Source organism: Synechococcus sp. UW105, from assembly GCF_900473935.1.
Lineage (GTDB): Bacteria > Cyanobacteriota > Cyanobacteriia > PCC-6307 > Cyanobiaceae > Synechococcus_C.
Map to the genome: position 1 here is coordinate 1 of NZ_UCNN01000027.1, position 110,158 is coordinate 110,158.

Below are 110,158 nucleotides of genomic sequence, written 5' to 3' on the forward strand. Positions count from 1 at the left end.
TGCCAGCCAGTCGCGCCGGAGCGCTGTTGGATGGTGGTGGTCATGAGAACGGAAAACGCCGGTGGGCCAGGGCCCAATGGCTTGTAAAGAAAGTCGGTTTCCCGACCTGGTCAATGTAAAGGACTTTTGCGCAATGTGAACTTGATTCATGGTGCGCTCAGCCTCAGCGGCTCTGATGGCTTTGATTAGCTGAGCTGATCAGTTGTTGCAGGCGTTGAGCTCTTGCGCTTGGGACGTGCTGATGCGTCCTGTCTCGACCAGCACTGTGCTGATCGTTTCAAGCGTGAGCACCGCGTGCAGCCGCAGTCCTTCGGACTGAAGTCGTTGCTTAGCGCGGGGGTCATGCCGGCCACCATGGTCGAGGAAAACGACCACATCGCTCACCTTCAGCTCGGAGGATGTGAGCTTGGCAATGCCCTCCAGCACGCTGCCTCCTGAGATCAGGATGTCGTCGACCACCACGACTGTGTCCCCTGCGTTGAATTCCCCTTCCACGAGCCGTCTGGTGCCATGGGCTTTCACCTCCTTGCGCGGATAGATCAGGGGCTTGTGCAGTTGGAGAGAGAGGCCGGTGGCGGTGGGTAGGGAGCCGTAGGGAATGCCTGCGATTCGGTCGAAGTTGAGCGTTCGCAGTACCCGGGAATAGCAGTCGAGTACGCGATGAAAGAGGGCTGGGTCCGAGATGATCTGACGCAGATCCACGTAGTAATTGAGGATTGCTCCACTGGCTTGTTTGAATTCACCAAACAACAGGCAGCGAATATCAAACAGGTCAATGATCAGATCCCTTAGTTCCGGATCGGTGCCTGTTTGAGCTGAAGGCTCCCCATTTGCTGTGTCGCTCTGCGCTGAAGGTTGATCGGCGTGGGGCCAGATCCTGCATTGCACAGATTGCAGCTGGCTTTGTTCCACTCGAGCCTCGAGATGCTCGGAGCGGATGCGATTGATCCGTTGCTTCAGGGCGGTTGTCTGGTCGCTGATGTTGCTGTCGTTCAGAAGACTCTGAGGCAGAGGCAGCAGGAGACCATCCCCGGCCTCATTGAGCCCACTGGCCAGTAGTCGCTCAAGATTGCCTTCTTCTCCCCAGAGAGATCGCAGCATCACGAATCGCTCTGGGGCGGCCTTGCGAACACGTCCGAGGATGGTCGGATCGCTCGTGCCGACTTCGAGAAGAAGTTGATCCGGTGTCCCCCATCGCTGACTTTCGCCTACCACCATCAGATACAGAGGCCGCTCCTCATCGGGGTAGTGCTGCAGGCTTCTGGCCGCCGGATTGGAACTGTGGCAATTGATCACCACAGCCTTGCCTGGATAGAGCAAGAACGGAGCGGCAATGTCTTGTCCTGCAAAGGGATTGAGCGTGACTGCGTCAGCCTGCAGGGTTTGGAATAAATAGGCGGCGATGGCGCTTGAGCTGTTGAGATCGCCGTGTTTGATGTCGATGATCAGGGGCAGATCAGGAGGTAACAGTTCGCGCACCTCCATCAGCAGGTCAACGCCGGCTGATCCCATCGCTTGGTAGAAGCCAAGGCTGGGTTTGTAGGCGCAAACGTGATCTGAGGTGGCCTCAATCACGAATTTGCACCATGCCCGCGCTTGACTCAGTAGTGAGCTCCCACCCAGGCCTCGGGGGGTCGCCCAGTTGCGCAGCATCTCCGGGTTGGGATCCAGTCCGGTGATCAGTAGGGACTGCCTACTGGTCATCGCCTCGGTGAGTGCCGTGAAGAATCCCATGGCGCTCAGTGGTGGTTGAAACCAGATTGGGCTGTTGTGCCCTTCTGCGTCTCGTTCCATCCAACAAATGAATCAATTGCAGTGTCGTCAGCAGAAACAGACGTCCGTCGAGGCGTTGCTGAATGCTCTGGCAGCTGGCCAAGGGCACTGGGTCGACTCGGCACGCTGATCTGGTCGAACGATTGTTAGCGTCAATTCACGTTTGAGCCGCTGCTGAGACGCCGCGACCCTCTGCATGGCTTTCGAACCGTCGTCTTCAGCTGAATCATCCGGAGCGGCTGCCGCTGAGCGGGTCCTCCTCGTGCGTCTTCCCTGCAATCCAATTTTTCCGATCGGTCCGATCTATTTGGCCGATCATCTGCACAAGTGTTTTCCGGGGCTCCCGCAGCGCATCCTCGATCTGGCGGCCCTACCAGTACTCGATGTGGCACGAGTGTTGGCAACGGTTGTGGACCAGTTTCGTCCCACTCTTCTGGTTTTCTCTTGGCGCGATATTCAGATTTATGCGCCCGTGGATGGTCGCGGAGGCAATCCATTGCAGAACTCCTTTGAGGTGTTTTACGCCCGCAATCCCTTCAAGCGTGTGCGGGGGGCTTTGGGCGGACTTCGCTTGATGACTAGCCATTACGGTGAGCTGTGGCGAAACCAGCGCTTAGTGCGGTTGGGTTTGGGCAGGGCCCGCCGTCATCACCCCGCGGCCCGGGCCGTGCTCGGGGGTGGTGCAGTCAGCGTGTTTTATGAGCAGTTGGGACGTTCGTTGCCCAAGGGCACGATCGTGTCACTGGGGGAAGGTGAGCCCCTGCTCGAGAAGCTTCTTGCGGGTGGCTCTCTGGACCACGAGCGTTGCTTCGTGGTTGGCGATCGACCACGGCCTGGCTTGATTCACGAACAGCCTGAAAGTCGTCCGAAAACCGCCTGCGATTACGACTACATCGCTTCGATTTGGCCCCAGCTTGACTGGTATCTGGAGGGGGGTGACTTCTACGTTGGCGTGCAAACCAAGCGTGGTTGTCCGCACAATTGCTGTTACTGCGTTTACACCGTGGTGGAGGGCAAGCAGGTGCGCCTCAATCCGGTGCAAGAAGTCGTGAAAGAGATGCGTCAGCTCTACGACCGAGGCGTGCGCGGGTTTTGGTTTACCGATGCTCAATTTATTCCAGCTCGGCGTTATATCGAGGATGCCAAGCAGTTGCTACGCGCGATTAAGGCGGAGGGATTGACCGACATTCGCTGGGCGGCCTACATCCGTGCCGACAATCTTGATCCGGAGCTCGCCCAGCTGATGGTGGAGACCGGCATGAGTTATTTCGAGATCGGCATCACCTCTGGTTCTCAGGAGCTCGTGCGCAAGATGCGCATGGGGTACAACCTGCGCACCGTGCTGGAAAGCTGCCAGATGCTCGCTGATGCAGGGTTTCGAGATCACGTTTCGGTGAATTACTCCTTCAATGTGATTGATGAACGTCCGGAAACGATCCGCCAGACGATCGCCTACCACCGGGCGATGGAGAGCATCTTTGGGGCAGAGCGTGTCGAGCCTGCAATCTTTTTCATCGGGCTTCAGCCCCACACCCATCTCGAGCAGTACGGCTTCGATCAGGGACTGATCAAGCCTGGTTACAACCCGATGAGCATGATGCCCTGGACGGCTCGCAAGCTGCTCTGGAATCCCGAGCCAATGGGCAGTGTTTTCGGACGGGTCTGTCTCGAGGCCTTTGATCGCGATCCCAGCAACTTTGGCCGCACTGTGATGGATCTGTTGGAGCGAGATTACGGTCAGGCTCCCTTGGAGCAAGCCCTGCGAGCTCCTGTTCAGGGGCGTGCTGCTTTGGCCAATGCTGTGAGCTGAAAGGCCAGCACCACCATCATGGCCAGAATGCCGACCAGTCCTCCTAGGGGATTCGCCTCGGGGCCGGTGAGCCAAAGCGGAGATTGAGGCGACCATTGGATCAGGCCCGCCTGAAGGGCGAACCAGCCTCCAACCAGGCCGCCATGTAAGCCGATGCATCCCCAAAGGGATCCCTGGTGCAATCGGCGGCTCATCGCCAGGGCCATCCCCATCAGAAATAATCCCAGCAGGAGCCCAAGCATGGGCCAGAACCCGAGGTTGAAGCGGGTGTGCGCCAGGCTGAAAATAAGGGCTTGGATCGGCATCGCTCGTCTCGAGCCGATCAGCAGCGTCAGCTCTCCCCAAAGCCAACCGCGGAATAGCAGTTCTTCCACGAATCCCACCCCGAAGCCGAGCAATACGGCGTTGATCAGTTCAGGCAGGGTGAGATCGCCGAGCCAGTAGCCCCAGTGACCTCCGAGGCTGATCAGGCTGATCAGAAGCAGCAGGGCCGCAGCCAAGCCCAGGCCATTGAGCAGGGCGCGACTCCCCTGCGGACCTTTTCTGCTGCCGCTCAAACCCAGCTCTCGCCAGGGGTGGCGCGTGCCCCAGCGGATGCGCACCCAGCTCGGCAGCACCAGTAGTAAGAGCGCGAAGCTGACCCCTGTGCCCATCAGGTCCCTGGTCACTGTTGGCAGTGCCGGAAGTAGTTGGGCGACCGGTTGCATCACCAGCCAGCCCAGCCCATACAGAATCGGGATCAGGGTGACGGTGGGGATCCAGCTCGAGGGTTGCTTCAGCCATGCCGTCCAGCCTGGATGGAACCGTTGTCTGGCTCGTTGCGGTCCTGCGTTGCGTGTGCCGCCCCCGCTGGGAGCTTCGCTGCTCTCGAGGCCAGCCTCGATCTCAGCTCTGTGCTGGCTCAGCTCGTTGTTCTCAGCGTTGTTGGCTGGCTGTTCAGGCATCCCTGGGCGTCTCCCCACTCAGCTTTCCGGCTCGAGGGTGCTGGTGAGACCTTTGGCTTTAAGGGTCTCGCAATAGAACTCTGCGGGTTCGAGGTCACACACGATCACCAAGCCAACTCCGGTGTTGTGGGCTTCGAGCATGACGGCCATGGCATCTTGCTCGCTGAGTTGAGGCACCACCTGCTGCAGGGTGGTGACCACATATTCCATGGTGTTGAGCGGATCGTTATGCAGCAGCACCTTGTAGAGGGGTGATCGCTTGCGCACCCGCTCGGTCTGCTTATCGAGAACGGCAGCTCCGCCGGGGCCTGGGCTTGTGCTATTCACCGCCATGGCCACGATGCTTGGACGGAACCCAATGTAAATGGGGGGTCTCGGGATCGCTGTGAAAAACATCCTTCTGTCGGCCGTCATGGCCGATCACTGACGTGGACTGGTCCTTGGTCTGCAGTGGATCATCGCCCACCTCGATAAGGCAGGCGGTGTGTGGTTTTTGCTGATCTTGCTCTTCTGCGCCTTAGACGGGATCAAAGGGCACGGATCCGGCGCATGGCCTCATCCACATTGGCGCGGCTGTTGAAGGCCGAGAGGCGGAAATAGCCTTCGCCGGCTGCACCAAAGCCACTGCCGGGGGTTCCCACCACGTTGGCCTTTTGGAGCAAATGATCGAAGAAACCCCAGGAATCGATTCCTGAGGGAGTCTTCAGCCACACGTAAGGAGCATGTTCACCACCGTGAACCTCGATGCCTGCTGCGCTGAGTTCACGGCGGATGATCGCCGCATTCTCCATGTAGAAATTCACCAGGGCCTTGATCTCCTGCTGGCCCTGGTCGGAGTACACAGCTTCGGCACCGCGCTGGATGATGTAGCTCACACCATTGAATTTGGTGCTCTGGCGCCGGTTCCACAGTCCCCAGAGTTCAACCTCCGAGCCATCGTCTGCTTTGCCCTTCAGTCCCTTGGGGACCACCGTGTAGGCGCAGCGTGTTCCTGTGAAGCCTGCATTCTTGGAGAACGAACGGAATTCGATTGCACAGTCCCGTGCTCCTTCGATCTCATAAATCGAATGCGGCAGACCAGGGTCCTGGATGAAGGCCTCGTAGGCCGCATCAAACAGGATCAGGGAGCCGTTGGCGAGGGCGAAGTCCACCCAAGCTTTGAGCTGCTCCTTGGTGGCGACGGCACCGGTGGGGTTGTTTGGAAAGCAGAGATAGATCAGGTCAACCGGTTCGTTAGGGATCTGGGCTGCGAAGCCGTTGTCGGCGCTGATGGGTAGATAGCTCAGGCCTCCGTAACGCCCGTTATCACCTGCTTCACCAGTGCGGCCGGCCATCACATTGCTGTCGACATAGACGGGGTACACCGGATCGGTGACGGCGATGCGGTTACCACTGCCAAGGATGTCGAGGATGTTGCTGCTGTCACACTTCGAGCCGTCAGAGACAAAGATTTCCTCAGGGCTGATCTGGCAACCGCGAGCCTGAAAATCGTGTTTGGCGATTGCGTCACGCAGCCAGCCGTACCCCTGTTCGGGGCCGTAACCGTGGAAGCCTGCATTGGTGCCCATCTCATCGATGGCGGCCTTCATCGCTTCGCGGCAGGCGAGCGGCAGGGGTTCGGTTACATCGCCGATGCCCAGGCGAATGAGGCCCGAATTGGGATTGGCCTCGCTGAAGCTTTTGACGCGACGGGCGATCTCTGGGAAGAGATAACCAGCCTTGAGTTTGAGGTAGTTGCTGTTGACCTGAACCACGGAATCACTTGGTGTCTTGCCGGGCATCCTGCTATGCGACGTGGCTTGACGTCGGCTTCCCTTGGCTTCTTACGATGGAGTCACTGCCCCGCTGGCCATGACCGTCGCGTCTCCGAGCCTGGAGCCAGTCGATTTCAGCAGTCTGGTTGATTCAGGCATTAATCGTCCTGCCCGCTATATGGGGCATGAACTAGGGGTGGAGCCCCGCGATTGGTTTGCGGCAAGAGTTCGCTGGGCTCTCACCTATCCAGAGATCTATGAGGTGGGCTCCAGCAATCTGGGCCACATCATCCTTTATTCGATTCTCAATGCTGTGCCGGGGCAGCTTTGTGATCGCGCTTATTTGCCAGCAGCTGACCTGGCGACACGTCTGCGGGAGCGGCAGCAGGCGTTGTTCGCCGTCGAGAGCCGTCGACCGCTGCCGGCCTTTGACATTCTTGGTTTCAGTCTCAGCTACGAACTCGGCGCCACCAACATCCTGGAGATGCTTGATTTGGCATGGGTTCCGCAGCGGGCCTGTGATCGTGGAGACCTGCCTCTTGGTGATCCTCAGGCTCCTCCTCTGATCTTTGCGGGTGGTCCCACTGCGACCAGCAACCCCGAGCCCTATGCGGCCTTTTTCGATTTCTTTGCCCTGGGAGATGGTGAAGAGCTTCTGCCTGAGATCGGTCTGGTGGTGGCCGAGGCCAAGGCTGAAAATTGGAAGCGCTCACGCCTGCTCCATGACTTGGCCCAGGTGCCTGGTGTCTATGTGCCGTCTCTGTATGCCCCAGGAAAGGATGGGGTGACGGTCGAGCCACTGCATCCGGATCTCCCTCGTCGTCCGTTGCGGCGGGTGGCCACGCCGATGCCCCATTACGCGATGGGCCTTGTGCCCCATGTGGAGACGGTGCATGACCGGCTCACCGTTGAGATCAGGCGCGGTTGCACCCGGGGCTGCCGCTTTTGTCAGCCCGGCATGTTGACCCGGCCAGCCCGGGATGTGGAGCCGGAGGCCGTGATCGAAGCAGTGGAGACCGGGATGAAGCGCACCGGATACAGCGATTTCTCCCTGCTTTCGCTCAGCTGCAGCGATTATCTGGCTCTCCCAGCCGTTGGTGTGGAGCTGCGCAACCGCTTAGCGGATCAGAACGTCACCCTTCAATTGCCCAGTCAGCGGGTCGATCGTTTCGACGATGACATTGCCCACATCCTTGGAGGAGGGCGTCAGGCTGGCCTGACCTTCGCGCCCGAGGCGGGCACCCAACGTCTGCGCGACATCGTCAACAAGGGACTGACAGACGATGACTTGCTCAACGGCATCCGCACAGCGATGCAGAACGGCTATCGCAAGGTGAAGCTCTACTTCATGATCGGCTTACCAGGCGAGACGGATGACGATGTGCTCGGCATCGTCGACACCTGCGTGATGCTTCAACAGAGCTGTCGTGATCTGGGTCGCCTCTCCCTCAACATCACCATCAGTAATTTCACCCCTAAGCCACACACCCCCTTTCAGTGGCACAGCGTTTCGACGGCGGAGTTCGAACGCCGTCAGAGGCTGTTGCGGGATGCGGCGCGACGCCTCCGTGGCGTGCGCTTCAACTTCACTGATGTGCGGTTGTCGGCGATGGAAGACTTTGTTGGTCGGGGTGATCGACGTCTCGCAGCGGTGATCGAAGCCGCCTGGCGGGCGGGAGCTGGCATGGATGCCTGGTTTGAGGCGCTTGATCGCACCTACACCGCTTGGACGGAGGCCATTGCTGCTGCTGGTCTGGAAGGGCGATATCGCGATCTGGAACTTGGAGGCTGGGGAGCGGCCAATGCCTTGAGTGCCGCCGATCTCGAGAGCTTTTGCTCCCAGCCACTGCCCTGGGATCACATCGATTCAGGCATTGAGAAGACCTGGCTAGCGGAGGACCTTCAGCGCGCACTGGCAGCTGCAGTGGTGCCGGACTGTTCTTTTGATGGCTGTAGCAGCTGTGGTGTCTGCGGACCTGACTTGGGGCACAACGTGGTTGTGCCCCCTCCGAGCATTCCAGTCCAGCGGCCCAGTCAGGCACCCGGCAGTGCAAGGGTCTGCCGGATCCGTTTTCAGTTCAGTAAGACAGGCTCCATGGCTCTCCTCAGTCATCTCGATGTGGTGCGCATGCTTGAGCGATCCCTGCGTCGGACAGGCTTGCCGGTGAGTTTCACCGGAGGCTTCCATCCGCTGCCCCGTCTGCAGCTGGCCCTGGCCCTCCCCCTTGGTGTGGAAGCCCATGGGGAATGGATGGATCTGGAGTTTCTAGACGTGGTCGATCCCGAGCAGGTGATGACGCTCTGGCAAAGGGCTCTGCCCAACGAGTTCCGATTGCTGTCGGCCAAAGTGGTTCCGGTGTCGGAATCAAGCCTGTCCCAACGCCTGGAGTCTGCTGTTTGGGGCTTCAGGCTGTCTCGGCTCAGTGGTTCGGATTCTGCTTCGGAGGTTCGATTCGCGGCTGCGGTTCAGAAGGGGTGCACGGCCTTAATGGCTGGGCAACAGTTGATCTGGAAGGACACCGACAAGAAGGGAAGGCCGCGTGAACGGGACTGCCGACCATTTCTGCTCAATCTTCAGCTGCATCCCGATCAGCATGAGCAACCTGCTCCCACTGGCGTTGATGCTGTGGAGTTGCAGTTGCATGCCGCAATTGATCCAATGGGACGCAGCCTCAAGCCGCTGCAGATTCAGTCTTGGCTAAGTGAGGAGCTGGGGATGGAGCTGCAACTGGAGCAGGTGCAACGAAGCGCTCTGCTGCTGCAGTAACAGGAAGGGCCCGGTGCTAAGTTGACTTCAAGACGAAAGGCTTTGGGCGTTATCGCCATTGCCACGTCCCGACCTTTCACTTCCCAGATCCTGAGGAACGAGAGGCCCATCGCCTCCGGTACTTCGACCCGTCAGCGTCGAAGCCGAGTGCCAATCAGAGGAGTTTTAGCTCCGCTTCATTCCAAGGCTTCGGCCCAAATCTTTCCTTTCACCCAACCCTTGGACCAATTGGTCATGGGCTGGACTTACGCCCCTGTGGGCGATCCCTGAACGTTTCCATGCCTCAGCAGATTGTCATCGCCGAGCAGCTGCGCATCGCAGCGTTGCTCTCTGATGAACGGGTTGATGAACTCATTGTTGCCCAAGGTCGGTATCAGATCGGCGACGTTTATCTCGGCACTGTTGAGAACGTCCTGCCGGGAATTGATGCAGCTTTCGTCAACATTGGTGAGAGTGAGAAAAATGGTTTCATTCATGTCACCGATCTCGGCCCCCTGCGCCTGAAAAAAGGCTCGGCAGGCATCACCGAGTTGCTTGAGCCCCGCCAGAAGGTGCTGGTGCAGGTGATGAAGGAACCCACCGGTACCAAAGGGCCGCGGTTGACGGGCAACCTTGCTTTGCCTGGCCGTTATCTCGTGCTGCAGCCGAGTGGCCAGGGTGTGAATATCTCCCGCCGCATTGCCGCTGAAGGGGAACGCAACCGTTTGCGGGCCCTTGGGGTGCTGGTCAAGCCGCCAGGGGCCGGCTTGCTGATCCGCACCGAAGCCGAAGGGATCAGTGAAGAACTGCTGATCGATGACCTTGAGGCTCTTCTTCGCCAGTGGGAGGCGATTCAGAAGGCCGCCGAGTCGGCTGTTCCGCCTGTGCTGCTGAATCGTGACGAGGATTTTATTCATCGCATCCTGCGGGACCATGCCTCCCCTGAGCTGATGCGGGTGGTGCTCGATGATTCAGCGGCTGTTGATCGGGTGCAGGAGTTCCTCGGACAGGACGACAGCAATGTGTTGGTGGAAGCCCACAGCGAACCCTCAGAGCTGCTGGAGCACTTCAAGGTCAACGCGGCCATCCGTGATGCCCTCAAGCCCCGAGTTGATCTGCCTTCTGGTGGCTACGTGATCATCGAGCCCACGGAGGCGCTCACGGTGATCGACGTCAACTCCGGTTCGTTCACCCGTTCCGCCAATGCTCGAGAGACGGTGCTCTGGACCAACTGTGAGGCGGCTGTTGAGATCGCTCGTCAGCTCAAACTGCGCAACATCGGTGGAGTGATCATCGTCGATTTCATCGACATGGATTCACGGCGTGATCAGTTGCAGTTGCTGGAGCACTTCACCGCCGCCATCCGTGACGATGCTGCACGCCCTCAGATCGCCCAGCTTTCCGAACTCGGCCTGGTGGAGCTCACCCGCAAGCGCCAAGGGCAGAACATCTATGAACTGTTTGGCCGGGCTTGTCCCAGCTGCGGAGGACTCGGCCATGTCGCCGTTTTGCCAGGGAAAGATCTCCTACAGCCTTTAGCCACCGCCTCCGGAATGGTGCGTTCGGCTGCATCGGCTCGCGCTGAAGTCGTCCCCGCTGGCGAAGGTGGCAGCCGCCGCCGCCGGGGTGGTCGTGGCCGCTCTGCCCCCCAAGTGGCTGCGGTGTCGGAGGGAACGGCTGAACCGTCCAACACAGCGATCGACGAGGCGGCTGTTCCCGCTGTCAGCCCTGCAGTCGAAGCACCGACGCGTCGCCCGGAACCTGAATTGGTTGCCGTTCCGATGAGTGATGACCAGGAGCAGGTGTTTGGTTGGCTTGGCCTCAGCCCTGCTCTGCTTCTCGAGAATCCGCCAGAAACCGAGAACCTGATGGTGCGTGTGGTTCGTCCAGGCGATAGCGAGGAAGCGGTGCTGGAACAGGCTCGTCAGCAACTGGCAACCAGCTCCGGCCGCCGTCGCCGCCGGGGTGGTCGTGGAGTGAGTCGTGGCAATGGCCGTTCCAGTGCTGCCTCCGATGCGAATGGCAAGGCTTCGCTGCCTGACGAGTCATCCGCCCCATTGCTGGTTGAGATCACACCTCTAGAAGCCACAATTCCTGCAGTGGATCCGAGCCCTGCGCCTCAGTCCACCCTGTCCACTGCCGCCGTTGAATCGACAGCAGCAGTATCTCCTCCTGAGGCAGAACCGGCGGAAGCCGATAGTGGAGAGCAGGAGCCGCGTCGTCGTCGTCGTCGCTCCTCGGCTGCAGTCGCTGATTAAGGGCGATCCACTGATGACGGCCTGGGAGGCAGGAGTCGATGAGGTGGGTCGCGGTTGCTGGTTCGGCCCCGTCTTCGCGGGAGCCGTCGTGTTGTCGACCCAGGCAGCGATCGAACTGCGTCAGTTGGGCCTCACCGATAGCAAAGCGCTCACTCCACGAAAGCGGGCGCGGCTCGTGCCTTTGATCGAAAGTGCTGCGACTGCCTGGGCGCTTGGTCAGGCCTCTGCCCTAGAGGTGGATGGCCATGGCATTCGCACAGCCACGGAGCTCGCCATGCTGCGTGCCCTGCAGCGTTTGCCCTTGCAGCCTGCACTCGTGCTGGTCGATGGGGTGTTGCCTCTGCGACTCTGGCCCCATCCGCAGCAGACGATCGTTCGCGGTGATAGCAGCAACGCGGCCATTGCGGCCGCAAGCGTGCTGGCGAAGGAGGCCCGGGATGCACTGATCCGACGCTTGGCGGAACGATTCCCCTCGTATGGGCTGGAACGCCATGCCGGATATGGAACGGCCATTCATCGCCAAGCCCTGCTCTCTCAAGGCCCAACAGCGATGCATCGGCGTTCGTTTCTGAAGAAGGTGTTGCCGCCGCTCGGCTGAACCGCGCGTTCAGTCGACGCTGGTGGAGGCGCACCATTGCTTGAAATCACAGACAAGCTGGCGACCAACTCTTCCTTTGATGGTGAGCAGGATTCCATTGAGGATTGATTCCCCAGTACTTTCCAGCACCTTGCGCGGGATCAGGCGCAGCAGCGGTGGCTGGCTGACCGCGACTCCGAGAGTGGCAACGCCTTTGAGGCCCGTGCTGCTGGCTTCCAGAACAGATTCCAGGCTGAGTTGAAAATCGTCGACCAAACCGAGCCCTTCAAGCTGGGCATCGACCGCTCGCATGATCAGGGTCTGTCCCTCCCGGAGCACTTCCAGAGACACCACAGGTTTGACCTGCAACTGGAAAACCTGAATGGTGGTCACCGTGTAGCGGTAATGACCCGGTTGGATCAGGGAGAGCTGGCTGGGATCGAGCAAAGCCTTCACCACCCGATCCTCTTCCTGCAGATAGTCCGGCAGGCGATCAATCTCGGCTTGTACCGGCAGATCAAGCTGCTGGCTGGCGCTGAAGGCCAGAGGCATGGGCGTTGGCTGACGCGGCATGATCCTATCGAGTGTTTGTGCGCCTACCGATGCCGAACTCAGTGGCATTCCTTGGCCCCGAGGGCACCTACGGAGAGCGTGCGGCCCTTGCGTTGCTGAGGCTGGAAGGATTGGAGCATGCCCAGCTTGTGCCCTGTGTTGGTTTGCGTTCCGTTGTGGAGCATGTGGCGGATGGGCGCTGTGATGCGGCTGTCGTGCCGGTTGAGAACTCCGTTGAGGGCGGCGTCACCGCCAGCCTTGATGCGCTCTGGTCCAATCCCGATCTCTGCATCCGTCGTGCCCTAGTGCTGCCAATCCGCCATGCGTTGCTGAGCAGCGGCCGGCTTGAAGAGATCTCAGAGGTGTTGTCCCATCCCCAGGCCCTCGCTCAGTGCAGTGGTTGGCTTGCCAAACACCTGCCCGATGCCCTGCAGCTAGCGACCACCTCCACCGCTGAGGCGGCTCGGATGGTGCAGGGAAGTCGCTTCCGCGCCGCGATTGCCAGTCATTCGCTCCATCAGCAGGGCGAGCTGTCGGAGCTGGCGTTTCCGATCAATGATGCACCCGGTAACTGCACTCGTTTTCTGTTCTTACAGCGAGGGGAGCGACGTCAGGATGGAGACGTTGCCAGCCTGGCCTTCTCCCTGCATCGCAATGCACCTGGAGCCCTTCTCGAGGCTCTTGCGGCAGTGGCAGACCTGGCCATGAATATGAGTCGGATTGAATCGCGGCCCTCAAAGCGTGAGCTCGGTGAGTATGTGTTCTTTGTGGATGTGGAGCTGCCCGACGGGGGGGGGACATTGCTGCATCAGCTCACGCAAAGACTTCTCCCCCTTTGTGAGCATCTGGCCCACTTTGGTGCCTATCCCAGTAGCGAATTGGAGGAAAGCTGACTGGAGCTCATTTTGCGTCGCCCGATCCCTCAGGAAGGGGTTGCAGTTGGCTTGGGTGCAAGTGTTCCCATCGTTCGAACGGTTGTACAACCCAAGGATTGCCGGGCAGTTCCATGGCCCAGAAGTCGGGCTTTATCCGGCTGCTCGTTTTGAGCCAAAGCACTGCGGTTTTGATCAACTCCGGTTGCAGAGTCTCCTGAAGCCAGTGTCGGGATGCATGCAGGGTGTCACCACTGTCGACCAGGTCGTCCACCAGTAGCAGCTTCGGGCCGAGGGCCTCGCAGGTGTGGGCTAGCTGGTTCCCAATCCTGAGTTCTTCCTGCGCACGGCCATTCCCTCCCCCATAGCTGCTGGCGGCCATGATCACCAGGGGCCGCTTGAACAGACGGGAGAGCGTGTCTCCCACCCGTAGCCCCCCTCTAGAGAGGGCGACGACCTGATCAAAGCTGTGTCCGGAGTGCAGCAGCTGCAGGGCGAGATGTTCAATCAGACGGTGGTAATGCGCCCAGCTCACCCGCAGTTCCCCATCACTGGGATCGCAGATGGGCTCTGGCCTAAGAGGTTTCTCAACGACAGGTTTAACCACAGCTTTGCGGAGTATCGATCGAATCAGGTTTGGCCTCGAGAGCTGCGGAAGACACCGAACTGCATCAGCCCGGTCGCGAAGGCCCAATGCATCAGCAGCAAGGTTGGAGTCTCTCTCAAGCCTTGGAATAAGGCCGATGGTCCTAGCCGCAGGACCACTCCAGGGCGGCGGACCCCTTCGGCGATCGAATCGATCCAGGAGGGGAGGGTGGCCTTGGTCCAATCATCCACCTGAATCGCTCCGCGTTGGTGGATGCTCGCCACCAGGTTGTGGTGAAACCCCTTGATGCTGGAGAACTCGGGATGGGCCCATTGGGTGAGGAGATGGTGCATCACCGAGCGTTCGATTGCGTTCATCTCGCCATCGCTTGGGTCTCGCCGGTTCCAGTCCGCGACTGCCAGAGTTCCGCCAGATTTCAAGACCCTCAGCAGCTCATCGGCATAGCGCTGCTTGTCAGGCATGTGAGGCCCTGCCTCAACGCTCCAGACGGCATCGAACTGCTGATCATCCAGTTTCAGATCGAGCGCATCCATCACGGCAAAGCGGCAGGTGCTTGCCTCTGGGGTCAAGGCTGTGGCTCTGGCGACCTGTGCTGGGCTGATGCTGATCCCGAGCACGTTAAAGCCGTAATCGCGGGCGAGGATCCGTGCACTGCCGCCGATCCCACACCCCACGTCGAGCACGCTGGAGCCTGCGGGGAGTTGGTCGAGACCACTCCAGTGCACAAGGGCATGCACGAAGTCGGCCTTGGCGTCTCGGAAATCGCGTTGACGTGGCGGGTCACCATAGTGACCGAGGTGCACATGCTCACCCCAAAGAGATTCCAGCAGGCGATCGTTTGTCCAGGCGTCGTAGGCCGCCGCCACACTGTCGCTCGAGTGATAGGCGCGATTGCGCTTGGTCCAAACGACCACGCCAGCAACGATCGCAACAGACAGGGCTACGGCGACCCCGAGCACAGCTGAGGTATTCATCAGTCGACGTTGGCCAGGGTGTCGCGCAGCACGGTGCGAGCGGCAAGCTGACGCCGGGTCTCATCGAGCATCTCGAATTCCAGCTTCAGGCGCTCGCTGGTATCAGTGAGTTCGAGTAGCTCTTGCTGTTGTTCAGCGACTGGTCCACCGAGATGGGCCCCAATCCAGAACGACAACTCTCGCGGCAGTTCAGGTAGGTCTTCAGGCAGTGCTGCTGGCGAGTCGGTGAGTTTGCCAGTCAGTTCCACAACATCTCTGAGGGCTTGGCTGACGTTCTGGGCAAGTTCTGTGAGCTGGTCGCGGTCCTCGACAGGATCGTCTTCGATCCAACTCACCATTGCCGTCCTGTAGGGGGCCTCACGGACCACGTCAAGCACGCGGAACCTTTGCTGGCCGAGGGTGACAATATTGCTCCGGCCATCATCTGATGTCTGATGCTGAAGGATCTCAGCGCAGCATCCAATCGATGCCATGGTCTGAGTGTTCGGGTTCCAGCGCACCACACCGAAGCGGCGATCATCCTCCAAAACGGTCTGCAGCATCATTCGATAGCGAGACTCGAAGATGTGCAATGGCAACACGTCCCTAGGGAACAGGACGATATCCGGCAGAGGGAAGAGGGGTAACTCTCTGACGGACAGGTCAGCCACTAGAGATGGATTCCGAGAACGATGATTTTAGGCAGCTGGCCTAAAGGGCGTGGAGAGCTCAGAGCTTGACTTCGATGTCAACGCCACTGGGTAGATCCAACTTCATCAGGGCGTCGATCGTTTTAGCCGAAGGGCTGTAGATGTCGATGATCCTGCGATGGGTACGGGTCTCAAAGTGCTCGCGAGAATCCTTATCCACGTGGGGAGAACGCAGGACGCAGTAGATCTTGCGCTTTGTCGGCAAGGGGATGGGACCGATGGCGGTTGCAGCCGTGTTGTCGGCGGTTTCAATGATTTTGTCGCAGGAGAGATCCAGCATGCGGCGGTCAAACGCCTTCAGGCGGATGCGGATCTTCTGCTGAGCAATGGCGGTGGACATAGGAAGCGCAGAGACGGTTCCCGCAGGGAACGGAGAGAGTGAGTTGTCGAGGTTCAGACGCTGCCATCAACGAGGGCAGCACCGTTGCTGAAAACTGTAAGGGATGGGTGGGTCGCGAACGACGCACCCATCACCTCAATCAAGCGATCGTGATCACTCGATGATTTTGGAGACCACGCCGGCGCCGATGGTGCGACCGCCCTCGCGGATAGCGAAGCGCATGCCGGTTTCCATGGCCACTGGGCAGATCAGCTCACCGGTCATCTTGATGCGATCACCAGGCATCACCATCTCAACAGCACTGCCGTCATCGGCGGTGAATGCAGTGATCTGACCGGTCACGTCAGTGGTACGAATGTAGAACTGCGGGCGGTAGCCAGCAAAGAAGGGGGTGTGGCGGCCACCTTCTTCCTTCTTTAGAACGTAGACCTCACCTTCGAATTTGGTGTGGGGCGTGATCGAACCGGGCTTCACCAGCACCATGCCGCGTTCGATATCTTCTTTCTGGATACCGCGGAGCAGAAGGCCGCAGTTGTCTCCAGCCATTCCTTCGTCGAGGAGCTTCCTGAACATCTCAACACCGGTAACGGTGGTTTTGCGAGGTTCACGAATGCCAACGATTTCGATCTCCTCACCAACTTTGACCTTGCCACGCTCGATACGACCGGTTGCGACTGTTCCGCGACCAGTGATGGAGAACACGTCTTCGACAGCCATCAGGAAGGGCTTGTCGACCTCGCGCTCAGGCTCGGGGATGTTGGCATCCACCGCAGCCATCAGCTCTTCAATCTTCGCTTCCCACTCAGCTTCACCTTCAATCGCCTTCAGGCCAGAGACCTGGATGACGGGGATGTCGTCACCGGGGAAGTCGTAGCTGGAGAGCAGCTCACGGATTTCCATTTCGACCAGTTCGATGATCTCTTCGTCATCGACCATGTCGCACTTGTTCAGAGCCACCACCAGCGCAGGCACGCCCACCTGCTTGGCAAGAAGAATGTGCTCCTTGGTCTGTGCCATCGGGCCGTCTGTGGCGGCGCAGACCAGGATGGCGCCGTCCATCTGGGCGGCACCGGTGATCATGTTCTTGACGTAGTCCGCGTGGCCGGGGCAGTCCACGTGGGCATAGTGACGGGTATCGGTTTCGTACTCGACGTGGGCGGTGTTGATGGTGATGCCGCGCTCACGCTCTTCGGGGGCACCGTCGATATCGGCATAGTCTTGAACTTCGGCTTGACCCTTCTTGGCGAGCACGTTGGTGATCGCAGCCGTGAGGGTGGTTTTGCCGTGGTCAACGTGGCCAATGGTGCCAATGTTGACGTGGGGCTTGTTCCTTTCGAACTTCTCGCGAGCCATTTTGTTTAAAGAATCGGGGGTGGATTTAAGGGGGGGTAGAGATCAGGAATTGCCCTGATTCTTGGAGATGATGGCCTCTGCCACATTGCGAGGAACATCCTCATAGTGGCTGAATTCCATCGAGAAAATACCCCGACCCTGGGTCATGGATCGGAGCTCGGTGGCGTAGCCGAACATCTCAGCCAAGGGTACCTTGGCCGAGACCTTTGACGTGCCATCGTCAATCGCCTGACCTTCGACCTGGCCTCGACGGGAGGAGAGGTCGCCAATGACCGAGCCAAGGAAATCCTCGGGGACCTCAACCTCGACCTTCATCATCGGTTCAAGCAGCACAGGATTGCACTTCTTGACCGCATCTTTGAAAGCCATCGAACCGGCGATTTTGAACGCCATTTCCGATGAGTCCACATCGTGATATGAACCATCGACCATGGTGACTTTCACGTCGATCATCGGGAAGCCTGCAATCACGCCGGATTCGCATGTTTCCTTCATGCCCATTTCGGAGGGCTTGATGAATTCCTTGGGAACGACGCCGCCAACAATCTTGTTGACAAATTCGAAGCCGGATTCAGGCTCGCCCGGCTCCATTTCGATCACCACGTGGCCGTACTGACCCTTACCGCCGGTCTGGCGGGAGAACTTGCCCTCGCCCCGTGACGAGGCACGGATGGTTTCGCGGTAGGACACCTGAGGCGCGCCGATGTTGGCCTCCACCTTGAATTCACGGAGCATCCGGTCGACAAGGATTTCCAGGTGCAGTTCGCCCATGCCAGCGATCACGGTCTGACCTGTTTCAGAGTCGGTGCGCACGCGGAAGGTTGGATCTTCCTCGGCCAGAGACACCAGGGCTTTGGAGAGTTTCTCCATGTCACCCTTGGTCTTCGGTTCAACCGCAACGGAGATCACCGGTTCGGGAACGAACAGGGTCTCGAGAACGATCGGGTCGTCAACAGCACAGAGTGTGTCGCCGGTGGTGGTGGCCTTCAGGCCGAGCACAGCTCCCAGATCTCCGGCTCGAAGTGCATCAACCTCTTCGCGGTCGTCCGCCTTGAGCACCACCAAGCGCGAGATGCGCTCTTTACTGTCTTTGGTGGAGTTCAGGACGTAACTGCCCTTCTCAAGGACACCCGAGTACATCCGCACAAAGGTGAGCTTGCCGTAGGGATCGGCCATCACCTTGAAGGCGAGGGCGCTGAAAGGGGCTTTGTCGTCGGAAGGTCGAACGGCTTCTTTGCCGTTGGGAAGCAAACCTTGAATCGGTGGAACGTCAACAGGAGCCGGCAGGTAATCAACAACGGCGTCGAGAACTAGCTGAACTCCTTTGTTCTTGAAGGCTGAGCCGCAGAGCACAGGCACCAAACCATGCTTCAAGACGCCTTCGCGGATGCCGCGCTTGAGCTCTTCAATACTGAGCTCTCCGGTTTCAAGGAATTTCTCGATCAGAGTCTCATCGTTTTCCGCAACTGTTTCCATCAACACGTTGCGCCACTCATCTACCTCATCCTTCATGGAGGCAGGAACATCGGTGACTTCGATGTTTTGGCCGAGATCGTCTTTGTAGATATGCGCCTGGTTGGCCACCAGGTCGATGATTCCACTCAGCTCACCTTCAGCACCGATCGGAAGCTGGATCGGTACGGCGTTGGCCTTGAGACGATCCTTGATTTGGCCATGGACCTTCAGGAAGTCGGCGCCGGTGCGGTCCATCTTGTTGACGAACACCATGCGGGGCACGGAGTAACGGTCGGCTTGACGCCAGACAGTCTCTGACTGGGGTTGAACACCACCCACTGCACAGAAGACGGCGATCACACCGTCGAGAACCCGCATGGAACGCTCCACCTCAATGGTGAAGTCCACGTGACCAGGGGTATCAATGATATTGATCCGATGGTCGTTCCAACTGGTGGAGATCGCAGCGGCGGTGATGGTGATGCCCCGCTCACGCTCTTGGGCCATCCAATCGGTGACAGCTGCACCGTCGTGCACCTCGCCGATCTTGTGCACCACACCGGAATAGAACAGAATCCGTTCGGTCGTGGTGGTTTTGCCCGCGTCAATGTGGGCGGCGATACCAATATTTCTGACGCGTTCCAGGGGAAAGGCGCGAGCCACAAAAAACTCCGGGGTGGGGCGTAAAAAGGCGGTGGAGATCCTACAGGTCCGTCCCTGAACTCAGTGGCTTCCGGGACGACTGGGGATCAGTAGCGGTAGTGGGCGAAGGCCTTGTTGGCTTCGGCCATCTTGTGGGTTTCTTCGCGCTTGCGAACGGCATTGCCAGCCTCATTGGCGGCATCCATCAGTTCGCCGGCCAGCTTCTGAGCCATGCTGCGGCCGTTGCGGGAGCGGGAGAAGCTCACCAGCCAGCGCAGGGCCATGGCCGTGCCGCGCTCTTGGCGAACTTCCATCGGCACCTGGTAGGTCGCACCGCCCACTCGCCGGGCACGGACCTCAACCAAGGGAGTTGCATTCTTGACTGCGGTTTCGAACAGTTCGACCGGATCGCCCCCGGTGCGCTCGGTGATTAGGCCAAAGGCATCAGACAAAATCCGCTGCGCAGTGGACTTCTTCCCGTGCTTCATCAGGCGGGCCACCATCATTGTGGCCAGGCGATTATTGAACTGAGGATCGGGAAGGATCGGGCGCTTGACGGCGGCGTTACGGCGTGACATGAACTGTCAGTGGATGGGAAATGGATACTGCAAATGGATGGATTGGGAGCGCTTGGGGTGCACGCCCTCACGCATCATTCCTTGGGCGTCTTGGCGCCGTACTTGGAGCGAGATTGACGTCGGTCCTTGACGCCGGCGGTGTCGAGGGTGCCGCGAATGATGTGGTACCGAACACCGGGAAGGTCTTTGACCCTGCCACCGCGAATCAGAACCACAGAGTGCTCCTGGAGGTTGTGGCCGATGCCGCCGATATAGGCCGTGACTTCAAAACCTGAGGTCAGGCGCACACGGGCCACCTTGCGCAGGGCCGAGTTGGGTTTCTTCGGAGTGGAGGTGTACACACGTGTGCATACCCCCCGGCGCTCAGGGCAGGAACGAAGAGCGGGCGATTTGGTCTTCGCCTTGACGCTCTGGCGTTCGTTACGGATCAGCTGTTGGATGGTTGGCATCGACGGTCGGTTTGCGGTCGGAGTCCCGACCTGATTCGACAATCCACCACCATACCGGGTCGCCTGCCCCTTTCCTTACAGGCGAGTGAAGGCGCTGCCGCAGGCGCAGTTGCGGATTCCGCTGCGGGCTGTGATCAGGAAGCCACCACCACTTAGATCGCTGCGGTAGTCGAGGCAGAGGCCTCCCAGCTCGCTCACCTGCGCGGCGGGAGCATGCAGGGTGAGCCCGTCGCCGCGGGCCACAGGCACCCCCCCCAGAGAACCCGGCTGAAGTCGGATCACATGACGTTCGCAGTGCCCAGACACCAGATCGAGGTGCATCTGTCCGGCTGTGCCAGCAACAGCAGCCTGGCGGCCGAGCTCTGCTGCTGCGGATGGAGTGATCTGCAGAGTGGCGCCCATTGGACTGGTGTCAGACAGACATCCGCGTCATTTTGGCACCAGCCCAAGGCCGTTCTGCACTCTGGGGGCCATACCGCGACCGGTCATCACCAGACGGTTGGCCACCAATAGGGAAGTGGAGCTGCCGCCATCCAGGTTGAGGGCATCGGTGATGCCCAGCTGGCGCAGAGCCAGGCTGCTCTCCAGCAGGGTTGGATCGCTGCTGCCAGCTCCTTTCAGTGTCATGAGCCAGAGACGCTCTTTGTCCTGAGCAACCACCGTCCGCGGTGCTGACAGGGCGAGGAAGCCGGCGCTGAAGCCTTCCTGGCGACCGTTGAGAACCACACGACCGTTTTGCAGCAAGAGGGGGCCTCCTCCGAGTACCTGAGGCTGATCGCCCACAGGATTTGAGCTGCTGGTGCGGATCGTGACCCGTTGGCCAGGGCGGGCCGGCACCGGTGCGCCACCACGGGCCACGACCAAGTCTCCTTTGAGAGGGATTGGCACCCCTCTTGTCAGTGCGGCGTTGTTGTGCAGAGAACGAACGTCTCCGTCAATGACGGTGATCGCCTGCTCTCTCCCGCTCAAGGCTCGATAAACAGGGCCCCAGGCGTGGTCATAGCGGCTCAGTCCGCGCTGCACATAGCCACTGTTCAGATGGCCGAGGCCCCAGCGCTGCCCGCCTTCAACAATCAGTTCTTGATTGAGGCGCAGACGGCCAAAGTAAAGACGGTTTGTACCGTTCCAGCCGATCGCTCCGCGGTTGAGAATCGGCCCGGAAAGCCAGTTGCCGTCGATTCTCACCGCTCCAAGGGGTAATTGGCGGATGCGGTTGAAAAATCCTCCGTTGATCGCGAACACGGCGCCAGCAGGTTGGGCGAGTTGGTTCAGGAAGCGGAGCCCCTGTTGACCACTCCTCGGTGCGAGTGGGCGTAGCTCTAGCCCCTGACTGTTGGGATCGGTTCCCACTCGGTAGATGAGTAGTGGCTTGACTCCCACCTTCACCACCCGTTTGTCCAGGACCAGCCCTTGCCGCACGAAGCTCTGAATCGCAGGGTTGAGCAAGGGCGCCGCCAGTGGGTCGCGACCGATCGCAGCACCCCGGTTCCCGCTGCTTAGACCGTCCAGAACGATCCGCCATGGGCGGGCCAGGGTCAGAGTTGACAGGGTCGTGCTCTGGCCGCTCAGGGTCAGGCTGCTACGACTTCGCTTCGGACGTAACCCCATCGCCCGCAGCTGCCCGTCCTGCGTTGGGGTTGAACGGAGTCCAAGGACGAGATCGTTGCCCTCCCTTTGCAGCAAGGCCGGTCCATTGAGATCCATCACCAGCCGGTTCGCGGTGCTGCCTTTGCCTCTGCGTAGGCGGATCACCTTGGGAGCCGGAAGTCTGATGGCGAGGGTGTCGCCGGTTCGCTCGAGCTTCACGCCTACGGCGCTCAGCCAACCACTCACCTCGATGGCGACTTCGTCATCAATCGAGCGCTGGGTCAAGCTCCGAAGCGATGCCTTGTGCCCATACCATTCGAGCTCCTCACCCTCTCTAGCGTTGTTTCGCTGGAAACCGAAACGGGCGACGAGGACATCCAGAGGCAGCCAGATCTGGTCGGGCTTTTGACGATCAGTGCCGATCCAAAGCCAGGGCGTTGTGATCTCGGATCCGGCCAGGCGCAAGCTTGAGCCCTGGATGGGGCCAACGGCACGGACTTCGGGGATCGGTGCGGGTGGCGGCGGCGGCGAAACCATGGCTCGGACGCTAGCCGGATTTTTGTGCAGCACCACGCGTCCTTAGGATCATCAATCGCGTCAGCGCCGCCGCTGGGTCTTTGCGTCTGCGGCTGACGTTCGATTCGACCGAAGGACATGACCCAACTTTCCGACTCAGCCTGGCCCCACTGCGATACCCCAGCTCCTGAAGCCGTGGCCGGAGAGAAGGATGCCTGCGGTGTGGGCTTTCTGGCCCAGCTGCAGGGAGAGGCCAGCCATTGGTTGCTTCAGCAAGCCCTGCGAGGCCTGGGCTGCATGGAGCACCGCGGCGGCTGTGGCGGGGATGGAGATTCTGGTGACGGCGCGGGTGTGCTCTGTGGCATCCCCTGGGACTATCTCAAGGCTGTCTGGCCGGAGGCTGCTGCTTCTGGGGATGGCCGAGGCCTGGGAATGCTGTTCCTTCCATCTGATCCCAGTCGTCGTGAGCAGGCTCAGATGTTTGCCGCTGAGGAGGCTGCAGCCCTGGGTCTCCAATCCAAGGGCTGGCGTGAAGTGCCGGTTGATTCAGCTGTGCTCGGTCCTCTCGCGCGTGAGACGGCTCCCTCCATTTACCAGTGGCTTGTTGAGGGCGAGCAGGCCGGAGATGCCCTTGAGGCCCTCTTGTTTCGCCTGCGGCGCCGTCTGGGCGATCGTGCCCGCAAAGCCTTCGGTGCCGAAGGTGCAAGAGACCTTTATGTCGCTTCGCTGAGCAGTCGCACCGTTGTTTACAAAGGCATGGTGCGCTCTGAGGTGCTGGCGGCTTTCTATGCCGACCTCCGCGACGCTCGCTTCGCGGTGAGCTTTGCGGTTTATCACCGCCGTTTCAGTACCAATACCCTTCCTCGCTGGCCGCTGGCTCAGCCGATGCGACTGCTCGGCCATAACGGAGAGATCAATACCCTTTTGGGCAATCTCAACTGGGCCCGTGCTTCCGAGTCCCAACTCAGCCAAGTGTGGGGCGATGCCGCGGCTGATTTGAACCCTGTGGTGAATCCTGCCTTCAGTGATTCCGCCAATCTCGACGCCAACCTCGAGTTGATGGTGCGCAGTGGGCGTTCGATCACCGACAGCTTGATCACGTTGGTCCCCGAGGCCTTTCGCAATCAGCCCGATCTCGATTCTCGTCCAGACGTGACGGCGATGTACGAGTTCAATGCCGGTATCCAGGAGCCCTGGGACGGTCCTGCCTTGTTGGTGTTTGCAGACGGCAAGCGTGTGGGTGCCACTCTGGATAGGAACGGTCTGCGTCCAGCCCGTTGGTGCACCACCAGCGACGGCTTTGTGATCATGGGCTCGGAAACCGGCGTGGTGGATCTGAGCGACAAGACCGTGGTCAGTCGTGGTCGGCTCGGCCCTGGTCAGATGCTTGCTGTGGATCTTGAGCGGGGTGAACTGCTCGACAATTGGGCCGTGAAGGAAGATGCTGCCGCACGCCATCCGTATGGCAGCTGGCTACAAGAGCATCGCCGCAATCTTGACGCGCAGCCCTGGACGGACGACAGCCAGCTGGCCGATCTCGACCTGTTGCGTTTGCAGACTGCAACCGGTTTCACCGCTGAAGACCTTGAGCTGGTGATTGAAGACATGGCAGGCGCTGCCAAGGAGCCCACCTACTGCATGGGCGATGACATTCCCCTAGCAGTGCTCTCTGACAAGCCACATCTTCTCTACGACTACTTCAAGCAGCGCTTCGCTCAGGTCACCAATCCGCCGATCGACCCTCTGCGCGAAAAGCTGGTGATGAGCCTGGAGATGCATCTAGGTGAACGGCGGCCGGCTCTCTGTCCGCAGCCTGAGGCCGCTGCCTTGGTGCACCTCGATTCACCTGTCCTGAACGAAGCCGAACTGGCCGCTATCGCCAATCAGGGACTGCTCTCTCGACATCTCTCGACTCAGTTTGATCCCACCCTCTCGGCCGAGGCCTTGCAGGTTGCTTTGGATCAACTCTGTGCTTCCGCTAGCAGTGCTGTGGACCAGGGGGCACAGATACTTGTGCTGAGTGACCGAGTGGCTGCTCAAGGTCAGCCCGCTCCCCTGGCGGCAACAGTCGCAGCCCTTCCGCCTCTGCTGGCTGTTGGTGCCGTACACCATCACCTCTTGCGTGAGGGGCAACGCCTGAAGTGTTCTTTGGTGGTTGACACAGCGCAGTGCTGGAGCACCCATCATTTGGCTTGCTTGATCGGCTATGGCGCCAGCGCCGTCTGCCCTTGGCTCACCTGGGAGACCATCCGGCATTGGCTGGTTCATCCCAAGACCCAGAAGCGGATCGAGCAGGGCAAGCTTGAGGCCCTGACTGCGGCCAAGGCTCAGGCCAATGTCCGCCTCGCTCTTGAGAATGGTCTTCGCAAGATTCTCTCCAAGATCGGCATCTCCCTTTTGGCGAGCTATCACGGGGCCCAGATCTTCGAAGCGATCGGTCTTGGTGCCGATGTGATCACGCGCGCTTTCACCGGCACAACGAGCCGAGTCGCGGGTCTCTCCCTTCAGGAATTAGCTCGCGAGACCCTGCTCCTGCACGCCAAGGCCTTCCCAGAGCTCAACCGCACCAAGCTCGAGTTCATGGGCTTTGTGCAGTACCGAACTGGTGGGGAGTACCACCTCAACAGCCCGGAGATGTCCAAGGCTCTCCACAAAGCTGTCAAGGACGGCCCTGGCTACGACCACTTTTCGACCTATCGCACCCTGCTGGAGAACCGTCCGGTCACTGCTCTGCGCGACCTGCTTGAGTTCAGGACTGCTGCCACGCCACTGCCCCTGGACCAGGTTGAGAGTGTGCAAAGCATCTGCGAACGGTTTTGCACGGGTGGCATGAGTCTCGGGGCGCTGTCGCGGGAGGCTCACGAGGTCTTAGCCGTGGCCATGAACCGCATCGGCGGCAAAAGCAATAGTGGTGAAGGTGGAGAGGATCCGGCCCGTTTCAAGGTGCTTGCCGATGTGGACAGTGAAGGTCGATCAGAGACCCTGCCTGCCATTCGGGGCCTCAGCAACGGTGATACGGCCTGCTCGGCGATCAAGCAGATCGCTTCTGGGCGGTTTGGTGTGACGGCCGAATATCTGCGCAGTGGTCGACAGCTCGAGATCAAGGTGGCTCAGGGTGCCAAACCCGGAGAGGGTGGCCAGCTGCCTGGACCGAAGGTGGATGAGTACATCGCCTGGCTGCGGAATAGCAAGCCAGGTGTGGCTCTGATTTCTCCGCCTCCCCATCACGACATCTATTCCATTGAGGATCTGGCGCAGTTAATTCACGATCTCCATCAGGTGCACCCCAGTGCCAGGGTGTCGGTCAAGCTCGTGGCCGAGATCGGTATTGGCACCATCGCCGCAGGCGTTGCCAAGGCCAATGCGGACGTGATCCAGATCTCCGGTCACGATGGTGGCACGGGTGCCTCACCGTTGAGCTCCATCAAGCATGCGGGAGGACCATGGGAACTGGGCCTCACCGAGGTGCATCGCAGCCTGATGGAGAACGGTCTGCGTGATCGCGTCCTCCTTCGTGCCGATGGAGGCCTCAAGACCGGTTGGGATGTCGTGATGGCTGCGCTCCTTGGCGCAGAGGAGTTCGGTTTCGGCTCGGTGGCGATGATCGCGGAGGGCTGCATCATGGCCCGCGTTTGCCACACCAATAATTGTCCAGTGGGTGTTGCGACCCAGAAAGAAGCTCTGCGCAAGCGCTTCACAGGACTCCCCGAGCATGTGGTGAATTTCTTCTTGTATGTCGCCGAGGAGGTGCGCCAGCTGATGAGCGTGCTTGGCGTGGCAAGCCTTGAGGAGCTGATCGGTCGTAATGATCTGCTGAAGCCTCGTGCGGTGAGCTTGGCCAAGACCAAGTCAGTGGATCTCACCACCTTGTTGGCGCCAGTTGTTGGTAGTAACAGTCGCAGCTGGCTGACGCATGCGGCTTCGGCTCATGGCAATGGACCGACCCTTGAAGATCAGTTGCTCGCTGATGCCGATGTGCTGGCGGCAATTCAGACCCATGGGTCTATTTCTCGCACCTTGGAGATCATCAACACCGATCGCAGCATCGGTGCCCGATTGGCCGGTGAAATTGCTGCCCTTCACGGCAACCGTGGTTTTCAGGGAGAGTTGCAGCTTCATTTCCACGGAGCGGCAGGTCAGAGCTTTGGAGCTTTTCTGGTGCAGGGAATGGATGTTCGCCTTCAGGGCGAAGCCAATGACTACATCGGCAAGGGAATGAATAGTGGTCGCATCGTTCTCGTCCCAAATCCCGGGACGGCATCCCCTGGTGAACAAGTGATTCTCGGCAACACGTGTCTTTACGGTGCCACCGGAGGGGAACTGTTTGTGCATGGGCGCGCCGGTGAACGCTTCGCGGTGCGCAACAGCGGTGCTCGGTGTGTCGTTGAGGGCACGGGTGACCACTGTTGTGAATACATGACTGGCGGGGTGGTGGTGGTGCTGGGCAGCACGGGCCGCAATGTGGGTGCTGGGATGACCGGCGGTGTGGCTTTCATCCTTGATACCAATGGCGGTCTCACTGACCGGGTGAACCACGAGATCGTTGAGGTTTGCCCTCTAACGACGCGTGAACAGGAGGCCACTCTGAAAGGGTTACTCGAGGCTTATGTGGCTGCTACGGGCAGTGAGAAAGCCGTGGCTCTGTTGGCCGATTGGTCAGCAGCCAAGGAGCGCTTCAAACTGTTGGTTCCTCCGAGTGAGCGCGCTGCCATGGGTCTGCGTGATCAGGCTGCAGTGGCCGCCTGATCACGCAGACCCATGGCCTGGTTCATCAAGCAGGAGATTTTTACCGATGCACTGACGGCGTTACCGGTTGAGGAGCGGCGTGTTCACCTCAGCGATCATCGTCAATGGGTCGAGGCCCAGCGCTCCTCTGGTGTGCGTATGGCCAGTGGTTTCCTGGTGGACGGTGAGCACAAACCCGGTGGTGGTGGTCTGTTGTTGTTTGAAGCCCCCAGCTATGCCTCTGCCCTGGAACTGATTCGCCAGGACCCGATGATTTGCCGCGATTTGGTGACCTGGAGCTTGCATGAATGGGTCCCGGTGTCAGGGGAGCTGCAGGCGTGACGTTCGCGATCCCTAGCAGTGGTGGGGTGCGTAGATCGGAGACAGCTCAGCGGGGATGGGCTTGCATCAGGCGTTGGACCTCACCGGCGTGGTAGCTGCTGCGAGTTAGAGGTGTGCTCACCACCTGCAAAAAGCCGAGTTCCTTCTCGCCGTGTTGGCGGTAGTGCTCGAACTGCCCGGGTGTGACGAAGCGGTCCACCGGCAAGTGCTTGGGGCCAGGGGAGAGGTACTGGCCGATGGTGACGATGTCCACTTGGTGGGCACGTAGGTCTTGCAGCACCTCGATGACTTCCGCATCGTTTTCGCCAAGGCCCACCATCAGGCCTGATTTTGTGTACGCCCGTGGCCAGTTGTCTCGCACCTGCTGCAGGAGTTCGAGAGAGCGCTGATAGAGGCCCTGGGGTCTTGCTTTGCGGTAAAGCCTGGGCACGGTTTCGATGTTGTGGTTCAGCACATGAGGCGCTGCGTTCATCACAGTGGCCAGGGCCTCCCAGTTGCCGCAGAAGTCGGGGATCAGCAGTTCGATCGTGGTCAGCGGTGAGCGCTTCTTCACCTGCTGGATGCACGCCACGAACTGGGATGCGCCGCCGTCGTCGAGGTCATCTCGGTTCACCGAAGTGATGACGACATGCTTGAGGCCAAGGCGTGCCACTGCTTCGCCGAGTCGTTCTGGTTCTGTGGGATCGAGCGTGCGCACGCTCTTATCGAAATCGATGTCGCAGTAGGGGCAGGCCCGGGTGCAGCCTGGCCCCATGATCAGAAAGGTGGCCGTGCCCCCTGCAAAGCATTCGCCGATATTGGGACAACTTGCTTCCTGGCAAACGGTGTTCAGCTTCAGGTCGACAAGCATGTCGGCCACGGCGCCGATGCGCTCCCGTTGTGGTGCTTTGACGCGCAACCAGTCTGGTTTCTGCAGGGAGGTCATCTTCTAAAGTCCCGTCATCGGGATGTAGCGCAGCTTGGTAGCGCACTTCGTTCGGGACGAAGGGGCCGCAGGTTCGAATCCTGTCATCCCGACTCCACTGTCATGAGGATTGCTCAAGTCAGGTCGGCCCCTGGGTAACCACGTGGTGTGACCAGTCGTCCATCTGATTCCCGGCTGGTGCTGTTGCCGATCACCAGCAGAGTGAGCATGTCGACGGCGTCGACAGGCAGTGTTCCAAGCGCATGAAGCTCGACGGCTTCTTCGCTGCGCCCGAGTTGACGGGCCAAAACAACGGGGGTGGTCACCTCCCGGCCGCTGAGCAGGATCTGGCGTGCGCGTTCCAGTTGCCAGTCTCGTCCTTTGGAACGGGGGTTATACAGCGCCACGACAAAATCTCCGTCAGCGGCTGCCTGAAGTCGCTTCTCGATCACCTCCCATGGAGTGAGACGATCACTGAGGCTGATGGTGCAGAAGTCATGCATGAGTGGGGCTCCGACCCTGGCTGCAGCCAGTTGAAGGGCGGAGATCCCCGGATGCACCTCGAAGCGGGGGCGCTCCTGCTCAGGCATCGATAGCCAAAGTTCTAGAGCCAGGCCTGCCATGCCATAGATGCCGCTGTCGCCTGAAGACACCAAGGCGACTCGGGCACCCTGACGCGCTAGCTCCAGGGCCTGGAGACACCGGTCTCGTTCGCGGGTTAATTGGCCATCCAAACGCACTTGATCGTGGCGACGCAGGGGCTCCAGCAGGTCGAGGTAGAGGCCGTAGCCAACCCATGACACGCAGCGGCTGAGGGCTTGCTTCGCATCGGCAGTGAGCAGAGTCAGGTCGCCGGGGCCGCTGCCAATCAGATGCAGTTCGCCGCGTTGGGGCGCGAAGGGCTCCATCGCTTCGGCGATGGCCACGGTGGCGGCTCCGCATTCTTTGGAGTTCTGAGGCTTTTCGATCCGTTTCGAGAGCCGTAGATGGCCTCTCTCTCCAGCAGCAAGCAACGCTGCTGCTTCTGCCACCGAAGCTGTTCCCATTTCGGCGGCGACCACCGCTGATGGTGTGGGTACGTCAATGGAGGCGAGGGCTTCTGGGCTGTTCAGTCTCAGGGGCCAGCCCTGCGCTGCAGCGAGCTTTAGCAGTGCAGGTTCATCACCCTTACGCTCGATCGTGCTCAGGCCCGCCACTGCTTCCGGCGCCAGGCCTGCTTCCGCTAAGCCTCTGTGAATCGCCCGTTCGACCAGGCTGAAACTGGTGTTGCGCTCACACCCCACCCCGATCCAGAGGACGGGAGGATGCCAATGGCAGACGCCTGAGCTGGAGGAGGAGCGTCGCTCTGCTGTGATTCGCAAACGGATTGTGGCCAAGGCCTCAGCGCTTTCTTCGCTGTCACCATCAGGCGAGCTGTCCACAAGAGCAGCCGCTGCGCTGCAAAGACGCCAGTGCTTGCTGCCGCTTTGCTGACTGAATCTGATCGGATGCCCCTGGGCCTGCTCGACCATGAGGGCACGCCAGGCGCCGATCTCGCCTCCAGGACGCCAGCCCCAGTCGCGACCAAAGGCATCGAGGGGAAGTCGTTTCTGGCTGACGCAGTCGCCTGTGATGACGGCAATAGCGCCAAGAACCGCTGCGAGCTCGTAGGCGAGGGCTTCCGCTCTGGCCTGATGTCCGCCCAGCAGTGGCACCACCACTCGGGCTTCGGCATCCAAAACAAGAACGGCCGGATCTGTGGACTTGCCTGCAATCAGCGGGGCGATCAGACGGGTGACGGCCCCTAAAGCCCCGATCACGATCACCGTGCCCCGCCAATGCTGCTGCAGAAGTGCAGCTCCGCTACCGCGGATCAGATCCGCTGGAGGGGTCTGGATCGCTTCCGCTGCCTTGACTGTTAGGGCGATCTGCTTCACATAACCAGTCTTTTGAAGTCGTTGAAGCAGAGGCAGGGCACTGCACGACAGCCCCAGCGCGAAACCGCTTTGGTGTTGCAGGACAGGGTCAACCTCGGAGAGAGGGGGCGTTGCAGCGTTCAGGACAGCAGGCTCGGAAATCAGCGCTGGGGCTCGTCAGTGTTCAACGGCTCCCGATCTGATCCTCCCAGGCTGATGGTGGGTGACTGTTCCTTTTCAGCAGATTTTGTCGGTGGAGGGGTGGTTGGATCGACGATCCCGCTGGCGGAGATCTTGCGATTCGACCGTTCGCTGATTGGGGGCATGACCTCTGTCATGGCCGTTGACTGCTCATCCAGGCTGTCGTTCGTGCCGGAGTGGTTGTCGTTGCCTTCTTCAACCGGAATGGGAACGTCTGTCTGTTCGACCGATGGCGTTTTGGTGTCCTCCTTCTTGGGCTCGGTTGCGTCGGCCCGGGGGGTGTTGGCGCTTGGTTCTTCCTGTGGCAGCGCCGCTGCAGGCTCTGGCTCAGGCTGAGGAGCGGGGTCGCCCACGAGGCGGGCAACATCGCTTTCTCTCAGTCTTGACTGAAGCCAAGCCGGTTTCTGCCTGGTTCGCGGTGGGACGAAACGCAGTTGGTTGTTAAAGGTTGGATCAATCGGATCTCCTAGACCGTCCAGCAGTTCCATCTGCACGATCTCGCTGGCTTCGTTCTGACGGACCCAGATTGCGTCTTGGCGGTCTACCAGGAAACTGTCTCCATTCAGGGTGAGGCGCAGGCGCCAGCGCCCGTCGCCTTCACGCAGGTTCTGTAAAGGTGCATTCCAAATCAGCCAGTCCAATAGCAGTGGCTCACCGTTACCAAGCTCAGCGGGGCTAACCATCACCATCCAGGGAGCGTTCGGATCTGGCTGGGTGCCTTTGAGAGCCTGAAATTGATGCAGGCGCCAGTTCAGGCTGGCCCCTGGCGCCTTGACGGCTTCTCCCCATGGATAAGCGGCGTATGCACTCAGGCGATGGCTGCCAGGACTGAGTGCCGGCAGGGTTGCCTTCACCGTGAGACCTGCTCCGGAGCTTTTTTCACCACTGCTGAAACGAAGCGGGGGCTCGTTGTCGATCTGGAGAGCCACGTGGGGGCCAAGGCCTAGGTCAGGATCGTTGACCAGTGGCCAGTCTTCGACTTCCACAACCAGTTTCAGTTCCTTCCCGTTCAGAACGGCACCGTCCTGCGGGTTTTTGAGCGTCAGCCTGGGGTGATGATCGGCCAGACGGCTGCGCAGCTGCTGGACGCCACCTGGCGCTGTGACTTCCTGGAGCCCGCCCTTGGGTCCCTCAGGTGTCACAACTCGCCTGGGGCGATTGTTGACGGTGCGATCTCCCCAGGCGATGGCTGGAATGTCAAGGGCGGATGCAGGTGCCACACCGATCAAAACGATCAGCGCGGTGATCAGGATTGCGATGGCATGGCGGCGTGCCAACGTGCCCATGGAGGCTGCAGCAGTTCAGAAGCATTCTGAACAATCCATCCGCTGACCCAGCGGGCCTCAAGTTTTGTGTTAATGGGATTCAAAAAATTAGTTCTTAATTGTTATTGATTCCTCCAAAATGTCTGCACTGGGCTGTTAGCCGCTCTCTGGCAGACCCCCTGTCCTCACTGGGGCGCTGACGGATTGAACCTTTGTAACTCACCTGGCCAGAGGGTCGACATTCGCCTCTATGCTTCCGCCAGCGGTCCCCTCTTTGGGGCCCAATGCTCCAGTGAGAGTCGGGAGGCCTTTCTCCCGAAAACCACTGGCGCCCGGATGCTGTGAGGCTTTGCCGAGCTGCGCCCGGGGCCCCGATGAGCCTTCCGGTTTATCGGAGGGGTGGCCCACCACCTCGATCCCGTCCCTCGAGGAACGACTCGATGACCAAAAGCCCACCAGAGCGTGGGAGCACTCGCAAGAGCAAATTTGTCAAGGTCGACAACCCTGCGACCTTTGAACTGTTCGGTAAGCCCGGACATTTCGACAGATCTCTTGCGAAAGGTCCCAAAACCACAACCTGGGTTTGGAACCTCCACGCCAACGCTCACGATTTCGACTCACACACGAGCGACCTCCAAGAGGTTTCTCGCAGAATCTTCAGTGCTCACTTCGGCCATCTGGCCGTGGTGTTCATTTGGCTGAGCGGCGCCTTCTTCCATGGAGCCCGCTTCTCCAACTATTCCGGCTGGCTTGCCGACCCCACTCACGTGAAGCCCAGTGCTCAGGTGGTGTGGCCGGTGTTCGGTCAGGAAATTCTCAACGGTGACATGGGTGCCGGGCATCAAGGCATCCAGATCACCTCAGGCCTCTTCCAAATGTGGCGTGCCTGGGGCATCACGACTGAAACCCAGTTGATGGCCCTGGCGATCGGCGCTCTGGTGATGGCCGGCCTCATGCTCAATGCAGGCGTCTTCCACTACCACAAGGCAGCTCCAAAGCTGGAGTGGTTCCAAGATGCCGAGGCCATGCTGAACCACCACCTGGCGGTTCTGTTCGGTCTGGGTTCCTTGTCATGGGCGGGTCACCTGATCCATGTCTCGGCTCCCACCACCAAGCTGATGGATGCCATCGATGCCGGCCAACCGCTGGTCCTGAATGGCAAGACCATCGCGTCTGTGGCGGACATCCCTCTGCCTCACGAATTTTTCAACCAGGATCTCCTGGCTCAGCTTTATCCAGGAATCGGCTCCGGCATCGGTGCCTTCTTTAGCGGTAACTGGGCTGCTTACAGCGACTTCCTCACCTTCAAGGGTGGTCTCAACCCTGTGACTGGAAGCCTGTGGATGACCGACATCGCGCATCACCATTTGGCGATTGCCGTGATGTTCATCGTTGCTGGTCACATGTACCGCAACAACTACGGCATCGGGCACTCAATTAAGGAGATCCACGAAGCGCATCAGGGAGATCCTCTGCTCTTCCCTGCAAGCAACGGCCATAAAGGCATCTACGAGTTCATGACGAACTCCTGGCATGCCCAGCTGGCTGTGAACCTTGCAATGGGTGGCTCGGTTTGCATCGTTGTTGCCCAGCACATGTACGCGATGCCTCCGTATCCGTACATCGGTATCGATTACCCGACTCAGATCGGTCTGTTCACCCATCACATGTGGATTGGTGGCTTTCTGATCGTTGGTGGTGCAGCGCACGCTGCGATCGCCATGGTTCGTGACTACGACCCCGCACAGCACGTCGACAACGTGCTTGACCGGGTGCTCAAGGCTCGCGATGCCATCATCAGCCACCTCAACTGGGTGTGCATCTGGCTCGGCGCTCACAGCTTCGGCCTGTATGTGCACAACGACACCATGCGTGCTCTGGGTCGCCCCCAGGACATGTTCAGTGACTCCGCAATCCAGCTGAGGCCTGTCTTTGCTCAATGGATCCAGGGCCTTCATGGCGCTGCAGCCGGAAGCACCGCTCCTAACGCTCTTGCTGGCGTCAGCGAAGTGTTCAACGGTTCCGTTGTGGCCATTGGTGGCAAGGTCGCCGCTGCCCCGATTCCTCTGGGCACCGCTGACTTCATGGTCCACCACATCCATGCCTTCACGATTCACGTGACGGTTCTGATCCTGCTGAAGGGTGTCCTGTACGCCCGTAATTCACGTCTGGTTCCCGATAAGGCGAACCTGGGCTTCCGCTTCCCTTGCGATGGTCCTGGTCGTGGCGGCACCTGTCAGGTGTCTGCTTGGGACCACGTGTTCCTGGGTCTGTTCTGGATGTACAACTCCCTCTCCGTCGTGATCTTCCACTTCTCTTGGAAGATGCAAAGCGATGTGTGGGGCACGGTGAATGCTGATGGCTCTGTCCAGCACATCACCAACGGCAATTTTGCCAACAGCGCCATCACGATTAATGGCTGGCTGCGTGACTTCCTGTGGGCTCAGGCCGCACAGGTGATCAACAGCTATGGCTCCAACACCAGCGCCTATGGCCTGATGTTCCTTGGAGCTCACTTCGTCTGGGCCTTCAGCCTGATGTTCCTGTTCAGCGGCCGCGGCTACTGGCAAGAGCTCATTGAGTCCATTGTTTGGGCTCACAACAAGCTGAAAGTGGCTCCGGCCATCCAGCCCCGTGCGCTGTCCATCACCCAGGGCCGTGCTGTGGGTGTCGCTCACTATCTTCTGGGCGGCATCGCGACCACGTGGGCCTTCTTCCACGCCCACATCCTTGTGGTCGGCTGACCTCTCCTGACCTTTCCCTCTAATGGCAACGAAATTTCCTTCGTTTAGCCAGGGTCTGGCACAGGACCCGACAACCCGCCGCATTTGGTACGGGATCGCCACGGCTCACGATTTCGAGAGCCATGACGGAATGACGGAGGAGAAGCTTTACCAAAAGCTCTTCTCCACCCATTTCGGGCATCTCGCCATCATTGGCCTCTGGGTTTCGGGAAACCTGTTCCATATCGCCTGGCAGGGCAACTTCGAGCAGTGGGTCGCCGACCCTCTGCACGTGCGCCCCATCGCTCACGCAATTTGGGATCCCCACTTCGGTCAAGGCGCCATTGACGCCTTCACTCAGGCGGGTGCTTCCTCCCCAGTGAACATTGCCTACTCAGGCCTGTATCACTGGTTCTACACAATCGGCATGACCACCAATGCCGAGTTGTATCAGGGATCCATCTTCATGATGATCCTGTCGGCATGGGCACTCTTTGCCGGCTGGTTGCATTTGCAGCCCAAGTTCCGTCCATCCCTGGCTTGGTTCAAGAACGCTGAATCACGCCTCAACCATCACCTCGCCGTTCTCTTCGGCTTCAGCTCGATTGCCTGGACCGGTCACCTGGTTCACGTGGCCATCCCTGAGTCACGCGGTCAGCACGTTGGTTGGGACAACTTCCTGAATGTTCTGCCTCACCCGGCAGGTCTTCAGCCGTTCTTCACCGGCAACTGGGGTGTGTATGCCCAGAACCCTGACTCCACAGGTCAGATTTTCGGCACCGCCGAAGGTTCTGGAACTGCGATTCTCACCTTCCTGGGTGGTTTCCACCCCCAGACGGAAGCCCTCTGGCTCACAGACATCGCGCATCACCATCTGGCCATCGGTTGCATTTTCGTGATCGCAGGTCACATGTACCGCACCAATTTTGGTATCGGTCATTCCATCCGCGAAATCCACGAAGCGCACAACCCACCCAAGGGAACCCCTGGTGACCTGGGTGCTGGCCACAAGGGTCTGTACGACACCCTGAACAACAGCCTGCACTTCCAGCTTGGCCTCGCCTTGGCCTCCCTTGGCGTTGTCACCAGCTTGGTGGCGCAGCACATGTACTCGATGCCCTCGTATGCCTTCATCGCGAAGGACTACACAACCCAGGCAGCGCTGTACACCCACCACCAGTACATCGCCATCTTCCTGATGTGCGGTGCCTTCGCTCACGGCGCGATCTTCTTCATCCGTGACTACGACCCCGAAGCCAACAAGGACAACGTCCTGGCTCGGATGCTCGAGCACAAGGAAGCGATCATCAGCCATCTGAGTTGGGTCACCCTGTTCCTCGGTTTCCACACCCTGGGCCTCTACGTCCATAACGACGTGGTTGTTGCCTTCGGTACTCCTGAGAAGCAGATCCTTGTGGAGCCCGTCTTCGCCCAGTTCGTCCAAGCCGCTTCAGGCAAGATGATCTATGGCTTTGATGTGTTCCTCGCCAATGCCTCCAGCTCTGCAACCCTGGCGTCGCAGAACATCCCTGGAGAGCACTATTGGATGGACGCCATCAATGGCGGTGCGAACGATCTGTTCCTGCAGATCGGTCCTGGTGACTTCCTGGTGCATCATGCGATCGCACTGGGTCTGCACACCACCACCCTCATCCTGGTGAAGGGCGCGCTTGATGCCCGTGGCTCCAAGCTGATGCCTGATAAGAAGGACTTCGGTTACTCTTTCCCTTGCGACGGCCCTGGCCGTGGCGGCACCTGCGACATCTCTGCCTGGGACGCCTTCTACCTGGCCGTTTTCTGGGCCTTGAATACAGCCGGTTGGCTCACCTTCTACTGGCATTGGAAGCACCTCGCCATTTGGCAGGGCAACGTTGCTCAGTTCAATGAGTCCAGCACTTATCTGATGGGCTGGTTCCGCGATTATCTGTGGCTGAACAGCTCACAGCTGATCAACGGTTACAACCCCTTCGGCAGCAACAACCTCGCTGTGTGGTCTTGGATGTTCCTGTTCGGTCACCTTGTGTGGGCGACAGGCTTCATGTTCCTGATCTCCTGGCGTGGTTACTGGCAGGAGCTGATTGAGACCATCGTCTGGGCTCATCAGCGCAGCCCCATCGCCAACATGATGGGCTGGCGCGACAAGCCTGTCGCTCTGTCCATCGTTCAGGCCCGTGTTGTGGGACTCTCCCACTTCACTGTTGGCTACGTACTCACGTACGCCGCATTCCTGATCGCCTCAACATCTGGCAAGTTCGGCTAATTCGTTAGCCACCTGCTCGATTCTTCAAGAGTCGTTCCTTGGCCCCGTCCGGTTTTCCGGGCGGGGTTTTTCATTGACATCTCTGTGACTTCTCTGTCTGGTTGGTTGGCGCTCATCCTGTAAGCACTGATTCGACAAGGCTTCAAGTTGGCCTGTCTGGTTCCCCTTGCTTGGTGCGTCGGACGTCGGACACTGGCAGCTTTCTGAATCAGCTGCAGCCTCGATCGCACCCTCAGTTCTGTCTGTGCGTCTGCATCGGCAGTTCAGGGCTGGTCTCCTGCAGTCCATCAGGGCAGCTTTTCCTTGTCGCTGCAATCGTTCTCTTCGCTGAGACTCGTGCGGAAATGCTCAATGTCTGCCTTGGATTGGCTTGTTCACTCGGGGAGGGTTGCTGCTCTGCTCTCAGGCCCTGAGTGCTCGGCTGTGCATCAAGGCGTTGAAGGCATGCAATTACGGTTGCATCCGACTTGACCACTGCATTTTGTTGATTGTTCAGCCATGAACTGCGATGCATTCACTCAGCCACGCTTGAAAGGCTGATGACAAGAATGTCATCAGCCTGCAGTCCTATGGCTGATGATCGCGCCTCGTCGTGTTGACGCTGACCCTTAGCCAATAGGAATGACCCAACTGGCTCTGTTCAGTGTGTTGGTGAAGTGAGTTCGAGTTGGTTGCGATCCCAAAGGATCAATGAAAAACACGTTCCAATCTCTTCTAGGTGCAGGTACCGGATGTTGTCCAATAAATGAAGGTTGGCCAGATGGCACTGCTTTAATCGATAGTTTGGTATCCGCTCAGAGAGGTGGTGAATATGATGGTAGGCAATGTCAGCAGTGAACCAATTCAAGACAGCAGGGAGTTGGAGAAAAGAAGAGCCTTCAATTGCGCCCTTAAAATAGCTCCAGTTTTCTTCTCCACTGGTGTATGAACCGGGGAAATTATGCTGGATGAAGAATACAGCAATCATCAGTGCTGCGCTGCATGCCATCACAGGGGCATAGAGAGCCCAAAAGTGCCAATGGCCAATGCTGCTGCCGATCCACCACCAGAGAAGTGCAACGCATATTGTATTTGCAATCGTATCGACTACCTCCCCGCGCGTATAGAAAAAGCTTGATTGATGATTCCTAATGATTTGAGCAGGGGAGAGCCACCTGCCGCCTCTTGCCATCGCATAGACGCTTTTAATTGAATGAAGCACAAACTCGGCAAAGCCGAGAAGAAGTGCCATCCTTGGTTTGATGATGAGATAGAAAAATCCACCAGGAAATAGCAATAGAGGGTGGCGGAGAATTCTGTAGATGAATTTGGCTCGGTTTGATTTTTCTTCGTATTCTTGGCGTGTGATCAGTGCCGATGGGCCGCGGTAGCGATCCCAATTGCCATTGTGTTGGTGGTGAAACGCGTGTCCTCGTGACCAGGGATGTTGTGGCATGCCGTGAATCAGGCTCAGGCCAAAGGCGGCGATGCGGTTGGCTTGTTTAGAGCGAAACAAGCTCTGATGGCCGCAGTCATGCATGAGCGAAAAGCTTCTGCTCAATAGCAGAACCAGAAGGATCACAAGCACTGGTGTCAGCACCAATGCCTGCATGTTGAAAGACTGGCTGACGGATCCAAGTGCCATGGCTACCGCGATGATTGGTGCCACGGTGCTAAAAATTTGCCAGAGGGCAATGCGGTCATCGCTCGCCATGAAGGGGTTGAGATCGAAGTCGATCCGCCTTGGAGCTGTCGATATCGATGGATGCGAGCTAGTGGTCGTCAAGCGGTTCTCGCCTCAATACTGGTGCCTCTATGGACACGGCCCGTGAATCTATTCGGCTTGGTCGTGATACGTCGAATCTTTTTGGTCTCGGTCTGACTCATGCAAGCTGCTTTTGCTGATCAGCAGGTTGATTGGAGTGGCGATGGATCGCTTGGTTGTGGAACGAGCCTTCCATTCCCAAGCGCTGACCGTTGCTTGTTGGATTGTCTTAGAGGCACTGGCCTCGCTGGTTTGTCGTCTTGCCCATACAGGCCGATGGCATGAGTGGACGCCCCCTGCAACGCACCTCCATGAGCAGGAACATGGGCTGCTCCCCCAGCGGGCATCACCATCCTGTGGTCTGCATGCCTGCGAAACACTTCGCAGCAGCCTTGGCAGCTGCTCTCGCTGGTGGCTCAGGCGATTGCCGATGCCTGCCGATCCAGCTTGGAGGTGCTCATGCTTTTGGCCTGGAATGGCTGGTTTGACGCCATTCCACTCTTCAAGAGCTTTTCCCTGTTCCTCTATTCCAGCCCTGAAAGCCCAAGCAATCCCGTTGCTTTAGGAGCAGATACATCGACGGCACCACAAACAGCGAGAGCAGCGTGGACACCAGCAAGCCACTGAAGACAACCGTACCGATACTGATACGACTGGCGGATCCACTGCCGCTGGCCAGAAGCAAAGGCACAAAGCCAGCAAGAGAGGTGATTGCGGTCAGCAGGATTGGACGCATGCGTTCCTCTGCGGCATCAGTGATCGCTTCAAGGAGGGGCAGTCCCGAGCGCAGCCTCTGATTGGCAAATTCAACGATCAGGATGCCGTTTTTGGCTGCAAGGCTGATCAGCACAAGCAGCCCCATCTGTGCGAATACATCCAAAGGCAGGCCTCGCACACTGAGGCCGGCTAGGGCCCCCATCAAAGCGATTGGCACCGTGAGCAAAATCACCAGTGGATCAAGAAAACTTTCGTATAGGCCCGCGAGAAGCAAATAGACCACCAACACACCGAGGCCGAAGAAGGCCCATGTCACCCCCTCGGCATTCCTCTCCTCTGCTGCCAGCCCCGTGAAGGCCAGCCCAATGTTGCCGCCGCCGAGCTGTTCGCCTGCTTCTTCGAGCAGGGTGATCGCCTGACCACTGCTGATTCCTCGGGCCGGAACTGCACTCACAGAGATGGATCGATTCAAGGCAAAGTGATCGATCGAGGCAGTTGCTTCGCCGAGTCTTAAAGAAGCAACGTTTGATGCGCTGATCAGCTTTCCGTCATTCGTGCGCAGCATCAGGGACCGGATGTCTTCAGGGCTACGGCGGTCTTGGCCTTCCAGTTGCAGCCAAATGCTGCGGATTTCCCCATCGGCAAACGTATCGTCGAGGTACCGCCCTCCGATGGCAGTACCGATCGCATTCAATGTTTCTCTGTAAGGAAGATTGAGTGCCGCCATCTGGTCCCGATCCAGTTCGAGAATCCAGCGGGAGGAGCTCGCATCAAAACGGGTACCGACGCGCTCAAACTTTCCACTGTCTCTTGCGATGCGGATGAACTGATCAGCAACTTGTTCGAATTGGGAGAGGCTCAGTTGTCCTCCGCTGCGATCCAGCAATTGAACCGTCAGTGCTGAATCTCCGCTGAACCCTCCCACCGTTGGTGGTGTGAACAGCACCACCCTGGCCGCTTTGATGCTCTGATTCAGGCTTGATTGCAGCCGTCTTTTGATGGCCTGATCGCTTTGGCTCGAACCGCGCCTCTGCTCCAGTGATCGCAGCCTTAGGAAAAAGGATCCTTTGTCTTCACCACTCTGGCCAAAGGAACTTCCGGCATAGAAATTGCCTGAACGAATCAAGGGCTCTTTACTAATCACTGCTCGGATTTCGTTCATTGTGGAAACACTGCGTTCCAGACTTGCTCCCTCAGGCAGGGTGAAATAACCGCGAATCTGGCCTTGATCTTCATTCGGGATGAATGCCGTAGGCATCGTTGTTAATCCGATCGCTGTGATCACTAAGCAAACGAGCAGCACCACCCCCGTCACCTGGGGCTGAGTCAGTACGCGACGAAGACTCCTGGAATAGTGCAATTCGGTCTTCTGCATCCAGGTGCGCAGACGATTGCTCACGCTTCGGATCGGCTCGGGGAGTCGTCCGCGTCCAGGACTGAGCACCCGTGCCGAGGCCATCGGCGTGAAGGTCAGAGCGTTCAGGGTTGAGAACAGGATCGCCCCGGTGATGGCAATGGCGATTGGCTGATAAAGCCGTCCGATCGAACCAGGTATGAGCAAAACCGGGACAAACACTGCTGCTAGCACCAGCGATGTGGCCACAACCGCACCGGATAATTCCTCCATCGCTTGTTCCGCTGCCTCGAGCGGTGGATCGCCCTTCTCAATGCGATCGGCGATCTCTTCACTCACGACGATCGCGTCATCGACCACGATCCCTGTGGCCAGAACCAAGCCAAACAAGATCAGGCTGTTGATGTTGGACCCGCTTAGTCGAACCAGAAGAATGCTGCCCACCAAGGAGATCGGTACGGTGATCCCTGGGACCATGGCCAGACGCCATCGCCCGAGAAACAGCACCAGCACGATCAACACCAGGATCACTGCATCCCGGAGGGTCCCAATTGTGCGGTCAAGATTGGCCTGAATCGTTTCGGCTCGATCCACGATCATCTGCATCGTGATCCCTGGTGGGAACCCTTTTTCCAGGCGTTCGAGAGTCGTCTGGATGGCGCGACTGAGCTTCAAGGCATTGGCACCATCACGTTGCCAGATGCCAACGGCGATCGAACGCTCTCCCTGGAGGTTCATGGCCGCTCGTCCATAGCTGCGTTGTCCCAGAGCGACCCGTCCGACATCACGGAGACGCATCAGCCCCCCATTCGGCAATCTCTGAATCACCATCTCTTCGAGTTCCCACTGGCTGCGCAGTCGCCCATCGGCATCCACGGGAAGAGACAGCAGCTGACCGGCTGGAGCCGGTGCACTGCCGATTGATCCAATGGCCGCCAGAACGTTTTGCTCCGCTAGAGCTCGACTCACGTCGGTCACGGTGAGATTGGCCTGCTCGAGTTTCTGGGGATCAAGCCAGAGGCGATAGGCCAGTTCGCTACTCCCGAACACGCGCACTTCTCCAATACCAGGAAGCGTGCGCAGCGACTCACGCAGGGATTTCTCAATCCAACCGGGTAGAAATGTGGAGACGTACTGATCGCCTGGGTGGCTAAATCCAATGATCATCAGTAGATCATTGGAGGACCTGTTCACGCTCAGCCCCTGGCGTGTCACCGCCTGAGGTAAACGTCGCATCGCCAGATTGACTTCGTTTTGGACTTTGATCGCGTTGAGCTGTGGATCGCCCTCTTTGAAGCGCAAGCTGATCCGTGCCTGACCTTGGCTGCTGGTGGACTGGATGCTGTCGAGTCCATCGAGACCGTTGAGCTGCTGTTCCAGAACGGTGGTGACGCTCTGTTCAACCACTTCTGGAGCGGCAGATGGAAACCTCGCTCTCACGCTCACCTGGGTGGGAGCGAGTTCGGGCAGATCTTCCAGGCCAAGACCGACGAGTGATACCAGACCAGTGAGCAGCACAAGAAGCGTGCACACCACCGTCAGGACAGGTCTCTTGAGAAATGGTTGGGAGACGGATCTCAAGTTGACCGGCAAATGGTAGAAACAAGACCAGATCCTGCCAGAGCAGCTGTGTCGATGGAGAGGGTTTCCGAGACGGCTTGGCTGGATTTAGTTGGAGATGTCTTGACTGTTGTTATTGATCAGTCTGCGTGTTTTGGCGGACTTGGTTGATTGAATTGATTGGATACTTGCAAAGAAAAAGCCTGGAGCAAAAGAATGCCCCAGGCTTTTGATTGATTGATCAAATCGTAGGGACGGTCTGCCCCTCTTGTTGGCTGATTCAGCCGACGCTCCAAACGCCAGCTGCAATTTTCACCAAATCTTGGACATGCAAGGTGTCGCACAGCAGCCAAGCGAAGACTGCGCCGCCACATCCGCCAAGCCAGAAGCCACTGGTGAATTCAGCCCAACCATTTCTGGTGAAAAGGTCGGCAGGAGGATTCTCTACCGTGACATCTGAAGGAGGAATGTTGGGATGCTTGCCTGGCTGGTTGTAGAGAAGAAACAGCAGGGTCAGCAGGTGAACAGCACCAATGGCAGCAAGGAGGCCTGCTGTTTGTGCGTAGTCGGTATTGCGAAGGGGACCGCAAATTGTGTAGGGGCCATACAGCAAATAGCCGAAGGCTGCGCCCGTTTCGATTCCGCGGAAATTGGGAGTAATTCCTTGGCGATAAAGCGGCAGGTTATTGATAAGCCACTTCATGAAGTAGCCGCTGTTGACAGGTGTTGAAAGGTCGCCGACGCAAGGATCGGCAGCGGGGGTGACGGTCATTGGAGATTGATGGCTGGTAAGGGCACTTGTGGCAAGTAGTCCTTATTCGGCTGCGGTAATAACGCGACCGACGAGGACGATGAAAACAGCTGGGAAAACAATTCCGATGATTGGCACGAACACCACAGGCAGCCACGCTGCTGCAAAGTCTCCAGTCATGATCAGGCCCAAAGCATCGATACGATTTTAGAGTCCTAGAGTCAATGGGCCTCCCTGAGGCTTTCCCGGCGACATAAAAGTTCAATCCCCGTTTCACGTTGGTCGGGGTTGTCCGCTCCCCGTTTGTTGCGATGTCTCAGTTCTTCGTTGGTGGCGCTGCCTTCATTCTTGCTTTGGTTCTCTACTCCCTCGGGAGGCGTCCGAGCAGACCCTTTCTGCGCAGCACAGATGTGTCTGGAGTTGCTGCCCTCAACCGCGCTCAAGTCGAGCTTGTTCAGGCGGCAGTGGCCGAGGCCGAGGCTGCATCGTCATCAGCTGAGCTGGCGTGGCACTCACCAAGGTCCACAAGCGAGTCCCTTGCATTGCAGCAACGTCTGCGCAAGGCGATGAATGGTGGGCCTGATGAGCGCCTTGAGGCTGTGACCCTTGCGGGTCGCTGGGGTAATCAGTCCATGCTCCCGTTGTTAAGGCGAGGCCTCAGGGATTCAGACAGTCGTGTCATGGAGGCAGCTGCTGCGGCCTTGGCTGATCAACGTGGTGCCACCCGTGTGCGCCCCTCTGCACCTGTCTCTCCTCCTCGCAATGCTTCAAAGACCAGCTAGGTCAATCCCGAAGGGCTGAGGCCTCCATTGGTCCGATCAAGAGCCATTCAGTCGGGGTGGCTCAAGCTGTGCTTTTCAGCTTGTGGTCGATGTCACGCGATACCACGCGATTTCAGCGCAGTTGCAGTGCTCTCGCACTCCAGCCGCGCTCAATTCATTCGTACATGGGGCCGGAGGCTGGCTTAGTTGCCCCCAGCGCCTCGCAATGTTTCGCGGATGCGGTAAATCGGCCGATCCTGACTTTCGTGATAGGTGCGGATCAACAGCTCCGCGAGCAGTCCGAAGCAGAACAGTTGGATTCCGGCTAAGCCGAGAACGACTGCCAGGGTCATCAGTGGACGATGGCCAATGTCAGCTCCCATCAGCTTGATCACGAGCAGATAGGTGCTGGCGATCAGGCTTGTGGCAATTGCCACGAGACCTGCGAAGCCGAACACGTACATCGGCCGTGTCAGGAATCTCTTCATGAACCAAACGGTGAGGAGGTCCATCAGCACGCGGAATGTGCGGTCGATCCCGTATTTGCTGCTTCCGTACTGACGGGCACGGTGATTGACCTTCACCTCCGTAATCCTGGCGCCTTCGATGAAGGCCAGTGCAGGTAGAAAACGATGAAGCTCTCCATACAGACGCATATCGGAGAGCACTTCACGTCGATAGGCCTTGAGCGAACAGCCGTAGTCGTGGAGTCGCACACCCGTCACCCGGCCAATCAAACGGTTGGCGATCTTGGATGGAAGCTTCCGCTGCAGGGCTGCATCCTGGCGCTGATGGCGCCAGCCGCTCACGAGGTCGTAGCCCTCACGCAAGGTGGCCAGCAACTTGGGAATGTCGGCAGGGTCGTTTTGTAGATCGCCATCGAGGCTGACGATGACCTCGCCACGGGCGACGTCAAAACCAGCCGCCATGGCGGCTGTCTGTCCATAGTTCTTGCGGAGAAGCACGCCGACGAGCTCAGGTACCTCAGCACTGAGGCGTTCAAGCACCTCAGCAGTTCGATCGCTGGAGCCATCGTTCACCAGCACTAGTTCAAAGCTTTCGCCGGTTGGGTGCAGAGCCTTCAGAAGCTGTTCCACCAGTTCCGGCAGACTCTCTTCCTCGTTGTAGAGAGGCACCACCACAGAGAGATTGAGTGTGGTCGCAGGGGTGGTGGCCATCCCATTGTTGGATCAGTCACAGCAACCTAGGCCCACGGGGCAGAGCTCAAGCACTCATCGGAGGCTCTCACCAAGTGCGATTGCGCCTGTAGATGGTTTGCGTGCCCAGCATCCTCTTTGTGCCGTTAGGGCAAACCCCTTCCCGTTCAACTTTGTAGTACCCGTGGTTGCATTGACTCAGTGGTGTGCGTGAACTGGAGTATTTCTCCCCTGGGCAATAGGCGTCTTCATTGATCGAACGGAAATCCCGATATCTCATGCGGTCCTCAGTCGTCACATAGAGCGTCGCGGCACCCTCTTTGGGGAGGGCTGCGTTGGCTGCCCGAGTCACTCTCCAACTGAACTGGTTCGCTCCGGGTTGCACTGAGAGGAAGCTGCCATGCTGTTTGGTGCCGAGGCTGATCCAAAAGCGCTCTGATTTGCTGCGACCACCGTCGTATTCACGATCGGTGTATCCCCCGGTGCGGCGGTTGCGGATGACGATCCGCTGCTTGCTTGCCGGGGGGGTGGAGGCCAGGAAGCTGATTCCCTTGACGGGATTCACGCTTTCCCCAGGACAATCCCCCTGAAAGATGGTTCTCACCAGAGTCAACTGCTGGATCGGCTGGCTGTGCTGCAGAAAGTGGCCGCTGGCAGCGGATCCACTGTTTGGATAGCTCTGAGCTGGATAGCCAGTCGGTGGATATCCAGCCGGTGGCAGCCCCTGGGCTGGGAAGCCACCAGGGAGGTACTTTCCTGCCAGATCGACGCCCTGGGCAGATCTGCCTGGGGGGCTAAAGCTCGACTGGGCGAGAAGGCTGCTTGCAATCAGGGAGAGCGGATCCATCGTGCGTCGGCTTGTCCTGCCAACCATCTTGCTGTGTGTTCGCTATGGCAGCGTGCTGCCGTCATGGCAGCGGTCCACTCGGCCTGCACCTCTTAGCTCGTTGCGGTAGTGAGAGGCCACGGGGTGTTCGTCACGGGGGTCGATGCTGTCTCTGCCGATGCCGTTTCTACCGTGGTCCCGCCCGGAGCTGTGCCAGTAGCGCCCGCTTTCCTGATGGATGCCCACGTGGGTGCAGCGCTTGGCTGTGCCAAAGAAGAGCAAATCCCCCGGACGAAGGAGGTGGCTTTGTCCAGGTTGTACGGCAATGGGGGTGCAGAAGCGCTCTTGCTGATAAGCGTCGCGTGGCAACCAGATTCCCTGGCTCGCGAAAGCGCTCTGCACCAGCCCCGAACAGTCCAGGTCTGGGCCCAGGGTTCCCCCCCAGAGGTAGCTGTTGTGTCTCTCGGCAGCGATGGCGACCCAGTCCAGAACTGCGGGAAGTCGGGCTGCGATGGTGGGATTGTCGAAAAGAATCGGGCGCCAATCACGGGTGGCTTTGGCCTGCCCCATCAGGTCGACCACTGCCAGCCAGCAGGGATAGCCGTCTTCGCAAAGACGCACTCGCACCCGACCGTGACATGGCCAGTTGAGGACCTGGAAGCATCGGCCTGCTGCAGCTTGAGTCGTCAGGTTTGACCCGGCAAAACGGGCATAGCCGTTCACGCCGGAGTCGAGGACCCACAGACTTCCGGGATGGAGAAGTTCAGGAGCCAGAAGGGTGCCTAGGGTCGGCATTGTCAGATGCCAGTGCCATGGCGTTCTACCGTCCCGACCAGGTCATGCAGGAGTACCTGGCGGCTCAGCTCAAGCGCTTGGCATCCCATGGGTGTGATGACCTGCTGGAGCACCTTTCTCTGACCTGGGTGCGTTATGACCGATCGGATCCAAGTTCTGGGAGTGGCTCCGGGGCTGCGTGGGGAGAGCAACGACTGATCTATCCCGCCAGTGTGGTCAAACTGGTTTACGCCGTGGCCGTTGAGGCCTGGCTTCAGCAGGATCTGTTGCCAGAAGAGCCGGAGTTGCGCCGAGCGATGCGCAACATGATTGCTGACTCAAGCAATGACGCCACAGGACTGCTGGTGGATCTGCTCACTGGCACGACCAGTGGTCCATCCCTGCATGGGGAGGCCTGGAGGCTCTGGCAACATCAGCGCCGGTTGGTGAATGACTGGTTGCTGAAGCTCGGCTGGCCGGAACTGGAACACGTCAATTGTTGTCAGAAAACTTGGGGCGACGGACCCTACGGCCGGGACCGTGATTTTTACGGTCCGACCCTCGATAATCGCAATGCCCTCAGCACATCAGTCACCGCCAGAATGCTTGAGGCGGTGATGACCGATGCAGTGTTGTCCCCTCCGGCTTGTAAGCGTCTGCGCGATCTGCTGCTGCGCTCTCTCGACTTGCAGGAGCGGTTTCGTGACCCTGAGAATCAGGTGGATGGCTTTTTGGGGGCAGGGCTGCCAGAAGGCAGTTGCTTGTGGAGTAAGGCCGGTTGGATGAGTCAGGCCCGCCATGATGCTGCTTGGTGGATCCCTCCAGAAGGTGCCCCCACATTGTTGGTTGTGTTCACCGAAGGTGCTGATTGCGCCCGTGATGAAGGTCTGCTTCCGGAGCTGGCCCAACAGCTGGCTGCGTTTCAGGGTTGAGCAACCGTTGCTCTCGTTTGCCGAGCCAAGCCATCCGAACAGGTGCTCTCACTCATGCGGAGGCACCTGCACGTTGATTAGAACAAAGAGATCCCCAAGGAGACCGCCACCTTCGGATCGTAAAAAGAGGTCTCAAGGGCAAGGGGTGGTTGCGACCACCCCTTCTTCATCTCAAGGCTTGGGCTTGTGTTTGGGTGCGTCGCTCGGTGGCCCAATCCGGCTCTCAAGAGCTTCCACCCGGTGAATGAGCACCTCAAAGGCATGCACGAATTCCCGGTCATCGCATTCGAGCCGCTCAATGCGTTCGATCAGCTCGCTTGTGGTTTCCTCTGGCAGAGGAACCGGGGATGGCGGAATCGAGTGTCCGGGCCCATGAAGCACGGCACCTTGGCTGGCCACGTAGAGGTCAACGAGCTGGTCGAGAACCTGTCGCGACTGCAATCCCTGCTCGCGGCAGAGAGTCTTGAAACGCTTGCGGGATGGAGACTGGAACAACGATCTGCGGGATTTGGAGAATCCCCGAGAGGGAACAGAGGGACAGGGGCACCACACGTTTGGACAGTGACGATGCGCCAGATCTGAGAGAAAGGCATCAACGGATTTGGAGGTCGGATGACCTCCACAACCCTCAGTGCAACGGAGAGGGAGGGATTCGAACCCTCGACAGAAGTTGCCTCCTGTAACTCCTTAGCAGGGAGCCGCTTTCAACCACTCAGCCACCTCTCCAGCGGCCTGCACACCTTACCAAGCAGTGGCCCATTCTCGGCAGCGGCTTGGGCCAAACAGGGCCTGCGCTCAGACCGTCACCCTGGGCAGGCGATGCTTGAAGCTGCACAGCACTTCCCAGGGGATCGAATCGCTGAGGCTGCTCCAGAGTCTGGGGCTGATGCACTGATCACCATCGCGACCGAGCAGGGTCACCACATCACCGGCCTCCAGATTGGGTTGATCGGTGGCATCAAGGATCAGTTGATCCATGGTGATAGCCCCAACTTGGGGCAAGGGCTTGCCGTTGTACAGGGCGGTGATCTTCCCAGACAGGCAACGACTCACCCCATCGGCGTACCCAATGCCCACCACGGCCAATCGGCTCGGTCTTGCCGTGACGAAACGATGCCCGTAGCTCACCCCAACTCCTGCTTGAACATCCCGGATCAAGGTGACGCGCGCTTTCACTCCCATCGCCGGCTCAAGAGACACGACTGACTCAAAATGGTCGCTGGGACTGTGGCCGTAGAGGGCCAGACCGACGCGTACTAGATCGTGATGCAGGCTCGGATCGCGCAGGGTGCCAGCTGAATTGGCGAGATGACGCAAGGCGCCTGACGTAGGCAGGGCCCGAAGCACCTGCTCGAAACGTTGCTGCTGCAGGCGGGTGACCCGATCTCCCTCTCCATCGCTGCCACCATCGGCCATGGCCAGGTGGCTATAGATGCCGCTCAGTTTCAGCTGGTCTAGCTGGGTGATCGTCTCGGTCAGACGGGGTGCATCCTCCCAGTCACAGCCCAGCCTGCTCATGCCCGTATCGAGCTTGAGTTGCACGGGGAAGCGACGACCACTGCCATCGGCGAGGTTCTGGCAGAGCAGGGCTTCTCGCATGTTGCTCAGGGTGGGCATCAATTGCCAGTGGAGGCAGGCCCTCAGCTCGTCAGCCTGATGAAGATTGCCCAACACCAGGATGGGTTGATCAAGCCCTGCTCGACGCAGCTCGATGCCCTCCTGAAGTGTGGCCACTCCGAACTGCTCCGCACCTCCCTTCACCGCAGCTCTGGCCACGGTGGAGGCCCCATGGCCGTAGCCGTCCGCCTTCACCACGGCCATCAGCGCACATTTGGGCGCAAGCAGTCGCCGCAGCGCCCGCACGTTGCTCTCGATCGCAGCCGGGGAGACCTCCAGCCAGGCTCGCTGTCGCGGGTCCAGCTGCCTCTGGTCATTCAGGCCTGATGCCTCCTGACCGCTGCTGATCAGATCACGCATGGAGCGAAGGTCGCGCTGGGCACGGAACAATCCGTGGATTGCCCGTAGCATGCCTTGGAATCAGCGGGCTGGCATGGTCCAGGTTCTCGTTCTCAATGCGTCCTATGAACCGCTAAATATCACCACCTGGCGCCGTGCCACGGTGATGATGTTGAAGGGCAAGGCAGAGGGGCTCGAGCATGACCCCAACCATTGCCTCCGCGGAGATTTCCATGTGCCAACGGTGATCCGTCTCCGCCAGTACGTGCATGTGCCCTTCCGCCAGCTCGCTCTCACTCGACGGAACCTCTTCCACCGCGACAATCACTGTTGTCAGTACTGCGGTTGTCGAGGTGGTCAGCTCTCGATTGACCACGTGCTGCCGCGCAGCCGCGGCGGTGGTGACCTCTGGGAGAACGTGACCACTGCCTGCCTTCGCTGCAATGTTCGCAAGGGCAACCGCACCCCACAGGAGGCCAACATGCCGCTGCGGCGCAAGCCGCATCGACCCATGGGGCACCTCAGCTTTGAAGCCAGACGCCAGATTGATTCAGGCCAACGGGCCGACTGGGCCAAATATGTGATTGGGGCATGACCCTGGCTGCCTCAGTCGACGGCTGACTCAGTCGACATCGTCGCTGAGCGATTCGAGCTTTGCCCGCTGTTCCTCGGCGATACAGGCTCCAATCACGTCTTCCATTTGCCCCTCGAGTACGGGGTCAAGGCTGAAGTTGCGGCCGAGTCGGTGATCGGTCACCCGATTGTCCTTGGCGTTGTAAGTGCGGATCTTCTCACTGCGGTCACCACTGCCGACCTGGGCGCGACGGGCTGAACTTTCCTTGGCGTTGGCTTCCGCCAGCTGCCTTTCATAAAGCTTGGCGCGCAGAATCTCCAAGGCACGCTCGCGGTTTTGCAGTTGAGAGCGCTGCTGGGTACAGAACACACGGATGCCGCTGGGTTTGTGCAGCAGGTCTACGGCTGTTTCCACCTTGTTGACGTTCTGGCCACCTGCGCCACCGGATCGGGCGGTGCTGATCTCCAGATCAGTGGGATCGATCTGGACCTCAACAGGGTCCGCTTCTGGCATTACGGCCACGGTGGCCGTTGAGGTGTGAACACGGCCCTGGGATTCGGTGGCCGGTACCCTCTGCACGCGGTGCACGCCCGCTTCAAATTTCAATTGGCTGAACACCGCGTCGCCCTTCACGGAGAGAATCAGTTCGCGGTAACCACCTAGATCCGCCGCACTGGCGCTGACAGGCTGCACGTTCCATCCCTGGCGGCTGCCATAGCGTTCATACATGCGCGCCAGATGACCGGCCCAAAGGCAGGCTTCATCACCTCCGGCTCCGGCTCTGATCTCAAGCATGACGCTGCGTTCGTCGCGGGGATCACTAGGGAGCAGTGCCAGTGTCACTTTCCGAACGAGGGCGTCTTGCGTCAGCGTCAGTTCCTGGACCTCCTGTCGGACCAGCTCCTCCATGGCCTCATCCCCTCGGCTTTCTCTCAGCAACGCTTCTGCCTGTTGGAGCTCTTCGTCCACCTGCTGCAGGCTCTGGTAGTCCTGCACGAGGGGTTCCAATCTGGAGCGTTCGCGGGCAATCGCCTGGAGTCGTTTGGGATCGGAGGCGACGTCTGGATCAGCCAGTTGCCGTTCCAGAGTGTGAAAACTCGTCGTGGCTGCTTCCAGCCGGCTGATCAGGGTTGCGATCTCCATCCCCTTCGGCACGCAGTGATCAACAAACAACCCCAGTCGCAGAGAAGTCTCCGCGACTGGGGGCAAGAGGGTCAGACAAGGGAGTCAGACCGTTGCTTGGAGCAATTTCAGGCTTCGGTTTTTGCAGCGTCGCTCTTGGCGGCTTTCTTCTCGCCTGCGGCTTCACCTGCACCGCCCATACCGTACTTGCGCATGAAACGGTCCACCCGTCCCTCGGTGTCGAGGATCTTCTGGGTGCCGGTGAAGAAGGGGTGGTTCCCGCTCCAGACGTCGACATGGATCTCGGGCTGGGTGGAGCCGGTGGTCATCACCACCTCTCCGTTGCAAATGACCTTGGCATCGGGATACCAGGTGGGGTGAATGTCGGGCTTAGGCATGACAGAAGATCAGCGCTTGGAGAACTGAGGAGCTTTGCGGGCTTTCTTGAGGCCGTACTTGCGGCGTTCCTTGGCGCGGGGGTCGCGGCTGAGGTGGCCTTCGGTTTTCAAGGGCTTGCGGTTGTCGGCAGACAGCTCACAAAGAGCACGGGCTGCGCCCTGCTTGATGGCATCCGCCTGGCCGGTGAGACCGCCACCACGCACATTGACCAGGACGTCGTACTCGGTAATCAGGCCCAGAGTCTGAAGAGGAGCTTTGACAGCTGCGATGTAGGCGGGGTTGTAGTTCAGGTAATTGTCACCAGGGCGCCCGTTGATGGTGATCGTGCCATTGCCCGGAACGAGGCGAACACGCGCGACAGAGGTCTTACGGCGACCAGTGCCCCAGTAGACGACAGAATTGTTGGTGCTCATTTGGTGGAAGCGGCGGTAGCGGCGGGATCGAGCTGGAGGGGCTGGGGCTGCTGGGCGGCATGAGGATGCTCGCTGCCCTTGTAGACCTTGAGCTTGCGGAACAGCTGGCGTCCTAGGGCGTTATGAGGAAGCATGCCTTTGATGGCTTTCTCCACGATCCGCTCGGGCAGACGCTCCTGCAGATGCTCGAAGGTTTCCACCTTCATGCCGCCCGGGCGACCGGAATGGCGGCGGTACAGCTTTTGCTGGGGCTTGTTGCCGCTGACGCGAATCTTGTCAGCGTTCACCACGATGACGAAATCGCCGGTGTCGAGGTGGGGGGTGAAGCTGGCCTTGTTCTTGCCACGCAACACGGAAGCGACCTCAGTGGCCAAACGGCCAAGGGTCTGATTCTCAGCGTCCACCAGATACCACTGGCGTTCGATTGAATCGATTGAGGGAACGGATGTCTTGTTCATCGCGCCGGCATGCCGGTTCGGGTATGCCCCACCTGAGCTGGCGGAGCTGGGCAAAAAGGATCGGCCGCAGAGTGCGTCCTGATCAAAGCTCAATGGTTGAGCTTACCTCGTCGTGGGTCTCACTCTGGTGGGAAATAAGACTCTGGAGGAAGCGGAGCGGGCCAATCTGGCCGGCGCATGACTGCTCCGGCATGGCGTCAGTCTGTTTTCGGCAACGCTGGCGGATCCGGTGGTGGATCCTGCGATGCCAGAAAATACCGCGGCTGGCAATCGTACCACCCGCCTTTCGTAAAGATGGACTCCCCATAACCGGCTCGAAGAAGGCAGAGACCTTGCGCAGGGGCGGCATCCTTCACTTCACTGCGCCGCCGCTCTCGCCAGCGCCTTTCGAAGGTCTCCAAGGTGAGCCGCTGCTCGCCTAAGGCCACGAGTTGCCCCATGAGCAGGCGCACCATGCCGTAGAGAAATCCACTGGCCTGGATCTCAACGTTCACGAGGTCTCCTTGGCGCTCCAGGCTCACCTCCTGAATGGTGGTGCGTGCATGGGCTCGTCGGCTGCCGGCGCGCATGAAGGCGCTGAAATCATGGAGCCCCACCAGGCCCTCGAGCGCCTTGGTCATTAAGCCATCGTTCAGCTTCGTCTGATAGCGATGCCAGCTCCACGGGGCCAGGAACAGATTTGGCCGTCGGCCGTTGTAGACGGTGTAGCGGTAGCGCCTATACGTGGCTGAATAACAGGCATGCCAGGAAAGAGGCCGTTCCACTGCCTCGCGTACCCGGATGCTTCCTGGTAGACGACCATTCAGAGCTGGTGCCCAACGCCAGGCTGGAATTGGGCCGCAACAGTCAAAATGCACCACTTGCCCGGCTGCGTGAACGCCGGCGTCGGTGCGCCCGGCGGCAAACGTCTGCACGGGACGATGGGGGTCTAATTGGCTGATGGCATCTTCCAAAACGGCCTGCACGCTTTTGCCCTGCCGTTGTCGCTGCCACCCACAAAATGCGGAGCCCTCGTACTGCAGGCTGAGGGCAATCCGTCGCTTCGACGGATTGCCCTCAGCAGCAGACGAGGGCTCCATGCTGATCAGGACTCAGGCCCGATCAGACCAATTCAATAATGGCCATTTCGGCGTTGTCGCCACGACGGGGCACCGTGCGTGTGATGCGGGTGTAACCACCTTTGCGATCGCCGTAGCGGTCTTGAGCTTTGTCAAACAGCGTGTGAACCAGCTGCTTGTCGTAGATGTAGCCGATAGCCCGGCGCCGGGCGGCCAAGCTGCCGTCCTTGGCGAGGGTGATCATCCGCTCCGCTTCATCACGCAGCGCCTTGGCACGGGCTTTGGTGGTGGTGACACGACCTTCGCGGATCAACTGGGTCGTCAGGCCGCGAAGCATGGCCTTGCGTTGGTCAGCCGGACGGCCTAGCTGAGGAACTCGACATTGGTGACGCATGGTTCTGGCAGACGCGGGGTGTAAAGAACGAAAAAATCAGGCGCTCGTGCGGCTCTGGGGAATCGAGATGCCGATGCGCTCGAGGGCTTCGATCACCTCATCGGCTGACTTGGAACCGAAGTTCTTGATCTCCAGCAAGTCCTCATAGCTGAAGCCCATCAGGTCGGAGACGGAATTGACCTGTGCGCGCTTCAGGCAGTTGTAGGCACGAACGGAAAGGTTGAGCTCTTCAAGAGGAATCTGGGCTTCCGCCGAAGGCTCGGGTTCCAGGCCGGGCTCTTCCACCATCGTGACGGTGGCAAGAGGCTGGAAGAGCTCAATCAGCTGATTCGCTGCCTCGGCGATGGCGTCATCGGGTGTGATCGAGCCGTCGGTCACCACCTCCATGCGCAAGCGTTCACGAGCGGAGCCACCCTCGGCAACAGCCGTTTCATCGATGGTGAAATTCACTCGATGCACGGGCATGAAGACAGCATCGATCTGAAGAAGATCAATGGCGCTGGTGTCTTCACTGTGTCGATCAACCGGGCGATAACCGATGCCGCGCTCGACATGAACCTCAAGCTCAAGGCTATGGCCGTCGCTCACCGTGGCGATGGTGCGGTCGGGATCAACCACCTGCACTTGAGAGGAAAACTGCAGATCGCGCGCCTTGACCTCAGAGGGACCAGCGACGACCAGGCGTCCGATTTCGAGTTCAGCTGAGCGGCTATTGACACTCACCTGCTTGCAGTTGAGCAGGATGTCGAGAACGTCTTCACGCACTCCTGGCACAGTGGCGTACTCGTGATTGACGCCGGCGATTCGCACGGCGGTCACGGCACTGCCTTCAAGGCCACCCATGAGCACACGACGTAAGGAGTTCCCCAACGTGGTGGCTTGACCGCGCTCCAGCGGACCGATGAGGAACACGCCGGTTTGGGCGCGATCATCAGCGATCTGATGCTCGATACGGTCGATCTGGTATTGCAGCACGATCTGAAGCGGGGTTAAGGGAGAGAATCCAGTGGGCCGTTGCGAATTAGACGCGACGGCGCTTGGAGCGGCGGCAGCCGTTGTGGGGCAGTGGCGTGACGTCGCGAATCAGGGTGATTTCCAGTCCTGCGACTTGGAGAGCACGGATTGCGGTTTCACGGCCGGAGCCCGGACCACGGACAAGCACCTCAATCTGGCGCATGCCTTGCTCAAGCGCACGCCGGGCGGCTGCCTCTGCAGCTGTTTGAGCAGCAAAGGGGGTGCCTTTGCGTGCACCTTTGAATCCGCTAGCACCGGCGGACGACCAGGAGATCACTTCTCCAGTGGTATCGGTGATTGAGACGATCGTGTTGTTGAACGTGCTCTGAATGTGGGCAACGCCGTTGGGGACGTTGCGCTTGGCCTTTTTGGGGCCAGATTTTTTAGCGGTCTTGGCCATGAACGGGGGCCTGAAGGCAGTGAAAAGGGGACGATCGAAGCTGACGCTGGCTCGCCCTTTAGGGCGATGTGGCAGGCCTTACTTCTTCTTGCCGGCCACGGTTTTGCGGGCGCCGCGACGGGTGCGGGCGTTCGTGCGGGTGCGTTGACCGCGAACTGGAAGGCTCATGCGGTGCCGACGACCACGCAGGCAACCAATGTCCTGCAGACGCTTGAGGGCCATGCCCTCCTGACGACGTAGGTCACCTTCGATGGTGAAGGCTTCAGTGGCTCCGCGCAGCTTTTGCACATCGCCATCTTCCAGATCCTTGACTCGGGTGTCGGGGTTGACACCAGTCTTGGACAGGATGGTGCGGGCCCGGGTGGGACCGATTCCGTAGATGTAGGTGAGGGCGACTTCAACCCGCTTATCGCGGGGAATGTCGACACCAGCAATCCTTGCCACTGAGCAAACAATCGAGGGGGGACAGGCGCCACCTAACGGTGGCAATTGAGGCGGTGGTCAGCGGTCAGCTGACCGGCAGCTAGGGCTCAACCCTGGCGCTGCTTGTGCTTTGGGTTGGTGCAGATCACCATGACCCGGCCGTGACGACGAATCACGCGGCACTTTTCGCACATTTTCTTGACCGAGGCGCGCACCTTCATGGGGTGTGGCTCTCCAAAATTCCAAACAGCTAACTTACCACAGGGCGGTTGTCACCCCTTTCTCAAGGCTTCTTCGATCCGCTCAGTGATCGATTCGATGCTGCCTTGCGCTTCTACCGAAATCAACAGGTTTTGTTGGCGGTAATGGTGAATCAGAGGTGCTGTTTGCTCGCGATAGACCTCGAGACGATGGCGGATGACCTCTTCGTTGTCGTCATCTCGACCGCGGGCAAGCATGCGTGCCATCAAGACAGCGTCGTCGAGTTCGAGCAGCACAACGGCTTCTAATGGCTGGCTGATCTCCTGCAAAAGCGGTTCCAGGGCTTCAGCTTGAGCAACATTGCGAGGGAAGCCATCCAGAAGCCAGCCCCCGTCTCCCAGTGCCCCGAGCTGCCCCTTCACGATCGCCAGGACCAGGGCATCACTCACCAGTTCTCCGCGGTTCATCACGGCTTCGGCTTCTTTGCCGAGATCGCTTCCTGCTGATACCTCGGCCCGCAGCAGGTCGCCGGTCGAGAGGTGCTTCATCCCATGCTGACTACACAATCGGGCCGCCTGGGTGCCTTTCCCGGCACCTGGTGGGCCGAGAAAGAGGAGACGTTTTTTCATGGCTTCGATGGCAATGGGGTGTGATTGGCACGATTGCGAGCCAATGGAAGGTTGACTGCGCTTTGCTGTTGATCTACTGGCGTACGAGGCCCTCATAGCGTTGAGAGACCACGTAGGTCTGAACCTGCTTGGCGGTGTCGATTGCGACGCCCACCAGAATCAGGAGAGACGTTGAGCCGAGCCCTCCCAGCTTCACCTGGCTGGTGGTTTCGATCAGCGACGGGATGATCACAACGGCCCCTAGGAACAGGCCGCCCAGCAAGGTGAGGCGCGCTTGTACTCCGGAGATGTAGTTGGCTGTGGCCGTTCCCGGGCGCACGCCAGGGATGGCTACGCCCCCTCGCTTGAGGTTGCTGGCAATGTCGGTTGGATTGAGGGTGAGTGACGCGTAGAAGTAGGCAAAGGCCAGGATTAGAGCGAAGTAGAGCAAGTAGTACGGCCAGTTACCGGGCTGAATCGCACCGACAGCCCTCGATAACCACTCCTGCTTGGCGAACTGGGCCAGCGTGACAGGAAGAAACAGCATGGCCGAAGCGAAGATGATGGGCATCACCCCACCTGCATTCAGCTTCATCGGTAGGTAGCTCTGGCGATTAGGCAGGGTGCCTGTTCCACCCACCTGGCGTTTCGCACTCACGATCGGCAGGCGTCTGGAGGCTTCCTGCACGAACACGATCCCGACAATCGTGGCCAGAAAGACAAGCGTGATCTTGATCAGGTCGAGCACGGTGCCCCGATCACCTGTCTGCGCCTGGGTCACTGCTCCACCCACTGTCTGCGGCAGCGTGGCCACGATGTTCAGGAAGATCACAAGGGAGGCACCCTGGCCGATCCCCCGCTCGGTGATCACTTCACTGAGCCACATCACCACCATCGATCCGGTCACCAGTGCCAGCGATGTCTGCACAACGAAGACCAGATCGCTCAAGCCCTCAGTTGCGTATTGACGCAGGATTAGCGAAAACACAACGCTCTGCACAAGACCCCAGCCAAGGGCCACATAGCGCGTGATCTGAGCGATCTTTCGCCGTCCTGCTTCGCCTTCGTTCTTCTGTAGATCCTCGAGCTGCGGCAGGGCTGCAGTGAGGAGCTGCAGGATGATGGAAGCGTTGATAAAGGGAAGGATCCCGAGGGCAAAGATGCCCAGGCTCGACACACCACCACCGGTGAAGATGTCGAGGAATCCGATCAGCTGTCCACCACCTTCGAGGAACTGTTGGAAGGCCACACGGTCGATCCCCGGCATCGGGATGTAGATGCCAACGCGGACCAGCAGAAGCAGTCCGATGGTGGTCAGAATTCGACCACGCAGTTCGGGATTGCTCACCGCCTGGGTGATTACTTCTCCGGCGCTGGGGTTTCGTCCCCGACTGACGAGCATGAATGAGATGGGGTAAGTGGGGCGTGATGCCAAAAAGCCGTCTGATGACCGAAGTCATGCAGACGGCTCAGACCTTAGAAGTGCCTGCGACAATCGGGGTGACTAGTCGAGCACTTCGCAGCTTCCACCTGCGGCTTCGATCTTGCTGCGGGCGGAGGCGGTGAATGCTGCTGCCTGAACGGTGAGTTTCACCTTCAGTTCACCGTTGCCCAGCACTTTGAGTGGGTGCTTAGGGCTCGTTACCACTCCTTCTTTGACGAGGGAGTCGAGATTGACGGTGCTGCCGGCCTTGAGCTCATTGAGAGCTGACACATTCAAGACGGTGAAGAACTTGGGGTTCACCAGGGGGAAGTGCTTGAGCTTGGGCACCCGGCGGTACAGCGGCATTTGACCACCCTCGAAACCGGGGCGGGTTGGACGGCCTGAGCGGGATTTTTGGCCACGCATACCGAAGCCACAGCTGGCGCCTTGGCCTGCGGCGATGCCGCGGCCCTTACGCAGTTTGCGGCGACGGGCGCCTTTGTTGGGTTTGAGGGAATCGAGACGAAGGGTCATGGGGAATCAGGAGTAGATCTGCTCGAGGGAGATCCCCCGTTCCTTGGCGGTGTCCTTGTGGGTGCGGAGCTCGGCCAGGGCCACCATCGCAGCCCGGGCGTTGTTTAGAGGCGTCTTGCTGCCGAGGCGTTTCGCCAGCACGTTCTTGATGCCAGCTAGTTCCAACACGGTGCGGATGGAACCACCCGCGATCACACCGGTACCCGGTGCGGCAGGACGGATCAGAACGCTGGCGGCACCATCACGTCCATTGGACAGTGTGGGGATGGAGTTGTGACGCGTCAGCGGCACCTTCACAAGGTGCTTTTTGCCGTCGGCAACCCCTTTACGCACGGCACCGATGACATCGCCCGCCTTGCCGACGCCGACGCCGACCTGGCCGCGCTCGTTACCGACCACGACGATGGCCCGGAAGCTCATCTTTTTGCCTCCCTTGACGGTTTTGGAGACACGGCGGATTTGCACGACGCGTTCCTGCCATTCGGAATCACGCTCCTGGCCGCGGCGATCACCGCGGCGTCCACCACGTCGGTCGCCGCGGTCGCGTCCACCACGACGCTGTTCCTGCTGCTGGCCTTCAGCTGCTGCAGGAACATCGGACGCTGCCGGGACGTCGTTGGCGGGGGTCTGAGTGTTTGGTTCGGTCATGTTGAGAGCAGGATCAGAATTGAAGGCCCGCTTCCCGGGCGGCATCGGCGAGGGCTTGCACCCGGCCGTGGTACAGGTTGCCGCCGCGATCGAAGACCACCTGTTGGATGCCCTTGGCGATGGCGCGCTTGGCTAGGAGTGAGCCCACCGCGACGGAGGCATCACAGCTGCTGCCGTCAGCCTTGAGGTTGGTGCGCAGTTCCTTGTCAACGGTTGATGCTGAGCAGAGGGTGCTCTGGGCATCGTCGTCGATGACTTGGGCGTAGATGTGGTTGTTGGAACGGAACACGGCCAGGCGCGGACGCGTGGCGGAACCGTTGAGATGGCGACGCAGGCGCCGGTGGCGCTTCTGGGTCTGCTGTTTGCGGGAAAGGGTCGACATGGTGGGGGAAACGGAGGGTTGCCTGGCAGGGGATTACTTTTTGCCCGACTTGCCTGCCTTGCGCAGGATGCGCTCGCCCGCATATTTGATGCCTTTGCCTTTGTAGGGCTCAGGCGGACGGATGGCGCGGATCTTGGCGGCTTCGTTGCCGACCAGTTCTTTGTCGGTGCCGGAGACGGTGACGTTGGTGTTGTTCTCCACTGCGAAGGTGATGCCTTCTGGGGGAACCACTTCCACTGGGTGGCTGTAGCCGGCGCTGACGACGAGGGTTTTGCCTTTGACCTGAGCGCGGTTACCCACGCCAACGATCTCAAGCTTCTTGCTGTAGCCGTTGCTGACCCCCTCAACCATGTTTGCCACCAGAGTGCGGCAAAGACCATGGCGCTCACGAGAGCGCCGCTTGTCGTTGCTAGGGGCCACAACGATGGTGTTATCGACCTGGCTGATGGTGACGCCATCAGGCAGGGTTCGTTTGAGTTCACCCTTGGGGCCCTTCACCGTCACGGCAAGACCGTCGAGGGTGATGTTGACCTTCTCGGGGATGGGGATTGGAGATTTACCAATACGAGACATAGTTCTGGCTCCTGGTCAGTACACGTAGCAGAGCACTTCACCACCGACGCCCTCTTTTCGGGCATCGCGGTCGCTCATCACACCCTTGGAGGTGGAGATGATTGCCACCCCCAATCCGCCGAGGACTTTGGGTAGGCCACGGGTGTTTTTGTAGATGCGCAAGCCCGGTTTGCTGACCCGCTGCATTGAGCGGATGGTGGGCTGGCGGTGCTTGCCGCTGTACTTCAGTTCCAGGACCAGGCTGGTGTGAATCCCTTCACCTTCTTCGCTGATTTCAGCGATGAAACCCTCCTGCTGCAGCACCTTTGCGATGCTGCGCGACATACGCGAGGCGGGAACTTTTGTGGACTGATGACGTTTCTCACTCGCATTGCGAATGCGGGTGAGCATGTCGGAAATAGGGTCGTGGTTGGCCATAGTGGTTTCCGAGGGGGGCTCAGTTGCTGCGGAATGGCATTCCCATCTCGCTGAGGAGGGCCCGGCCCTCTTCATCCGTGCGGGCAGTGGTCACGATGGTGATGTCCATGCCCCTAATGGCGTCGATCTGGTCGAACGAGATTTCAGGAAAGATGATCTGTTCCCTCACCCCCAGGGTGTAATTCCCTCGACCGTCGAAGCTTTTAGGGCTGACGCCGCGGAAGTCGCGGATGCGCGGCAGTGCGAGGTTGATCAGACGCTCCAGGAAGGCATACATGCGGTCGCCGCGAAGGGTGACTGCGCAGCCGATCGGCATGCCCTGGCGAATTTTGAAGCCGGCGATGGCCTTTTTGGCACGGGTGACCAACACCTTCTGGCCGGTGATCTGTGCCAGTTCATTCACCGAGGCCTCTAGGGACTTGGCGTTCTGGGCTGCTTCACCGAGGCCCCGGTTGACGGTGACTTTCACCACCTTGGGGACTTCGTGGACATTGGAGAGACTGAGGTCTTTCAGCAATTTGGGCTGAATGGTCTCCCTGTAGCGCTGTTTGAGTGACATAGCTGGGGAATGGACTTCTGGACTTGGTCAGAAGAGAGGGTCGAGGATCAATCGATCACTTCGCCGGTTTTCTTGAGGCGACGTTTCTTGGTGCCGTCCTTTTCAGTGACGAGCTCAACGCGGCTGGCGACCTTCTTTGAGGTCGAATAGAGCATCACGTTGGAGGCATGCAGTGATGCTTCCTCGGTGACGATCCGACCAGATTCACCTTCCTGGGTGGGCTTGACGTGTCGAGTGCGCAGGTTGATGCCCTGCACGATCACACGGTTCTCATTGGGCAGGGTGCGAAGCACTTCACCGGTCTTGCCCTTGTCCTTACCAGTGATCACCTGAACGGTGTCACCTTTGCGCAGACGCATCTTGATGCGCTGAGTGGTGTTGGATTTCGGAGTTGCAGTTGCCATCTCAGATCACCTCCGGAGCGAGGGAGACGATTTTGGTGAAGTTGCGGTCGCGCAGTTCACGGGCCACAGGACCGAAGACGCGGGTGCCCTTGGGGTTCTTGTCGTCGTTGATGATCACCGCTGCGTTGTCGTCGAAGCGGATTGAGTTGCCGGTATCGCGACGCAGAGTTGCTCGCGTGCGCACCACAACGGCCTTCACGACATCGGACTTTTTCACGCCCATGTTGGGCATGGCGTCCTTGACGGCGGCCACGATGACATCGCCCACATGGGCGTAGCGCCGATTGCTGCCCAGCACACGGATGCACTGGATGCGCTTGGCGCCGCTGTTGTCAGCGACGGTGAGGAAAGATTCTTGCTGAATCATTTGGCGGCCTCGTCAGCTTTAGGGCTGTGGCTGAGCACTTCGGCGATTGCCCAGCGCTTGTGGCGGCTCATCGGCCGGGTTTCGGTGATGCGAACGCGGTCGCCGACCCGGCAGTTGTTGTCTTCATCGTGAGCCTTGTAACGGGTGGTACGGCTCACCGTCTTTTGATAGATGGGGTGGGGGAAGCGGTTCTCCACCGCGACAACCACCGTTTTGTCCATCTTGTCGCTGACGACGGTGCCGACCCTTTCCTTGAGTGCCATGGTTGGTTCTCCTTAGGGGATCAGGAAGCAGTGGAGCTTTGACGCTCCGATTGCACCGTCAGCAGTTGGGCCAGCTTGATGCGGCTTTCCTTGAAGCGGTGCGTGTTGGCGAGTTGCCGTGTGGCCTGCTGGAAGCGCAGGTCGAACAGCTCGCGGCGGAGACCGTCGATCTGTTCATTGATCTCTGCGTCAGAGAGCTGACGCATTTCGGAAGCATTGGGGCGTGCCATGGTCAGGCCTCCACAGTTGCGGTGGACGCAGCCTTGGCATCGCTGCCTTGTGCGGCTGTCTCCTGGTCTTCCAGGGTGATGAACTTGGTCTTCACAGGAAGCTTGTACTGCGCAAGGCGCATGGCCTCCCGTGCGATTTCGGGAGTGATTTCCTCACCGCCCATCTCGAACAGAACCCGTCCCGGCTTGATCACCGCCACCCAGAATTCTGGGTTGCCCTTACCGGAACCCATACGGGTTTCAGCAGGACGCATGGTGACCGGTTTGTCTGGGAAGATCCGGATCCAGATTTTGCCGCCCCGCTTGACATAGCGGGTCATGGCACGACGGCTGGCCTCGATCTGACGCGAGGTGATCCAGCCGCACTCCTGGGCTTGCAGTGCGAATTGACCGAAGGCAATGGTGTTGCCACGGGTAGCGACGCCGCGCATGCGGCCGCGCTGCTGCTTGCGGAATTTGACGCGTTTTGGACTCAGCATGGTTCAGGCCTCCTGTTCAACCCTCGTTGGAGCGGTCTTCGAACTGTTGGGGCCTGCGACCGGCCCGGCGCCGTGGGGTGGCCCCCACTGGCAGTTGTTGCGGGGCTTCATCACCCAGCACTTCGCCTTTGAACACCCAGACCTTGATGCCCAACACCCCGTAGGTGGTGCTGGCCACCTTGGTGGCGTAATCGATGTCTGCGCGAAGGGTATGCAAGGGAACACGACCTTCACGGGTCCACTCGGTGCGGGCGATTTCAGCACCGTTGAGACGGCCGCTTACCTGGATCTTCAGGCCGAGCACGCCAGCGCGCTGGGCCCGTTGGACGGCCATGCGGATCGTGCGGCGGAAGGCCACTCGCTTTTCCAATTGCTGAGCGATGTACTCAGCAAGCAGAAATGCATCGGCATCGACCCGCTCGACTTCAACGACATTGATCCTGACCTGACGGCTCGAATCTCCGACGGTTTTCTGGATGCCGCTGCGCAGCTCCTCAATGCCGCTGCCCTGGCGACCAACCAGCACGCCGGGACGTGCTGTTTTGAGTTCAACCTCAAGTTGATCAGCTTTGCGGGCGATCAGCACATCGCTGATGCCGGCGGAGCCGTATTTCTTGTGGATGAATTTGCGGATCCGGTCATCTTCTTGAAGAAGAGACGGATAGTTCTTGCTGGAGGCATACCAGCGGGACCGGTGCTCCTGGGTGATCCCCAGGCGTAAGCCGGTTGGATGGATTTTGTGTCCCATCAGTCGGTGTACTCGGGGGTCAGGAGTCGGTCTGGGCTGCCACAGCAATGCTGATGTGGCAGGTCTGTTTTTTGATCGCGAAGGCGCGACCTTGGGCGCGGGGCCGATACCGCTTCATGGAAGGACCCATGTCCGCTGTGGCGTTCGTGATCACCAGGGAGGATGGATCCATCCCCAGGTTGTGCTCAGCATTGGCGACAGCAGACCGGAGCACTTTGGTGATCGGGCCGGTGGAGCGGTAGGGCATGAACTCGAGCATGATCAAGGCATCGCGATAGGTGCGACCTCTGATCTGATCGAGGACCCGCCGCACCTTGGACACTGAGCCGCGGATGAAGCGACCGTGGGCCTGGGCGATGGGGGCTGTCGGGGATGACGTGGTCATGGTCTCAGCGGCCTCCTTTCTTGTCTTTGATGTGGCCCTTGAAGGTGCGGGTGGGGGCGAATTCGCCCAGTTTGTGACCCACCATTTGCTCGGTCACAAAGACCGGCACGTGGCTTTTGCCGTTGTGAACGGCAATGGTGTGGCCGATCATCATCGGCAGGATGGTGGAGGCCCTTGACCAGGTCTTGATGACGGATTTGTCATCAGCGGCGTTTTGCTTTTCAACCTTGCGAAGCAGGCTGTCTGCAATAAACGGGCCTTTTTTGAGTGAACGTCCCATGGCGGATTAAGCGAACGGCAGAACGGTGAGTTGCATCAGGAATCGCGTCCGCCACGGCTCCGCTTGGAGGTCTTGCGACGCTTGCGGAGGACGAACTTGTTGCTGGGCTTGTTCCGCTTACGGGTCTTCAGACCGAGGGCGGGTTTGCCCCATGGGGTGACAGGACCTGATCGGCCGATCGGTGCGCGACCCTCACCACCACCGTGGGGGTGATCACAAGGGTTCATCACACTGCCTCGAACCTGAGGACGACGTCCAAGCCAGCGGCGACGGCCGGCTTTACCCAGGCTGGTGTTGCGGATCTCGGAGTTGCCGACTTCACCGAGGGTGGCGTAGCACTCGCGGCGGATGAGACGCACCTCAGTGGAGGGAAGCTTGAGAGCGACATAGTCACCCTCCTTCGCCATCACCTGGGCACTCGCACCAGCGGTACGCACCATCTGGCCACCCCGGCCGGCATACAGCTCAACGCAATGAACGCTCGAGCCCAATGGGATCGAAGACAGAGGCAGAGCATTGCCGGTCTCAATCGGAGACTCTGGGCCGGAGACCACGGTCTGGCCAACGGTGATACCAGCAGGCGCAAGGATGTAGCGCTTTTCGCCGTCTGCATAGAACAGCAGAGCGAGACGGGCGTTGCGGTGGGGGTCGTAGTGGATTGCTGCAACCTTGGCGGTGACGCCGTGTTTGTTGCGGCGGAAATCCACCAGTCGATAGAGGCGCTTGTGGCCACCGCCGCGATGACGGCAGGTGATCACACCGCGGTTGTTGCGACCCTTGCGGCGGTGTTTGGCCACCACCAGGGAGCGTTCCGGCTTGCGGCCGGTGACTTCACTGAAGTCGGTAACCACCCGGGTGCGGGTTCCGGGGGTGTAGGGGCGGAATGTACGGATTGCCATGACGTTTCAGACCCCTCAGGACTCAGGGAAGAGTTGGATGGAGCTGCCTTCGGCAAGACGCACCACTGCCTTCTTCACCTGGGCACGCTTGCCGGCGAAGCGACCAACGCGACGGGAGCGTCGGGGCGGGTTCATGGTGCTGATGCCGGTGACCTTGACATCGAACAGCTGCTCAATGGCGGCCTTGATGTCGGGTTTGGCAGCTCGGTGATCGACCTCAAAGGTGTACTGGTTCAGTTCCAGTGCACGGGTGGCTTTCTCAGTGATCAACGGTCTACGGATCACATCGGCCAGTCGTCCAGTGAAGCGCTCAGTCATCGCTATAGACCTCCTGAATCGTTGCGAGTGCGGTCTCCCCGACCACGAGGCTGTTGGCGTTCAGCAGATCGAAGACGTTGAGTTGATCAGCAGAGATCAGCTTCACCTTCTCGAGATTGCGTACCGAACGGCGCACGACCTCGGAGGGGTTGGTGAGGATGATCAGGATCTTGGTGTCGGCAGCGATGCCGAGGCGCCCCAGAGCATCGGTGATTTCTCTGGTCTTGGGAGCTTCGAGGTTGGTGCCGAAGTCCTTCACCACAACCAGATCTTCCACACGGGCCATGAGGGCTGTGCGAAGGGCGAGACGACGCTCCTTGCGGTTCATCGCCAGGTTGTAGGAGCGGGGCTTCGGTCCGAAGACGATGCCGCCACCAGGACGCAGTGGTGTGCGAATCGAACCCTGACGGGCCCGACCCGTTCCTTTTTGTTTGTAGGGCTTGCGGCCACCACCGCGAACCTCAGCTCGGGTCAGGGTGCTGGCGGTGCCTTGACGGCTGTGGGCCTGCTGGCGCAGGACAGCGCGATGCATCAGGTCGTTTGCCGTGGCTTCCTTTGCCACCTTCAGGTCAAGGCTGGCACTGCCAGCTTCTTTGCCCTGCCAGTCGCGGACTACACAGTTAGCCATCACTTACCTCCTTTGGAAGGCTTGGCACCCACCCGGTTCGCGGGGCGGATGTTGAGTAGGGAGCCCGGCTTTCCGGGAACAGATCCCTTCACCACCAGAAGGTTGCGGTCGCTGTCCACCTTGAGGATGGTGAGACCGCGAGTGGTGATTTTCTTGCCGCCGTAGCGACCAGCCATGCGCTTGCCGGGATAAATGCGGCCGGGCGTGGTGCCTGCGCCGGTTGAGCCGGGTTCGCGGTGGTTCTTAGAACCGTGGGTCATCGGACCGCGGCTGAAGCCGTGTCGCTTCTGGTAGCCAGAGAAGCCGCGACCCATGGTGTCGCCGCTCACGTCCACCTTCTGACCGGCTTCAAAATCACCAACGGTGACTTTGTTGCCCAGTTCGAAACCGCTTAAGTCGTCGACGCGGTATTCGCTGAGGTGGCGTAGAAGCCCCTCGCCAGATTTGGCGAGATGGCCTTTTTCTGGCCTGTTGATCAACTTCTCGCGAGTGTCGCCGAAGCCGATCTGTACGGCGGAATAGCCGTCGGTTTCAGATGATTTGAGTTGGGTGATGCGGCAAGGACCAGCCTCGATCAGGGTGACCGGGACGGATTTACCTTGCTCGTCGAAGAACTGGGACATACCCAGTTTCTTCCCAAGGATGCCGATGGACATGGGGAGGTAAGAACGCCAGCGTGGACGCCCTCCATTCATGAAATGAACGGGGGTTTGGGTGCTGATCGTGATAACGCAGTCATGGCCGGATGCCTTGACACCTCAAGTTGAGGCGAAGAATCCGGAATGGAGCTAGCGAGCGAATCAGCGGGCTGGGACTTGTCCGACGTGGTCGGTCAGTTTCCCGGCAGCTTTGGGTGAAACCCTCCACTGCTCTGGCCTAGAGATCCAGCGCAATCGCTGAATCTGCTTCGCGATCTGGAGGCCCGGCTAGCGGACGGGCACAGAGTCACGGAGCAAACAAAAACACTACACCACAGCCCACCCCCCTCTCCAATGGGCCCTTCGACTGCCAGACTCCGTTTCAGCCGTGTTCGTTCCATGCCGCTGCTCCTCTCAGGACGGGGTTTCCGCCGTGAGCTGGAGGCTGCAGGATGCATGGCCATTCACGTTCCTTTGGAAGGCGGTGCGGAAACACGGTTGCTTCGCCGTCTACGAGGGGCTGGATACAACACCTATATGACCTCCGCACGCGGTCTCGGTGATGTTGAAGTCTTCCTGTTTGAGAAGCACGGTATCCGTCCTCCCCACCTCGGCCATCAGAGCGTCGGACGAGGTGCTGCCGTTGGCGAGGTGCAGGAGGTGATGCCGATTCTTGGCGAACGGCTTCTCGGGGCAAAACCTTTGGCTTTGTGGCTTCTCGAGGGGCAGGTGCTCTGCCGATCAGAGTTGCTATCGCTCTGTGAGCTCTGCCGTCGTGAGCCCAGGTTGAAGGTCGTTGTCGAAATGGGTGGGGCCCGCAGCCTGCGTTGGCAGTCCATGGCCAGCTATCTGGAGGCCTGAGCCTTTCCAGTGCACCCCCAGCCGCGCTCTCGCGCTGAAACGGCCTTGATGTCAGGGCATTGGGTGAAGCTCATTTGCGGTGCCAGTAATCAGGATTTGCCTGGTATCGCCGACCTCTGCGCTCTTTATGCCTGTGCAGGGGTGCATTGTGTGGATGTGGCGGCCGATACAGCTGTTGTACGCGCCGCCCGTTCCGGTCTGGCCTGGGCTCGCGACCATGGCGCTCCACCGGTCTGGTTGATGGTGAGCATCAGTGACGGCAGTGACGCCCATTTCCGCAAGGCTCACTTCGACCCCAAGCTCTGTCCGAGCGACTGCCCTAGACCCTGTGCTCGCGTCTGCCCCGCTGATGCCATCCCTGCTGCGCCACAATTTTTGGAGGCTGGTTGTGGAGGGGTCGAAGCGACTCGCTGCTATGGCTGTGGTCGCTGCCTTCCGGCCTGTCCACTTGGCTTGATCCAAGCCTCTGAGCATCGTCAGAGTCTTGAGGATCTTGTGCCGCTCTTAAGGGCGCTTCATCCCGATGCCGTCGAGGTGCATACAGCACCTGGTCGAGGCAAGACCTTTTCCGATGCCGTCCAGGCGCTGGTCAATGCCCAGGTTCCTCTACAGCGTCTGGCAGTGAGTTGCGGACTGGAGGGACACGGGCTGACGGCGCCTGATCTTGCGAGGGAGCTCTGGCAGCGTTTTGGCGTGTTGCGTCGCCATGGTCTGCGTCCGCTTTGGCAGCTTGATGGCAGGCCGATGAGTGGTGATGTGGGGAGGGGCACTGCCCGTGCCGCTATTCAGCTTTGGCAGCACATACGTCCGCTTGCGCCTCCCGGCCCTCTTCAGCTGGCTGGTGGAACCAATGCCAGCACGTTGGACCTGTTGCTGGAGACTTCGTCAGCTCAGGCCTTTCGTCCCGCTGGCGTTGCGTTCGGAGGCCAAGCCAGGGCTTTGGTTCAGCCTTGGCTTCAGGCGGCGTTGGAGCGGGGCCAGCATCTGGTCGATTGGCCAGAGGGCTGGGCTCAGGCCCTCAGTAAGGCCAAAACACTGGTCAATCCCTGGTTGCAGACTCGTTATGGCCGTTCTCCCTGCTAGAAGGCGGTCAACGCCTCTGGGTCGAAGGGTTGGCAGATGACCACCGAGCACATCACTGACGACCTCGATCGTTTGCTGATGCTGTTGCCAGCAGATGTGCAGCAAGCATTGGCGTCCTCCGAGTCCAGGGATGAGCTGCTGGAAGTGGTCTTGGATCTTGGTCGTGTGCCGGAAGCCCGCTACCCAGGCCGTTCGATGCCCCTGGGCGATGGTTGTCTCAGTCGAGATGCGCTTCAGGCCACCGTTGAAAGACTGGGACAGTTCGGTGCCGATAATCGTGCTGGTATTGAACGAACCCTCCATCGCATCAGTGCGATCCGAAGCCGTTGCGGTGATGTGGTGGGCCTTACTTGCCGCGTCGGCCGTGCTGTGTTCGGCACTGTCGCGATGGTGCGCGATCTGCTCGATAGCGGTGAGTCGCTCCTGCTGATGGGTCGCCCGGGGGTGGGCAAGACCACAGCGCTGCGTGAGATCGCCAGGGTTCTTGCTGATGAATTCGGTAAGCGGGTGGTGGTGATCGACACCAGCAATGAGATTGCCGGCGACGGTGACATCCCCCATCCGGCGATCGGCCGGGCTCGGCGCATGCAGGTGGCCCGCCCCGAGCTTCAGCATCAGGTGATGATCGAGGCGGTGGAGAACCACATGCCCGAGGTGATTGTGATCGATGAGATCGGCACAGAACTCGAGGCCCAGGCGGCACGCACGATTGCTGAGCGTGGCGTGATGCTGGTGGCTACGGCGCATGGCAACGCATTGGCCAACCTGATCAAGAACCCCACCCTTTGTGATCTGGTTGGTGGTATTGAGTCGGTCACGCTTGGTGATGATGAGGCACGGCGGCGGCGCAGCCAAAAAACGGTGTTGGAACGTGCCGCTGAGCCAACGTTTCCGTTGGCGGTGGAAATGCATCAGCGTCATCGCTGGGCGGTACATCCTGATGTGGGCGCCACGGTGGATCTTCTGCTGAGGGGGCATCAACCCAGGGCTCAGCTGCGGGAGCTGGAGTCTGATGGCACGGTTCGGCTTGTTGAGGGAGCGCCTGTCGGCGACGGGCCGCGTCGCCCCCGCGATCCGCAGCGACCGCCCTCGCGGTGGTCAGGGGTGAAGCCACCGCTGGCTGTGGTGCCGATGCCCGATCCCATCAGTTCGGTTGGCGAGGGTCAGGCCGAGGGGCCTCAGAATGGGCCGAGTGATGGCTGGGACGGACTGCAGGTGCTCTGTTGCGGGTTGAATCCTCGTCTGATCGAGGAGGCCACGCGACGTCACGACTGGCCTGTTCGGCTGGTGGAGGACCTCGTCGAGGCCGATGTGGTGCTCAGTATTCGACAGGGGTTAGGGCGGCAACCCGGCTTGCGGCGTCAGGCCCGCGAGGCTCGGGTGCCCATTCTTGTGATTAAGGCCGATACCCTGCCGCAGGTGGAGCGTGCACTGGAGCGTCTGCTGGCACGCCGAACGGAAGAGGCTCTGCCTACTTCCAGTGATGATCGTGCGGATGCCTTTGCTGCTCTTGAGGAATGCCGTCTCGCTGTCGAGCAGGTGGTGGTGCCCTTGGGTCGACCCGTGGAGCTTCTCCCCCGTACGGAGGAGGTCCGCCGGATGCAGGCCGATTTAGTGGAGCGTTATCGCTTGCGTAGCGACGTCTTCGGTCAGGCGGAACAGAGGCGGCTCCGAGTGTTCCCACCCTGAGCCACTGTTGACCTCCGGAACAATGGATTGACGAAGGCCACTCCAATGTGGGTAACTATTCAGGCACCAGTCAGCAGACCTTCGGGAATGCAGATTGCGCGCGTTGGGCCGTCGCCAAGTGGTAAGGCAGCGGGTTTTGGTCTCGCCATTCCTAGGTTCGAATCCTAGCGGCCCAGTTTTCAGTTCTTTTCGGTGTCCAACCGTCCTTTGTTGGTCTTCGACTTCGACGGTGTGATCGTCGACGGTATGGAGGAGTACTGGTGGAGTGCTTGTCTGGCCTGCCTGAGATTGAGTGCTGCTGACGGCATGCGGCACCAGGTCCCGAATCGGGTGCCTGATGGCTTCCGACAGCTTCGCCCCTGGATTCACCATGGCTGGGAGATGGTGCTGATGGCGTCGCTGCTGCAGGAGCGCGACGGTCTGCTGCAGCGCATCGGTGTGGATGCTTTTGTTGCTGCCTATTCGGAGCACTGTCGTCAGGCTCTCGAGGCCAGGGACTGGTCGCCTCAGCAATTGCAGGAGGCTCTCGAGCATGTCAGGCACTCGGCTATGGCGGAGGATCGTTCCACCTGGCTCAATCGTCATCGGCCCTTTGCGGGAGTACCCCAACGGTTGCGATCCCTCGCTTCTGAGGGTGTCGACTGGGCTGTTCTCACTACCAAGGGGCGGGCCTTTACCGCCGAATTGTTGGACGCATTTGATCTCCAACCTGCGCTGCTGTTCGGCCATGAAGCCGGTTCAAAACCTGATGTATTGCAGCGATTGATCGCTGAGCAATCGCTGTGTGGTTTTGTCGAGGATCGCCTGGCCACGCTCGAGACGGTGCTGGCGACTCCGGGGCTGAGGTCTCTTCCCTGTTTCCTTGCCGAGTGGGGCTATTTGCGTCCGTCTGATCGTCAGGCCCTGCCCCAAGGCGTGCAGCTGTTGGCACTGACGCAGTTCGCTGCCCCCTTGGCGGACTGGACTTGATTCGTTAACGTACATCTGTACTACATGGGACGATCGACTGCGTCTTGGGCACTGGATGGTCTGTTCAGTGCCTAGTGGTTCAGTTGCAGCGCTTTTTGCGCCGTCCTGGTCTGCGGTCTGTAACGCCCTTCCAATCCTTAGTTTTTTCTGCCATGCCAGTTGACGTGAAAGCCGCCCAGTCCTCCGGATCCGATGCTCGCCCCGGTGAGCGCGATAAAGCCCTGAACCTTGTGCTTGGTCAGATCGAGCGCAATTTTGGCAAGGGATCGATCATGCGCCTTGGGGATGCCTCCCGAATGCGGGTTGAAACCATCTCGACTGGTGCCCTCACTCTCGATCTCGCTCTGGGTGGCGGTTATCCCAAAGGGCGTGTGGTTGAGGTTTACGGCCCGGAGAGTTCTGGTAAGACCACGCTGACGTTGCATGCGATCGCTGAAGTGCAGCGTCGGGGTGGTGTGGCTGCCTTTGTGGATGCTGAGCACGCCCTCGATCCGGTGTATGCCGCGTCGCTAGGTGTCGACATCGAGAATCTTCTCGTCTCCCAGCCCGACACCGGTGAGATGGCGTTGGAGATCGTGGATCAGCTGGTGCGTTCGGCCGCGGTGGATATCGTCGTGGTCGACTCTGTGGCAGCTCTGACTCCCCGCGCTGAGATCGAAGGGGAAATGGGTGATTTGGCTGTGGGGAGTCAGGCTCGTTTAATGAGCCAGGCGATGCGCAAGATCACTGGCAACATTGGCAAGTCTGGTTGCACGGTGATTTTCCTCAATCAGTTGCGCCTGAAGATTGGGGTCACCTATGGCAATCCGGAGACCACGACTGGTGGTAACGCTCTCAAGTTCTATGCGTCAGTGCGGCTTGATATTCGTCGCATTCAGACCCTGAAGCGCGGTACCGAGGAATACGGCATCCGGGCCAAGGTCAAGGTGGCCAAAAACAAGGTGGCGCCCCCGTTCCGGATCGCAGAATTTGATATCCTGTTCGGCCGTGGCATCAGCACCCTTGGTTGCTTGTTGGATCTCGCTGAAGAAACCGGTGTGGTGATCCGCAAAGGGGCCTGGTACAGCTACGAAGGCGACAACATCGGTCAGGGTCGCGACAACACCATCGGCTGGCTCGAGCAGAACCCCGAAGCCAAGGAGACGATCGAGGTGTTGGTGCGTCAGAAGCTCACCGATGGCTCAGAAGTGACCTCCAACTCGATGCGACCTCTTGCAGCGGCTGCGCGCACGGCGGCTGCCAAGGGCAATGCAGCTGCAGCTAGCGCCGATAAAAAGGCCGACGATCCCAAGGCTGCATCAGCTGCGGCCTAAGGGGTGCTGCGCTGAGGTCGTACAAGCTGATCGATATGGGGATCAGTCAGGGGGCAGAGCTGCTTGTTTGTTGGTCTCAGCAAGGGCAGCAAGTTCATTGCTGCCCTTGCTGAGTCCTTGTAGGAACTGCGACAGGCGCTCCAGCTCTTGAATGGCCTCAGCGCCTTCGAGTTTCACGAGTTCGCGCCCATTGCGGGATTCAACCCAGCTGATGCTGTAATCGGAGACCAGGAATCTGACCATGTGTTGATCACCCAGGTCGGCCACGAATGAGGCGCCATGCTCTTCGCCTCCGTCGTCGCAGACGTAGCAGGAGGCGGTCATCCCGGATGTCTTCAGACTGCTGGCCAGAGCCTGAAGACTCATCACCAGGTCATGCACGACAGAGCGGTACTGCTGGGCCAGACGATGAAACATGCGTTTGAGGCCACGGGACCTCAAGCATTTTAAATGTTTCCTTTAGATTCGTGGCGGATGTGTGGGCCTGCGGACAGGCCTGTTGTCTCTGCAGGAGTCGCCGTCGTCGTTGCGACTTCAATCAACGTGTATCAGCCAGGCTCCACCAACCTGCGGCTGGACCGATGAAACGCACGACGACCCAGAACACCACCAAAGAGCCGATGCCGATCCAGGCCCCACGGGTTGTGATGGCCATGAACTGACTGGTTTGTTGCTTGGTGAGGGGGAGCCAGGAGACGACCCGTTCCGATGACCCGTTGGCGGGTTTCGGCGTTCGGGGCGGCATCCCCTGGCTGGCGCGGCGACGGGCTTCTCCCATGCGGAGCAGTGCTCTGGATAGGCAGCAGCCTAGGGGTGTGATTGTGGTTTGTTCTCGGATGGGCTCATTGGGGGAGCAGGCGCTGCAGAGGGGTCCAGGGTTGAAGGGCCGTGAGCACCTGTTCCCCCCAGCTCCGTCCCCTCACCCGTCCATCAAGGATGGCCAGGCGGCCACCGTTGCGGCGAAGAGGAGCCACGGCTGGTGCCAGTTGCAGGAGGGCTTCTGGCAGTAGAAGTTCGCGGAACCAGTCGCGTCCCTGGCGTTTCAGTGCTTCCACGCGCGCAGCGGTGAGTGGTGACTCCAAACTGGCCAGCGGGAGGAGGGCCAGAATCAGCTGCTCAGGAAGCGGCAGTTGATCCTGGTGTTGTAACCACCAGTCCCAGCGGCAGCAGATCACGCCGTTGCTTTCAGGGCTCGTGGCCTCGTGGATCACCCGACTGCCAAATTCACCCGCCAGTTCGCTGGTCAGCCGCTGGCGCATGCCGTCATCGTTGAGCAGCACCACGGTCAGTCCGGATCGACCGAGGATTAATCGACGCGCCTGATCCAGCAAGTGCTCTGAGAACACTTCGGTATTGGGCAGCGGCTGGCGACGTGGGGCAAACAGAGGCAATGGTTCCAACAGGGAGGGTTCGCGCAGATGCACGACCACATCCAGATTGAGTCCGGCGGCCGTTAATTCTTGCTGGAGTGGGTCTGCCTGGCCGCTTCCACTGAGCAGCAGCGCTGGTTGGTGCTCAATTAGCTCACGGAGCTCTTGCAAAGGTTCGAGCACCTCCAGATGCCAGCGCCACTGCAGCAGACGATGGTCCAAAGAGGCCCAACTCACCCACTGGTCTTCTCGGGCGCGGATGAGTTCCGTCCAGGGGTCGGGTAAGGGGCCCAGCAGGCCTACCAGATCCCGCAGGGCCAACAGTGCGCTGCCATCGAGGCGCACCTGAGCATCGTTGCGGGTGGCCTGCGCGAACACGCGGCGACTGATGCGTTCGTGCAGCTCAAGCAGCGCGGCATCCGCGCAAGGGTGGGCCTGGCGTAGCCGTTCCCAGTCACTGGGGCCGATCTCCGTTGAGAGTGCGTTGCGAAGACGCTGGCTGAAGTGTTGTCCTTCTGGCACGACCAGTTGGTGGTCAGGCATCAGCAGTCCTTGCTGGTGGGCTCGCACCAAACCAGCTGTGGAAAGAACCCAGACTTGATCTCCTGTCGGTGGGGTCTCGGCTGTCCAACAGGCGAGTTTGAGGCCAGCCTCCAGCAGGCGTGGCCGTTCCACCTCCAGCAGTCGTCGTTTCTGGGGCTCTTCGAGGACCAGCACCGCCCGCCGGCTCTGCAGGCATAGAGGTACGAGAACACCAAGCCACCAGTGCTCCTGGCTGCTTGGGGCAAGTTGAAATAAGGCTGAATCTCTCCGTCGCAGTCCCCGTGCCATCAGGCGGCTGAGGGTGAGGTGATGGGGCCAGGAGGAGCGGTCCTGCTGGAGCAGGTGCTTGAGCTGCTGATGGGCACGCGCTTCCAGCATCTGCAGAGCCTAATTGGCCCCCTTATGGGCGTTGGTGTGCGCTTGACCGTCGATCAACATGGGGCGAGTCGATCGGGTGGGAATGCAGCGCGAGAAGGTCGCCCTGGCTGGATTGCCCACGACTGTGGGAGTGGTGGGGCTTGGGTTGATCGGTGGCTCGCTTGGCCTAGATCTTCAGGCTCTTGGTTGTCATGTGAGGGGCATTACCCATCGTCAATGCACCGCTGATCGGGCTCTCGAACGTGGCCTTGTGCAGGAGGTGAGTACCGACCCTCAAGCGCTTGCGGGCTCTGAATTGGTGATTCTGGCGCTGCCGTTGAATCGGCTTCTTGACCCTGATGCTGCTTTGATCTCGGCTTTGCCCCGGGAGGCGGTGGTGACGGATGTGGGCTCGGTGAAGGGAGCGGTGCTGGCGACTTGGCGCTCGCTGCACCCGCGTTTCGTCGCTAGTCATCCCATGGCTGGTACCGCGGAGGCTGGCGTCGAAGCAGGGCTGAGGGATTTGTTTCGAGGGCGTCCATGGGTGGTCACCCCTGAGGCTGCGACCGATCCCCAAGCACTGGCAATGGTGGAGTCGTTGGCCACAGCGGTGGGTAGTCATTGTTTGGTCACGGAGGCAGACCGCCACGACCAGGCTGTGGCGCTGATCTCCCATTTGCCTGTGCTGGTGAGTGCCGCTCTCTTGCAGGCCGTCGGTTCTGAGCGGGATCCAGCTGTGTTGGCGTTGGCTCGCCAGCTGGCCTCCAGCGGTTTTGCCGATACCACCCGGGTTGGTGGTGGTAATCCGCAGTTAGGTACGGCGATGGCGGCCAGCAACACGGCGGCAGTCCTCAGGGGATTGGCCGCTTATCGCTGGAGCTTGGAGCAGCTGGAAGAGACGATTCTGGAAGGGAACTGGGATCAGCTTGAGAGTGTGCTCAGGCAGACGCAGAGCCAACGACCCGAGTTCCTCTAGCTGTTGGAGAGGTTGTTTGTCGCTGTTGGCTTGTCGATTCTGCTTATCCAAGCGTGAGTGAGCTGCCACGGCGGGCCATCAGTTGTTGGCATGCCATCAGGGCTGAGAGGCTCACTCCGGCGGTCCCTTCCCCGGGATAGATGGAGTCTCCGCAAAGCCATAGACCTGGAACCGGTGTGCGGCTGGCTAGCCCGAACGGGCCGAAATGGTGGGGGTGCTGGCCCAGGCCTCCCACGATGCCCTGAGGCCGTCCGGTCCAGTGGGCAAAGGCTCTTGGCGTCGACAGCTCAAGGTGATTCCACCCCTGGGTGGGAATGCCGAGCCAGCTCTCCAGGGTGCTGCGCATGGTGTCTAAGGTCTTGCGCTTGCGTTTCTGGTGTTCTGGCTCCGAAAGCTCCGCCCACTGGCGTGGATCGGTGAACACGCTGGCGATCAGGGTGGCTTGTCCGCTCGGGGCTCGCCCATCTCCGTCGCGGCTGACAGAGACGAACAGGGAACCAGGATCCTCTCCATCGCGCTGGAGATGGAGAGGGCAATCGTGCGGCAGCAGGCTGCGATCCAGGGCTCCGTAAAGCACCAGTGCTCCGCTTGGGGCTTGCAGGCTCTGCAGTCGGTTCCCGTAGTGCGCGGGCAGTGCCGATCTTTGGCTGTCGCCTTGGGTGACCAGCGCGGGGAGGCACTGGGGAGGCAAGCTGCAGATCAGCTCTTGGCAGCGCCAGTGGTGACGGGTGCCATTGCGCTCTTGTCCGTGAACAATCCAGTGATTGGTCTTGGTTCGTTCCAGTCGGGTCACACGCCGCTTCAGGCTGACCTCTCCTCCATCGCGGCGAATGGCGCTCGCGAGCAGTTCACTCAGCACCTGCATCGAGCCGTGGAGATGCCAGAGCCCCAGCGGTGCCTGCACCATTTGCAGCACGGTGGCGCCATAGAGAGCGGCCGTTCGCTCGCTGGGCTCCTGGGAGTACAGCCGCAGCTGTAAATCTAGAAAACGTCGCAGCCGCGGCTGGTCTGCGCAGCCGCAGAGACGAAGCAGGTCTGCGACGCTCATCAGACTGAATGGGCTGCTAGCCAAGGTGCCGAGTCCGATCGCCTTGAGGGTGCGTTGAAGATCCCAGCCGTTGCGCACTGGCAGCACGGGGTCATGCCCGGCAAAGGCCCAGTTCTGTTGATGCAGCCAGGAGCAGAGAGCCCAGAACCGCTCGGAGCCTGGGAATTGATGGGCACGTTCTTGATGCCAACGGTCTGGGTCATGCCAGAGGTGGATCGGCTCACTGCCATCGGCCAGATCCACAACACAGCCGGGATCGAGCTGCTCGGCAGCCGGTGGGACAAGCCCGAGGTGTCTAAAGATGCGGGCATGGCTTCCGCCCGGTTCCAAGCCTGCGACCTGGGTGGCGCCAACATCAAACGTATACGGTCCTCGCCGGAATGTGCCGGCGCATCCCCCGAGCTGGTGATGGGCCTCCAGCAGGGTCACGTTGATGTTTTCGTGGGCGAGTAATGCGGCGGCAGTCAGTCCGGCGATGCCACCGCCAATCACGATGACGTCCTGTTCAGGCTCCATCGGGCCATGCTGGCAGTGCAGGGCCTGGTGCCGTGGATGCGGGCAGAACTGGAACAGATTTTCCGTCAGAAGTCCTCTCTCATGGGCGGAGCACGCCTCGAGGATTGCCGTTCCCTCGGTGGTGGTTGCAGCCAGTCCGCCTGGCAGCTTCAGTTCTCGGACGGCAGGGTGCTCTTTGCCAAGCAGGGCACAGAGGCAATGTTGGAGGCCGAAAGACTGGGCCTTCAGGCCTTGAATGCCGCTGCAGATTCTCGCGATTTGATGGTGCCGAAGCCCTTGGCCCTGCTTCGTGCCGAAGCCAGTCAGGCACTGTTGGTGTTGCCTTGGCTGGACCAGACGGGTGGCGATCAGGAGGCCCTTGGTCGGGGGCTGGCCAAGCTGCATCGGCATTCGATGCAGCGGGGTCCTGGCCGTTATGGCTGGTCCAGTGATGGCTATATCGGCTTGGGTCCGCAACCAGGAGGCTGGCGTGACAGCTGGGGGGAGGCATACGTGCAGCTGCGATTGTGCCCGCAGCTCCGGCTCGCCAAAGCCTGGGGCCTGGAGTTTCCTTCCAAGGCATGGCTGGAGGTGCTCACGCAGGTGCTGGAAGAGCACAGCCCAGCCCCATCGCTTGTCCATGGCGACCTCTGGGGTGGAAATGCCGCCGTCTTGGCTGATGGCCGCGGTGCCTTGATTGATCCAGCCAGCTGGTGGGCTGATCGTGAGGTGGATCTGGCGATGACCCATCTCTTCGGTGGATTCAGCCAGGGCTTTTATTCGGCTTATGAGCAGGAATGGCCCCTGGCATTCGGGGCCTCAGACCGGATCGAGGTCTACAACCTGTATCACCTGCTCAATCACGCCAATCTTTTTGGCGGTGGTTATCGGCAGCAGTGCCGCCAATCCATCCGCCTGTTGAAGCAGCGATTCGATTGAATCAGCCGAGGTATTCCTGGCGAAGCGTTTGAACACGATTCACCAAAGCGGAACGCTTGTCGCTGGTTGTGAGGTTATTCCAGCTCCATTGGCCGACGACAACGACACCCAGGAGCTCGAGAAGACCTGGCACCACTGGCAGCAAGTTGATCGTGTCTAGGATTCCTTTGATCAGAATTTGCGCAACAATCACAGCTGCCAAGATGCCGACCACCTTGCCAATTCGGCCGACTTGACTCCAATCCACTTGGTCGAGGGTTTCATTCACCTTGCCCAGCACTTCGCTGTAGCGCTCGGTGAAGTTGATCGTTTCAGTGGTGGGGTTGGAGTCGCTGTCAGGCATGGTTTCGGTTGACGTGGGGTCCTTGACCGCAGTGGTGTCCTCACTCATGAGCCCGGTGCAGCTGCAAAATGTTCGTTGAGCGTATCGGTCATTCTCTCGAAACGCCATGGCTGCTGGCATTCGATTCCGATGTCCTGATCATTCTTCGCCGCACGCTCGTCTCCGCTTTCCCTCGCGAGGGATGTGCCCTGCTGCTAGGAGACCGCAGCGATCAGGGTTGGAACGTCAGAGCGGTGTGGCCCTGCTGCAACGTCTGGCGTTCAGGTCTGGAGGGATTGCCCGAGCTGGCGGATCAGTGGCATGGCGCCCCTGAAGACCCGTCAACGCAGGCTGCACCCAGTCTCCACAACCGTTTCGCGATCGATCCGCGGGAGCAGCTTCATGCCCAGCGCTGGGGGCGCCATTGCGGATGTCAGGTGCTTGGCAGCGCACACTCCCACCCTGGCGGTGAGGCCATCCCGTCGCTCACTGATCGCCGCTGGCTTTATGAGCCTTCGTTGATGGTGATCATGGCCAAAGATCACTCCTTTCGCGCTTGGTGGCTCGAGCCCGTGGCTGGCGCTGTGACACACACTGACTAAGGCTGTCGTTCTCGTTGTTCATCTGTGTCAGGCGATTCTGCGGATCACACCGCTGACATCAGTCCGGAAGAGAGGGCCCGTTATGCCCGTCATCTCAGCCTGCCTGAGCTTGGGATTGAAGGCCAGAGGCACCTGAAGGCTGCATCGGTGCTGTGTGTCGGCAGCGGTGGCCTCGGATCACCGTTGCTGCTCTACCTGGCGGCTGCAGGGGTTGGGCGTATCGGCATCGTTGATTTCGATGTGGTGGATCACTCCAACCTTCAGCGTCAGGTGATCCACGGCACGTCCACCGTGGGCGAGGACAAGGTTGTCTCCGCGCGTGCCCGGATCAACGATCTCAACCCTTTTTGCAGGGTGGAGACCTACAACACGAGGCTCACGTCGACCAATGCCCTTGAGCTGTTTCGCCCCTACGACCTGATTTGTGATGGCACCGATAACTTCCCGAGTCGATATCTGATCAATGACGCCTGTGTGTTGTTAGGCAAGCCATGCATCTATGGCTCTGTGCAGGGATTTGAAGGTCAGGTGAGTGTGTTCAACCTCACCGCTTCCAGTCCGGATTACCGCGATTTGGTGCCCGAACCCCCGCCGCCGGGTCTTGTGCCCTCATGTGCGCAAGGGGGTGTCCTCGGGGTGATGCCGGGATTGATCGGTTTACTGCAGGCCACCGAGGCGATCAAGGTGATCACCGGCATCGGTCAACCTCTGGACGGGAGGCTTCTCGTGGTGGATGGGTTGGCCATGCGGTTCCGTGAATTCCGTTTGAAGCCCATTCCTGAGAGGCCGGTGATCGATCGGCTGATTGACTACGAAGCGTTCTGCGGCGCCAGTGGCGTCGGATCGGTTCTGGAGGACATGGAAGGCATGGATAGCGTGAGCGTTCAGGAGCTCAAGCAACGACTTGATGCAGGCGAGGCTTTGGTGTTGGTGGATGTGCGTAATCCGCCGGAGGCGGAGGTGGCCGTGATCCCCGGTGCGGAACTGATCCCTCTGGCAACGATCGAAAGCGGCGAAGCCGTGGAACGAATCCGTGCTCTTTCCGCCGATAAGCCGCTCTTCGTGCACTGCAAAATGGGTGGACGCTCTGCCAAGGCGGTCCAGGCTTTGGCTGGCCATGGCATCGGAGCCATCAACGTTGAAGGCGGGATCGATGCCTGGTCGCAGCAGATTGATCCTGGCGTTCCTCGTTATTGAAGCTTGCTGTCAGATCTGGGATGGATCGTGATGCTCATGCTCAGTAGTCGACTCCTCGCTTGAGGTCGACTCCCTGTTCGGCGTAGTGCTTATGGCACACCATCTCGGAGTGCACGCTGGCCAGATCGAAGTAGGCCGGGGAATTCTTGCATCGTCCCGTGATGATCACCTCGGTTTCTGCTGGTTTGCGTAGCAGGGTCTGCATGATTGGCTCGACTGGGAGGAGTTCGAGATCAACACTGGGGTTGAGTTCATCGAGGATCACGGTTTTGTAGAGCCCACTAGAGATGGCGGCTCGGGCAATTTCCCAGGCTCGTTCTGCTTCCACGTAGTCGATCGGTTCTTGTTGACCGCGCCAGACAATCGCGTCGCGTCCGGAGCGGAGATGGTCTACCAGGTGGGGGTAGCTCTCCCGAAGCGCGGCGATGGCTGCGTCTTCGGTGTAACCACTGCCTCCCTTGAGCCATTGCAGGATCAGAACCCGGTGGCTCTTGTCTTGACTGATGCCACGACCGATGGCCTGGAGTGCTTTGCCGAGGGCGCTGGTGGATTTGCCCTTGCCTTCTCCGGTGTAAATCTCGATCGCACCCTGGGCATCGAATTGCTCGTTGCTTGCATCAGGGTCAGGGCGGCGATGGGCGCGCATCTCTGAATGCAGATCCGCTATTTGGACCAAGGGGCGTGGTGCAGCTCGTCCGGTGACGATGATCTCCATCCCCTCAGGCCTCGCTTTGAGGCTGCGCAGTACGTCCTCGATGTCGAGCAGGCCGAGATCCAGAACAGGATTGAGCTCATCGAGCACCACCACTGAGTAGAGAGCACTGGCGATTGCTCCCTTGGCGATATCCCATCCCCTTTGCGCTTCCTGGCGGTCGAAGCGGGTGACGTCTTCTGGGCCGAAATGTTCGCCCCGGCCCGTGCGCACCTGGTCGATCAGGTGAGGGAAACCTTGCTGCAGGGCTTCAATCGCTGCGTCTTCGTCGTAAGCACGGCCTGGTCCTTTGAGGAAGCGCAGCAGCAGCACTCTGGTGCGGCGTTGTTCGCAGATTCCCAGACCAATCGTGCGCAGCACGACGCCAAGTGCTGCCTGGCTTTTGCCTTTGCCTTCACCGTCGTAAATGTGCAGCTGACCGTGACTGCGCTCGCGACTGTCGGCTGCAGTGACGATTCCGACGGCTGGTCTTCGATTCCCTGCCATGAACCGACCGGACGCCCTCGGAGCTTAGTGAGTGTGCATGCGATGCGGCCTTTTCAGTTGTGTCTTGGTTCGCATTAGCGTGGTACAAGCAGGGAATTTGAGGAGGCTGTGACCGAAGTGCGCCCGGCGAAGCAGGCGTTGCGATTGCCCTCTCGGCTCTTCCCTCAGCTCGAGCCCCTTGGGGAGGCTGACCAGCGTCAGCTGGAATCCCTTCGGGACCAGATTCGTCGATGGGGTCGGGTCTGTGTCGCCTATTCCGGTGGCGTTGATAGCGCTCTGGTGGCGGCGATTGCTCAGGAACAGTTGGGCGCTGATGCCCTTGCCATCACTGGTGTGTCGCCCGCTCTAGCTCCCCATCTCCTCCGGGAGGCTCGTCTGCAGGCCGCCTGGCTGGGTATCCAGCACAAGGAAGTGCGCACTCAGGAATTGGCGGACCCCGATTACAGCAACAACCCCACTGATCGCTGCTACGCCTGCAAGCGGGAGCTTCATCATCATCTTGGGCCTCTTGCCGCCAATGCCGATGGAGCCCAGGTCATCGATGGAGTGAATGCCGATGACCTCAGTGATCATCGGCCAGGGATCCGGGCTGCTCAGGAGGCAGGGGTGTGTTCACCCTTGGCTGATTTGGGGATCAGCAAGGCTCAGGTGCGCGCTTTCTCCAAGGCGCTGGGCTTTCCCTGGTGGGACAAACCGGCCCAGCCCTGTTTGGCATCTCGTTTCCCTTATGGCGAAGTGATCAGTGCTGAGCGGTTGAACAGGGTCGCTCAGGCTGAAGCCTGGTTGATCGAACGTGGCTTCTCCGACGTCAGGGTCCGCAGTCAGGGCCTCTCGGCCCGTATCGAGGTGTCGGCCAATCGCATCGCAGATCTGGCGCTGCACAACGAGCGCGAGACGCTGGTGGAGACCTTTCTTGCCCTCGGATTTACTGCAGTCAGCCTCGACCTGGAGGGCTTGATCAGTGGCAAGCTCAACCGTGGCTGATTGGTGAGTGCTCCGATGCGGTGACGGCTGACGGCCGGTTTGCGCAGGTGTGAATACCTTCCCCGATAGAGGCATCGGATTCATGGGCATTCATCGCTCCAGGCATCATCTGCTCGACAGTGAAGAGCAGGCGCTCGTGGATGCCATGGTGGCGCCGCTGCCTAAGGATCGCTTCCCCGTTGGCGGACGCTCTGACGACACCACCGCGCAGCTCCTCAAGCAGGAGTTGCTTCTTGATGGAAATAGCAAACAGAATCTGGCCACCTTCTGCCAGACCTATCAGTCAGCCAGTGCGATGGAACTGATGGCACTGGGTGTCGATAAGAACCTGATCGATAAAGATGAATATCCCCAGACCGCAGAGGTGGAAAGGCGCTGTGTGTCGATGATGGCTGACCTCTGGAATGCACCCGGGGAGGCAATCGGCTGTTCGACAATTGGCAGTAGTGAAGCCTCCATGCTTGGTGGCATGGCGGCGAAGTGGCGCTGGCGCCAACGGCGCCGGGATCAGGGTTTGTCGACGGACAAGCCCAACATGGTCTGCGGCAGTGTGCAGATCTGCTGGAAGAAGTTTGCCCGCTATTGGGACATCGAGATGCGTGAGCTGGAGATGCGTCCCGGCGAGATGTGCATCACGCCAGAGCGGGTTCTTGAGGCGGTGGACGACAACACGATCTTTGTGGTCCCCACCCTTGGGGTGACTTACCACGGTCTTTACGAAAACGTTGCTGCGATCAGCGACGCCCTCGATGCTTATCAAGCCCGCACCGGCACCGATATCCCGATCCATGTGGATGCAGCTAGCGGGGGATTCCTCGCCCCCTTCTGCGCCCCTGATCTAGCGCCCTGGGATTTCCGGCTGGAACGGGTGAAGTCGATTAATGCCTCGGGGCACAAATTCGGGCTGGCCCCCCTTGGCGTGGGCTGGGTGATCTGGCGCTCGCCCGAGGATCTTCCCGATGAATTGGTGTTTCATGTGAGCTATCTGGGAGGGGACATGCCGACCTTCCAGATCAATTTCTCCAGGCCTGCGGGTCAGGTGATTGCCCAATATCACGAGTTCGTGCGCCTTGGCCACGAGGGCTATCGGATGCTGCATCAGGCAAGCCACACCAATGCGATGTATGTGGCCGAGCAGTTACGCCAATTCGGTCTCTTCAAGATCATTCACGATGGTTCTCCTGATCAAGGAATCCCAACCGTGGTCTGGACTCTCGAAGATCACTCCAATCCAGGTTTCAACCTTTACGACTTGGCGGATCGACTGCGCCTACGCGGTTGGCAGGTCCCTGCCTATCCATTCACCGGCACGTTCCAGAATCAGGCCTTCCAGCGCATCCTGGTCAAGCGTGATTTCACCAGGGAGATGGCTGATTTGCTGCTTGGTGATATCCGCGTGGCACTGGAGCATTTCCAGAAGCATCCGATCACAAGCAATCTTGATGCCTCAGAAGCCGCCTCCTACAACCATCTGTGATTCGCACCATCCCTTTGGCAAGAAGGCTCTGGCCATGGGGATGGTGGCCATCGTTTCAGGGCTTAGGCAGCAGCGGCGATCATCTGGGGATCACGAGGGGTGTGGGCCACGGCCGCAGGGGTTTCCCGCAGGAAGCTCTTGAGTTGGTAACGCTGGGCTTCAAGACCACAGCACAGAACATCGCAGGCACGCTCCGGCATGGTGTGGTCGCCGCAGGTGAAGACATCAACAGCCGCATAGCCGTTTTCAGGCCATGTGTGAATGGAGATGTGGGATTCAGCCAGAAGGGCTAGCCCCGTCACGCCCTGCGGTTCGAACCGATGGGTGATCAGGTTGAGCAGGGTGGCACCAGCACTTTTTGCTGCAGTGGTGATGGTGTCCCTGAGGAAGGCTTCGTCGTCGAGCTTGGCGTGGTCGCAGTCGTAAAGCTCGAGAATGCAGTGTTTGCCCACCATCTCGGTGGCACTGGGCGTTGGGGAACTGAGGGCTGAAGGGGATTCGCCACTGCCCCATCCCGGGTTGGGATGCAGGCAAGACAGGGTCTGCTTCATCAGGCTCAACACCAAAAGAGTTTGCGAACCTACCTCACATTTGCTTCAGGATTCAAGTCGCTGGCATCGAGCACCTGTGACTGCTTGCACCAACGCCCCTCAAAGGCCTCGAGGTGCGTGGCGCTCACAAGGCACTGATGGCGATCACCCACCGCATCGAGCAGAGTGAGCTGGCGTTCTCGATCGAGTTCTGCAAGCACGTCATCAAGTAGCAGAAGCGGCGGCTGTCCCCACAGTTCTCCCACCAGTTCCAGTTCCGCCAGTTTGAGGGCGAGTACAAGGGTGCGCTGTTGGCCGGCGGATCCAAACCGGCGAGCTGGGCTGCCGTTCAGGTTGAGGCCGATTTCATCGCGCTGTGGACCGACCCGGCAGCTGCCCAGGCGTTCTTCCTCGTTGCGTTGCTGTCTGAGCTGCTGGCTGATCGCCAGGCTCCAGGTGCTCTCCTCCTCTTCGCCCTCAAGGACGCTCCCCGGTTGATAGCGCAGCGTGAGCTGTTCACGACCCTGGCTGAGATGGTCTTGCCAGCGGCTGGCGAGTGGTTCCAGTCGGGCCAGGGCCCGGCGGCGACGGCGGTGGATGCGGGTGCTCACCAGGGCCATCTGCACGTCGAAAGTGTCTAAGAGAGTGTCTCGTTCGGTCGATGCCTTGCCACGGCTCTGTCTCCAGAGCTGAGCTCGTTGGCGTAGCAGCCTGTTGTAACGGCTGATCAGGTCGGAATAGACCGGTTCGAGCTGGAGCACCACTCGATCGAGCCATTGGCGTCTCAGGGCCGGTTCGCCGCGCACGAGATGGAGGTCAAGGGCGCTGAAACCCACGCAGCGGAGGGGACCGATCAGATCGAGTTGGCGTTCCAGCGTCTTGCCATTGCGCTTGGCCTCGCGACCGCCCCGTCGCCTCAGCTGCAGCTCCAGCTCATCCTGGTCGGCTGTGCGGGCCCGCAGCCGCGCCTCCGAGGCGTCCCAGTGGATGAGATCCTGATCCTGACTGGAACGATGGGAGCGCAGGCTGGCGAGCAGCTCCACCGATTCGAGCAGGTTGGATTTGCCCACCCCATTGCGGCCGATGACCAGCAGGCGTGGTGCATCGATCTCCAGCTGTAGATGGCTGTAATTGCGGAAACCATGCAGTTCCAGCTGGAGAAGCCGAATCGGTCCTGTTGCGACGTGTCGCTAAGGTACCTGGATCGGAGCGATTCGCGGATCGACTCGATGCAGCGGCTTCAGCCGGTGTGGGCATGTAGCTCAGTTGGATAGAGCATCAGATTCCGGTTCTGAGGGTCGCAGGTTCGAGTCCTGCCATGCTCGTGATCAGGCTCCACCGGTTAACGGAGCCTCAATCCCATGGCTCTGATGCCACCAGGATCCAGCACAAAGCCTTGCTTCTTCAAGGCGTCAAGCGCTGATGGCGGTGCTGCGATCGAGATGCTGCAACCGGGCAATTGCTTGCGCAAGCCGCTCAGAGCACGGTGAACCAGTACCGCCAGCATCTCGGCCTGCCTCGGACCAGGTTTGGCTGCGAGGTTCCAGAGGTTGGCATTGAGGGCCCGATCACTGGTGACACGCACGAACCCCACGAGTTCGCCGCTGCTGACCTCCAGAATGCACAGATGCCACAGGCTTTGTTCCAGGGCCGCCTGCCAGCGCTCTGAGGGAGGAGTGGGCTCTTCGCAAGCTGCCAACAGGCAGTTAATCGCCTCGGCTGAAGGCTTCAGGTCGCTAAAAAGCTCAAAACCCTCGGGTAGCTTCGGCTCGGCCGGCTGCTGACGAAAGGGAAGAAAGGCCACTTAGCCGGTGTTTCGCATGCCAGCGGCAATGCCGTTGATCGTGAGCAGTGCGCCCCGAAGCAGTTCACTGCGGCTGTAGGTGCGCCCGTCGGACTCTCCTCCTGAAGACTCGCGCATGGGGGGCTGGCGGTTTTGGTCGCGTAGGCGACGCAGCAGTGCCACTTGGAGGAAGCCAAGGGGCACGATCGTGCGGTTGCGCAGATCCACTGATAGCTGCAGGCCCGGATCGGCATCCAGGAGCCTTTCATGCCCCGTGATGTCCAGCACGAGTTGATGGGTGAGGGCATGCTCCTTCGCAATCGTGCTGTAGATCTTTTCGAAGGCGTCGCGATGGTCGCTGCTACCAAGGCTGGTCACGTAGTGACGGGCGAGCTCAAGGTCGACCTTTGAGAGTGTCATCTCCACCTTCGAGATCAGCATCCGGAAGAAGGGCCAACGCTGATGCAGACGTCGCAGCACGATCAGCTGCTCAGGGTCGGAGCTCACCTCTTCCGCTAGAGCGGTGCCAACTCCGAACCAGCTGGGAAGGAGGAAGCGGCTCTGCGTCCAGCCGAACACCCATGGAATGGCCCGAAGGCTGGAGAGATCCTTGGCCCCGCTTTTGCGGCGAGCCGGTCGGCTCGAGATCTGTAGCTTGCTGATCTCCTCGATCGGTGTGACCTGCTGGAAGAAGGCCACCAGGTCGGGGTTGTCGTGCACCAGAGCTCGATAATGGCTTCGAGAACGTGCTGCGAGCCTTGACATCAGCTCGTTCCAGTTGGCAGTTGCGTCCAGTTGGTTGGTGACGAGGCTGTTCTGCACCACCGCGGTGGTCACTGTCTCGAGGTTGTAGAGCGCCAGTTCCGGGAGGCTGTATTTAGAAGCCAGAACTTCACCCTGTTCGGTGATCTTGATGCGGCCGAGAAGGGTTCCGCTCGGTTGGGCAAGGATCGCTTGATAGGCCGGGCCACCGCCACGACCCACCGATCCACCCCGTCCGTGGAACAGGCGTAGGGCCACAGAATGACGGCTCGCGAGATCTTGAAGAGCGATCTGGGCCTGGTGAATCTCCCAGTTGCTGGATAGAAATCCGGAATCCTTGTTGCTGTCGGAGTAGCCGAGCATCAGCTCCTGAAGGGGCTGCATGTTCTCGCCCACCCTGGGTAGAAGCTGGCGATAAAGACTGTTGTTGAACAGCTGTTCCATCACCTCCGGAGCGCGCTGGAGATCCTCAACGGTTTCAAACAGGGGCACCACCAGCAGCTCTGCATGTTGAGCTGCTGGATCAACGAGTCCGGCTTCTTTGGCGAGCAGTAGTACCTCCAGCAGGTCTGACACCGTGTGACTCATCGAGATCACGTAGGTGCGACAGATGCGGCTGCCAAATTCCTCTTGGAGACGGTGCAGCATGCGGAATACTGCAATGGTCTCCGCTGTGCTTGCTGACCACTCCACGGCTTGAGGAATCAGAGGCCGCCGGGTCTGCATCTCTTCCAGCAGCCAGGCCACCCTTTCGCTCTCTTCCATGTCCTCATAGGACTTGGGCAGGCGTAGGTACCGGGTGAGTTCATCCAGGGCATCGCTGTGGCGAGTGCTTTCCTGGCGAATGTCGAGGCTGGCCAGAGAGAACCCGAAGATGTGCACCTGGGTCAGGAGGGTGTCGAGTGGTTCGCAGGTGAGTTCCGTGCTGACCAGGCTGTTTCTGATCAGTTCCAGATCGCTGCGGAATTCGGCGACTGACCCGTAGTGGAGTGCTTCTCCGCTGCTCACAGCCTTGGTGTTGGTGACCAGTCCCTCGGGTGGGGTCTGCCAGCCCGCTTCAGCCAGCTGCTGGTTGCGCAGCTGGGTGAGGCGAAGTCGCTCCAGCATGTAACTGAGCTTGAGGCGGTACGGTTCGAGCCGGTACCGGGCTGCCCGTTCTTCGTAGACCTCCGGGAAGCGGAGGCGGTCCATCTCCAGAGATTCCAGTAAAGGTGCACTGACCTGGCTCCACTGCATCGAGATGCTCAGTTGGTCGCGCAGGGCCTGTACGGCGCCGATATAGCGCTCGAGCATCAGTTGGCGCTGATAACAGGCTGTTCGCCAGGTGATCTCCGGTGTGACCGAGGGGTTGCCGTCACGGTCGGATCCAACCCAGGATCCGAAGGTGCAGAAGCCCGAAGGGGGGAGGCGAACGTCTGGATAGCTGCTGGCAAGGGCAGTGCTGATGCGCCGCCTCAGTTGCGGCATTGCATTGAAGAGCACCTGCTGAAAGTAGTGAAGGGCGTAGTCGACTTCATCCAGCACGGTGGGTTTGAACTGGTGCAGCTCGTCGGTGCGCCACCAGAGGCGGATTTCTTCTTCTAGTTGCTGACGGAGGTTGTCCCGTTCTCCATAGGCGATGGCGGGTGTGCCTTGCAGTTGCTGCAGCAATGTGGCCACTCGCCGTTGTTTGTGCCGCACCGTGTGTCGGACGATTTCGGTGGGGTGCGCTGTGAACACCAGGCGGATGTCCAGGTCTTGCAGCAGTGCCTCCAGCTGACCTGGTGGAACATTGAGATGGCGCAGCCGTTCGAACAGTTCCCGGAAGGTGGCTGGTTCCGTCTGGCTGGCGAGGGGGGGAGCGAAGGGATCGACCTGTTCCGGGTGATCCTGAGAGCGGCTCATGCTCTCCAGATAACTGTCTTCCTCGATGCGCTGCTCGAGGATGTTCACCAGCTGGAAATAGAGCGAAAAGGCACGGGCGGCGGCAATCGCTTCGACAAGATCCATCTCACGGATGATCTGGGCCACGGCATCGCTGCTCACCGCTTCGCCATCGCTGGCGACTGGATCGCTGAGTTGCTTCATGCGAAGCAGACGCTCGGCCTGATCGGGCGGACATTCGCTGCGCAGAACCGTCTCCCACAGGTCTTCGACCAGGGCCAGACGCTGCTGCAGTAAGTGACCTCCGCTCTTGATTGTCTCAGCGATCGTCGACCGGTCGCTCTCAGGAGTCTGGGCGGAGGTCGAGAGCATCGAGGCGTGCTGAGAATCGGCTGACGACATGATCATCCCAAAGCGCCTGTTTTCTGAGCGTGGGTTTGCTCCTGCAGGGCCATTTCCGTGATCCCCATCTGGATCACTTCCGGAATGGAGGCCCCGTTCTGCACGGCATCTAGCCAGCGCATGGCCTGATTCCCGTTCTGGAGCACGCTGTCAATCGGCTCAAGCTGTTGGGCGAGACCGAGGGTTTCGGCAAGGGGGGTGACGTCTGCGCGCAGTTCTGCGATCCAGGTGCGGCAGGGCAGAGATCGTCCATCCCGCCAGTGGCGCAGATCGGCATCAAGGCTGGTGCGGGCTACTGCTGCGTCGTTCTGGTCGCAGAGCGCTTGCAGCGCTTCTGGGCTGAGGCTGCTGGCACGGAAGGGATCGAGGCGATTGGGGTCCTGTTGGACCATCAGCACTCGTAGTTCGAGCAAGGTGGTGACGGCTAGCAGCAGGGCTGGGTCGGTGATCAGATCGCAGATGCGCAGCTCCAGTCGATTGAGCTCATGCGGCCGCTGTGGGCCATTCGGGCGCACTGAGGTCCAGAGGTGGCGCACATTGTGCATCGCGCCCGCTTTGAGTTGGTCTTCGATCCAGCTCACGTAATGGGCGTGATCCTCAAACAGGGGTACTGAGGCCGGCGTGAGGGGGAACTGCAACCAGCGTTGCGAGTGTGCACCTGTGATTTGTCCCCCCAGGAAGGGCGAGCTGGCGCTCAGGGCCAGCAATAGCGCTGCTTCGCAGCGGATCAGCCGCAGGCTCGTGAACAGGGGGGTGATGTCCGCGATTCCAAGATTGATGTGGATGCTGGCGGTCACGACACGGGTGCCGTAGCTGGCCTCGATCAGGGCGTGATAGGGGTTGCTGGGGTCTGACCGTTCGAAGCGATCGGGATCCCCCAGGCTCAAGGTGCTGCCTGGTAGCAGGGTGAGAGTTCGGCCTGCTAGCCACTGGCGCAGTTGCCGTCTCGGAGCCAGCAGTGCCTCCATCAGGGGGCCATAGCTCGCTTCAGGGGCTGTGATGTATTCCAGGTTGCGGTGGTCTGGTTCGGTGACGAAACCATTGAGCTCACGCGCTGCTTCCACGGCCACACCGACGTTGTCGCCATTGGCCCGTCCGGTGAAAAGTTCGATTTCAAAGCCCTTGAGGAGCAATGGGACCGTCATGCCGAGGGGTCCTGCAGGCATGCAAGCGCAGTGAGCATGCCCTTTGCTTTGTTCAGGGTCTCCTGGTATTCCGCTTCGGGTTTGGAGTCGGCGACAACGCCGGCGCCTGCCTGCACCTGAATCCGCCAGCCTCCATCCGGGTGGGGGCGAACCACCATGGTGCGAATCGTGATCGCCGTGTTGAGCGCCCCTGAGAGATCGACTGATCCGTAGACACCTGAATAGGGGCCGCGGGCATCGGGTTCGAGTTCGTTGATGAGTTGCATGGCTCGGATCTTTGGGGCGCCGCTGACGGTGCCTGCCGGGAACGAGGCCATCAGTAGATCCCAGACGTCGTGATCATTGGCGAGAAGCCCCTCCACCTGGCTGACGATGTGCATCACGTGGGAATAACGCTCGATCACCATGAGGTCTTTGACTTCGACGGAGCCGGGCTGACAGACGCGTCCAAGGTCGTTGCGACCGAGATCGACCAGCATCACGTGCTCTGCCCGTTCCTTGGGATCGGCCAAGAGGTCGGTTTCGAGATTGCGGTCTTCAAGTTCGGACTGCCCGCGAGGTCGTGTCCCCGCGATCGGCCTCAAGCTGGCGCGGATGCCATTGGCAACTGGGTCAGCTTTCACCATGACCTCGGGGCTCGAGCCGATCAGCTGCCAGTCTCCGAAGTCGAAAAACGCCATGTAGGGCGATGGGTTCACCATGCGCAGACTGCGAAAAAGCTCCAAGGGTTTTTGCGGAACTCTGCTTTCCAGTCGCTGGCTCAGCACCAACTGGAACACATCGCCGGCGGCGATGTGTTCTCGGCCGCGCTCCACGGCGTGTTCAAAGTCTTTGCGACTGCGATTGCTGGTCGTGTTCGGTGTGGATTGCTCGGATGGGTTCCAGCGCAGCGGGCGGATCGCCGGGAGGGGTGCAGCCATCCGTTCTTCCAGGGTGGTGATCCGTGCCATCGCCGCATCCCAGGCCGCCTCAGGTCCTGCAGCACTGTTGTGGCTGCGGCTGAGATCTCCATAGGCCACAGCGGTAATCAGCCGTTTGACCTGGTCAAAGATCAGGATGCTGTCCATCAGCATCCAGACCCCGTCAGGAGGGGCATCGTCCGGCACGGGATGGGTGGGTACCGAAGGTTCGATCCAGCGGATCAATTCGTAGCTCCAGATCCCAAACAGCTGGCCGATGGAGGGAAGTCCAGGCAGCTCCCCAGGGCTGTAGGGGGTGAGGCAAGAGCGCAGCACATCGAAAGGATTCCCTTTCAGATCCACCTTGTGGCCGTCGCGCCAAACCTGCTCAATGTGATCGTTTCGGACCGTTAGCGTCCAAAGCGGATCACAGGCGACAACGCTGTAACGCCCAAGAGTTTCTCCGCCTTCGACGGATTCAAGTAACACCCCTGGTGGGCGCCCTTCTCCCACCTTGAGCCATGTGGTGAGCGGGGTTTCAAGATCTGCCGGCCAGCTGTGTGCCACGGGGATAAACGTGGCACCAGCGGCAGCGGCCTCTAGGAACGCGGCGCGGTCGGGGCTGAGCATGGGGGGATTGTGGCAGCCGACCGCCTGTTTTCGACGAGATCAGGCGTCGAAAGTGTTGCGTCCACTGAACTTGAGCTTGGCAGGATCCGTGTTGCTGCCAATGGTGCGGGGGTTGTGACCCACAATCTCGCGACCCTCGTTCACCTTCTCAGGGAAGACGCCATCGCTGGGATGGAGGAACTCGGTGTCACCACCGGGGAAGATCCGATAGATCTTGTAGTCCTCAATCCGGGGCTTGAACTTGGTGCGCAGCTGGGTGCCCAGGGCCAGGCACTGTTCCTTGCGGGCGAAATACATGATGTTGTCGCCTGCGTTCATCATTGCCGCGCCACCTGTGGGCAGCTCAAACGCCTGAGCGTTTGAGCTGCTCCAAGTGATCGCGTACTTTTCTTCGGTCTCTGCGGCGTTCAGAAGTCCACCGGTGCTGCCGATGAACTGGGGGAGCTGACCGTTCAACGCCGTTGCTGTCATGGCTGTCCTCGGAAAAATCGGCATGCCGTTACGGCTGGAAAGTAGCACCGTGATTCGGCCTTGATCCCCCGTCCCGTCAGCAAGCTTCACACCCGTCAACATTGTTAGGCCACGGGAAAGAACACCGTGAGTCCCTGGTCACGCTGTTGGATCAGTCGTCCTCCCAGGCTTGCCAGCAGCCGTCGAGTCGCTCCCTGGCTCAGTTGCAGGCTGCCGGTGCTTGGATTCCAGCTCAGCACCGGGCCGAGTTCAGAGGTGCTTTCCACCTCTTGGCTGGTCGATCCGCGATCGTTGAGTTGGCTGCGTAGGTGCAGCTTCAGCCGTGCTCCGGCCGGCCGCAGTTGGAGTAGCAGTTGGGCCCCTGCGGGCAGGCTGCGGCTGCTGCGGTCGATCAGGCCACCGAGCATCGGTTCTAGGCGACCGGGATCACTCAACACCGATGGCAGGTTGGGGCTGATGTCAAGCACCAGGCTGATGTCACGTCGTTGAAGCTGTTGCTGCCAACCCGGCGAAAGCTCCTGGATCATCCTGCCCAGGTCGGTGCGGGCCAGCCCGCCTGGAGTTGGTGGCTGTCGCTGCATCTCTGCGGCATGGAAGATCAGGCCAAACCTGTCGATCTGCTCGGTGCATTCGCTGTCGATCTGTTGCAGACGGTCGAGTGCGACAGCCGGTAGGTCTTTGCGTCGCAGCAGCGATCGAATCAGGGTTCGAATCGTTGCCAGCGGGGTGCGCACTTCATGGGTGATCGCTTCGAGCAGTGAGAGCTCTGCATCTGCAGCGTCCTCTTTGCTGTTGTCCTCCTCGTTGGCGTCATCCACAGTCCGAAGGGTCTGGAGTGTGAGACTCGGGGCCATGCAAGCCAGTCGTTCGGCCAGCCCCGGCCAGAATCGTTGGGCGAAGAGTTCACTGCTCTGCAGGCGGCCGAGAGCGCTCATTGCTCTGCGCAGACCCATGGCCTCCTCCGCTGCTTGATCCTGCAGTCGTTGGTCGAGCATCGCCAGCAAGGTGCTGAGAGTTTCTGGGTCGCAACGCATCAGCAATTGGCGTTGATCGCTCTTGCCGTGAAGGGCTAAGGCCACCTGGAGCTCAGCCGTAATCACAATGAGCAGCGGATCGAGTCCATCGCTCTCGAGCAGCGAGAGGCGTTGATAAGGGGGCTTGGTCTGCGTCTTGCCCTCTGTGCTGCCGCTGAAACGTTCTGGGGGCAGTAGGGCTCCTTTCTGGCCCGTGGTCCAGTGGAGCTCGTCAGGGGTCCAGACCCAGCCCTGCATCGTCTCCAGGAGTCCCGGGTCGTAGAGCGCCGGGAGGGGGGCGGCGATCCACACGCCTGCAGGCGCCTCTCCATCAGCAAGCAAGACTTCTGCCTGGATGGTTTCCAGCGCGGCCCACCACAATCGACGGGCCGTCGGGTCGTCGACCCGTCCTGCGTCAAGCCCCTCAGCCATGCACTCCTGCAGGCTCTGCAGCGTGATTGGTTTGGTCACCGAAGCTGTTGCTGTCGACCACGTCTGGCGACAGAGAGACAGAGGCCGAGGGCGATGAAGTTCACGACCATGGCGAAGCGTCCATAGCTCATGAAGGGAAGAGGAATCCCGGTGATGGGGCCTAGGCCGATGGTCATGAAGATGTTCACGACTACCTGGAACATCACCATCGTGGCGACTCCAATCACCATGAGCGACTCAAAGTCTGTGCGGGCTCGATTGGCCACCTGCACCAGGCGTGTCATCAGCAGCGCGAAGCCAATCACCAGCAAGACCGTGCCGAGGTAACCCACCTCCTCGCCCAGAGCGCTGAAAATGAAATCGGTGTGCTGTTCGGGAATGAAGCGCAGTTTGGTGAGCTGCCCCTGCAGCAGACCCGTGCCGAACCAGCCGCCGGAGCCGATGCCGACGGTGCTTTGCAAGAGGTGGTAACCACCGCCAAGGGGATCTTTGCCCGGGTCGAGAAACAACACCAGACGATCCCGTTGGTAATCCTTGAGCCCATGCATCCATAGCCATGGTGTGATCCCCGCAACCGTGGCCTGCACGATCAGGACGAATGCGCTGGCAATTCGCTTCCAGGGCAGCGACCGGTAAGCGATCAGAACGATCAGAGGGACCCAGAGGGCTAGTGCCCAGGGGATCAGCCCTGAAACCAGAGCCGTGACAAGCGGCGAGAGCAGCAGCACCAGCCACTCAAAGGGCATGCCCGACCAATAGAGCATCGTCAGCAGCATGGCCCCAAACACCAGTGATGTTCCGAGGTCGGGCTGGATAAACACCAGAGCCCATGGGATCGAAATCACCCCAAGAGGGCGGAGTAAATCGACGGGGCGCTCTACAGGGAAACGGTCGAGGACTGCAGCGAGCAGAAGGATGGCGGATAACTTTGCAAACTCTGAAGGCTGAATGTGGAACGGCCCGATGCTGATCCAGCGCTGTGCGCCGAGTGCAGAGGTGCCAATGACCTTCACCGCGATCAGGCTGATCACAGTGGTGATGTAGATAGGGAGTAATAAAGGCTTGAATCTCTCGAGCCTAAATGTCGCGAGAAGTAGTGCAACAACGATGCCAAATAGCGCTGTCACAAGCTGCGATAACCACAGCTGGCTATTAATGAATTGAAGCAGTCCTAAGAGGCTGAATGAGAATGAAGACCATCCTTCCAATGCCTCTTGACGCTCGATGCTGAGAATTAAAAGGCTGGAAATTGCCACCATTGCAAGAGGCACACCCCACAGCACCACCTCAAACTCTTGGCGGCGGCGGAGTTGAGAGCCCGCGTGGGCGTGAAGACTGGATCGCCGCCTCCGCCAAGCTCCCCAAACCATCAGGCTGGAGCTCCCATGAGCTCTGTGACCCGTCCGGCCAGGGAACGGATGCTGCCGGCGCTGGCTGAGTCGGGTTGACTGATCACGATCGGTCGTCCTTGGTCGCCTCCGGAGAGAACAGGCATTTCCAGAGGGATCTGGGCCAGCAGAGGTGTGTCGAATTCATCGGCAAGGCTTTGGCCACCCCCTTCTCCAAAGAGGGCGTAGCGCTTGTCGGGCTGGTCAGGTGGAATGAAGGCACTCATGTTCTCAACCACGCCGAGCACTGGGATCGACATCTGGCGGAACATGGCCAGACCACGGCGGGCATCCTGCAGGGCCACCTGTTGGGGGGTGGTCACGATCACGACACCGGCCATGGGGACCGCTTGGGCGAGGGAGAGCTGGGCATCCCCGGTGCCGGGGGGAAGATCCACCACAAGCACATCTCGCTCACCCCAGCTCACCTGATAGAGGAACTGACGGATGATGCCGTTGAGCATGGGTCCGCGCCAGATCACTGGCTGGTCGGCATCGATCAGCAGGCCCATCGACACCATCGCGATGCCGCCGCTGTTGATCGGGGTCATGCGTTGCTCGCCACCGCTCCCTTGCACCTCCGGTGTGCGGTCTGCGACCCCGAGCATCGTTGGTGCATTGGGGCCGTAGATGTCGGCATCGAGGAGGCCAACGCGAAGGCCTTGCTGCGCCAGTGCGCAGGCCAGATTCACGGCCACCGTGCTTTTGCCTACACCGCCTTTGCCACTGCTCACGGCGATGACTTGCTTCACGCCTGGAATCGACTGGCGTTCGGCCACTTGGCCGTGGCCGGCCTGGCCGATGCCCCCAGGGGTCGGCTGTTGGCTCGTCGCATTGCCGAGCTCGATCTGGACTTCATTGATGCCATCGAGTTGGAGCAGTCGTTCGCGACTCTCCTGGGCAATCCGCTCACGTTGGCCCTGGGCGAAGCCAGGCAGGCTGAGCCGGATTACGGCCCTAGGAGGGTCTAAACGCACCCTGTCAATCCAGCCGAGATCGAGGGCCGGGCGTCCGCTGCCGGCATCAAGGATGGTTGCCAGTGCTTCGCTGGCTTGCTCTGCGGTCGCCATGGATCCGGTTCGTTGAGGCGGATCCTAGGTGTGGGCTCCCATAACAGTCCTTCACGTGCTCTTGTCGGAGGGGGGCACGGGCTGAAAAGGTTCCTGTCAGTACCTGCGGGATTCCATCCATGGTTCGTTCACTGCTGAGGCGCCTCAAGGGCTCGTTCTCCAGCGCCTCCGGTGCAGCCTCCGCTGGTGCTGTTGCAGAGATTTCGCCCCCTCCCTCTGACTCCAGAGAACGGGCCAGGGCCTTGGTGATGGGTTTGCAGGATGACATCTGCGCCGGCCTGGAGCGTTTGGATGGCGTTGGCCGTTTTCAGGAGGAGAGCTGGGATCGCCCCGAGGGAGGAGGTGGCCGCTCCCGGGTGATGCGTGAGGGGCGCGTGTTTGAGCAGGGTGGCGTCAACTTCTCGGAGGTGCATGGCAAGGAGCTGCCTCCCTCCATCCTCAAACAGCGTCCTGAAGCGAAGGGGCACCCTTGGTTTGCCACCGGCACCTCAATGGTGCTTCACCCCCGAAATCCCTATGTGCCAACGGTGCACCTCAATTACCGGTATTTCGAAGCAGGTCCGGTGTGGTGGTTTGGTGGTGGGGCGGATCTCACTCCCTTTTATCCCTTCCTGGAGGATGCCCGTCACTTCCATCGCACCCTCAAGCAGGCCTGCGATTCAGTCAGTGACGATCTTTACCCAGTCTTCAAACCCTGGTGCGACGAGTATTTCTGCCTGAAGCACCGCAATGAGACCCGTGGAATTGGAGGCATTTTCTACGACTACCAGGATGGAAACGGTCGGATTTACAAGGGCCAGAATCCCGATGGCCCAGCCGCAGCGATGGCCCTGCAGATTGGGTCAAGACCCATGAACTGGGAGCAGCTTCATGATTTGGCTCGGGCCTGTGGCCAAGCCTTTTTGCCTTCTTACACACCGATTGTGGAGAAACGCCATCCGCTTTCCTATGGGGAGCGTGAGCGGCAGTTCCAGCTTTATCGCCGTGGGCGTTATGTGGAATTCAATCTCGTTTGGGACCGCGGCACCATCTTTGGTTTGCAGACCAATGGCCGCACGGAATCCATCTTGATGTCCCTGCCTCCGCTGGTGCGATGGGAATACGGCTATCAGGCTGAAGAGGGGTCTAGAGAAGCCCTGCTCACTGATCTCTTCACTCGTCCTCAGAACTGGTTCGAAGATCCGTCTCTGGAGGCACGGTGTCAGCCGCATCAGGCTGTGAATTGACGATGGGGCTGGAGGCCGGCGGCATTCCGTTGAGGATGGCGTCGGTGATTCTCCGGGCGATCGCGTCCAGGGTGGCCTGACGGGTTTTGACAGACCTCAGCCGTTGTTCGAGGTTGCCTTCGAGCTTGCCGATCTCAAGGATGCTGATGCCACGGCGAGGCGCGCCAAGCCCTCCTCGGAAGTTGATTGGATAGCGCCCAAAGCTGGCGGCCAGGCTTTCGTCGATCCTATTGGGATGCTTGTGAATCGCTGGAATCAAGCCAGATCCATAGCCGTAACTGCCATAGGCATCGAAATGGATCTCAAAGGCGTAACCACCTTTCGCGGCGTGTTGACGCCCGGTTGACCAGTTGGTGCTTGGGTGATCACCGTTGCGGATGGTGAGCGCAGGCGGCGTATAAGCGCTGATGTTGAGGCCTCGTGTCTGGCCATGCTTCACGACGGCATCCCGAACCTGGAAATTCCAGAAGAGTTCATCGCGCATGCGTGGATCCATCGGCCGGGCTCCGTGTAAATCCACTGCGGCGCCGGAGGTCCCGGAACCATTGATCTTCTGCGAATCGGCGTGCCCTGCCAGCACCAGGATGGGGATCTTGGTGGTCACAGCACCTTCTCCGACCCAACGGGCTTTGAGTTGGACCCTTTGCCCCAACAGAGGATCGATGCTTGGGGGACTTGGTGCTTCTGCTGCAGTCGCAAGGCTCAGGCTGATGAAGACCACTCCCCCTGCGGCAAGCGCCAGGGAGAGGCGGCGACGTGAGACTGGGATTTGCCTGGAGATCGGCATGGCATTAGATCGGAGACGACAGCAGTGAGCCATCACTGGCGAGGTCGAGCGGCCCGGCTAATTCCAGTTCAAGTGCGATCAGTTCATCGCGATGGGCGCGGAGACGAATGGTGCTGCCCTGGGTCTGATCGACCTCATTCATCAGCCGGATCTCAACTGCTTCGATGCGGTCGGCCCGTTGGCGGTAGATCACGCCGGCGAGGGGGCCTAGCAGGGCGAGCAGCAGCGGCCACCATCCCAGGGAGGGCTGAAGTTCACGGATCACCAAGCCCAGGCTGCCGGCTCCGATGCTGCCCAGGAAAGAGAGCAGCACAGACAGTGGCGGGCTCGCCGCCACCCGTCCCTGAAAGCGCAGCACCTGGCGATCGGCATCGCCGCCTTGAGGTGCCCAGCCCCGTTGCACTAGCCAGGCGCTGAGGCCTTCCAGCACTTCCAGAGGAGGGCGCGGCGAGGCCACATCCACCACGGTGGTGCGGTCTTTGCTAGCTGCCCGCAGGAAGAACACCAGCCCGATGGCCAGTAAAGCGGTCAGCAGCAGAGTGGAGGTCTGAAAGGAGGGCATCCGCAGGCCACGGCGCTTGGGTGCCCATCCTTTCTAGGTCGCCATGGTCAGTGCGTGGCTGTGGGTCAGTTGTCGCAGCCAGTTCTGCCAGGGCCCCATCAGTCGCTCGGCTTGGCCGCGAACGTCCTGGTGCAGGTGCAGCATGCGCCTGGGGCGGCCTCGGCTGGGACAGCGCTTGCTGTAGTGGTCAACCATGCCTTGGCTTTCGAGGAAGTCGAGGGCTTGATGGAGCACGGTTTCAGACAGGCGCAGCTGGGGATGCTCGTGTTCCAGACGTTGGAGCAGCCCGGACGGATAGCTGTCGTTTTCCAGGAGACAATCGAGTACCCAGCAGACGGCGAGCTCCAGATCGAGAAAGCGCGGTGGGGGCTGGCGGAAATAGCTTTCGATGTCGGCCAGGCAGGCGCGAGTTGGATTGCGGCGGCTGTGCACAGAAACAAAGCGGTCTCAATGTTGTCTAATCCGGTCTCATTCTGATTTTCAAGCAACAGGCAGAAATTCTCTAGATCGGGAGGGGTGGGGTGGTTGGTCAGACTGGGGTTGTTCTTGTGCTCCTCCCGCGATCCCGATGGCTGATGCCCCTGCCGCACCCCGTGAGTTCGCTGTGTTTGATGGAGACCTTGATGCTGCTTGGGCTGAGCGTTTCGGTCGTGCCCGGGCCGTTGCTGTTGACACCGAGGCGATGGGGCTGATTCATGGTCGTGATCGCCTTTGTCTGGTGCAGCTTTGCGATCCCGACGATCATGTGGCCTGTGTGCGCATCGGTCTGGGTCAGACCGATGCACCGCGTCTTCAGGCGCTGATGGAATCCACCTCGGTCGAGAAGGTGTTTCATTTCGCGCGCTTCGATGTGGCGGCCTTGGCCAGTGGACTCGGGATTGCGGTCAATCCGATTTTCTGTACCAAGGTGGCTAGTCGCTTGGCACGCACCTATACCCCTCGCCATGGCCTCAAGGATCTGGTGATGGAGTTGGTGGGTGTGGAGCTTGATAAGCAGGCGCAGAGCAGCGACTGGGGCCGGGTTGATGAGCTCAGTGATGCTCAGCTGGCCTATGCGGCTAACGATGCACGTTTCCTGCTTCCTGCTCGGGAGCAGCTAGAAGTCATGCTGCGCAGGGAAGGGCGGTGGGATCTTGCTCAACGCTGCTTCCCTTGTATTCCGGTGATCTCTGACCTGGACCGTCTGCGTTTCAATCAGGTTTTTGAGCATTGAGGCTGAAGCTGAGCGGCTTCAATCCGCTTCAGTCCTCGAGCATGAAGTTCTCGTCTTCTGGTTGTGCCGCCAGTAGTGCATCGAGTCTTGGAGACGATGACGCTTCGCCTGATTCCTGCTCGCTGCGGCTGACTTCCAGGAGCTGACGGGCAATCCGTTTGCGGGCCTCAACGTCGCGAAGGCCCTCCTGGGCAGCAGCCATCTCAACCCGGCGACGCGCTGCGGATTGGCTGATGCCCAGGCAGCTGGCCAGTTCAGCGCAGAGCCTTAGATAGTCATGGTCCTGGAGGCCGGCCATCGCGAAGGCGGGAGGTTTGCCCAGTATCCGTGATCAGCCTTTCGTTCACCAAGCGAGCGATCTCCTCACTGCCTCCGGATCGCCCCATGCGCTGCCGTCCGATGCCTCCCAGCTCTGCGCGCAGCATCGGCTCCTCGAGCAATGCTTTCAGGCATCGCCGAAGTTCTTCGGCAGAGGCACAAGTGCGTACCGCGCCCCCCAGCAGCCGGCTCTGACGTTGGGCGAATCCCTTGGTGAATTGTGGGCCTCGCCCTGGTAGCGATAGGGCTGGGATGCCTAGCCCCACAAGTTGTTCTGTGGCGGTACCGGCGGTTGCCAGTCCCACTTCAGCCCAGCCGGCCCAGCGGTTGAAGCGGCCGCGTCCAAGCAGGAGCATCTGCACGCCGTTCACCCAGCAGGCCTCGGCTCCCAAGGCATCAGCGGGTGGAGGGCAAGAGATGAATCCAAGTCGCCCCAGGAGCGGCTCAAGCGTGCTTTTGGACGGCTGAGAGCCCGTGGCCATGAGCAGGGAGACTGGCACCTGGCTCTGCAATCCCTGAAGGCTGCGCAAGAGACGTTCAGCGTTCGTGAGCGCTTCCGGCATGCGACTGCCGCAGAGCAGCAGGATCCGGCGGCAGCGTGCGAGGGCCATGGGCGGGCTACCCAGGGCCAGCTCATCCATCATCGGATTGCCTGGTGCGAGGGCTGCGATGCCATGACGTCTCAGTCCTCTAGCTGTCAGGCGATCGCGCACAGCGATGAGTTGGCAGCGACGGCTGCCCATCACGGCCCACTCCCAGGGGTCCCACTCGCTGCCCTTGAGGCGGTGATAGCAGTCGCTCAGGCTTCGTCCTGGGCCACTACTCCAGGTGTAATCACTCTTGGGTGTGCCGATGAAGCCAAAGCGTCTGCCAGAGCCCCAGGCCATCAGCAGTGGAAGGAGGTCGCCCACCGCCAGCATGGCGTCCACATTTCTGCGCAGGCGACGGATGCAGCACCATTGCTGCCAAGTGAGCAGAGGCAGGCCGGCCATCAGATCGGCGATCAGGCCCCTAATGCTCTGATTGCTGAAGCCGCCACTGGGTAGTGGAGCACTAGGCCCGACCAGCTCCAGCCATCCCTGTTGCAGCGCATTGGTAAACGCTTTCCCTTCTCCAACAAGGGGAAGCACGGAGAGCACGAGCCGAGGTGAGCGGCGATGCAGTGCTTCCAGGATGCGCAGGGCGATGAGATCTTCACCATGGCCGTTGGAGAGAACGAGCAGGGACCCAGTGCTCTCGCTGATACGATCCGCTGGTGGGAGCAGTGTTTCCCCAGCGGCGGCATGGCCAAGTGGTAAGGCAGAGGATTGCAAATCCTTTATCCCCAGTTCGAATCTGGGTGCCGCCTTCATTTCCTTGAGACCCCGAAAGGGGTTTTTTGGTGTGTTCTGTATCTCCATGCTACGGAAACACCCCAGATTTAGCGTTTAACTTGCGTCTCATCTGGGACTGCTCTTTTGCCTCTTGGTGTAGGGGACCTGTAGGGGATATGTGACCCCCTTTCCGTTGCGTGGATTCTCCCACTTGTCCCCTACAGACCGCGCATAAAAAGAACCCCTGGCGGTGGTGAATACCTCCAGGGGTTTCGTTGTATTCAGACCTCGGCAGAAGCGCCCCAGGCGGGTTGTTTAAGAGGTTTCCACCCCTGGGTCTGAAGCGACTTCCACAACTGCTCTGCTGCGTCCTTCCGTAAATAACGACGCTCCTTCAGTAGTGGTGGTCCTTCAGGGAGTAGTCGTCCTCGGTCCAGGAACACCTTTGGGTCTCTCACCCATGCGGTCTCATCACGCCAGAACCGCCATATCCAGCGGTCGTCGCGGTCGATCAACCAACCCTCTCGCATAGTTCATCAGTTCTAATCACGGTCGCCGCGGTCACGCAACTGTTTTTTGGGTTGAGTCGGTCGCCGCGTCCTTGTGCTTGCGCTTGGTGTATCAGAACTCAAAAGTGCCGATACATCCCCAGTCGAATCGTGCTTGCTGTGATCTGGGTGTATTGATTATCCGTATCGATATGTCTCTGCTCGATACAGACATTCGATACACCCCGCCATGGCGTTGGTCGGTTACTGGAGAACCAGCACCACCGAACAGGACGCAGAGCGACAGATCCAGTCGCTCTTGGAGGCGGGTTGCGAGAAAGACCTTATCTATGGAGACCAGATCACGGGCACCTCTGCTTATGGAGATCGTCCTGGTTTGTCCGAGTGCCTCAAGTCCCTCCGCCCTGGAGATACATGAACTCGATAGGGCAGGAAGGTCGATGGTCGAAATGCTCGTTCAGGTCAGCGGTCTGATTGAGCGCGGGATCCACATAAAGACCCTCGACAAGCGACTCGACACCGCCTCCATGCCTGAAGAACTCGTGAAGTTGGTGGTGGGCGTCATGGGATATGCCGCCGAAATGGAACTCAAGTCCCTGAAGAAGAGGACTGCTGAAGGCAGGGCAGTCGCCAAGTCCCGTGGGGTGAAGTTCGGAAGGAAGAAGACCTACACAGAGCACCAGGAGGCAGAGGTGCTGAAGAAGAGCAAAGAAGGGATCGCGTTGTCCTATGCAGGGGTGTCGCTCTCAACCATCACCCGCATCATCAAAGGGAAAAGTTAATCGCTTAAAGATTTTATTCCAATACTCATTTTATTTACTTGCATTATCACTTAGGCGAGGGTATGACTTAATAAGTATATCCATCATGAAAACAATGTACATAAATAATTCAATCAGTTCGCCATCTACAACGTTAAAACCATTCAAGTGGAATAAATTCCTGATTAAATACGAAATTGCTGAATTCAAAGGGCCTTGGTTGGAGAAGAGGTACAATAAAATTCCTATACGGACATAAGGGTGCAATGAAATAATGCTGAATCTTTTTAAGATAGGAATACGGTCCCCTGCATAGAGAAACACAATGACGAATGCAACAATAAAGAGTCGAGGGTATAAATGAATGGTGTCTTCGCCCAAAAAATCGAAAGAAGCGAAGCTATTGTTTAGAAAATGAGAGTTATGGAGGTTTAATTCTGATTGATGATTGTAGTCCGTAAATTTAAATTTGTCCGCCGTCAGATAACTGATCTCCTCAAAAAAGAGCAAACCAAAAAGAGATTGCCTTAGCCAATAAGTTGAGCGCGAATAAGCGTTTACGAGATAGCTCTTTCTCGCAAATCCCACAATCAGGATAGAAACTATAAGGATTGCCTGGAACATTTCGATATAACCGGTTTCTCCGTATGCCCTTTCAGGCAAAGAAGTATTAGTTAAGACTACAAAAACTAAGAACAATAATGAAAGGAAGCCAGAACAGCTATAGCTATTAATGGTCCACGAATTAGAATTCATGCTTTAGGCGCAATAGTTGCAATGAATCAATTGTAGCGCATATTATCCTCTAAGTTCTGATAATTACAAAGGGTTTTTATTCCGATCCTGAACTCCAAAATCTCAACATTATTTCAATCCAAATCTACATGGTTCCCCTGAGCGACCCAGACCTTTGAGATCGGGGTGCGTGGTGAAGGCGAAGAGGGTCGTCAGGTTCTCGCATTCCACACCCATCTCCATCTGGGTGCTCTACCTGATCCTCTGGACCACCTCTGGTACTTAGATCACCTAATTCACCAGAAGGTCTCTCCGAGGGTCCAGAAACTCCTCAAGACCACTTCAGAGGGGAACAGGGGAGTGGTGATCAAACCCTGGGTCTGGGATCACCATGCGTTCTACAACCTGAAGGACTACTACTCCTACAGACACCACCAGGACCCTGACTTGGTTTTGGATTACGAGAATTCAGACCTTCTCTTTTAAACAATTATCGTTTGAAAACTATGCAACTACAAATTACTATTTCCTTCACTCCTCTTGAGGTCGCACTCCTCTCCAGAATTCTGGAACGTGGTCAAGAGGTGGATTTTATTTGGTCTCAGATCCTTCCTTCTTTTGATCAAGAGGAACATCTTGACAAGATCCTCTCTACCCACGATCAGATCATTGAAAAGATAATGTCTATAAATCTGTCTCAATACTAATACCTACTTTATTCTTTTAATCATGAAACTCAAATTCTATGACCAGATCCCTTCTGCGCAAATCACCTTGTCAATAAGAGAACTGGTGATTCTTCAGTTACTTGCATCAAAACTTTTAACAGAAGACAAAATTTATGAATATGCACTCCCTACTTTCTGCAATGAAGAGGATTCAGAATCGATTGTGGAGTTCGCTAAAGAGTTAAGAGAAGAACTCGACACCTTGGTTACTGAGTCAGTTCTCACTCTTCCGTCAAAGAACCTCTAAACAGAATAAATAGAGATGTCCCCACCAGAGACATCTCTATGAAGACCCTTGCTAAATCAGATCAAAGAAATATCAATTTGTTCTTTGGGAAAAGGAATCAGACCACTCTGCAGAAGTTTGATTCCTTATCCCATCAACTCAGACGATCGAGAACAGGAACACTGGATTATCTGATCACTCACTATGAATGGTTTCAGAATAACCGCAGTGAGGTGATCAGATGACTATCACCATTCGACTCACAAAGGTTGAGTACGAGATGCTCAAGGAACTTCAGAAGAAAGACAAGAGGTATAAGAAGGGATTAGAGGAGAAGGTGATATCAGACTTGAAGATCGATTACGCAATGATCATCTGATCCAATAAAACTTAATCAGGGGTGAATGAATAGTATGCAATGGACTCAGATCATTCATATCTTATCGAATTAGATTCAAAGAACTCTTTTAATTAAGTCTTTCCTTCAACCGATCAACTCGACGAGCATGATAAAAAAATACCATTAGAAGATGAATTGCTTTAAAAGGAAGGATTAGTCTTTCCCTCCTTTTATTCGATGCTTAAATAGGATAAGTCATGATACGTGGACAATGCGTTATCAAGCAGACTTTTATCGATATCTAGTGTGATGTCTTTTTCTGACTCAGCAAACTCAAAATCATAGGTTTCCTCAATTTGTGCTATTTTCTGAATCTGCAACCAATATTCTTTTGATGAGCAAAGTTTTTCATAAGATGTAAAATGAATATTGCGATTAGCATTCGGCAGTTCAAGGGTGGTTTTGTAGGTAAGGTGCCATTGCTCAATCCAATGATTTATATCTAAATCATTATCGTACTTTAAATTGTTTCTGTGAATAGGATTGTAATTTGGACCAAATTCAGTGTGCCCAATCCATTTCATATATTTAGACATGAATTGGTCGTCTTTAGAATCTTCAATAAACTTTTTGTGTTGCATAAGCAATGAGTATGATTGTTGAACTGGGTCTCTAAAAGGAACAAGTATCCTTGAGTGAGAAAAAAAGGAAGATATCAATTCAAGTCTTTTTATGTTTTGATTGTTTTTGCTTAGATATCTATTTTTTTTGTACTTATGCATAATAGTCTTTACATAATTTCTAAACTTTTCCTCTAACTCTTCTTCGCTTTCGTCAGCAAAAGTTTTCCAAAATACTTCTTCAAATGCTTCTGGCGATTCTATCGAAACTTTAATGCCGTCACCATGCGCCCTTTCCTTTAGTTCTAAATTATTTTTATTGATGGATATTTTAGACCAAAGATTGGGAGCAAGAATGAATGGCATATCAGTATAAGAAAGAGATGCAAAAATATTTGACTTGTGGAGTGCATTTAATAATATAGTGGACCCAGAACGCGCAAGACCTGCAATAAAGATATGATTATCAGTTTTAGTTGAAGAGGGCATATATGTACTTTCAAAATCAAAAATGACTTCACGCATAAATTGCGATGAAAGTGCTAATTGATGCAACTTTTGTTCCAACCAAGTATAATTGTTCATTGTATAATTTTCCCCCTCAGATAGACATATCCAAACGCAAAGAGCAAGGATTCAAGAATTCCTATAGATGAGAAAGCAAATGAAACTAAACCATTTGAAAGGTAATCTCCAATAATAAAAAGAAGCAGAATTGACAAGAGAATTATTACTATTCTAAGTGAAGATCTCATGACTTGCAATGAATATGCTGGAATGATATTTTCTTTCCAGTGATTACTTATTTTTTTATTTAATATGATACAAATCGCTTTTTTGCTTGCATTGATTATTAAATTTATCGAAGCAATGTAATTTGATCTGATCAATGCCTCAACAGACAATAAACAAATTACGAAAAGAATACAGTGTTTCACTGTTTTCCATCATTTTTTTGAGATGAATTATTTTTCTTCAATTTCTTATTTTTAAGAGCGCGTTTGATTGGATAATACAGTACACCCCATAACCCTAAGAGGAAGGCAGCAATAATTCCAAAAATAGCAGCAATTACTCCACCTGCCATTCCAGGTCCTATGTAAGCAAATAATGGCGCTACCATAGAAAAGATACAATTAATTCAATTATTGCATTTCCCTCTTGATTCCATGAAATTTTTTACTATTTTGACATCATCGTCTGTGTACATAATGCGTGACCATGACAATTGATAAACTTTCTGATTACCTGCACGATTGACATATGTCCATATTAGTGAGTTATCGGCACCAAAGTACAGTATTCTGCCATAATCTGTCTCTTCTATAAAAAGATCATTGTTTGGAAGAATCTGACTCCTGCCCTGTGTTGTTGTCCTGACATCATTTTTAATTAAACCCTTATTTTGGTAAGGAGAGTATTTATTTGCCCTGAAGTCATAAATGATTACTTCATTATTTCCGTCTACAATGTCACCATCCACGAAATCCTTTGAGTTATTATTAAAAATTGATATAGTGTGGTTATTTAAAACATCTACATCATGTTGGTGAAAGAATGGACCTGTCCCTTTCCAGATAATTTTATTTGTCGCAGGTCGATACAACAAGACCATTGACTGATGCCTTATCGATAAAAATAGATCTCCCTTTTTCCAAAACTTTCCATCAAAATTAACTGGTTGTATATCATTTAAGTGTATTGGATCATTGCTAAATTTACTATTTCCCGCAGAAAATAATAGATACTCGAGACTATTGTCTATAAAGATTTGAGAAACAGACTTTTCAAATAGAATTTCACCATTAGGAGATAATTTAACAATTGAATCATCCAAATATCCTTCTTCTGAGGGGATATCTCTGCCAACTTTGAAGATCGGTAGAGTTTGTGGATACGAATGAGATGGAACCCATATATTCCCATCGTGATCTGTTTCTATCGAATGGTGGAATAAGTCATGCGTATTTTGAAAAATTAGATTAGAGCAAGCATCTATTTTTATTAATGGTGAGTGATCTTTAAAAATCAAACCACCATGCTTGTCTAACTTGGGATGTCTCAACAGGTATCTTGATTGATTTTTGTCTCTAGACAAATGTTTAAATTCACTAATTTTTTCAACCGATTTGTTAAATTCATCAATATCTGGATTCCAGGTATGCAATACCTTAAAGTTTGTTAAATCGACCAATTCAACTATTCCTGCTCCTAGGTCTCCATCATGTCTTGAAAGTAGAAGATAGGTCTCATGTGAGTTAGGGTTTCCACTAAAACCACCTAGCGATGGAAATCTGTCTTGCGCTAGAAAGTGTTTATTTATTAAAATCTTCTTTATATTTGCAGGGATTTCTGCCAGGAATAATGCGGGTTTAGAAATAACGCTCAACTTTTTGCCGCCAAGCGCTTCATGTCTTACGAGAGCGCCAAAACCAATTGTTAGGGGGATACCTAAAAGAACGACTAAATAAAGAATCCAAACCTCAATTTTTTTGAACACGCTAGACAATGTAATAATCTCTTATATTGTAGTCTATTTCAGATCTATCCGCCATTCTTCTGCCAACTCCTCTTTTGTGATGGTGTTGGAGAAGGAAATGACAATGTCCAACTCAAAATCAGTATGTCAATGATCACTGCTTTAGCGTTGGACGTCTGGCAAGGACCTCAAACTTGCTGCAGTGGAACTCATAGAGAAGTCTGGTGAGTGACCATGTCGCTCATGAGTCGTGGACGTATGGATCTCGCATCCAGTCGGTCCCAGTTGCTCCTTTGAGTTGTCCTCGACCAGTTGCGAGTGCCTCAGTCGCTCTCTTTGCGTCGTAGTGGAAGTAGTGCTAGTGGACGTACTGGATTGAGGTGTCGCAGTTGTTTCTTGAGTGCTGATTAATAGTCCTCGTCTTTTCTCTTGACCATCGTCCACTTCCCTTCTCCAATCGTTTGACGCGATTCGCGTGCTGTACGCTCTGCATCGATGTATCTCAGGTATGTGTTCCTGAGTTGGTCTGGACTGGTGTGACCGTTGTCCGCAAAAGAGTTGATCTTTGGAGGGATTGCTAATCCAGGGTCTTCTTCAAGGGTTAAACGAAATGCCGTGTGTCGAATGGTTGTCCATTTTCTGCCTGATGCAGGGAAATCGTTTTCGAAAGTTTTCTCCATTACGTGCTTAAGAAGGAAGTTCAGGGTCTTCAGGACATGACTGTCTGCCGGATTGCCTTCTGGTCTATCGATCTGAGGAAGAACCAGATACCCAGATGGTTTCCTTCTGTGGAGTCGTTCCCAAAATCTGAATCCATCTTTTCTGTAGTGGGTCGTCTGATGAATCGGACGATCCTTTTTTGTTGTCTCCAAATTGCAGACAACAGTCTTGTTCCCCTGGTCCCTGAACCACTCGCTCTTGATTCGGTACATGTCTTCTGCCCGCAGGTAGAAGAACCACTCCAAGAGAAGTGCGTCATAGAGATCGACCCAGTTGCGTTGGTTCAGTCGACTGCTCTTGCTCCACTCCAACTCCCTGTACTCGTCTGGATCGAGGAGTTGTCTCGCTGAGTCGAGAGATAAGTCCACCACTGCTGCCAGGAGTTGGTCCCACTGCTTCTGAGTCAGATGCTGAACCTGTTTGGTCTGCTTGCTGATCGCAGGAAATCTTGGAAATGCATGCCCAGGGAAGTCGTCCTCTGCCAGTGCCAGGAGTTTGTTGATCAGGGTTTTCTGCTGACCCTTCATCCCACTGCCATTGGATCCGCTGCTTCCACGTGCACGTCTCTCCAGAAGGGAGAAGTAGTCCTTGAAGTCCTGACTCGTAATCAGGTCAACGCTTCTGGACGCCCAAGGTTGGTGACGGATGCCGTATTCACTTGCGTCCCACTTCAGGGACTCCTCTCGCTTCCACCGCTTGAAATTGCGTTGGGTCTCTCGGGTTCGGGATTCAGACGCGAAGTACCGCTCCCAGTACTCGCCAAGTGAGTTCTTGTTTTGTTCTTCCTGTAGGTCCAGGACTGCCTTGCTCTCGTCCTGCCACTGCTGGAACAGGGTGACCGACCTCTTTGCCGCCTCGTAAGGGTCTTCTGTCCCCGTGGTCCTCTGGATGGTCAGACGCTTCCCCAGACCGCCCTTGGATCGCCCCTGATGGGGTCTTGGGTCATCGCCGGGGTCTGGTAACCACTCCGCGTACAGAACCCGTGTATGGGTCTGTCGCTTGATCCTGAGGTTCTGCGGGTACGAACCACGCACTCCAAAGACCTTCGACACGTTCAGGGTCGTCCAGTCCTCGGGGAGTGATGCTTTGCCCACCTCGCTTACCTACCTGGGTCTGTCGCCCAGTTCTGAACACTGACCCACTTTGCCGTCTCTGGTAGGTAAGTGGTAGGTAAGTTGTCGGTTTTCTTCGACTAAACCCCAGTGTTTATGGGGTTTTTATATGTTAAGCCCCAGTTCGAATCTGGGT

General features: G+C 58.5%; 112 protein-coding genes, 5 tRNA genes and 1 pseudogene. 33 read left to right on the forward strand and 85 right to left on the reverse strand.

The features are described 5' to 3' along the window. Positions 1 to 198: 198 nt before the first annotated feature. Positions 199 to 1,734: a bifunctional orotidine-5'-phosphate decarboxylase/orotate phosphoribosyltransferase gene (locus tag DXY16_RS10990; RefSeq protein WP_115121378.1), complete on the reverse strand. Its 1,536-nt coding sequence runs from the start codon at positions 1,732 to 1,734 to the stop codon at positions 199 to 201. 235 nt (positions 1,735 to 1,969) lie between these two features. Between DXY16_RS10990 and DXY16_RS10995 the strand changes: the two genes are divergently transcribed. After that, positions 1,970 to 3,583: a photosystem II high light acclimation radical SAM protein gene (locus tag DXY16_RS10995; protein ID WP_115121269.1), complete on the forward strand. Its 1,614-nt coding sequence runs from the start codon at positions 1,970 to 1,972 to the stop codon at positions 3,581 to 3,583. On the opposite strand, the gene DXY16_RS11000 is transcribed toward DXY16_RS10995, so the two are convergent. From DXY16_RS11000 to DXY16_RS11010, 3 genes are all read right to left on the reverse strand, one after another. Next, positions 3,547 to 4,527: a CPBP family intramembrane glutamic endopeptidase gene (locus tag DXY16_RS11000; RefSeq protein ID WP_371410910.1), complete on the reverse strand. Its 981-nt coding sequence runs from the start codon at positions 4,525 to 4,527 to the stop codon at positions 3,547 to 3,549. The two genes, DXY16_RS10995 and DXY16_RS11000, sit on opposite strands and share 37 nt — an antisense overlap. 18 nt (positions 4,528 to 4,545) lie before the next feature. Then, positions 4,546 to 4,860, reverse strand: coding sequence for an ATP-dependent Clp protease adapter ClpS (gene clpS / locus DXY16_RS11005; RefSeq protein WP_115121380.1), 315 nt, complete (start codon positions 4,858 to 4,860; stop codon positions 4,546 to 4,548). A gap of 194 nt (positions 4,861 to 5,054) precedes the next feature. Then, on the reverse strand, positions 5,055 to 6,281 hold the full coding sequence (locus tag DXY16_RS11010) for an LL-diaminopimelate aminotransferase (protein ID WP_115121381.1): 1,227 nt from the start codon (positions 6,279 to 6,281) through the stop codon (positions 5,055 to 5,057). A 97-nt stretch (positions 6,282 to 6,378) separates the two neighbouring features. On the opposite strand from DXY16_RS11010, the gene DXY16_RS11015 reads away from it, so the two are divergent. From DXY16_RS11015 to DXY16_RS11025, 3 genes are all read left to right on the forward strand, one after another. After that, positions 6,379 to 9,048 (forward strand): TIGR03960 family B12-binding radical SAM protein, encoded by a 2,670-nt coding sequence (locus DXY16_RS11015; RefSeq protein ID WP_115121382.1) that lies wholly within the window; start codon positions 6,379 to 6,381, stop codon positions 9,046 to 9,048. A 278-nt stretch (positions 9,049 to 9,326) separates the two neighbouring features. Next, on the forward strand, positions 9,327 to 11,285 hold the full coding sequence (locus DXY16_RS11020) for an Rne/Rng family ribonuclease (protein WP_115121270.1): 1,959 nt from the start codon (positions 9,327 to 9,329) through the stop codon (positions 11,283 to 11,285). 13 nt (positions 11,286 to 11,298) lie between these two features. Beyond that, entirely contained in the window at positions 11,299 to 11,883 is a 585-nt protein-coding gene (locus DXY16_RS11025) for a ribonuclease HII (protein ID WP_115121271.1), read from the forward strand. Between the two features lie 9 nt (positions 11,884 to 11,892). Here DXY16_RS11025 and DXY16_RS11030 read toward each other — a convergent pair whose 3' ends face one another. Next, positions 11,893 to 12,414, reverse strand: a complete 522-nt coding sequence (locus DXY16_RS11030; RefSeq protein WP_244281663.1) for a DUF1997 domain-containing protein — start codon at positions 12,412 to 12,414, stop codon at positions 11,893 to 11,895. Positions 12,415 to 12,464: 50 nt separating this feature from the next. Here DXY16_RS11030 and pheA point away from each other — a divergent pair, with 50 nt between their 5' ends. After that, entirely contained in the window at positions 12,465 to 13,307 is an 843-nt protein-coding gene (gene pheA / locus DXY16_RS11035) for a prephenate dehydratase (protein ID WP_115121273.1), read from the forward strand. 7 nt (positions 13,308 to 13,314) lie between these two features. Here pheA and DXY16_RS11040 read toward each other — a convergent pair whose 3' ends face one another. From DXY16_RS11040 to DXY16_RS11085, 10 genes are all read right to left on the reverse strand, one after another. Next, positions 13,315 to 13,893 (reverse strand): phosphoribosyltransferase, encoded by a 579-nt coding sequence (locus DXY16_RS11040; RefSeq protein ID WP_198410758.1) that lies wholly within the window; start codon positions 13,891 to 13,893, stop codon positions 13,315 to 13,317. Between the two features lie 23 nt (positions 13,894 to 13,916). Continuing rightward, positions 13,917 to 14,867, reverse strand: coding sequence for a methyltransferase domain-containing protein (locus DXY16_RS11045; protein WP_115121274.1), 951 nt, complete (start codon positions 14,865 to 14,867; stop codon positions 13,917 to 13,919). Next, entirely contained in the window at positions 14,867 to 15,517 is a 651-nt protein-coding gene (locus DXY16_RS11050) for an LON peptidase substrate-binding domain-containing protein (RefSeq protein WP_115121275.1), read from the reverse strand. Before DXY16_RS11050 ends, DXY16_RS11045 begins: the two co-directional genes overlap by 1 nt. Before the next feature lie 58 nt (positions 15,518 to 15,575). Further along, complete coding sequence (rpsJ, locus tag DXY16_RS11055) at positions 15,576 to 15,896, reverse strand: 30S ribosomal protein S10 (RefSeq protein WP_006042265.1); 321 nt, start codon at positions 15,894 to 15,896, stop codon at positions 15,576 to 15,578. Positions 15,897 to 16,049: 153 nt separating this feature from the next. Beyond that, positions 16,050 to 17,249 (reverse strand): elongation factor Tu, encoded by a 1,200-nt coding sequence (tuf, locus tag DXY16_RS11060; protein ID WP_115121276.1) that lies wholly within the window; start codon positions 17,247 to 17,249, stop codon positions 16,050 to 16,052. Between the two features lie 42 nt (positions 17,250 to 17,291). Beyond that, positions 17,292 to 19,367: an elongation factor G gene (gene fusA / locus DXY16_RS11065; RefSeq protein WP_115121277.1), complete on the reverse strand. Its 2,076-nt coding sequence runs from the start codon at positions 19,365 to 19,367 to the stop codon at positions 17,292 to 17,294. 86 nt (positions 19,368 to 19,453) lie between these two features. Then, entirely contained in the window at positions 19,454 to 19,924 is a 471-nt protein-coding gene (gene rpsG, locus DXY16_RS11070; protein WP_115019335.1) for a 30S ribosomal protein S7, read from the reverse strand. A gap of 74 nt (positions 19,925 to 19,998) precedes the next feature. Next, positions 19,999 to 20,373 carry a 30S ribosomal protein S12 gene (rpsL, locus tag DXY16_RS11075; protein ID WP_007099836.1) on the reverse strand — a complete coding sequence of 125 codons (375 nt, stop codon included), beginning with the start codon at positions 20,371 to 20,373 and terminating at the stop codon, positions 19,999 to 20,001. Positions 20,374 to 20,448: 75 nt separating this feature from the next. Further along, positions 20,449 to 20,775, reverse strand: coding sequence for an AIR synthase (locus DXY16_RS11080; protein ID WP_115019332.1), 327 nt, complete (start codon positions 20,773 to 20,775; stop codon positions 20,449 to 20,451). A 27-nt stretch (positions 20,776 to 20,802) separates the two neighbouring features. Next, entirely contained in the window at positions 20,803 to 22,497 is a 1,695-nt protein-coding gene (locus DXY16_RS11085; protein WP_115121384.1) for a phosphodiester glycosidase family protein, read from the reverse strand. A gap of 117 nt (positions 22,498 to 22,614) precedes the next feature. Here DXY16_RS11085 and gltB point away from each other — a divergent pair, with 117 nt between their 5' ends. Continuing rightward, positions 22,615 to 27,222, forward strand: a complete 4,608-nt coding sequence (gltB, locus tag DXY16_RS11090) for a glutamate synthase large subunit (RefSeq protein WP_115121278.1) — start codon at positions 22,615 to 22,617, stop codon at positions 27,220 to 27,222. A 12-nt stretch (positions 27,223 to 27,234) separates the two neighbouring features. Beyond that, complete coding sequence (locus DXY16_RS11095; RefSeq protein ID WP_115121279.1) at positions 27,235 to 27,543, forward strand: YciI family protein; 309 nt, start codon at positions 27,235 to 27,237, stop codon at positions 27,541 to 27,543. 46 nt (positions 27,544 to 27,589) lie between these two features. Here DXY16_RS11095 and lipA read toward each other — a convergent pair whose 3' ends face one another. Then, on the reverse strand, positions 27,590 to 28,459 hold the full coding sequence (gene lipA / locus DXY16_RS11100) for a lipoyl synthase (protein WP_115121385.1): 870 nt from the start codon (positions 28,457 to 28,459) through the stop codon (positions 27,590 to 27,592). Positions 28,460 to 28,486: 27 nt separating this feature from the next. Between lipA and DXY16_RS11105 the strand changes: the two genes are divergently transcribed. After that, positions 28,487 to 28,560: transfer RNA gene (locus DXY16_RS11105), tRNA-Pro, on the forward strand. 21 nt (positions 28,561 to 28,581) lie between these two features. Here the strand turns inward: DXY16_RS11105 and cobJ are convergent. Together cobJ and DXY16_RS11115 are read right to left on the reverse strand one after the other, a co-directional pair. Continuing rightward, positions 28,582 to 30,363, reverse strand: a complete 1,782-nt coding sequence (cobJ, locus tag DXY16_RS11110; RefSeq protein ID WP_115121280.1) for a precorrin-3B C(17)-methyltransferase — start codon at positions 30,361 to 30,363, stop codon at positions 28,582 to 28,584. A gap of 140 nt (positions 30,364 to 30,503) precedes the next feature. Beyond that, a complete protein-coding gene (locus DXY16_RS11115; protein ID WP_115121281.1) occupies positions 30,504 to 31,829 on the reverse strand; it encodes a hypothetical protein in 1,326 nt (441 codons plus the stop codon). 419 nt (positions 31,830 to 32,248) lie between these two features. On the opposite strand from DXY16_RS11115, the gene psaA reads away from it, so the two are divergent. Together psaA and psaB are read left to right on the forward strand one after the other, a co-directional pair. Continuing rightward, positions 32,249 to 34,552, forward strand: coding sequence for a photosystem I core protein PsaA (gene psaA, locus DXY16_RS11120; RefSeq protein ID WP_115121282.1), 2,304 nt, complete (start codon positions 32,249 to 32,251; stop codon positions 34,550 to 34,552). A gap of 22 nt (positions 34,553 to 34,574) precedes the next feature. Then, positions 34,575 to 36,791 carry a photosystem I core protein PsaB gene (psaB, locus tag DXY16_RS11125; protein WP_115019321.1) on the forward strand — a complete coding sequence of 739 codons (2,217 nt, stop codon included), beginning with the start codon at positions 34,575 to 34,577 and terminating at the stop codon, positions 36,789 to 36,791. 640 nt (positions 36,792 to 37,431) lie between these two features. Here the strand turns inward: psaB and DXY16_RS11135 are convergent. Then, positions 37,432 to 38,484, reverse strand: a complete 1,053-nt coding sequence (locus DXY16_RS11135) for a fatty acid desaturase (RefSeq protein WP_115121284.1) — start codon at positions 38,482 to 38,484, stop codon at positions 37,432 to 37,434. Positions 38,485 to 38,858: 374 nt separating this feature from the next. Between DXY16_RS11135 and DXY16_RS14860 the strand changes: the two genes are divergently transcribed. Then, a complete protein-coding gene (locus DXY16_RS14860; protein ID WP_170953940.1) occupies positions 38,859 to 39,023 on the forward strand; it encodes a hypothetical protein in 165 nt (54 codons plus the stop codon). 14 nt (positions 39,024 to 39,037) lie between these two features. Here DXY16_RS14860 and DXY16_RS11140 read toward each other — a convergent pair whose 3' ends face one another. From DXY16_RS11140 to DXY16_RS11150, 3 genes are all read right to left on the reverse strand, one after another. Continuing rightward, positions 39,038 to 42,187 (reverse strand): efflux RND transporter permease subunit, encoded by a 3,150-nt coding sequence (locus DXY16_RS11140; RefSeq protein ID WP_115121386.1) that lies wholly within the window; start codon positions 42,185 to 42,187, stop codon positions 39,038 to 39,040. A 259-nt stretch (positions 42,188 to 42,446) separates the two neighbouring features. After that, on the reverse strand, positions 42,447 to 42,938 hold the full coding sequence (locus tag DXY16_RS11145) for a photosystem I reaction center protein subunit XI (protein WP_115019315.1): 492 nt from the start codon (positions 42,936 to 42,938) through the stop codon (positions 42,447 to 42,449). Positions 42,939 to 42,980: 42 nt separating this feature from the next. Next, positions 42,981 to 43,097 (reverse strand): photosystem I reaction center subunit VIII, encoded by a 117-nt coding sequence (locus DXY16_RS11150; protein ID WP_115019370.1) that lies wholly within the window; start codon positions 43,095 to 43,097, stop codon positions 42,981 to 42,983. Positions 43,098 to 43,228: 131 nt separating this feature from the next. Here DXY16_RS11150 and DXY16_RS11155 point away from each other — a divergent pair, with 131 nt between their 5' ends. After that, on the forward strand, positions 43,229 to 43,699 hold the full coding sequence (locus tag DXY16_RS11155; protein ID WP_115121387.1) for a HEAT repeat domain-containing protein: 471 nt from the start codon (positions 43,229 to 43,231) through the stop codon (positions 43,697 to 43,699). Between the two features lie 182 nt (positions 43,700 to 43,881). Here the strand turns inward: DXY16_RS11155 and DXY16_RS11160 are convergent, their stop codons facing one another. From DXY16_RS11160 to DXY16_RS11170, 3 genes are all read right to left on the reverse strand, one after another. After that, on the reverse strand, positions 43,882 to 44,856 hold the full coding sequence (locus DXY16_RS11160; protein ID WP_115121285.1) for a glycosyltransferase family 2 protein: 975 nt from the start codon (positions 44,854 to 44,856) through the stop codon (positions 43,882 to 43,884). 67 nt (positions 44,857 to 44,923) lie between these two features. After that, on the reverse strand, positions 44,924 to 45,682 hold the full coding sequence (locus DXY16_RS11165; RefSeq protein WP_244281664.1) for a hypothetical protein: 759 nt from the start codon (positions 45,680 to 45,682) through the stop codon (positions 44,924 to 44,926). A 42-nt stretch (positions 45,683 to 45,724) separates the two neighbouring features. Then, positions 45,725 to 46,456, reverse strand: a complete 732-nt coding sequence (locus DXY16_RS11170) for a C40 family peptidase (protein ID WP_115121286.1) — start codon at positions 46,454 to 46,456, stop codon at positions 45,725 to 45,727. Between the two features lie 17 nt (positions 46,457 to 46,473). On the opposite strand from DXY16_RS11170, the gene DXY16_RS11175 reads away from it, so the two are divergent. Beyond that, positions 46,474 to 47,367 carry a serine hydrolase gene (locus DXY16_RS11175; RefSeq protein WP_115121389.1) on the forward strand — a complete coding sequence of 298 codons (894 nt, stop codon included), beginning with the start codon at positions 46,474 to 46,476 and terminating at the stop codon, positions 47,365 to 47,367. Positions 47,368 to 47,538: 171 nt separating this feature from the next. Here the strand turns inward: DXY16_RS11175 and DXY16_RS11180 are convergent, their stop codons facing one another. The 3 genes from DXY16_RS11180 to alr form a co-directional block, all read right to left on the reverse strand. Further along, on the reverse strand, positions 47,539 to 47,862 hold the full coding sequence (locus DXY16_RS11180) for a hypothetical protein (protein WP_115121287.1): 324 nt from the start codon (positions 47,860 to 47,862) through the stop codon (positions 47,539 to 47,541). Positions 47,863 to 48,004: 142 nt separating this feature from the next. After that, a tRNA-Ser gene (locus tag DXY16_RS11185) sits at positions 48,005 to 48,093 on the reverse strand. A gap of 69 nt (positions 48,094 to 48,162) precedes the next feature. Continuing rightward, complete coding sequence (alr, locus tag DXY16_RS11190; protein ID WP_115121390.1) at positions 48,163 to 49,344, reverse strand: alanine racemase; 1,182 nt, start codon at positions 49,342 to 49,344, stop codon at positions 48,163 to 48,165. Between the two features lie 73 nt (positions 49,345 to 49,417). On the opposite strand from alr, the gene DXY16_RS11195 reads away from it, so the two are divergent. Next, on the forward strand, positions 49,418 to 49,918 hold the full coding sequence (locus DXY16_RS11195; RefSeq protein ID WP_115121391.1) for an HNH endonuclease: 501 nt from the start codon (positions 49,418 to 49,420) through the stop codon (positions 49,916 to 49,918). A 27-nt stretch (positions 49,919 to 49,945) separates the two neighbouring features. On the opposite strand, the gene prfA is transcribed toward DXY16_RS11195, so the two are convergent. From prfA to rplC, 30 genes are all read right to left on the reverse strand, one after another. Next, positions 49,946 to 51,040 carry a peptide chain release factor 1 gene (prfA, locus tag DXY16_RS11200; protein WP_115121288.1) on the reverse strand — a complete coding sequence of 365 codons (1,095 nt, stop codon included), beginning with the start codon at positions 51,038 to 51,040 and terminating at the stop codon, positions 49,946 to 49,948. A 107-nt stretch (positions 51,041 to 51,147) separates the two neighbouring features. Then, a complete protein-coding gene (rpmE, locus tag DXY16_RS11205; RefSeq protein WP_115019301.1) occupies positions 51,148 to 51,417 on the reverse strand; it encodes a 50S ribosomal protein L31 in 270 nt (89 codons plus the stop codon). Positions 51,418 to 51,426: 9 nt separating this feature from the next. After that, positions 51,427 to 51,831, reverse strand: a complete 405-nt coding sequence (rpsI, locus tag DXY16_RS11210; protein WP_115019299.1) for a 30S ribosomal protein S9 — start codon at positions 51,829 to 51,831, stop codon at positions 51,427 to 51,429. Beyond that, complete coding sequence (rplM, locus tag DXY16_RS11215) at positions 51,828 to 52,289, reverse strand: 50S ribosomal protein L13 (protein ID WP_115121392.1); 462 nt, start codon at positions 52,287 to 52,289, stop codon at positions 51,828 to 51,830. The genes rpsI and rplM overlap by 4 nt, the downstream gene beginning before the upstream one ends. Before the next feature lie 197 nt (positions 52,290 to 52,486). Further along, positions 52,487 to 53,368, reverse strand: a complete 882-nt coding sequence (gene truA, locus DXY16_RS11220) for a tRNA pseudouridine(38-40) synthase TruA (RefSeq protein ID WP_115121289.1) — start codon at positions 53,366 to 53,368, stop codon at positions 52,487 to 52,489. A gap of 22 nt (positions 53,369 to 53,390) precedes the next feature. Then, a complete protein-coding gene (gene rplQ, locus DXY16_RS11225; RefSeq protein ID WP_115019295.1) occupies positions 53,391 to 53,741 on the reverse strand; it encodes a 50S ribosomal protein L17 in 351 nt (116 codons plus the stop codon). Positions 53,742 to 53,777: 36 nt separating this feature from the next. Beyond that, a complete protein-coding gene (locus tag DXY16_RS11230) occupies positions 53,778 to 54,716 on the reverse strand; it encodes a DNA-directed RNA polymerase subunit alpha (RefSeq protein ID WP_115019293.1) in 939 nt (312 codons plus the stop codon). 46 nt (positions 54,717 to 54,762) lie between these two features. Then, positions 54,763 to 55,155: a 30S ribosomal protein S11 gene (gene rpsK / locus DXY16_RS11235; protein WP_115019291.1), complete on the reverse strand. Its 393-nt coding sequence runs from the start codon at positions 55,153 to 55,155 to the stop codon at positions 54,763 to 54,765. A 78-nt stretch (positions 55,156 to 55,233) separates the two neighbouring features. Next, positions 55,234 to 55,599: a 30S ribosomal protein S13 gene (gene rpsM, locus DXY16_RS11240; protein WP_115019289.1), complete on the reverse strand. Its 366-nt coding sequence runs from the start codon at positions 55,597 to 55,599 to the stop codon at positions 55,234 to 55,236. An 86-nt stretch (positions 55,600 to 55,685) separates the two neighbouring features. Then, positions 55,686 to 55,799 carry a 50S ribosomal protein L36 gene (gene rpmJ / locus DXY16_RS11245; protein ID WP_007100636.1) on the reverse strand — a complete coding sequence of 38 codons (114 nt, stop codon included), beginning with the start codon at positions 55,797 to 55,799 and terminating at the stop codon, positions 55,686 to 55,688. A 51-nt stretch (positions 55,800 to 55,850) separates the two neighbouring features. After that, a complete protein-coding gene (locus DXY16_RS11250; RefSeq protein ID WP_115121290.1) occupies positions 55,851 to 56,408 on the reverse strand; it encodes an adenylate kinase in 558 nt (185 codons plus the stop codon). Between the two features lie 73 nt (positions 56,409 to 56,481). Then, on the reverse strand, positions 56,482 to 57,789 hold the full coding sequence (secY, locus tag DXY16_RS11255; RefSeq protein WP_115019285.1) for a preprotein translocase subunit SecY: 1,308 nt from the start codon (positions 57,787 to 57,789) through the stop codon (positions 56,482 to 56,484). A gap of 102 nt (positions 57,790 to 57,891) precedes the next feature. Further along, positions 57,892 to 58,344 carry a 50S ribosomal protein L15 gene (gene rplO / locus DXY16_RS11260; RefSeq protein ID WP_115121291.1) on the reverse strand — a complete coding sequence of 151 codons (453 nt, stop codon included), beginning with the start codon at positions 58,342 to 58,344 and terminating at the stop codon, positions 57,892 to 57,894. A 6-nt stretch (positions 58,345 to 58,350) separates the two neighbouring features. After that, a complete protein-coding gene (gene rpsE / locus DXY16_RS11265) occupies positions 58,351 to 58,992 on the reverse strand; it encodes a 30S ribosomal protein S5 (RefSeq protein WP_115121292.1) in 642 nt (213 codons plus the stop codon). Positions 58,993 to 59,005: 13 nt separating this feature from the next. Then, complete coding sequence (rplR, locus tag DXY16_RS11270; RefSeq protein ID WP_115019279.1) at positions 59,006 to 59,374, reverse strand: 50S ribosomal protein L18; 369 nt, start codon at positions 59,372 to 59,374, stop codon at positions 59,006 to 59,008. A gap of 33 nt (positions 59,375 to 59,407) precedes the next feature. Next, complete coding sequence (gene rplF, locus DXY16_RS11275) at positions 59,408 to 59,947, reverse strand: 50S ribosomal protein L6 (protein ID WP_115121293.1); 540 nt, start codon at positions 59,945 to 59,947, stop codon at positions 59,408 to 59,410. A gap of 15 nt (positions 59,948 to 59,962) precedes the next feature. After that, a complete protein-coding gene (gene rpsH / locus DXY16_RS11280) occupies positions 59,963 to 60,364 on the reverse strand; it encodes a 30S ribosomal protein S8 (protein WP_115019275.1) in 402 nt (133 codons plus the stop codon). A gap of 19 nt (positions 60,365 to 60,383) precedes the next feature. Further along, a complete protein-coding gene (gene rplE, locus DXY16_RS11285) occupies positions 60,384 to 60,923 on the reverse strand; it encodes a 50S ribosomal protein L5 (RefSeq protein WP_115019273.1) in 540 nt (179 codons plus the stop codon). A gap of 47 nt (positions 60,924 to 60,970) precedes the next feature. Continuing rightward, positions 60,971 to 61,327 carry a 50S ribosomal protein L24 gene (rplX, locus tag DXY16_RS11290; protein ID WP_115121294.1) on the reverse strand — a complete coding sequence of 119 codons (357 nt, stop codon included), beginning with the start codon at positions 61,325 to 61,327 and terminating at the stop codon, positions 60,971 to 60,973. 1 nt (position 61,328) lies between these two features. Then, positions 61,329 to 61,694, reverse strand: coding sequence for a 50S ribosomal protein L14 (gene rplN, locus DXY16_RS11295; protein ID WP_115019269.1), 366 nt, complete (start codon positions 61,692 to 61,694; stop codon positions 61,329 to 61,331). After that, complete coding sequence (gene rpsQ / locus DXY16_RS11300) at positions 61,691 to 61,957, reverse strand: 30S ribosomal protein S17 (RefSeq protein WP_115019267.1); 267 nt, start codon at positions 61,955 to 61,957, stop codon at positions 61,691 to 61,693. The genes rplN and rpsQ overlap by 4 nt, the downstream gene beginning before the upstream one ends. Before the next feature lie 20 nt (positions 61,958 to 61,977). Then, a complete protein-coding gene (gene rpmC, locus DXY16_RS11305; protein WP_115019265.1) occupies positions 61,978 to 62,187 on the reverse strand; it encodes a 50S ribosomal protein L29 in 210 nt (69 codons plus the stop codon). A gap of 2 nt (positions 62,188 to 62,189) precedes the next feature. Then, a complete protein-coding gene (gene rplP / locus DXY16_RS11310) occupies positions 62,190 to 62,666 on the reverse strand; it encodes a 50S ribosomal protein L16 (protein ID WP_115019263.1) in 477 nt (158 codons plus the stop codon). Positions 62,667 to 62,682: 16 nt separating this feature from the next. Further along, positions 62,683 to 63,414, reverse strand: a complete 732-nt coding sequence (rpsC, locus tag DXY16_RS11315; RefSeq protein WP_115019262.1) for a 30S ribosomal protein S3 — start codon at positions 63,412 to 63,414, stop codon at positions 62,683 to 62,685. A gap of 19 nt (positions 63,415 to 63,433) precedes the next feature. After that, complete coding sequence (rplV, locus tag DXY16_RS11320; RefSeq protein ID WP_115019260.1) at positions 63,434 to 63,799, reverse strand: 50S ribosomal protein L22; 366 nt, start codon at positions 63,797 to 63,799, stop codon at positions 63,434 to 63,436. A 4-nt stretch (positions 63,800 to 63,803) separates the two neighbouring features. Next, a complete protein-coding gene (gene rpsS, locus DXY16_RS11325) occupies positions 63,804 to 64,079 on the reverse strand; it encodes a 30S ribosomal protein S19 (RefSeq protein WP_115019258.1) in 276 nt (91 codons plus the stop codon). A 35-nt stretch (positions 64,080 to 64,114) separates the two neighbouring features. Further along, the gene (rplB, locus tag DXY16_RS11330) at positions 64,115 to 64,978 is read right to left on the reverse strand and encodes a 50S ribosomal protein L2 (RefSeq protein ID WP_115019256.1); all 864 of its coding nucleotides are present in this window, start codon (positions 64,976 to 64,978) and stop codon (positions 64,115 to 64,117) included. A gap of 15 nt (positions 64,979 to 64,993) precedes the next feature. Continuing rightward, positions 64,994 to 65,296: a 50S ribosomal protein L23 gene (locus DXY16_RS11335; protein WP_115019253.1), complete on the reverse strand. Its 303-nt coding sequence runs from the start codon at positions 65,294 to 65,296 to the stop codon at positions 64,994 to 64,996. Continuing rightward, the gene (gene rplD, locus DXY16_RS11340; protein ID WP_115019251.1) at positions 65,289 to 65,924 is read right to left on the reverse strand and encodes a 50S ribosomal protein L4; all 636 of its coding nucleotides are present in this window, start codon (positions 65,922 to 65,924) and stop codon (positions 65,289 to 65,291) included. Before rplD ends, DXY16_RS11335 begins: the two co-directional genes overlap by 8 nt. After that, positions 65,924 to 66,580: a 50S ribosomal protein L3 gene (rplC, locus tag DXY16_RS11345; protein WP_115121295.1), complete on the reverse strand. Its 657-nt coding sequence runs from the start codon at positions 66,578 to 66,580 to the stop codon at positions 65,924 to 65,926. Before rplC ends, rplD begins: the two co-directional genes overlap by 1 nt. 381 nt (positions 66,581 to 66,961) lie before the next feature. On the opposite strand from rplC, the gene DXY16_RS11350 reads away from it, so the two are divergent. The 6 genes from DXY16_RS11350 to recA all read left to right on the forward strand — a co-directional run bounded on the left by DXY16_RS11350 (position 66,962) and on the right by recA (position 72,477). Then, complete coding sequence (locus DXY16_RS11350; RefSeq protein WP_115019249.1) at positions 66,962 to 67,423, forward strand: NAD(P)H-quinone oxidoreductase subunit N; 462 nt, start codon at positions 66,962 to 66,964, stop codon at positions 67,421 to 67,423. A 48-nt stretch (positions 67,424 to 67,471) separates the two neighbouring features. Then, positions 67,472 to 68,506, forward strand: coding sequence for an LdpA C-terminal domain-containing domain (locus DXY16_RS11355; RefSeq protein WP_170953941.1), 1,035 nt, complete (start codon positions 67,472 to 67,474; stop codon positions 68,504 to 68,506). A gap of 36 nt (positions 68,507 to 68,542) precedes the next feature. Then, complete coding sequence (locus tag DXY16_RS11360) at positions 68,543 to 70,195, forward strand: AAA family ATPase (RefSeq protein WP_115121296.1); 1,653 nt, start codon at positions 68,543 to 68,545, stop codon at positions 70,193 to 70,195. A 104-nt stretch (positions 70,196 to 70,299) separates the two neighbouring features. Then, positions 70,300 to 70,371 (forward strand) — tRNA-Gln (locus DXY16_RS11365). Positions 70,372 to 70,387: 16 nt separating this feature from the next. After that, the gene (locus tag DXY16_RS11370; protein ID WP_115121297.1) at positions 70,388 to 71,164 is read left to right on the forward strand and encodes an HAD family hydrolase; all 777 of its coding nucleotides are present in this window, start codon (positions 70,388 to 70,390) and stop codon (positions 71,162 to 71,164) included. Between the two features lie 152 nt (positions 71,165 to 71,316). Continuing rightward, positions 71,317 to 72,477: a recombinase RecA gene (recA, locus tag DXY16_RS11375; protein ID WP_115019242.1), complete on the forward strand. Its 1,161-nt coding sequence runs from the start codon at positions 71,317 to 71,319 to the stop codon at positions 72,475 to 72,477. Positions 72,478 to 72,519: 42 nt separating this feature from the next. Here the strand turns inward: recA and DXY16_RS11380 are convergent, their stop codons facing one another. The 3 genes from DXY16_RS11380 to DXY16_RS11390 all read right to left on the reverse strand — a co-directional run bounded on the left by DXY16_RS11380 (position 72,520) and on the right by DXY16_RS11390 (position 74,768). Beyond that, entirely contained in the window at positions 72,520 to 72,894 is a 375-nt protein-coding gene (locus DXY16_RS11380; protein ID WP_115121298.1) for a DUF1815 family protein, read from the reverse strand. 121 nt (positions 72,895 to 73,015) lie between these two features. After that, positions 73,016 to 73,255: a DUF2839 domain-containing protein gene (locus tag DXY16_RS11385; RefSeq protein WP_115121299.1), complete on the reverse strand. Its 240-nt coding sequence runs from the start codon at positions 73,253 to 73,255 to the stop codon at positions 73,016 to 73,018. A gap of 64 nt (positions 73,256 to 73,319) precedes the next feature. After that, complete coding sequence (locus DXY16_RS11390) at positions 73,320 to 74,768, reverse strand: helicase (protein ID WP_115121300.1); 1,449 nt, start codon at positions 74,766 to 74,768, stop codon at positions 73,320 to 73,322. A gap of 82 nt (positions 74,769 to 74,850) precedes the next feature. Here DXY16_RS11390 and DXY16_RS11395 point away from each other — a divergent pair, with 82 nt between their 5' ends. Further along, positions 74,851 to 75,723 (forward strand): prephenate/arogenate dehydrogenase, encoded by an 873-nt coding sequence (locus DXY16_RS11395; RefSeq protein WP_115121301.1) that lies wholly within the window; start codon positions 74,851 to 74,853, stop codon positions 75,721 to 75,723. Positions 75,724 to 75,766: 43 nt separating this feature from the next. Here the strand turns inward: DXY16_RS11395 and crtD are convergent, their stop codons facing one another. After that, complete coding sequence (gene crtD, locus DXY16_RS11400) at positions 75,767 to 77,287, reverse strand: C-3',4' desaturase CrtD (protein WP_115121302.1); 1,521 nt, start codon at positions 77,285 to 77,287, stop codon at positions 75,767 to 75,769. A gap of 6 nt (positions 77,288 to 77,293) precedes the next feature. On the opposite strand from crtD, the gene DXY16_RS11405 reads away from it, so the two are divergent. Beyond that, positions 77,294 to 78,205 (forward strand): fructosamine kinase family protein, encoded by a 912-nt coding sequence (locus DXY16_RS11405; protein WP_244281665.1) that lies wholly within the window; start codon positions 77,294 to 77,296, stop codon positions 78,203 to 78,205. 1 nt (position 78,206) lies between these two features. Here the strand turns inward: DXY16_RS11405 and DXY16_RS11410 are convergent, their stop codons facing one another. Then, a complete protein-coding gene (locus DXY16_RS11410) occupies positions 78,207 to 78,596 on the reverse strand; it encodes a CAAD domain-containing protein (RefSeq protein WP_115019230.1) in 390 nt (129 codons plus the stop codon). Between the two features lie 20 nt (positions 78,597 to 78,616). On the opposite strand from DXY16_RS11410, the gene DXY16_RS11415 reads away from it, so the two are divergent. Then, positions 78,617 to 79,129, forward strand: a complete 513-nt coding sequence (locus tag DXY16_RS11415; RefSeq protein ID WP_115121303.1) for a M67 family metallopeptidase — start codon at positions 78,617 to 78,619, stop codon at positions 79,127 to 79,129. 24 nt (positions 79,130 to 79,153) lie between these two features. Then, positions 79,154 to 80,326 (forward strand): molybdopterin-synthase adenylyltransferase MoeB, encoded by a 1,173-nt coding sequence (moeB, locus tag DXY16_RS11420; RefSeq protein ID WP_115121304.1) that lies wholly within the window; start codon positions 79,154 to 79,156, stop codon positions 80,324 to 80,326. 40 nt (positions 80,327 to 80,366) lie between these two features. Here moeB and DXY16_RS11425 read toward each other — a convergent pair whose 3' ends face one another. Next, complete coding sequence (locus DXY16_RS11425; RefSeq protein ID WP_115121305.1) at positions 80,367 to 81,524, reverse strand: cob(I)yrinic acid a,c-diamide adenosyltransferase; 1,158 nt, start codon at positions 81,522 to 81,524, stop codon at positions 80,367 to 80,369. 108 nt (positions 81,525 to 81,632) lie between these two features. On the opposite strand from DXY16_RS11425, the gene larE reads away from it, so the two are divergent. Both larE and DXY16_RS11435 read left to right on the forward strand, forming a co-directional pair. Beyond that, positions 81,633 to 82,508 (forward strand): ATP-dependent sacrificial sulfur transferase LarE, encoded by an 876-nt coding sequence (larE, locus tag DXY16_RS11430; protein WP_244281666.1) that lies wholly within the window; start codon positions 81,633 to 81,635, stop codon positions 82,506 to 82,508. Between the two features lie 82 nt (positions 82,509 to 82,590). Then, positions 82,591 to 83,985 (forward strand): glutamate decarboxylase, encoded by a 1,395-nt coding sequence (locus DXY16_RS11435; protein ID WP_115121306.1) that lies wholly within the window; start codon positions 82,591 to 82,593, stop codon positions 83,983 to 83,985. Between the two features lie 62 nt (positions 83,986 to 84,047). Here DXY16_RS11435 and speD read toward each other — a convergent pair whose 3' ends face one another. After that, positions 84,048 to 84,536 carry an adenosylmethionine decarboxylase gene (gene speD, locus DXY16_RS11440; protein ID WP_115121396.1) on the reverse strand — a complete coding sequence of 163 codons (489 nt, stop codon included), beginning with the start codon at positions 84,534 to 84,536 and terminating at the stop codon, positions 84,048 to 84,050. A 29-nt stretch (positions 84,537 to 84,565) separates the two neighbouring features. Next, positions 84,566 to 85,663: a DNA replication/repair protein RecF gene (recF, locus tag DXY16_RS11445; protein ID WP_244281673.1), complete on the reverse strand. Its 1,098-nt coding sequence runs from the start codon at positions 85,661 to 85,663 to the stop codon at positions 84,566 to 84,568. 103 nt (positions 85,664 to 85,766) lie between these two features. Here recF and DXY16_RS11450 point away from each other — a divergent pair. Then, positions 85,767 to 85,840: transfer RNA gene (locus DXY16_RS11450), tRNA-Arg, on the forward strand. A 17-nt stretch (positions 85,841 to 85,857) separates the two neighbouring features. Here DXY16_RS11450 and DXY16_RS11455 read toward each other — a convergent pair. The 8 genes from DXY16_RS11455 to DXY16_RS11490 form a co-directional block, all read right to left on the reverse strand. Next, positions 85,858 to 86,319, reverse strand: coding sequence for an N-acetyltransferase (locus DXY16_RS11455; protein ID WP_115121308.1), 462 nt, complete (start codon positions 86,317 to 86,319; stop codon positions 85,858 to 85,860). Continuing rightward, positions 86,320 to 89,295, reverse strand: coding sequence for a phosphoenolpyruvate carboxylase (gene ppc, locus DXY16_RS11460; protein WP_371410911.1), 2,976 nt, complete (start codon positions 89,293 to 89,295; stop codon positions 86,320 to 86,322). It abuts the gene before it with no gap. A gap of 32 nt (positions 89,296 to 89,327) precedes the next feature. Then, on the reverse strand, positions 89,328 to 90,470 hold the full coding sequence (gene gshA / locus DXY16_RS11465; protein ID WP_115121397.1) for a glutamate--cysteine ligase: 1,143 nt from the start codon (positions 90,468 to 90,470) through the stop codon (positions 89,328 to 89,330). Beyond that, entirely contained in the window at positions 90,467 to 91,999 is a 1,533-nt protein-coding gene (locus tag DXY16_RS11470; RefSeq protein ID WP_115121310.1) for an anthranilate synthase component I family protein, read from the reverse strand. Before DXY16_RS11470 ends, gshA begins: the two co-directional genes overlap by 4 nt. Positions 92,000 to 92,038: 39 nt before the next feature. Beyond that, positions 92,039 to 92,470, reverse strand: coding sequence for a photosystem I reaction center subunit II PsaD (locus DXY16_RS11475; protein WP_115121398.1), 432 nt, complete (start codon positions 92,468 to 92,470; stop codon positions 92,039 to 92,041). Between the two features lie 104 nt (positions 92,471 to 92,574). Further along, entirely contained in the window at positions 92,575 to 93,954 is a 1,380-nt protein-coding gene (locus DXY16_RS11480) for a HAMP domain-containing sensor histidine kinase (RefSeq protein WP_170953942.1), read from the reverse strand. Continuing rightward, on the reverse strand, positions 93,951 to 95,285 hold the full coding sequence (rodA, locus tag DXY16_RS11485) for a rod shape-determining protein RodA (RefSeq protein ID WP_115121311.1): 1,335 nt from the start codon (positions 95,283 to 95,285) through the stop codon (positions 93,951 to 93,953). The genes DXY16_RS11480 and rodA overlap by 4 nt, the downstream gene beginning before the upstream one ends. After that, entirely contained in the window at positions 95,285 to 96,373 is a 1,089-nt protein-coding gene (locus tag DXY16_RS11490) for an Mrp/NBP35 family ATP-binding protein (protein WP_115121312.1), read from the reverse strand. The genes rodA and DXY16_RS11490 overlap by 1 nt, the downstream gene beginning before the upstream one ends. A 119-nt stretch (positions 96,374 to 96,492) precedes the next feature. Here DXY16_RS11490 and hemF point away from each other — a divergent pair, with 119 nt between their 5' ends. Then, positions 96,493 to 97,599: an oxygen-dependent coproporphyrinogen oxidase gene (hemF, locus tag DXY16_RS11495; RefSeq protein ID WP_115121313.1), complete on the forward strand. Its 1,107-nt coding sequence runs from the start codon at positions 96,493 to 96,495 to the stop codon at positions 97,597 to 97,599. Here the strand turns inward: hemF and DXY16_RS11500 are convergent. From DXY16_RS11500 to DXY16_RS11510, 3 genes are read right to left on the reverse strand one after another with little or no spacing between them, the layout of a single operon-like run. Further along, positions 97,526 to 98,386: an N-acetylmuramoyl-L-alanine amidase gene (locus DXY16_RS11500; RefSeq protein WP_244281667.1), complete on the reverse strand. Its 861-nt coding sequence runs from the start codon at positions 98,384 to 98,386 to the stop codon at positions 97,526 to 97,528. The two genes, hemF and DXY16_RS11500, sit on opposite strands and share 74 nt — an antisense overlap. A gap of 4 nt (positions 98,387 to 98,390) precedes the next feature. Next, entirely contained in the window at positions 98,391 to 98,948 is a 558-nt protein-coding gene (locus tag DXY16_RS11505; RefSeq protein ID WP_115121314.1) for a cofactor assembly of complex C subunit B, read from the reverse strand. 33 nt (positions 98,949 to 98,981) lie between these two features. Further along, complete coding sequence (locus DXY16_RS11510) at positions 98,982 to 99,380, reverse strand: helix-turn-helix transcriptional regulator (RefSeq protein ID WP_115121315.1); 399 nt, start codon at positions 99,378 to 99,380, stop codon at positions 98,982 to 98,984. Positions 99,381 to 99,516: 136 nt separating this feature from the next. Here DXY16_RS11510 and DXY16_RS11515 point away from each other — a divergent pair, with 136 nt between their 5' ends. Continuing rightward, positions 99,517 to 100,161, forward strand: a complete 645-nt coding sequence (locus DXY16_RS11515; protein ID WP_115121316.1) for a ribonuclease D — start codon at positions 99,517 to 99,519, stop codon at positions 100,159 to 100,161. A gap of 28 nt (positions 100,162 to 100,189) precedes the next feature. On the opposite strand, the gene DXY16_RS11520 is transcribed toward DXY16_RS11515, so the two are convergent. Next, positions 100,190 to 100,459, reverse strand: coding sequence for a hypothetical protein (locus DXY16_RS11520; protein WP_115121317.1), 270 nt, complete (start codon positions 100,457 to 100,459; stop codon positions 100,190 to 100,192). Then, positions 100,437 to 101,702 (reverse strand): lipid-A-disaccharide synthase-related protein, encoded by a 1,266-nt coding sequence (locus DXY16_RS11525; protein ID WP_115121401.1) that lies wholly within the window; start codon positions 101,700 to 101,702, stop codon positions 100,437 to 100,439. Before DXY16_RS11525 ends, DXY16_RS11520 begins: the two co-directional genes overlap by 23 nt. On the opposite strand from DXY16_RS11525, the gene DXY16_RS14865 reads away from it, so the two are divergent. Beyond that, positions 101,637 to 101,777, forward strand: a complete 141-nt coding sequence (locus tag DXY16_RS14865) for a hypothetical protein (protein ID WP_170953943.1) — start codon at positions 101,637 to 101,639, stop codon at positions 101,775 to 101,777. The two genes, DXY16_RS11525 and DXY16_RS14865, sit on opposite strands and share 66 nt — an antisense overlap. Then, positions 101,757 to 101,827: transfer RNA gene (locus DXY16_RS11530), tRNA-Cys, on the forward strand. Before DXY16_RS14865 ends, DXY16_RS11530 begins: the two co-directional genes overlap by 21 nt. 246 nt (positions 101,828 to 102,073) lie before the next feature. Here DXY16_RS11530 and DXY16_RS11535 read toward each other — a convergent pair. Further along, positions 102,074 to 102,322, reverse strand: coding sequence for a DUF1651 domain-containing protein (locus tag DXY16_RS11535; RefSeq protein ID WP_115121318.1), 249 nt, complete (start codon positions 102,320 to 102,322; stop codon positions 102,074 to 102,076). Between the two features lie 208 nt (positions 102,323 to 102,530). On the opposite strand from DXY16_RS11535, the pseudogene DXY16_RS15200 reads away from it, so the two are divergent. Continuing rightward, a pseudogene (locus tag DXY16_RS15200) lies at positions 102,531 to 103,083 on the forward strand (recombinase family protein). Positions 103,084 to 103,113: 30 nt separating this feature from the next. Here the strand turns inward: DXY16_RS15200 and DXY16_RS11550 are convergent. After that, entirely contained in the window at positions 103,114 to 103,818 is a 705-nt protein-coding gene (locus DXY16_RS11550; protein WP_137007089.1) for a hypothetical protein, read from the reverse strand. 165 nt (positions 103,819 to 103,983) lie between these two features. On the opposite strand from DXY16_RS11550, the gene DXY16_RS11555 reads away from it, so the two are divergent. Next, positions 103,984 to 104,283, forward strand: coding sequence for a hypothetical protein (locus DXY16_RS11555; protein WP_115121322.1), 300 nt, complete (start codon positions 103,984 to 103,986; stop codon positions 104,281 to 104,283). A gap of 1,038 nt (positions 104,284 to 105,321) precedes the next feature. On the opposite strand, the gene DXY16_RS11575 is transcribed toward DXY16_RS11555, so the two are convergent. The 4 genes from DXY16_RS11575 to DXY16_RS11590 form a co-directional block, all read right to left on the reverse strand. Continuing rightward, on the reverse strand, positions 105,322 to 106,296 hold the full coding sequence (locus DXY16_RS11575; RefSeq protein ID WP_115121326.1) for a sulfotransferase: 975 nt from the start codon (positions 106,294 to 106,296) through the stop codon (positions 105,322 to 105,324). A 349-nt stretch (positions 106,297 to 106,645) separates the two neighbouring features. Then, on the reverse strand, positions 106,646 to 106,834 hold the full coding sequence (locus DXY16_RS11580; protein WP_115121327.1) for a hypothetical protein: 189 nt from the start codon (positions 106,832 to 106,834) through the stop codon (positions 106,646 to 106,648). 18 nt (positions 106,835 to 106,852) lie between these two features. Continuing rightward, positions 106,853 to 108,211, reverse strand: a complete 1,359-nt coding sequence (locus DXY16_RS11585; RefSeq protein ID WP_170953945.1) for an arylsulfotransferase family protein — start codon at positions 108,209 to 108,211, stop codon at positions 106,853 to 106,855. A 386-nt stretch (positions 108,212 to 108,597) separates the two neighbouring features. After that, positions 108,598 to 109,437 carry a hypothetical protein gene (locus DXY16_RS11590; protein WP_244281668.1) on the reverse strand — a complete coding sequence of 280 codons (840 nt, stop codon included), beginning with the start codon at positions 109,435 to 109,437 and terminating at the stop codon, positions 108,598 to 108,600. Between the last annotated feature and the right edge of the window lie 721 nt (positions 109,438 to 110,158).

What these genes read in the sequence shown, in the direction of transcription:
- DXY16_RS11025 (WP_115121271.1), top strand. Translation starts at nt 11,299, where the DNA reads ATGACGGCCTGGGAGGCAGGAGTCGATGAGGTGGGTCGCGGTTGCTGG.
- truA (WP_115121289.1), bottom strand. Translation starts at nt 53,368, where the DNA reads ATGGAGCCCTCGTCTGCTGCTGAGGGCAATCCGTCGAAGCGACGGATT.
- rpsQ (WP_115019267.1), bottom strand. Translation starts at nt 61,957, where the DNA reads ATGGCACTCAAGGAAAGGGTCGGCACCGTCGTCAGCGACAAGATGGAC.
- rpsG (WP_115019335.1), bottom strand. Translation starts at nt 19,924, where the DNA reads ATGTCACGCCGTAACGCCGCCGTCAAGCGCCCGATCCTTCCCGATCCT.
- DXY16_RS11410 (WP_115019230.1), bottom strand. Translation starts at nt 78,596, where the DNA reads ATGAGTGAGGACACCACTGCGGTCAAGGACCCCACGTCAACCGAAACC.
- rplN (WP_115019269.1), bottom strand. Translation starts at nt 61,694, where the DNA reads ATGATTCAGCAAGAATCTTTCCTCACCGTCGCTGACAACAGCGGCGCC.
- clpS (WP_115121380.1), bottom strand. Translation starts at nt 4,860, where the DNA reads ATGGCGGTGAATAGCACAAGCCCAGGCCCCGGCGGAGCTGCCGTTCTC.
- DXY16_RS11385 (WP_115121299.1), bottom strand. Translation starts at nt 73,255, where the DNA reads ATGGGAGAAGCCCGTCGCCGCGCCAGCCAGGGGATGCCGCCCCGAACG.
- DXY16_RS11335 (WP_115019253.1), bottom strand. Translation starts at nt 65,296, where the DNA reads ATGACTGAGCGCTTCACTGGACGACTGGCCGATGTGATCCGTAGACCG.
- alr (WP_115121390.1), bottom strand. Translation starts at nt 49,344, where the DNA reads ATGCGTGATCTGATCAGCAGCGGTCAGGAGGCATCAGGCCTGAATGAC.
- DXY16_RS11085 (WP_115121384.1), bottom strand. Translation starts at nt 22,497, where the DNA reads ATGGTTTCGCCGCCGCCGCCACCCGCACCGATCCCCGAAGTCCGTGCC.
- prfA (WP_115121288.1), bottom strand. Translation starts at nt 51,040, where the DNA reads ATGGAGATCGCAACCCTGATCAGCCGGCTGGAAGCAGCCACGACGAGT.
- DXY16_RS11015 (WP_115121382.1), top strand. Translation starts at nt 6,379, where the DNA reads ATGACCGTCGCGTCTCCGAGCCTGGAGCCAGTCGATTTCAGCAGTCTG.
- rpsH (WP_115019275.1), bottom strand. Translation starts at nt 60,364, where the DNA reads ATGGCCAACCACGACCCTATTTCCGACATGCTCACCCGCATTCGCAAT.
- crtD (WP_115121302.1), bottom strand. Translation starts at nt 77,287, where the DNA reads ATGGAGCCTGAACAGGACGTCATCGTGATTGGCGGTGGCATCGCCGGA.
- DXY16_RS10990 (WP_115121378.1), bottom strand. Translation starts at nt 1,734, where the DNA reads ATGGGATTCTTCACGGCACTCACCGAGGCGATGACCAGTAGGCAGTCC.
- rpsK (WP_115019291.1), bottom strand. Translation starts at nt 55,155, where the DNA reads ATGGCCAAGACCGCTAAAAAATCTGGCCCCAAAAAGGCCAAGCGCAAC.
- DXY16_RS11435 (WP_115121306.1), top strand. Translation starts at nt 82,591, where the DNA reads ATGGGCATTCATCGCTCCAGGCATCATCTGCTCGACAGTGAAGAGCAG.
- DXY16_RS14860 (WP_170953940.1), top strand. Translation starts at nt 38,859, where the DNA reads ATGGGCTGCTCCCCCAGCGGGCATCACCATCCTGTGGTCTGCATGCCT.
- gshA (WP_115121397.1), bottom strand. Translation starts at nt 90,470, where the DNA reads ATGACGGTCCCATTGCTCCTCAAGGGCTTTGAAATCGAACTTTTCACC.
- DXY16_RS11135 (WP_115121284.1), bottom strand. Translation starts at nt 38,484, where the DNA reads ATGGCGAGCGATGACCGCATTGCCCTCTGGCAAATTTTTAGCACCGTG.
- DXY16_RS11045 (WP_115121274.1), bottom strand. Translation starts at nt 14,867, where the DNA reads ATGAATACCTCAGCTGTGCTCGGGGTCGCCGTAGCCCTGTCTGTTGCG.
- DXY16_RS11415 (WP_115121303.1), top strand. Translation starts at nt 78,617, where the DNA reads ATGTTCGTTGAGCGTATCGGTCATTCTCTCGAAACGCCATGGCTGCTG.
- rplR (WP_115019279.1), bottom strand. Translation starts at nt 59,374, where the DNA reads ATGTCGACCCTTTCCCGCAAACAGCAGACCCAGAAGCGCCACCGGCGC.
- DXY16_RS11355 (WP_170953941.1), top strand. Translation starts at nt 67,472, where the DNA reads ATGTCAGGGCATTGGGTGAAGCTCATTTGCGGTGCCAGTAATCAGGAT.
- DXY16_RS11170 (WP_115121286.1), bottom strand. Translation starts at nt 46,456, where the DNA reads ATGCCGACCCTAGGCACCCTTCTGGCTCCTGAACTTCTCCATCCCGGA.
- secY (WP_115019285.1), bottom strand. Translation starts at nt 57,789, where the DNA reads ATGCTCGTCAGTCGGGGACGAAACCCCAGCGCCGGAGAAGTAATCACC.
- DXY16_RS11500 (WP_244281667.1), bottom strand. Translation starts at nt 98,386, where the DNA reads ATGCCGATCTCCAGGCAAATCCCAGTCTCACGTCGCCGCCTCTCCCTG.
- rplD (WP_115019251.1), bottom strand. Translation starts at nt 65,924, where the DNA reads ATGGCTAACTGTGTAGTCCGCGACTGGCAGGGCAAAGAAGCTGGCAGT.
- ppc (WP_371410911.1), bottom strand. Translation starts at nt 89,295, where the DNA reads ATGCTCTCGACCTCCGCCCAGACTCCTGAGAGCGACCGGTCGACGATC.
- DXY16_RS14865 (WP_170953943.1), top strand. Translation starts at nt 101,637, where the DNA reads ATGCAGTGCTTCCAGGATGCGCAGGGCGATGAGATCTTCACCATGGCC.
- rpsC (WP_115019262.1), bottom strand. Translation starts at nt 63,414, where the DNA reads ATGGGACACAAAATCCATCCAACCGGCTTACGCCTGGGGATCACCCAG.
- rplV (WP_115019260.1), bottom strand. Translation starts at nt 63,799, where the DNA reads ATGACCACGTCATCCCCGACAGCCCCCATCGCCCAGGCCCACGGTCGC.
- DXY16_RS10995 (WP_115121269.1), top strand. Translation starts at nt 1,970, where the DNA reads ATGGCTTTCGAACCGTCGTCTTCAGCTGAATCATCCGGAGCGGCTGCC.
- rpsI (WP_115019299.1), bottom strand. Translation starts at nt 51,831, where the DNA reads ATGAGCACCAACAATTCTGTCGTCTACTGGGGCACTGGTCGCCGTAAG.
- rpsL (WP_007099836.1), bottom strand. Translation starts at nt 20,373, where the DNA reads ATGCCAACCATCCAACAGCTGATCCGTAACGAACGCCAGAGCGTCAAG.
- psaB (WP_115019321.1), top strand. Translation starts at nt 34,575, where the DNA reads ATGGCAACGAAATTTCCTTCGTTTAGCCAGGGTCTGGCACAGGACCCG.
- DXY16_RS11590 (WP_244281668.1), bottom strand. Translation starts at nt 109,437, where the DNA reads ATGAAGGGTCAGCAGAAAACCCTGATCAACAAACTCCTGGCACTGGCA.
- tuf (WP_115121276.1), bottom strand. Translation starts at nt 17,249, where the DNA reads ATGGCTCGCGAGAAGTTCGAAAGGAACAAGCCCCACGTCAACATTGGC.
- DXY16_RS11425 (WP_115121305.1), bottom strand. Translation starts at nt 81,524, where the DNA reads ATGGCAGGGAATCGAAGACCAGCCGTCGGAATCGTCACTGCAGCCGAC.
- hemF (WP_115121313.1), top strand. Translation starts at nt 96,493, where the DNA reads ATGGTTCGTTCACTGCTGAGGCGCCTCAAGGGCTCGTTCTCCAGCGCC.
- pheA (WP_115121273.1), top strand. Translation starts at nt 12,465, where the DNA reads ATGCCGAACTCAGTGGCATTCCTTGGCCCCGAGGGCACCTACGGAGAG.
- DXY16_RS11195 (WP_115121391.1), top strand. Translation starts at nt 49,418, where the DNA reads ATGGTCCAGGTTCTCGTTCTCAATGCGTCCTATGAACCGCTAAATATC.
- DXY16_RS11515 (WP_115121316.1), top strand. Translation starts at nt 99,517, where the DNA reads ATGGCTGATGCCCCTGCCGCACCCCGTGAGTTCGCTGTGTTTGATGGA.
- DXY16_RS11405 (WP_244281665.1), top strand. Translation starts at nt 77,294, where the DNA reads ATGCTGGCAGTGCAGGGCCTGGTGCCGTGGATGCGGGCAGAACTGGAA.
- DXY16_RS11155 (WP_115121387.1), top strand. Translation starts at nt 43,229, where the DNA reads ATGTCTCAGTTCTTCGTTGGTGGCGCTGCCTTCATTCTTGCTTTGGTT.
- rpsE (WP_115121292.1), bottom strand. Translation starts at nt 58,992, where the DNA reads ATGACCGAACCAAACACTCAGACCCCCGCCAACGACGTCCCGGCAGCG.
- DXY16_RS11175 (WP_115121389.1), top strand. Translation starts at nt 46,474, where the DNA reads ATGGCGTTCTACCGTCCCGACCAGGTCATGCAGGAGTACCTGGCGGCT.
- rplF (WP_115121293.1), bottom strand. Translation starts at nt 59,947, where the DNA reads ATGTCTCGTATTGGTAAATCTCCAATCCCCATCCCCGAGAAGGTCAAC.
- rplM (WP_115121392.1), bottom strand. Translation starts at nt 52,289, where the DNA reads ATGAACAAGACATCCGTTCCCTCAATCGATTCAATCGAACGCCAGTGG.
- DXY16_RS11575 (WP_115121326.1), bottom strand. Translation starts at nt 106,296, where the DNA reads ATGAACAATTATACTTGGTTGGAACAAAAGTTGCATCAATTAGCACTT.
- DXY16_RS11390 (WP_115121300.1), bottom strand. Translation starts at nt 74,768, where the DNA reads ATGCTGGAAGCGCGTGCCCATCAGCAGCTCAAGCACCTGCTCCAGCAG.
- rplC (WP_115121295.1), bottom strand. Translation starts at nt 66,580, where the DNA reads ATGTCCATCGGCATCCTTGGGAAGAAACTGGGTATGTCCCAGTTCTTC.
- DXY16_RS11380 (WP_115121298.1), bottom strand. Translation starts at nt 72,894, where the DNA reads ATGTTTCATCGTCTGGCCCAGCAGTACCGCTCTGTCGTGCATGACCTG.
- DXY16_RS11160 (WP_115121285.1), bottom strand. Translation starts at nt 44,856, where the DNA reads ATGGCCACCACCCCTGCGACCACACTCAATCTCTCTGTGGTGGTGCCT.
- speD (WP_115121396.1), bottom strand. Translation starts at nt 84,536, where the DNA reads ATGAAGCAGACCCTGTCTTGCCTGCATCCCAACCCGGGATGGGGCAGT.
- rplE (WP_115019273.1), bottom strand. Translation starts at nt 60,923, where the DNA reads ATGTCACTCAAACAGCGCTACAGGGAGACCATTCAGCCCAAATTGCTG.
- DXY16_RS11505 (WP_115121314.1), bottom strand. Translation starts at nt 98,948, where the DNA reads ATGCCCTCCTTTCAGACCTCCACTCTGCTGCTGACCGCTTTACTGGCC.
- rpmE (WP_115019301.1), bottom strand. Translation starts at nt 51,417, where the DNA reads ATGCCTAAGCCCGACATTCACCCCACCTGGTATCCCGATGCCAAGGTC.
- rplO (WP_115121291.1), bottom strand. Translation starts at nt 58,344, where the DNA reads ATGACCCTTCGTCTCGATTCCCTCAAACCCAACAAAGGCGCCCGTCGC.
- DXY16_RS11475 (WP_115121398.1), bottom strand. Translation starts at nt 92,470, where the DNA reads ATGACAGCAACGGCGTTGAACGGTCAGCTCCCCCAGTTCATCGGCAGC.
- rpsS (WP_115019258.1), bottom strand. Translation starts at nt 64,079, where the DNA reads ATGGGACGTTCACTCAAAAAAGGCCCGTTTATTGCAGACAGCCTGCTT.
- rplQ (WP_115019295.1), bottom strand. Translation starts at nt 53,741, where the DNA reads ATGCGTCACCAATGTCGAGTTCCTCAGCTAGGCCGTCCGGCTGACCAA.
- DXY16_RS11395 (WP_115121301.1), top strand. Translation starts at nt 74,851, where the DNA reads ATGCAGCGCGAGAAGGTCGCCCTGGCTGGATTGCCCACGACTGTGGGA.
- rpsJ (WP_006042265.1), bottom strand. Translation starts at nt 15,896, where the DNA reads ATGTCCACCGCCATTGCTCAGCAGAAGATCCGCATCCGCCTGAAGGCG.
- gltB (WP_115121278.1), top strand. Translation starts at nt 22,615, where the DNA reads ATGACCCAACTTTCCGACTCAGCCTGGCCCCACTGCGATACCCCAGCT.
- DXY16_RS11080 (WP_115019332.1), bottom strand. Translation starts at nt 20,775, where the DNA reads ATGGGCGCCACTCTGCAGATCACTCCATCCGCAGCAGCAGAGCTCGGC.
- DXY16_RS11020 (WP_115121270.1), top strand. Translation starts at nt 9,327, where the DNA reads ATGCCTCAGCAGATTGTCATCGCCGAGCAGCTGCGCATCGCAGCGTTG.
- DXY16_RS11520 (WP_115121317.1), bottom strand. Translation starts at nt 100,459, where the DNA reads ATGGCCGGCCTCCAGGACCATGACTATCTAAGGCTCTGCGCTGAACTG.
- psaA (WP_115121282.1), top strand. Translation starts at nt 32,249, where the DNA reads ATGACCAAAAGCCCACCAGAGCGTGGGAGCACTCGCAAGAGCAAATTT.
- rpmC (WP_115019265.1), bottom strand. Translation starts at nt 62,187, where the DNA reads ATGGCACGCCCCAATGCTTCCGAAATGCGTCAGCTCTCTGACGCAGAG.
- DXY16_RS11250 (WP_115121290.1), bottom strand. Translation starts at nt 56,408, where the DNA reads ATGAAAAAACGTCTCCTCTTTCTCGGCCCACCAGGTGCCGGGAAAGGC.
- rplP (WP_115019263.1), bottom strand. Translation starts at nt 62,666, where the DNA reads ATGCTGAGTCCAAAACGCGTCAAATTCCGCAAGCAGCAGCGCGGCCGC.
- recA (WP_115019242.1), top strand. Translation starts at nt 71,317, where the DNA reads ATGCCAGTTGACGTGAAAGCCGCCCAGTCCTCCGGATCCGATGCTCGC.
- DXY16_RS11470 (WP_115121310.1), bottom strand. Translation starts at nt 91,999, where the DNA reads ATGCTCAGCCCCGACCGCGCCGCGTTCCTAGAGGCCGCTGCCGCTGGT.
- rplB (WP_115019256.1), bottom strand. Translation starts at nt 64,978, where the DNA reads ATGGCAATCCGTACATTCCGCCCCTACACCCCCGGAACCCGCACCCGG.
- DXY16_RS11165 (WP_244281664.1), bottom strand. Translation starts at nt 45,682, where the DNA reads ATGGATCCGCTCTCCCTGATTGCAAGCAGCCTTCTCGCCCAGTCGAGC.
- DXY16_RS11145 (WP_115019315.1), bottom strand. Translation starts at nt 42,938, where the DNA reads ATGACCGTCACCCCCGCTGCCGATCCTTGCGTCGGCGACCTTTCAACA.
- rodA (WP_115121311.1), bottom strand. Translation starts at nt 95,285, where the DNA reads ATGGTTTGGGGAGCTTGGCGGAGGCGGCGATCCAGTCTTCACGCCCAC.
- DXY16_RS11490 (WP_115121312.1), bottom strand. Translation starts at nt 96,373, where the DNA reads ATGGCGACCGCAGAGCAAGCCAGCGAAGCACTGGCAACCATCCTTGAT.
- DXY16_RS11580 (WP_115121327.1), bottom strand. Translation starts at nt 106,834, where the DNA reads ATGGTAGCGCCATTATTTGCTTACATAGGACCTGGAATGGCAGGTGGA.
- rplX (WP_115121294.1), bottom strand. Translation starts at nt 61,327, where the DNA reads ATGGCAACTGCAACTCCGAAATCCAACACCACTCAGCGCATCAAGATG.
- DXY16_RS11150 (WP_115019370.1), bottom strand. Translation starts at nt 43,097, where the DNA reads ATGACTGGAGACTTTGCAGCAGCGTGGCTGCCTGTGGTGTTCGTGCCA.
- DXY16_RS11095 (WP_115121279.1), top strand. Translation starts at nt 27,235, where the DNA reads ATGGCCTGGTTCATCAAGCAGGAGATTTTTACCGATGCACTGACGGCG.
- DXY16_RS11115 (WP_115121281.1), bottom strand. Translation starts at nt 31,829, where the DNA reads ATGGGCACGTTGGCACGCCGCCATGCCATCGCAATCCTGATCACCGCG.
- DXY16_RS11360 (WP_115121296.1), top strand. Translation starts at nt 68,543, where the DNA reads ATGACCACCGAGCACATCACTGACGACCTCGATCGTTTGCTGATGCTG.
- DXY16_RS11350 (WP_115019249.1), top strand. Translation starts at nt 66,962, where the DNA reads ATGCCGCTGCTCCTCTCAGGACGGGGTTTCCGCCGTGAGCTGGAGGCT.
- DXY16_RS11550 (WP_137007089.1), bottom strand. Translation starts at nt 103,818, where the DNA reads ATGAATTCTAATTCGTGGACCATTAATAGCTATAGCTGTTCTGGCTTC.
- DXY16_RS11535 (WP_115121318.1), bottom strand. Translation starts at nt 102,322, where the DNA reads ATGCGAGAGGGTTGGTTGATCGACCGCGACGACCGCTGGATATGGCGG.
- rpmJ (WP_007100636.1), bottom strand. Translation starts at nt 55,799, where the DNA reads ATGAAGGTGCGCGCCTCGGTCAAGAAAATGTGCGAAAAGTGCCGCGTG.
- DXY16_RS11030 (WP_244281663.1), bottom strand. Translation starts at nt 12,414, where the DNA reads ATGCCTCTGGCCTTCAGCGCCAGCCAGCAGCTTGATCTGCCGGTACAA.
- DXY16_RS11000 (WP_371410910.1), bottom strand. Translation starts at nt 4,527, where the DNA reads ATGCCTGAACAGCCAGCCAACAACGCTGAGAACAACGAGCTGAGCCAG.